Source organism: Salmonella sp. SSDFZ69 (assembly GCF_004010755.1).
GTDB classification, from domain to species: Bacteria; Pseudomonadota; Gammaproteobacteria; order Enterobacterales; family Enterobacteriaceae; genus Salmonella; species Salmonella enterica.
The window spans coordinates 2,066,551-2,181,893 of sequence record NZ_CP034831.1 but is presented as its reverse complement, the minus strand read 5'-3'; the positions used below and the strand labels follow the sequence as shown (position 1 = coordinate 2,181,893).

General features: G+C 51.6%; 107 protein-coding genes, 2 tRNA genes, 3 other RNA genes, 4 pseudogenes and 1 other annotated feature (2 of these 117 only partly in view). Of the genes and pseudogenes, 67 read left to right on the top strand and 49 right to left on the bottom strand.

What is annotated here, in order from left to right; all coding sequences use genetic code 11:
• Positions 1–24, top strand: a pseudogene (locus EOS98_RS24855) (IS4 family transposase); its annotated part reaches 114 nt to the left of the window's first position; the annotation flags it as partial.
• Here EOS98_RS24855 and EOS98_RS10820 read toward each other — a convergent pair.
• Positions 25–189, bottom strand: a pseudogene (locus EOS98_RS10820) (recombination protein NinG); the annotation flags it as partial.
• A gap of 306 nt (positions 190–495) precedes the next feature.
• Here EOS98_RS10820 and EOS98_RS10815 point away from each other — a divergent pair.
• Positions 496–1,383: a hypothetical protein gene (locus tag EOS98_RS10815; protein ID WP_126524039.1), complete on the top strand. Its 888-nt coding sequence runs from the start codon at positions 496–498 to the stop codon at positions 1,381–1,383.
• Between the two features lie 333 nt (positions 1,384–1,716).
• Here the strand turns inward: EOS98_RS10815 and EOS98_RS10810 are convergent.
• Positions 1,717–2,072: pseudogene (locus EOS98_RS10810) on the bottom strand (Arm DNA-binding domain-containing protein); the annotation flags it as partial.
• A gap of 135 nt (positions 2,073–2,207) precedes the next feature.
• Here EOS98_RS10810 and sapC point away from each other — a divergent pair.
• The 3 genes from sapC to sapF are packed head-to-tail and all read left to right on the top strand — an operon-like array spanning position 2,208 to position 4,898.
• Positions 2,208–3,098, top strand: a complete 891-nt coding sequence (gene sapC, locus EOS98_RS10805; protein ID WP_001146150.1) for a peptide ABC transporter permease SapC — start codon at positions 2,208–2,210, stop codon at positions 3,096–3,098.
• Positions 3,098–4,090: a peptide ABC transporter ATP-binding protein SapD gene (sapD, locus tag EOS98_RS10800; RefSeq protein WP_001128869.1), complete on the top strand. Its 993-nt coding sequence runs from the start codon at positions 3,098–3,100 to the stop codon at positions 4,088–4,090. The genes sapC and sapD overlap by 1 nt, the downstream gene beginning before the upstream one ends.
• A 1-nt stretch (position 4,091) precedes the next feature.
• Entirely contained in the window at positions 4,092–4,898 is an 807-nt protein-coding gene (sapF, locus tag EOS98_RS10795) for a peptide ABC transporter ATP-binding protein SapF (protein WP_000230462.1), read from the top strand.
• A 15-nt stretch (positions 4,899–4,913) separates the two neighbouring features.
• On the opposite strand, the gene EOS98_RS10790 is transcribed toward sapF, so the two are convergent.
• Both EOS98_RS10790 and steC read right to left on the bottom strand, forming a co-directional pair.
• Positions 4,914–5,621, bottom strand: a complete 708-nt coding sequence (locus EOS98_RS10790; protein WP_023252670.1) for an EAL domain-containing protein — start codon at positions 5,619–5,621, stop codon at positions 4,914–4,916.
• 465 nt (positions 5,622–6,086) lie between these two features.
• Positions 6,087–7,460, bottom strand: a complete 1,374-nt coding sequence (gene steC / locus EOS98_RS10785) for an SPI-2 type III secretion system effector kinase SteC (RefSeq protein ID WP_127821166.1) — start codon at positions 7,458–7,460, stop codon at positions 6,087–6,089.
• Between the two features lie 34 nt (positions 7,461–7,494).
• Between steC and EOS98_RS10780 the strand changes: the two genes are divergently transcribed.
• From EOS98_RS10780 to osmB, 9 genes and pseudogenes are all read left to right on the top strand, one after another.
• Positions 7,495–7,674, top strand: a complete 180-nt coding sequence (locus EOS98_RS10780) for a hypothetical protein (RefSeq protein ID WP_031617826.1) — start codon at positions 7,495–7,497, stop codon at positions 7,672–7,674.
• Positions 7,649–7,948, top strand: a complete 300-nt coding sequence (locus tag EOS98_RS10775; RefSeq protein ID WP_031607852.1) for a hypothetical protein — start codon at positions 7,649–7,651, stop codon at positions 7,946–7,948. The genes EOS98_RS10780 and EOS98_RS10775 overlap by 26 nt, the downstream gene beginning before the upstream one ends.
• 117 nt (positions 7,949–8,065) lie before the next feature.
• On the top strand, positions 8,066–8,854 hold the full coding sequence (fabI, locus tag EOS98_RS10770; protein ID WP_000506501.1) for an enoyl-ACP reductase FabI: 789 nt from the start codon (positions 8,066–8,068) through the stop codon (positions 8,852–8,854).
• 199 nt (positions 8,855–9,053) lie between these two features.
• Positions 9,054–10,031, top strand: a pseudogene (locus EOS98_RS10765) (CMD domain-containing protein); the annotation flags it as partial.
• 244 nt (positions 10,032–10,275) lie between these two features.
• The gene (locus EOS98_RS10760) at positions 10,276–12,210 is read left to right on the top strand and encodes an exoribonuclease II (protein WP_000485041.1); all 1,935 of its coding nucleotides are present in this window, start codon (positions 10,276–10,278) and stop codon (positions 12,208–12,210) included.
• Between the two features lie 261 nt (positions 12,211–12,471).
• Entirely contained in the window at positions 12,472–14,454 is a 1,983-nt protein-coding gene (gene pdeR / locus EOS98_RS10755; RefSeq protein ID WP_076606712.1) for a cyclic di-GMP phosphodiesterase, read from the top strand.
• A 121-nt stretch (positions 14,455–14,575) separates the two neighbouring features.
• A complete protein-coding gene (locus EOS98_RS10750) occupies positions 14,576–14,755 on the top strand; it encodes a hypothetical protein (protein ID WP_001279854.1) in 180 nt (59 codons plus the stop codon).
• A gap of 86 nt (positions 14,756–14,841) precedes the next feature.
• On the top strand, positions 14,842–15,594 hold the full coding sequence (locus tag EOS98_RS10745) for a DNA-binding transcriptional regulator YciT (protein WP_001088594.1): 753 nt from the start codon (positions 14,842–14,844) through the stop codon (positions 15,592–15,594).
• A 258-nt stretch (positions 15,595–15,852) separates the two neighbouring features.
• Entirely contained in the window at positions 15,853–16,071 is a 219-nt protein-coding gene (gene osmB / locus EOS98_RS10740) for an osmotically-inducible lipoprotein OsmB (RefSeq protein ID WP_000481166.1), read from the top strand.
• 119 nt (positions 16,072–16,190) lie between these two features.
• On the opposite strand, the gene yciH is transcribed toward osmB, so the two are convergent.
• The 5 genes from yciH to pgpB all read right to left on the bottom strand — a co-directional run bounded on the left by yciH (position 16,191) and on the right by pgpB (position 19,843).
• Positions 16,191–16,517: a stress response translation initiation inhibitor YciH gene (yciH, locus tag EOS98_RS10735; protein ID WP_001285199.1), complete on the bottom strand. Its 327-nt coding sequence runs from the start codon at positions 16,515–16,517 to the stop codon at positions 16,191–16,193.
• Positions 16,517–17,254, bottom strand: coding sequence for an orotidine-5'-phosphate decarboxylase (gene pyrF, locus EOS98_RS10730; protein ID WP_001537903.1), 738 nt, complete (start codon positions 17,252–17,254; stop codon positions 16,517–16,519). Before pyrF ends, yciH begins: the two co-directional genes overlap by 1 nt.
• A gap of 190 nt (positions 17,255–17,444) precedes the next feature.
• Complete coding sequence (gene lapB, locus EOS98_RS10725) at positions 17,445–18,614, bottom strand: lipopolysaccharide assembly protein LapB (RefSeq protein ID WP_000891378.1); 1,170 nt, start codon at positions 18,612–18,614, stop codon at positions 17,445–17,447.
• 6 nt (positions 18,615–18,620) lie between these two features.
• Positions 18,621–18,929 (bottom strand): LapA family protein, encoded by a 309-nt coding sequence (locus EOS98_RS10720; RefSeq protein ID WP_000876301.1) that lies wholly within the window; start codon positions 18,927–18,929, stop codon positions 18,621–18,623.
• Positions 18,930–19,078: 149 nt separating this feature from the next.
• Complete coding sequence (gene pgpB / locus EOS98_RS10715; protein ID WP_000948636.1) at positions 19,079–19,843, bottom strand: phosphatidylglycerophosphatase B; 765 nt, start codon at positions 19,841–19,843, stop codon at positions 19,079–19,081.
• A gap of 195 nt (positions 19,844–20,038) precedes the next feature.
• Here pgpB and ribA point away from each other — a divergent pair, with 195 nt between their 5' ends.
• Positions 20,039–20,629 (top strand): GTP cyclohydrolase II, encoded by a 591-nt coding sequence (gene ribA / locus EOS98_RS10710; protein WP_001176284.1) that lies wholly within the window; start codon positions 20,039–20,041, stop codon positions 20,627–20,629.
• 55 nt (positions 20,630–20,684) lie between these two features.
• Here the strand turns inward: ribA and acnA are convergent, their stop codons facing one another.
• The 5 genes from acnA to topA form a co-directional block, all read right to left on the bottom strand.
• The gene (acnA, locus tag EOS98_RS10705) at positions 20,685–23,360 is read right to left on the bottom strand and encodes an aconitate hydratase AcnA (RefSeq protein ID WP_126524037.1); all 2,676 of its coding nucleotides are present in this window, start codon (positions 23,358–23,360) and stop codon (positions 20,685–20,687) included.
• A 182-nt stretch (positions 23,361–23,542) separates the two neighbouring features.
• Complete coding sequence (gene ymiC, locus EOS98_RS24850) at positions 23,543–23,635, bottom strand: small membrane protein YmiC (protein ID WP_223148964.1); 93 nt, start codon at positions 23,633–23,635, stop codon at positions 23,543–23,545.
• Positions 23,636–23,915: 280 nt separating this feature from the next.
• Positions 23,916–24,056 carry a YmiA family putative membrane protein gene (locus EOS98_RS10690; protein WP_213083417.1) on the bottom strand — a complete coding sequence of 47 codons (141 nt, stop codon included), beginning with the start codon at positions 24,054–24,056 and terminating at the stop codon, positions 23,916–23,918.
• 280 nt (positions 24,057–24,336) lie between these two features.
• On the bottom strand, positions 24,337–25,311 hold the full coding sequence (cysB, locus tag EOS98_RS10685; protein ID WP_000776233.1) for an HTH-type transcriptional regulator CysB: 975 nt from the start codon (positions 25,309–25,311) through the stop codon (positions 24,337–24,339).
• A gap of 410 nt (positions 25,312–25,721) precedes the next feature.
• Positions 25,722–28,319: a type I DNA topoisomerase gene (topA, locus tag EOS98_RS10680; RefSeq protein ID WP_126524036.1), complete on the bottom strand. Its 2,598-nt coding sequence runs from the start codon at positions 28,317–28,319 to the stop codon at positions 25,722–25,724.
• A gap of 402 nt (positions 28,320–28,721) precedes the next feature.
• Between topA and EOS98_RS10675 the strand changes: the two genes are divergently transcribed.
• On the top strand, positions 28,722–28,973 hold the full coding sequence (locus tag EOS98_RS10675) for a YciN family protein (protein WP_000548616.1): 252 nt from the start codon (positions 28,722–28,724) through the stop codon (positions 28,971–28,973).
• 41 nt (positions 28,974–29,014) lie between these two features.
• On the opposite strand, the gene sohB is transcribed toward EOS98_RS10675, so the two are convergent.
• On the bottom strand, positions 29,015–30,061 hold the full coding sequence (gene sohB / locus EOS98_RS10670; RefSeq protein WP_000422082.1) for a protease SohB: 1,047 nt from the start codon (positions 30,059–30,061) through the stop codon (positions 29,015–29,017).
• 237 nt (positions 30,062–30,298) lie between these two features.
• Between sohB and EOS98_RS10665 the strand changes: the two genes are divergently transcribed.
• Positions 30,299–31,060: a YciK family oxidoreductase gene (locus tag EOS98_RS10665; protein ID WP_000559310.1), complete on the top strand. Its 762-nt coding sequence runs from the start codon at positions 30,299–30,301 to the stop codon at positions 31,058–31,060.
• Positions 31,057–31,647 (top strand): cob(I)yrinic acid a,c-diamide adenosyltransferase, encoded by a 591-nt coding sequence (cobO, locus tag EOS98_RS10660; RefSeq protein ID WP_079897934.1) that lies wholly within the window; start codon positions 31,057–31,059, stop codon positions 31,645–31,647. Before EOS98_RS10665 ends, cobO begins: the two co-directional genes overlap by 4 nt.
• Positions 31,648–31,733: 86 nt before the next feature.
• On the opposite strand, the gene rluB is transcribed toward cobO, so the two are convergent.
• From rluB to rnm, 3 genes are all read right to left on the bottom strand, one after another.
• Positions 31,734–32,609 (bottom strand): 23S rRNA pseudouridine(2605) synthase RluB, encoded by an 876-nt coding sequence (gene rluB, locus EOS98_RS10655; protein ID WP_001291233.1) that lies wholly within the window; start codon positions 32,607–32,609, stop codon positions 31,734–31,736.
• A gap of 100 nt (positions 32,610–32,709) precedes the next feature.
• A complete protein-coding gene (locus EOS98_RS10650; protein WP_000077250.1) occupies positions 32,710–33,330 on the bottom strand; it encodes an L-threonylcarbamoyladenylate synthase in 621 nt (206 codons plus the stop codon).
• A 7-nt stretch (positions 33,331–33,337) separates the two neighbouring features.
• Positions 33,338–34,219: an RNase RNM gene (gene rnm / locus EOS98_RS10645; protein ID WP_126524035.1), complete on the bottom strand. Its 882-nt coding sequence runs from the start codon at positions 34,217–34,219 to the stop codon at positions 33,338–33,340.
• 121 nt (positions 34,220–34,340) lie between these two features.
• Here rnm and trpL point away from each other — a divergent pair, with 121 nt between their 5' ends.
• The 10 genes from trpL to EOS98_RS10595 all read left to right on the top strand — a co-directional run bounded on the left by trpL (position 34,341) and on the right by EOS98_RS10595 (position 43,741).
• Complete coding sequence (gene trpL / locus EOS98_RS10640; protein ID WP_010989026.1) at positions 34,341–34,385, top strand: trp operon leader peptide; 45 nt, start codon at positions 34,341–34,343, stop codon at positions 34,383–34,385.
• Positions 34,362–34,457 (top strand) — a sequence feature (Trp leader region). Its footprint overlaps the gene before it by 24 nt.
• A gap of 22 nt (positions 34,458–34,479) precedes the next feature.
• Positions 34,480–36,042, top strand: a complete 1,563-nt coding sequence (gene trpE / locus EOS98_RS10635; protein WP_001194376.1) for an anthranilate synthase component I — start codon at positions 34,480–34,482, stop codon at positions 36,040–36,042.
• Entirely contained in the window at positions 36,042–37,637 is a 1,596-nt protein-coding gene (gene trpD, locus EOS98_RS10630) for a bifunctional anthranilate synthase glutamate amidotransferase component TrpG/anthranilate phosphoribosyltransferase TrpD (RefSeq protein WP_000763492.1), read from the top strand. Before trpE ends, trpD begins: the two co-directional genes overlap by 1 nt.
• A 3-nt stretch (positions 37,638–37,640) precedes the next feature.
• A complete protein-coding gene (gene trpCF / locus EOS98_RS10625; RefSeq protein ID WP_126524034.1) occupies positions 37,641–38,999 on the top strand; it encodes a bifunctional indole-3-glycerol-phosphate synthase TrpC/phosphoribosylanthranilate isomerase TrpF in 1,359 nt (452 codons plus the stop codon).
• Between the two features lie 9 nt (positions 39,000–39,008).
• A complete protein-coding gene (gene trpB / locus EOS98_RS10620) occupies positions 39,009–40,202 on the top strand; it encodes a tryptophan synthase subunit beta (RefSeq protein WP_000209485.1) in 1,194 nt (397 codons plus the stop codon).
• Positions 40,202–41,008, top strand: coding sequence for a tryptophan synthase subunit alpha (trpA, locus tag EOS98_RS10615; RefSeq protein ID WP_000443029.1), 807 nt, complete (start codon positions 40,202–40,204; stop codon positions 41,006–41,008). Before trpB ends, trpA begins: the two co-directional genes overlap by 1 nt.
• 479 nt (positions 41,009–41,487) lie before the next feature.
• Positions 41,488–41,670: a general stress protein gene (locus EOS98_RS10610; RefSeq protein WP_000807657.1), complete on the top strand. Its 183-nt coding sequence runs from the start codon at positions 41,488–41,490 to the stop codon at positions 41,668–41,670.
• An 89-nt stretch (positions 41,671–41,759) separates the two neighbouring features.
• Positions 41,760–42,263 carry a ferritin-like domain-containing protein gene (locus EOS98_RS10605; protein ID WP_001022822.1) on the top strand — a complete coding sequence of 168 codons (504 nt, stop codon included), beginning with the start codon at positions 41,760–41,762 and terminating at the stop codon, positions 42,261–42,263.
• A gap of 73 nt (positions 42,264–42,336) precedes the next feature.
• Positions 42,337–42,843, top strand: coding sequence for a ferritin-like domain-containing protein (locus EOS98_RS10600; protein WP_001109977.1), 507 nt, complete (start codon positions 42,337–42,339; stop codon positions 42,841–42,843).
• Positions 42,844–42,862: 19 nt separating this feature from the next.
• The gene (locus tag EOS98_RS10595) at positions 42,863–43,741 is read left to right on the top strand and encodes a manganese catalase family protein (RefSeq protein ID WP_000488353.1); all 879 of its coding nucleotides are present in this window, start codon (positions 42,863–42,865) and stop codon (positions 43,739–43,741) included.
• 81 nt (positions 43,742–43,822) lie between these two features.
• Here the strand turns inward: EOS98_RS10595 and ompW are convergent, their stop codons facing one another.
• On the bottom strand, positions 43,823–44,461 hold the full coding sequence (gene ompW / locus EOS98_RS10590; protein ID WP_000714798.1) for an outer membrane protein OmpW: 639 nt from the start codon (positions 44,459–44,461) through the stop codon (positions 43,823–43,825).
• A 337-nt stretch (positions 44,462–44,798) separates the two neighbouring features.
• Here ompW and EOS98_RS10585 point away from each other — a divergent pair, with 337 nt between their 5' ends.
• The 4 genes from EOS98_RS10585 (at position 44,799) to yciA (ending at position 47,130) form a co-directional block, all read left to right on the top strand.
• A complete protein-coding gene (locus EOS98_RS10585) occupies positions 44,799–45,203 on the top strand; it encodes a YkgJ family cysteine cluster protein (protein WP_000114955.1) in 405 nt (134 codons plus the stop codon).
• Positions 45,204–45,228: 25 nt separating this feature from the next.
• A complete protein-coding gene (locus EOS98_RS10580; protein WP_000028507.1) occupies positions 45,229–45,972 on the top strand; it encodes a YciC family protein in 744 nt (247 codons plus the stop codon).
• 56 nt (positions 45,973–46,028) lie between these two features.
• Complete coding sequence (locus EOS98_RS10575) at positions 46,029–46,568, top strand: septation protein A (protein WP_000808682.1); 540 nt, start codon at positions 46,029–46,031, stop codon at positions 46,566–46,568.
• A 160-nt stretch (positions 46,569–46,728) separates the two neighbouring features.
• Entirely contained in the window at positions 46,729–47,130 is a 402-nt protein-coding gene (gene yciA, locus EOS98_RS10570) for an acyl-CoA thioester hydrolase YciA (protein ID WP_000210317.1), read from the top strand.
• A 59-nt stretch (positions 47,131–47,189) separates the two neighbouring features.
• Here yciA and tonB read toward each other — a convergent pair whose 3' ends face one another.
• Entirely contained in the window at positions 47,190–47,918 is a 729-nt protein-coding gene (gene tonB, locus EOS98_RS10565) for a TonB system transport protein TonB (protein WP_077464267.1), read from the bottom strand.
• 223 nt (positions 47,919–48,141) lie between these two features.
• Here tonB and EOS98_RS10560 point away from each other — a divergent pair, with 223 nt between their 5' ends.
• Positions 48,142–48,438, top strand: coding sequence for a YciI family protein (locus EOS98_RS10560; protein WP_000967605.1), 297 nt, complete (start codon positions 48,142–48,144; stop codon positions 48,436–48,438).
• 43 nt (positions 48,439–48,481) lie between these two features.
• Here EOS98_RS10560 and EOS98_RS10555 read toward each other — a convergent pair whose 3' ends face one another.
• Positions 48,482–48,655, bottom strand: coding sequence for a YciY family protein (locus EOS98_RS10555; protein ID WP_001531561.1), 174 nt, complete (start codon positions 48,653–48,655; stop codon positions 48,482–48,484).
• A 142-nt stretch (positions 48,656–48,797) separates the two neighbouring features.
• On the opposite strand from EOS98_RS10555, the gene cls reads away from it, so the two are divergent.
• The gene (gene cls / locus EOS98_RS10550; protein WP_000206886.1) at positions 48,798–50,258 is read left to right on the top strand and encodes a cardiolipin synthase; all 1,461 of its coding nucleotides are present in this window, start codon (positions 48,798–48,800) and stop codon (positions 50,256–50,258) included.
• A gap of 33 nt (positions 50,259–50,291) precedes the next feature.
• Complete coding sequence (locus EOS98_RS10545; RefSeq protein WP_000425070.1) at positions 50,292–50,621, top strand: HI1450 family dsDNA-mimic protein; 330 nt, start codon at positions 50,292–50,294, stop codon at positions 50,619–50,621.
• A 47-nt stretch (positions 50,622–50,668) separates the two neighbouring features.
• On the opposite strand, the gene EOS98_RS10540 is transcribed toward EOS98_RS10545, so the two are convergent.
• The 7 genes from EOS98_RS10540 to EOS98_RS10505 all read right to left on the bottom strand — a co-directional run bounded on the left by EOS98_RS10540 (position 50,669) and on the right by EOS98_RS10505 (position 58,593).
• Positions 50,669–51,505 (bottom strand): ion transporter, encoded by an 837-nt coding sequence (locus EOS98_RS10540; protein ID WP_000059074.1) that lies wholly within the window; start codon positions 51,503–51,505, stop codon positions 50,669–50,671.
• 47 nt (positions 51,506–51,552) lie between these two features.
• Complete coding sequence (gene oppF, locus EOS98_RS10535; RefSeq protein ID WP_000994696.1) at positions 51,553–52,557, bottom strand: murein tripeptide/oligopeptide ABC transporter ATP-binding protein OppF; 1,005 nt, start codon at positions 52,555–52,557, stop codon at positions 51,553–51,555.
• Positions 52,554–53,561 (bottom strand): ABC transporter ATP-binding protein, encoded by a 1,008-nt coding sequence (locus EOS98_RS10530; RefSeq protein WP_000058857.1) that lies wholly within the window; start codon positions 53,559–53,561, stop codon positions 52,554–52,556. Before EOS98_RS10530 ends, oppF begins: the two co-directional genes overlap by 4 nt.
• Before the next feature lie 11 nt (positions 53,562–53,572).
• Positions 53,573–54,481: an oligopeptide ABC transporter permease OppC gene (gene oppC / locus EOS98_RS10525; RefSeq protein ID WP_000979653.1), complete on the bottom strand. Its 909-nt coding sequence runs from the start codon at positions 54,479–54,481 to the stop codon at positions 53,573–53,575.
• A 14-nt stretch (positions 54,482–54,495) separates the two neighbouring features.
• Positions 54,496–55,416 carry an oligopeptide ABC transporter permease OppB gene (gene oppB / locus EOS98_RS10520; RefSeq protein ID WP_000911097.1) on the bottom strand — a complete coding sequence of 307 codons (921 nt, stop codon included), beginning with the start codon at positions 55,414–55,416 and terminating at the stop codon, positions 54,496–54,498.
• 121 nt (positions 55,417–55,537) lie between these two features.
• Positions 55,538–57,169, bottom strand: a complete 1,632-nt coding sequence (oppA, locus tag EOS98_RS10515) for an oligopeptide ABC transporter substrate-binding protein OppA (RefSeq protein WP_001521098.1) — start codon at positions 57,167–57,169, stop codon at positions 55,538–55,540.
• A gap of 776 nt (positions 57,170–57,945) precedes the next feature.
• Complete coding sequence (locus EOS98_RS10505; RefSeq protein WP_000615840.1) at positions 57,946–58,593, bottom strand: YchE family NAAT transporter; 648 nt, start codon at positions 58,591–58,593, stop codon at positions 57,946–57,948.
• Positions 58,594–59,069: 476 nt separating this feature from the next.
• On the opposite strand from EOS98_RS10505, the gene adhE reads away from it, so the two are divergent.
• Positions 59,070–61,748, top strand: coding sequence for a bifunctional acetaldehyde-CoA/alcohol dehydrogenase (adhE, locus tag EOS98_RS10500; RefSeq protein WP_000301678.1), 2,679 nt, complete (start codon positions 59,070–59,072; stop codon positions 61,746–61,748).
• Positions 61,749–61,944: 196 nt separating this feature from the next.
• Here adhE and tdk read toward each other — a convergent pair whose 3' ends face one another.
• A complete protein-coding gene (gene tdk / locus EOS98_RS10495) occupies positions 61,945–62,562 on the bottom strand; it encodes a thymidine kinase (RefSeq protein ID WP_000068097.1) in 618 nt (205 codons plus the stop codon).
• A 662-nt stretch (positions 62,563–63,224) separates the two neighbouring features.
• Here tdk and hns point away from each other — a divergent pair.
• Entirely contained in the window at positions 63,225–63,638 is a 414-nt protein-coding gene (hns, locus tag EOS98_RS10490) for a histone-like nucleoid-structuring protein H-NS (RefSeq protein WP_001287383.1), read from the top strand.
• A gap of 131 nt (positions 63,639–63,769) precedes the next feature.
• Here the strand turns inward: hns and galU are convergent, their stop codons facing one another.
• From galU to rssA, 3 genes are all read right to left on the bottom strand, one after another.
• Positions 63,770–64,678: a UTP--glucose-1-phosphate uridylyltransferase GalU gene (galU, locus tag EOS98_RS10485; RefSeq protein WP_000729450.1), complete on the bottom strand. Its 909-nt coding sequence runs from the start codon at positions 64,676–64,678 to the stop codon at positions 63,770–63,772.
• A gap of 202 nt (positions 64,679–64,880) precedes the next feature.
• A complete protein-coding gene (gene rssB / locus EOS98_RS10480; RefSeq protein ID WP_000193432.1) occupies positions 64,881–65,894 on the bottom strand; it encodes a two-component system response regulator RssB in 1,014 nt (337 codons plus the stop codon).
• Between the two features lie 90 nt (positions 65,895–65,984).
• Complete coding sequence (gene rssA, locus EOS98_RS10475; protein ID WP_001230575.1) at positions 65,985–66,890, bottom strand: patatin-like phospholipase RssA; 906 nt, start codon at positions 66,888–66,890, stop codon at positions 65,985–65,987.
• 110 nt (positions 66,891–67,000) lie between these two features.
• Here rssA and EOS98_RS10470 point away from each other — a divergent pair, with 110 nt between their 5' ends.
• From EOS98_RS10470 to EOS98_RS10440, 7 genes are all read left to right on the top strand, one after another.
• A complete protein-coding gene (locus EOS98_RS10470) occupies positions 67,001–67,459 on the top strand; it encodes a YchJ family protein (RefSeq protein ID WP_001540172.1) in 459 nt (152 codons plus the stop codon).
• A gap of 50 nt (positions 67,460–67,509) precedes the next feature.
• Positions 67,510–68,352: a formyltetrahydrofolate deformylase gene (gene purU / locus EOS98_RS10465; protein ID WP_001191156.1), complete on the top strand. Its 843-nt coding sequence runs from the start codon at positions 67,510–67,512 to the stop codon at positions 68,350–68,352.
• Between the two features lie 158 nt (positions 68,353–68,510).
• Positions 68,511–68,595 (top strand) — tRNA-Tyr (locus tag EOS98_RS10460).
• Between the two features lie 44 nt (positions 68,596–68,639).
• A non-coding RNA gene (locus tag EOS98_RS10455) (RtT sRNA) lies at positions 68,640–68,771 on the top strand.
• A 34-nt stretch (positions 68,772–68,805) separates the two neighbouring features.
• Positions 68,806–68,890 (top strand) — tRNA-Tyr (locus EOS98_RS10450).
• A 43-nt stretch (positions 68,891–68,933) separates the two neighbouring features.
• A non-coding RNA gene (locus EOS98_RS10445) (RtT sRNA) lies at positions 68,934–69,064 on the top strand.
• A 44-nt stretch (positions 69,065–69,108) separates the two neighbouring features.
• Positions 69,109–69,240: non-coding RNA, RtT sRNA (locus EOS98_RS10440), on the top strand.
• Positions 69,241–69,342: 102 nt separating this feature from the next.
• On the opposite strand, the gene EOS98_RS10435 is transcribed toward EOS98_RS10440, so the two are convergent.
• The 6 genes from EOS98_RS10435 to narK form a co-directional block, all read right to left on the bottom strand.
• Positions 69,343–70,872, bottom strand: coding sequence for a tetratricopeptide repeat protein (locus EOS98_RS10435; protein ID WP_001212717.1), 1,530 nt, complete (start codon positions 70,870–70,872; stop codon positions 69,343–69,345).
• A 241-nt stretch (positions 70,873–71,113) separates the two neighbouring features.
• A complete protein-coding gene (narI, locus tag EOS98_RS10425; protein WP_126524032.1) occupies positions 71,114–71,791 on the bottom strand; it encodes a respiratory nitrate reductase subunit gamma in 678 nt (225 codons plus the stop codon).
• A complete protein-coding gene (gene narJ / locus EOS98_RS10420; protein WP_000571667.1) occupies positions 71,791–72,501 on the bottom strand; it encodes a nitrate reductase molybdenum cofactor assembly chaperone in 711 nt (236 codons plus the stop codon). Before narJ ends, narI begins: the two co-directional genes overlap by 1 nt.
• Positions 72,498–74,033, bottom strand: coding sequence for a nitrate reductase subunit beta (narH, locus tag EOS98_RS10415; RefSeq protein WP_000702629.1), 1,536 nt, complete (start codon positions 74,031–74,033; stop codon positions 72,498–72,500). Before narH ends, narJ begins: the two co-directional genes overlap by 4 nt.
• Complete coding sequence (locus tag EOS98_RS10410) at positions 74,030–77,773, bottom strand: nitrate reductase subunit alpha (RefSeq protein WP_000032883.1); 3,744 nt, start codon at positions 77,771–77,773, stop codon at positions 74,030–74,032. Before EOS98_RS10410 ends, narH begins: the two co-directional genes overlap by 4 nt.
• Before the next feature lie 387 nt (positions 77,774–78,160).
• Positions 78,161–79,558: a nitrate transporter NarK gene (gene narK / locus EOS98_RS10405; protein WP_000019848.1), complete on the bottom strand. Its 1,398-nt coding sequence runs from the start codon at positions 79,556–79,558 to the stop codon at positions 78,161–78,163.
• Between the two features lie 340 nt (positions 79,559–79,898).
• On the opposite strand from narK, the gene narX reads away from it, so the two are divergent.
• Positions 79,899–81,695 (top strand): nitrate/nitrite two-component system sensor histidine kinase NarX, encoded by a 1,797-nt coding sequence (gene narX / locus EOS98_RS10395; RefSeq protein ID WP_000476244.1) that lies wholly within the window; start codon positions 79,899–79,901, stop codon positions 81,693–81,695.
• Positions 81,688–82,338 (top strand): two-component system response regulator NarL, encoded by a 651-nt coding sequence (gene narL, locus EOS98_RS10390; protein ID WP_001064598.1) that lies wholly within the window; start codon positions 81,688–81,690, stop codon positions 82,336–82,338. Before narX ends, narL begins: the two co-directional genes overlap by 8 nt.
• Here narL and EOS98_RS10385 read toward each other — a convergent pair whose 3' ends face one another.
• Positions 82,339–83,763, bottom strand: coding sequence for a YchO/YchP family invasin (locus tag EOS98_RS10385; RefSeq protein ID WP_126524031.1), 1,425 nt, complete (start codon positions 83,761–83,763; stop codon positions 82,339–82,341).
• Positions 83,764–83,939: 176 nt separating this feature from the next.
• Here EOS98_RS10385 and EOS98_RS10380 point away from each other — a divergent pair, with 176 nt between their 5' ends.
• Positions 83,940–84,293: a DsrE/DsrF/TusD sulfur relay family protein gene (locus tag EOS98_RS10380; RefSeq protein ID WP_001179794.1), complete on the top strand. Its 354-nt coding sequence runs from the start codon at positions 83,940–83,942 to the stop codon at positions 84,291–84,293.
• Between the two features lie 79 nt (positions 84,294–84,372).
• Here EOS98_RS10380 and chaB read toward each other — a convergent pair whose 3' ends face one another.
• A complete protein-coding gene (chaB, locus tag EOS98_RS10375; protein WP_001146392.1) occupies positions 84,373–84,603 on the bottom strand; it encodes a putative cation transport regulator ChaB in 231 nt (76 codons plus the stop codon).
• A gap of 266 nt (positions 84,604–84,869) precedes the next feature.
• Here chaB and chaA point away from each other — a divergent pair, with 266 nt between their 5' ends.
• Entirely contained in the window at positions 84,870–85,970 is a 1,101-nt protein-coding gene (chaA, locus tag EOS98_RS10370; protein ID WP_000148418.1) for a sodium-potassium/proton antiporter ChaA, read from the top strand.
• A gap of 53 nt (positions 85,971–86,023) precedes the next feature.
• Here the strand turns inward: chaA and kdsA are convergent, their stop codons facing one another.
• The 6 genes from kdsA to hemA are packed head-to-tail and all read right to left on the bottom strand — an operon-like array spanning position 86,024 to position 91,327.
• Positions 86,024–86,878 (bottom strand): 3-deoxy-8-phosphooctulonate synthase, encoded by an 855-nt coding sequence (gene kdsA, locus EOS98_RS10365; RefSeq protein WP_000811046.1) that lies wholly within the window; start codon positions 86,876–86,878, stop codon positions 86,024–86,026.
• A 37-nt stretch (positions 86,879–86,915) separates the two neighbouring features.
• Entirely contained in the window at positions 86,916–87,725 is an 810-nt protein-coding gene (gene sirB1 / locus EOS98_RS10360; protein WP_001257065.1) for an invasion regulator SirB1, read from the bottom strand.
• A 3-nt stretch (positions 87,726–87,728) separates the two neighbouring features.
• Positions 87,729–88,118: an invasion regulator SirB2 gene (sirB2, locus tag EOS98_RS10355; protein WP_000150667.1), complete on the bottom strand. Its 390-nt coding sequence runs from the start codon at positions 88,116–88,118 to the stop codon at positions 87,729–87,731.
• Entirely contained in the window at positions 88,115–88,948 is an 834-nt protein-coding gene (gene prmC / locus EOS98_RS10350) for a peptide chain release factor N(5)-glutamine methyltransferase (RefSeq protein WP_126524030.1), read from the bottom strand. Before prmC ends, sirB2 begins: the two co-directional genes overlap by 4 nt.
• Positions 88,948–90,030, bottom strand: coding sequence for a peptide chain release factor 1 (gene prfA / locus EOS98_RS10345; RefSeq protein WP_000804708.1), 1,083 nt, complete (start codon positions 90,028–90,030; stop codon positions 88,948–88,950). The genes prmC and prfA overlap by 1 nt, the downstream gene beginning before the upstream one ends.
• A gap of 40 nt (positions 90,031–90,070) precedes the next feature.
• Positions 90,071–91,327, bottom strand: a complete 1,257-nt coding sequence (gene hemA / locus EOS98_RS10340) for a glutamyl-tRNA reductase (RefSeq protein ID WP_000173208.1) — start codon at positions 91,325–91,327, stop codon at positions 90,071–90,073.
• A 313-nt stretch (positions 91,328–91,640) separates the two neighbouring features.
• On the opposite strand from hemA, the gene lolB reads away from it, so the two are divergent.
• The 4 genes from lolB to dauA all read left to right on the top strand — a co-directional run bounded on the left by lolB (position 91,641) and on the right by dauA (position 96,135).
• The gene (gene lolB / locus EOS98_RS10335; protein WP_000174484.1) at positions 91,641–92,264 is read left to right on the top strand and encodes a lipoprotein insertase outer membrane protein LolB; all 624 of its coding nucleotides are present in this window, start codon (positions 91,641–91,643) and stop codon (positions 92,262–92,264) included.
• Positions 92,261–93,112 (top strand): 4-(cytidine 5'-diphospho)-2-C-methyl-D-erythritol kinase, encoded by an 852-nt coding sequence (gene ispE / locus EOS98_RS10330; RefSeq protein ID WP_126524029.1) that lies wholly within the window; start codon positions 92,261–92,263, stop codon positions 93,110–93,112. The genes lolB and ispE overlap by 4 nt, the downstream gene beginning before the upstream one ends.
• 265 nt (positions 93,113–93,377) lie before the next feature.
• The gene (prs, locus tag EOS98_RS10325) at positions 93,378–94,325 is read left to right on the top strand and encodes a ribose-phosphate diphosphokinase (protein WP_001518537.1); all 948 of its coding nucleotides are present in this window, start codon (positions 93,378–93,380) and stop codon (positions 94,323–94,325) included.
• Positions 94,326–94,449: 124 nt separating this feature from the next.
• Complete coding sequence (dauA, locus tag EOS98_RS10320; protein WP_001037181.1) at positions 94,450–96,135, top strand: C4-dicarboxylic acid transporter DauA; 1,686 nt, start codon at positions 94,450–94,452, stop codon at positions 96,133–96,135.
• 44 nt (positions 96,136–96,179) lie between these two features.
• Here dauA and ychH read toward each other — a convergent pair whose 3' ends face one another.
• On the bottom strand, positions 96,180–96,458 hold the full coding sequence (gene ychH / locus EOS98_RS10315; protein WP_000823878.1) for a stress-induced protein YchH: 279 nt from the start codon (positions 96,456–96,458) through the stop codon (positions 96,180–96,182).
• A gap of 275 nt (positions 96,459–96,733) precedes the next feature.
• Here ychH and pth point away from each other — a divergent pair, with 275 nt between their 5' ends.
• From pth to EOS98_RS10295, 3 genes are all read left to right on the top strand, one after another.
• Complete coding sequence (gene pth, locus EOS98_RS10310) at positions 96,734–97,318, top strand: aminoacyl-tRNA hydrolase (RefSeq protein WP_000985595.1); 585 nt, start codon at positions 96,734–96,736, stop codon at positions 97,316–97,318.
• A 116-nt stretch (positions 97,319–97,434) separates the two neighbouring features.
• The gene (gene ychF, locus EOS98_RS10305; RefSeq protein WP_126524028.1) at positions 97,435–98,526 is read left to right on the top strand and encodes a redox-regulated ATPase YchF; all 1,092 of its coding nucleotides are present in this window, start codon (positions 97,435–97,437) and stop codon (positions 98,524–98,526) included.
• 886 nt (positions 98,527–99,412) lie between these two features.
• On the top strand, positions 99,413–100,180 hold the full coding sequence (locus EOS98_RS10295) for a hypothetical protein (RefSeq protein ID WP_020898832.1): 768 nt from the start codon (positions 99,413–99,415) through the stop codon (positions 100,178–100,180).
• 489 nt (positions 100,181–100,669) lie between these two features.
• On the opposite strand, the gene EOS98_RS10290 is transcribed toward EOS98_RS10295, so the two are convergent.
• Positions 100,670–101,935 (bottom strand): DUF4427 domain-containing protein, encoded by a 1,266-nt coding sequence (locus EOS98_RS10290; RefSeq protein WP_126524027.1) that lies wholly within the window; start codon positions 101,933–101,935, stop codon positions 100,670–100,672.
• A gap of 494 nt (positions 101,936–102,429) precedes the next feature.
• Between EOS98_RS10290 and hyaA the strand changes: the two genes are divergently transcribed.
• The 11 genes from hyaA (at position 102,430) to EOS98_RS10235 (ending at position 114,384) form a co-directional block, all read left to right on the top strand.
• Entirely contained in the window at positions 102,430–103,548 is a 1,119-nt protein-coding gene (hyaA, locus tag EOS98_RS10285) for a hydrogenase 1 small subunit (protein WP_001058312.1), read from the top strand.
• Entirely contained in the window at positions 103,545–105,338 is a 1,794-nt protein-coding gene (hyaB, locus tag EOS98_RS10280; RefSeq protein ID WP_000070982.1) for a Ni/Fe-hydrogenase large subunit, read from the top strand. The genes hyaA and hyaB overlap by 4 nt, the downstream gene beginning before the upstream one ends.
• An 18-nt stretch (positions 105,339–105,356) precedes the next feature.
• The gene (gene hyaC, locus EOS98_RS10275) at positions 105,357–106,088 is read left to right on the top strand and encodes a Ni/Fe-hydrogenase b-type cytochrome subunit (RefSeq protein WP_126524026.1); all 732 of its coding nucleotides are present in this window, start codon (positions 105,357–105,359) and stop codon (positions 106,086–106,088) included.
• A complete protein-coding gene (gene hyaD, locus EOS98_RS10270; RefSeq protein ID WP_109187867.1) occupies positions 106,085–106,681 on the top strand; it encodes a hydrogenase 1 maturation protease in 597 nt (198 codons plus the stop codon). The genes hyaC and hyaD overlap by 4 nt, the downstream gene beginning before the upstream one ends.
• The gene (gene hyaE, locus EOS98_RS10265) at positions 106,671–107,075 is read left to right on the top strand and encodes a hydrogenase-1 operon protein HyaE (protein ID WP_001262580.1); all 405 of its coding nucleotides are present in this window, start codon (positions 106,671–106,673) and stop codon (positions 107,073–107,075) included. The genes hyaD and hyaE overlap by 11 nt, the downstream gene beginning before the upstream one ends.
• The gene (locus tag EOS98_RS10260) at positions 107,072–107,920 is read left to right on the top strand and encodes a hydrogenase expression/formation protein (protein WP_000063377.1); all 849 of its coding nucleotides are present in this window, start codon (positions 107,072–107,074) and stop codon (positions 107,918–107,920) included. Before hyaE ends, EOS98_RS10260 begins: the two co-directional genes overlap by 4 nt.
• Positions 107,921–107,994: 74 nt before the next feature.
• Positions 107,995–109,539 (top strand): cytochrome bd-II oxidase subunit 1, encoded by a 1,545-nt coding sequence (gene appC, locus EOS98_RS10255; protein WP_000263617.1) that lies wholly within the window; start codon positions 107,995–107,997, stop codon positions 109,537–109,539.
• A gap of 11 nt (positions 109,540–109,550) precedes the next feature.
• Entirely contained in the window at positions 109,551–110,687 is a 1,137-nt protein-coding gene (gene appB / locus EOS98_RS10250; protein WP_126524025.1) for a cytochrome d ubiquinol oxidase subunit II, read from the top strand.
• Between the two features lie 12 nt (positions 110,688–110,699).
• Positions 110,700–110,789 carry a cytochrome bd-II oxidase subunit CbdX gene (gene cbdX, locus EOS98_RS10245; protein WP_000270301.1) on the top strand — a complete coding sequence of 30 codons (90 nt, stop codon included), beginning with the start codon at positions 110,700–110,702 and terminating at the stop codon, positions 110,787–110,789.
• A 394-nt stretch (positions 110,790–111,183) separates the two neighbouring features.
• Entirely contained in the window at positions 111,184–112,458 is a 1,275-nt protein-coding gene (locus EOS98_RS10240) for a Glu/Leu/Phe/Val family dehydrogenase (protein ID WP_001519734.1), read from the top strand.
• 213 nt (positions 112,459–112,671) lie between these two features.
• Positions 112,672–114,384, top strand: a complete 1,713-nt coding sequence (locus EOS98_RS10235; RefSeq protein ID WP_023206954.1) for an alpha,alpha-trehalase — start codon at positions 112,672–112,674, stop codon at positions 114,382–114,384.
• Between the two features lie 62 nt (positions 114,385–114,446).
• Here the strand turns inward: EOS98_RS10235 and EOS98_RS10230 are convergent, their stop codons facing one another.
• On the bottom strand, positions 114,447–114,701 hold the full coding sequence (locus EOS98_RS10230; RefSeq protein ID WP_000511323.1) for a GlsB/YeaQ/YmgE family stress response membrane protein: 255 nt from the start codon (positions 114,699–114,701) through the stop codon (positions 114,447–114,449).
• Positions 114,702–114,869: 168 nt separating this feature from the next.
• On the opposite strand from EOS98_RS10230, the gene ycgR reads away from it, so the two are divergent.
• A protein-coding gene (ycgR, locus tag EOS98_RS10225; RefSeq protein WP_126524024.1) for a flagellar brake protein YcgR crosses the window boundary here: on the top strand, positions 114,870–115,343 show its 5' portion. It continues 261 nt past the right edge of the window; 474 of the gene's 735 nt are visible here — the first part of the coding sequence; its start codon is at positions 114,870–114,872; the stop codon falls past the right edge of the window.

Below are 115,343 nucleotides of genomic sequence, written 5' to 3'. Positions count from 1 at the left end.
CTCTCTAAGCATGCAACCGTTCGCCTGGCGTTCGGCTTTATCCGCCTGGTGTTTATCCCTGATACGCCTGGCACGCAGTTCCAGCGCGTAGATAGCGCCATGTTCAGGACAGCACCAGACAACGTTGCTGTAAGCAGGAGAAAACCATTCCCGCCAAACTTTGCATTTACGGCGCGGTAATTTAGCCATGCTCACCTCAGACCCGGTTACGGATATAGCATCTAATAACGTTAGATTATGCATGCGTAATAATTCATAGCATATCTATATTAATGTAAATAAAATACAGTCAACAGATTTCTCCAATTTTATTATATATAAACAGAGGCTTACGTTGAGTAATAACAAGATCATACAATCCCGCACCAGTAAAATTAATGTAAAAATAGGCGTAATAATGTATTAATATTGACTGGACAGCAGGTAAGTGATAACAAATAAATATTAAAAAGTAAATATCACATAATAACCATTATCACTACATGAGAGGTGAATATGATGAAACCTATTTCTGCCGCGATCCTCAATATTAGAGGGGCAGCCCCCGGCACTGCCACTATCGGAAATGGCGCAACTAACCTAGCCAAAGATATTATTAGGGTAGCTAATATTGCTTATAATATTTCACAGGTTGAGCAAAAAAGTGGTTTCTTGTTAGTTACGGGAGAGAAAGGCTTCAACAAATCGGCTTGCCTGCATATGCTGGGACAACAAATATCCAGAGTTTTTTCTGGGAAGCACTTATATCCTGGTGTTTTTATAAGTAAAGACGCAGCGTCCGAATTTGAAAAAACAATCAGCACTCATTATAAAACTCTTTCGGGTCACATTGATCTGCAACAATACACTAATGATGTAAATTGCGGAGCAGCTGTAGGTATTGTTGCACGGCAGCAAGAAAACCTCATACTAGATGAGGTCACATTAAGTGCGTTTAAAAAAGTCTATATTACCGGTCATGGTGCAGCAGGCACTAATGTTCTAGCCAGTGGCGACTCTGTTTTTTCTGCAAAACAACTGGTTGATATTCTGGTTGCTAATAAAGTTTTAGAGGTTATAAAGGATATAAGGATTAGTAGTTGTTATTCCGCAGATAAAAGAGAGCCTAATAGTTTTAAAAAGGAGGACATAGATAAAGCGAATAGAAATGCTGGTTTCTTTGAACGAATGGTGTTTGGAGAACGTGATACTTTTATAGAGAGGGTTGCTAATGAGATCTGGAGTCGAGGCTACACAGATGTCAAAGTTTCTGGTTATCATGGTGCTGGTGTATTTTATGCTGGTGAAATCCCATTTACACATCTTAGAAGCACGACGATCCCGCCAACTATCACTGTAAAAAGAAAGTCCGTAAGAGTAACGCTGGAAAGTCCTATAGATTAAATCATAAACTCAGCTCTATTACTTTTGGGTAGATAAAGGGGTTATCATCAAAATTATATTTTTGTTAAGGTTTTTACGATATTGTAAACTGACAGTTACTGTATAAATAATCGGTAACTGTCAGCTCACTTCTGAGCTAATAAATATAATTCCCCCTGCTGACCCGCTGCAGCGGTTTAAGACGCAACACCTCATGCCGGAGTATTCCGATCTGTCTTATTGTGAACCTCCCAGAGACTAATACCGCAACATCCTGATCGCGCCATACTCCAAACTGGCGCCAGCCGCCACTGTCGGTCTTAATGACCCTGGCCCAAATTCCGTACAGTGCTAAAACTTCTCCCAGTAGTCGTATGTTCTTTTACGGTTAACGCTTCTGTTTTTTTCTTCTTCTCCAGTACCATCTGGCGACGAGGATCGAGTCCCTCAGTTAACCATGATCTAAAGTACTGACGGCGTTCCCTGGCATGAGATAGTGATATGGTTGGATAATCGCCAATCGTCAGTTGAGCAGCGTTCCCGTTCCATCTGTATCGGTAAAAGAATGTTATACTGCCGGATGTAGAGAGCCTGACATTGAGACCATGAGCGTCTGAGATGACCTTGATTTGGTCTCTTTTTTTGCCAGGAGCCTTTCTTAATTTTGTATCGGCAAGCAATGTGTACACTCCATGAGAGGATATACACATCTGTGTACACATTTTGCATAAATTGATAACCTCAAAGTGCACAAAATTAAAACACCAACGCTCGATAACGAATTGATAATGTTTGAAAATTTCAAAAGACATAAAGCATGGTAAACAAAAATAAAACGAGTAAATATGCCTTACGATAGCGTCTACAGCGAAAAGCGCCCGCCAGGCACCCTGCGCACTGCCTGGCGTAAATTTTATAGCGACGCGCCTGCGATGGTGGGCCTGTATGGATGCGCCGGTCTGGCGTTGCTGTGTATTTTTGGCGGCTGGATCGCGCCCTATGGCATCGATCAGCAATTTCTGGGCTATCAGCTACTGCCGCCCTCCTGGTCACGCTATGGCGAAGTCTCCTTTTTTCTGGGGACTGACGATCTGGGGCGCGATGTGCTGAGCCGCCTGTTAAGCGGCGCGGCGCCCACGGTCGGCGGCGCGTTTATCGTAACGCTGGCGGCTACGCTATGTGGATTAGTCCTCGGCGTAGTGGCAGGCGCGACGCACGGTTTACGCTCTGCCGTGCTGAACCATATTCTGGACACGCTGCTTTCCATCCCTTCGCTCTTGCTGGCGATTATCGTCGTGGCATTTGCCGGCCCACATCTGTCACACGCGATGTTTGCCGTCTGGCTGGCCCTGTTGCCGCGAATGGTACGTTCCGTCTATAGCATGGTGCATGATGAACTGGAAAAAGAGTACGTCATTGCTGCCCGTCTGGATGGCGCGACAACGCTGAATATTCTGTGGTTCGCCATTTTACCGAATATTACCGCCGGTCTGGTCACCGAAATTACCCGGGCGCTGTCGATGGCGATTCTGGACATCGCCGCGCTGGGATTTTTAGATCTCGGCGCGCAGCTTCCCTCTCCCGAATGGGGGGCCATGCTGGGAGATGCGCTGGAGCTAATCTATGTCGCGCCGTGGACCGTTATGCTACCCGGCGCGGCGATAACGCTCAGTGTTTTACTGGTAAACCTGCTCGGAGATGGGATTCGTCGTGCGATTATTGCGGGGGTGGAATAATGCCGTTACTGGATATCCGCAATCTCACCATTGAATTTAAAACCAGCGAAGGTTGGGTAAAAGCGGTCGATCGCGTCAGTATGACATTAAGCGAAGGCGAAATTCGCGGCCTGGTAGGTGAATCCGGTTCCGGAAAAAGCTTGATTGCTAAAGCTATTTGCGGCGTCGCGAAAGACAACTGGCGAGTCACTGCCGACCGTATGCGTTTTGATGATATCGATCTGCTGCGCCTCTCCTCTCGTGAACGGCGTAAGCTGGTCGGGCATAATGTGTCGATGATCTTCCAGGAGCCGCAGTCGTGCCTTGATCCTTCCGAACGCGTCGGCCGCCAGCTAATGCAAAATATTCCCGCCTGGACCTATAAAGGTCGCTGGTGGCAGCGTTTAGGCTGGCGTAAACGACGTGCTATTGAATTACTGCACCGGGTGGGAATTAAAGATCATAAAGACGCGATGCGCAGTTTTCCCTATGAACTGACCGATGGCGAGTGTCAGAAAGTCATGATCGCTATCGCGCTGGCGAATCAACCGCGACTCCTGATCGCTGATGAACCCACCAACTCAATGGAACCGACGACGCAGGCGCAAATTTTTCGCCTGTTGACCCGACTGAATCAAAACAGTAATACCACCATTCTGTTGATTAGCCACGACCTGCAAATGCTGAGTCAGTGGGCTGACAAAATCAACGTTTTATACTGCGGCCAGACGGTAGAAACCGCGCCAAGTAAAGATCTGGTGACGACGCCACATCATCCTTATACGCAGGCGCTTATCCGCGCGATTCCGGATTTTGGCAGCGCGATGCCGCATAAAAGCCGTCTCAATACGCTGCCGGGCGCGATCCCGCTACTGGAGCAGTTACCGATAGGTTGTCGTCTGGGGCCGCGCTGCCCTTACGCGCAACGAGAATGCATTATCACGCCACGCTTAACCGGCGCGAAAAATCATCTCTATGCCTGTCATTTTCCGCTGAATATGGAGAGAGAGTGATATGGTGGAAACTCTGCTTGAAGTGCGCAACCTGAGTAAAACCTTTCGCTACCGGACAGGATGGTTTCGCCGCCAGACCGTCGACGCCGTGAAACCATTAAGCTTTACGCTTCGTGAGCGTCAGACTCTGGCCATTATCGGCGAAAACGGTTCCGGCAAATCCACGCTGGCAAAGATGCTGGCCGGCATGATTGAACCCACCAGCGGCGAGCTTCTTATTGACGATCATCCCCTGCATTACGGCGACTATTCGTTTCGAAGCCAACGTATTCGAATGATTTTTCAGGACCCCTCAACGTCACTGAATCCACGTCAACGTATTTCGCAGATCCTTGACTTCCCCCTGCGCCTTAATACCGATCTGGAGCCGGAACAGCGGCGCAAACAGATTGTCGAGACGATGCGTATGGTGGGGCTATTGCCCGATCACGTGAGCTACTACCCGCATATGCTGGCGCCGGGGCAGAAACAGCGTCTGGGCCTGGCCCGCGCGCTGATTTTACGCCCTAAAGTCATTATCGCGGACGAAGCGCTGGCTTCGCTTGATATGTCCATGCGCTCGCAGCTCATCAATCTGATGCTTGAATTGCAGGAAAAACAAGGCATCTCCTATATCTATGTCACGCAGCATATCGGCATGATGAAACATATTAGCGATCAGGTATTAGTGATGCATCAGGGGGAAGTGGTTGAACGCGGCAGCACCGCCGATGTGCTCGCCTCTCCGCTACATGAGCTTACCCGCCGTTTAATCGCAGGCCATTTTGGCGAGGCGCTGACCGCTGACGCATGGCGAAAGGATCGCTAAGCGAAACAAATACCCTCAGTTCGATTCTCTGAGGGTGTTCATGCGACTGCCCAACAGCAATGTTTCAACCTCTTCTAACGCAACGGAAGGAAATAACGTGCCCTGGGTTGCCCAAATGCCTGCCGTTTTTAACGCCGACAAATGGCGTGCGTTTTCCTGGCCACCCACCACAATCTTGTCACAATAATGCCGAATATGTTTGACGAGCAGCGGAAACGTCATTTTTTCAATTTGTGAGACAAAAAAGCTGCGGTCAAGTTTTACGCCGCTAAAACACCCGCAAACTAATGGCGCAGCGGTTGCGTTCCCTACGCCCAGGTCGCCCAGCCATAATGGATTAGGTTGCTTATGAAGCGCGTGTATTAAAGGATCGACTAAGGCGTTATCTTGACATGAAAAATGTTCAGCGACCTGCAGCTCCACAAATAGCATGGCGTGTAGTAATGCGCGAATATCTTTGTCCTGAAGGACAAACTGCGCCATACCCCGATCGATATTTATGATACAGAACAGGCCGTGGCGTAGAAACCAGCCATGTTTGGCCGCGATTGTCCGCAACAGATCAAGCAGAAAACGGCGCTTCTGCGAATTGTCCCATGACGAGATAACAAACTCAGGGTGTAGCGGACGAGCGGGCGACGATGCAAAATGAGTAGTGATTTCGACACCCAGTAAATCCCCCTCCATTGCCCTTATCGGCTCTGCCATAAAAAAATAGCGCATGTGACCACTCCACTTGATCTTAACTCCCTGATAATGCGCTTTTAACGCAAATCAATCAATAAAAACGATCAATATATAAAAAATGATCGAAAAAAACAATATATGTTAACTTCATGATAACTTGCTAATTTTATGTTTTGAGAATGTTCTTCTATTGCTATAAGGAAATTTACATACTACGCCGAACAACGCTAATACGACGGCATGAGACCATCCGTAAAGCCAAGTTTTTCTTGTCAGGCAGAGGGGAAAAATCAAGGCGAGTTAATGTTGTTGCACCATTGCGAGGCATTTCACCCACTATGGCAGCGCGGCATCGCCAACCCTAATGGCGAGTTGCATCTCCGCTGCAGGCTGTCCAGATCCCCCGAACGACCTTTAAACGAATAGCAACTCTCAATAATTGATCGGTAAATCTGTAGCGAATGAGCCCCGGCGATTCGCAGAAAAGAACGGAACTAAATGCTATTTTTTTAATTCATTCTTTAATACCTTAGCCACAAGAGTCCCTTCCTCAGGCGCGGCTAGTTTAAAACGTCTTCCTGGCGCAGGTGTCTGTTCTTCCTCTCCGATTAACGCATCAAGATCCGCAATAAGTGACTTATAATATTCAACATCTTCAGTATTTCCTTCGGTCTCGGCCCGCTTTAATTTTATCATGTGATGGGCCTTAATTTGCTCTTCCAGTTGCCTTGTTGCAAGAGAAACGCTTCGCTGTTGCCGGGATTCTTGTGACAGCACCATTTGATCGCCATCCACAAAGAAAAGAACCCCTCCTTTAACCAGAATATTACCTAAGATATTTATATCATGCATAAAAACCCCCCGGGATTTAAGAAGCTCCTCCGCCATTCGATAGTTATCTTCATCTTCAACATCTAACTCCTGACCTTGAATATATTTTGAAACTAAAACCGTAACGTCTTTACCATTAATATTCATGGAGGCCGAACGAGAAAAATTCTTGTCGTCATTGGCCATATTCAAATACTTACTGACACGATCAGGATGACAATTACGATGCTCCGGAGAGTTAACATCCACTTTTATTCCCCGCTCATTAATTGGAATCTTAACAACAAACTCATCATTTAACAGATAGACTGTCCCATAACTTCCGCTACCTATTTTATTTTTTTCAATATCACGCATGCGAATATTTTTCTGAAACTCCGGCGAGTTAATAAACGCCTCTATTGCCGCTGGTTGTGATGCATCCGTCTGATCAATAGCGCCGCTCTCATCACCAGACGCCGTGGCGGGCGTGGTCAGGAAGTCTATCAAACGTTGCTCAAAAGCCTCATAGATTCCATTACTACCTGCTTCGCTCGGCGTCAGGTGATCATTATCCAAAGCGGCAAGCGTAATTTCCCCGGAATTATAATTAAACATCGTTTCTTTTAAAAAATCGACGCAATGTTCAGAACACTCCGTCTCGGTCACTAATACTCCATCGTAAAACATCTGTAGTAGTAACATATTTTCTTGATGTGCTAATACCTCTACAGTGTATTTATCTATTGTTTCAGGTCTGGAGGCATCAATAAGTTTAATATATCCAAGAAGGGGGCGCCATCGTGTACAGTCTTCATCTCGCCTCGAAAATGGTCGTAGCGAGAAAGGCTTCGTAATATCGGGACGCTCGTTTTTTTGGCACAGTAGATTATATATCTCTTTATAATCAGAAATTAAACTTCGCCTGGTAAATATATTCCTGAAAAAATCTATGAATTTCTCATACGTTGAAAAAACATGCTCTTTTTTATTATCGATGATATCTCTTAAATACTTTTCTGATATCTGACAACTATGATTTCCGATCTGAAATGTAAACGGCATATGTCTCATCCTCTGAAAATTTATTATAATACACATGCAAACATATAAAAACCTGATTTGTAACTACTGTAATCACCTGATTTCCAAAATTTTTCATATTCAGTATTACTCTGCATCAATAAATAGAGAAAACCTTCAGCACCTAAAAAAGAAATTATTTTTGTTAAGCATTTGCTGGTTAAAATTACATATCCATAACATCGCTAATAGGTGAGGTAAACCATTCGGATGAATATTCAGGCTTCCTACAGAACCTTTATTTGTCTGGTGGAAGGCGCATCGCTATCGTACTTGCTATCCGTCCCGGTGTCTCTGGTTGGATGAGGCGAACCTTACACCAGCTGGTATACTGCACCGTAGGGCCTGTCCCATTAGACTCTTTGATTTGCCAGTTTGGCCCTGGGGAGTGCTCAAAATCCTCAGGGACTTCGTTACCGTGTGGTTTTAGAACGTCACCTGCCGGAGATAGCGGCGGAAAAATAGCGTGACACACGGGGCCAGGAGTGGGATATAATTTCAGACTAATTTCGAATAATGTTGAAAAGTTGCTGTTAACCATTGTTCGTAAAAGCAAAAAATAAGCAATGACTATAAGGATTAAAGCTATGGGTTTTCTTTCCGGTAAGCGCATTCTGGTCACTGGCGTGGCCAGTAAACTGTCCATCGCCTACGGTATCGCACAGGCGATGCACCGCGAAGGAGCTGAACTGGCGTTCACCTACCAGAACGACAAACTGAAAGGCCGCGTAGAAGAATTTGCTGCCCAGCTGGGTTCCAGCATCGTTTTACCGTGTGATGTCGCTGAAGATGCCAGCATTGACGCTATGTTTGCAGAGCTGGGTAACGTTTGGCCGAAATTTGACGGTTTCGTACACTCGATTGGTTTCGCGCCTGGCGATCAGCTGGACGGCGATTATGTTAATGCGGTTACCCGCGAAGGCTTTAAAATCGCTCACGATATTAGCTCTTACAGCTTTGTTGCCATGGCGAAAGCCTGCCGCACCATGCTGAATCCGGGTTCTGCGCTGTTGACCTTGTCTTATCTGGGAGCGGAGCGCGCCATCCCGAACTACAATGTCATGGGTCTGGCGAAAGCCTCTCTGGAAGCCAACGTGCGTTATATGGCAAATGCAATGGGGCCGGAAGGCGTTCGCGTCAACGCCATCTCTGCGGGTCCAATCCGCACGCTGGCGGCGTCCGGTATTAAAGATTTCCGTAAAATGCTGGCGCATTGTGAAGCCGTTACGCCAATTCGTCGCACCGTGACCATTGAAGATGTGGGTAACTCGGCGGCGTTTCTGTGTTCCGATCTCTCGGCAGGCATTTCTGGCGAAGTCGTCCATGTTGACGGCGGGTTCAGCATTGCGGCAATGAATGAACTGGAACTGAAGTAAGCGCATTAAGTTTATTAGCGGGCGGCACGGCTGTGCTGCCCCATTCCCCTCACTCACCACTCATCTCGTTATATAGCGTTCTGATATTTGTTATCACCTAACAATCTTTCATCCCTTTCCCGCATACGCCAGGATAATCCAGCATAAACGATCCGACGCCGAATCATTATCGATCGCCATTTCATCCTCGGGAAACCCTATGGAACAATGCCGAAAAGCGGGTAAAAGCCACTGGTATCATGAAACACAATCCACTATGTCGTCACAAACCCCGCTTTCGCTGATGCCGGAAGCCGCGTATGTTAACGATCGTTTTTTACTGGATTTAACGGTAGCAGAAACCGCGTTGACGCCTTTTGAGTCATGGTTAAAGCCCGCTCGCCAGTTGGCGGATGTCTTATTTCCCCGCACGGTTCTCAACGACCGGCTTCATACGTTTAGCGCCTATGAACGTATGAGCACCGCGCTGACCGCCGCTCAGGTATTTGGGGTTCAGCGTTTGTGCCGCTATTATGCCGCGCGTCTGGCGCCGCTACCTGGCCCTGACGCCTCAAGAGAGAGCAATCAACGGCTGGCGCAAATTACGCAATACGCTCGTCAGCTTGCCGGCTCCCCCTCCGTTATCAATACGCGGGCCCGCGAACAGCTTGCAGAGGTGGGATTAACCGCCCGGGATACCGTACTCATCAATCAGATCATTGGGTTTATCGGTTTTCAGGCGCGGGTAGCGGCGATATTTCAGGCGTTTTGCCGTCTGCCCGTGCGCGAACTGCCCGGCCAGGAGATGCAGCGCTTTGCCAGGGCCGCGCGGTTTCAAAACCCCCAGACGATATGGCGGCCCGCCGCCAGTCTGGTAGAATATCCTCCAGCCCATACCAAAGTTCGGCGGCAATATTCGTTTTCACAATGCCAAATGATGGCGCCGGTACTCATCCGCGATCCGTCTTCATTCGCGTTACTCGAACGCATACTGACCAGCACATTACACACCTCGTCGCCCCCTTCTTTACTTCCACTTATCACGCTCCTCACATCACGTATCAACGGCAGCGCCGCCTGCTTTAACGAACAGGCAACCCAACCTGGCGCGTGGCGCCGCGCTGTTATCACGTTACGCCAGGAAGACGACGATATCGCTCGTTGGGAGCTTGAGCCTGCGCTGACACAGGCGATACAATGGCTCACCAGAGCGCCCGATCGCTTTAGCGCCGCGCATTTTTTCCCGCTACTCACCAGGGGAGTTTCATCGGAGCAGGCCATTAATATGTTAGGCTGGTGCGGCGTGTGCGGATGGTTAAATCGTTTAAAAATCGCGTTGGGCGAAACCTATTAACTCATCCATTACTGAAAGAGCGCTTGCTGCGCCAGGCAGAATCGCGTAAAACTGTCAGCCGCTCTTTTGGCTACGAAAATAGACGAATATGTTTCAGGACAACCCGCTGCTAGCGCAGCTTAAACAGCAACTGCATTCCCAGACGCCGCGCGCTGAAGGGGTCGTAAAAGCCACGGAAAAAGGCTTTGGCTTCCTTGAGGTTGACGCGCAAAAAAGCTATTTCATTCCTCCGCCGCAGATGAAAAAAGTGATGCATGGCGATCGTATCGTCGCGGTCATCCACACGGAAAAAGAACGGGAGTCTGCCGAGCCGGAAGAACTGATCGAACCGTTCCTGACGCGCTTTGTGGGAAAAGTTCAGGGTAAAAATGACCGCCTGTCCATCGTGCCGGATCATCCGTTGCTGAAAGACGCGATTCCCTGCCGCGCCGCGCGCGGCGTTCAGCATGAGTTCAAAGAAGGTGACTGGGCGGTTGCCGAAATGCGCCGCCATCCGCTTAAAGGCGACCGTTCGTTTTACGCCGATTTAACGCAGTACATCACCTTTGCCGACGATCACTTTGTTCCCTGGTGGGTTACGCTTGCCCGCCACAACCTGGAAAAAGAAGCGCCGAACGGCGTAGCGACGGAGATGCTTGACGAAGGGCTGGAGCGTCAGGATCTGACCGCGCTGAATTTCGTCACTATCGATAGCGCCAGCACTGAAGATATGGATGACGCGCTATATGCTGAGGAATTAGCGGACGGCAGACTCCAGCTTACGGTGGCTATCGCCGATCCTACCGCCTGGATTGCCGAAGGCAGTAAGCTGGATAACGCCGCGAAAATTCGCGCCTTCACCAACTACCTGCCGGGCTTCAATATTCCTATGCTGCCACGTGAGCTGTCTGACGATCTGTGCTCACTGCGCGCCAACGAAGTGCGTCCGGCGCTCGCCTGTCGCATGATAATCGCCGCGGACGGCACCATTGACGATGATATCGCCTTTTTTGCGGCCACGATCGAATCGAAGGCCAAGCTGGCGTACGACAATGTCTCCGACTGGCTGGAAAATAACGGCACCTGGCAGCCGGATAACGAAGGCATTGCCCAGCAGATTCGTCTGTTGCACCGTATTTGTCTAAGCCGCAGTGAGTGGCGTCATCATCATGCGTTAGTCTTTAAAGACCGCCCGGATTACCGCTTTGTGCTTGGCGAAAAAGGCGAAGTACTGGATATTGTGGCGGAACCGCGCCGTATCGCTAACCGTATCGTAGAAGAGTCGATGATCGCCGCTAACCTTTGCGCCGCGCGCGTACTGCGCGATAAGCTCGGTTTCGGTATTTACAACGTACATACGGGCTTCGATCCCGCGAATGCCGACGCGCTGGCCGCGCTGCTGAAAACGCATGGTCTGCATGTCGATGCCGAAGAGGTGCTGACGCTGGAAGGCTTCTGTAAACTGCGTCGCGAACTGGATGCGCAGCCCTCCGGTTTCCTTGACAGCCGCATTCGTCGCTTCCAGTCTTTTGCGGAAATCAGCACCGAGCCGGGGCCGCATTTCGGTCTTGGCCTTGAGGCTTATGCCACCTGGACCTCTCCCATCCGTAAGTATGGCGATATGATTAACCATCGCCTGCTGAAAGCGGTCATCAAGGGGGAAGCTATTGCGCGTCCGCAGGAAGATATCACCCAGCAAATGGCGGAACGCCGTCGCCTGAACCGCATGGCGGAGCGCGATGTCGGCGACTGGTTATATGCACGCTTCCTTAACGATAAGGCGGGGACAAATACCCGTTTCGCGGCAGAAATTATTGACGTCAGCCGCGGTGGTATGCGTGTGCGACTGGTCGATAACGGCGCTATCGCCTTTATCCCAGCTCCGTTCCTGCACGCCGTTCGCGATGAACTGGTATGCAGCCAGGAAAACGGTACGGTACAGATTAAAGGTGAGACGGTTTATAAAGTGACGGATGTCATTGATGTCACTATTGCGGAAGTTCGCATGGAAACCCGCAGCATTATTGCCCGACCGGCAGCGTAACCACGCTTAGCTCGCTCAACGGCCTTTGCTGAGAAGGCAAAGGCCGTTTCTTTTCTTCTTCTCCCTTCCGTCATGCTCTAAGTTTAATCTTATTCAAGCGCCCCATTTCTTGTTATTTTTAGCTGGCGACTATGCTTTTTCCAGAATCTGGATTACATATGAATACATAGATAAAACAATACGTTCAGCCATAATTACCCTTATTTATAACATGGCTAACCTTTCTTTTCGGGCACCTGGCGCTTAAATGGGATGGTACGCATGATGAAACAGATTCAGGAACAAACGGCGCTAAATCCCCTTCACTCTCACTGGCGTCTGGCTGATGACCGCAACGTGCTGTATCTCTCCCCGACAGGTGAAACGGATGCAGAAAAAACGGTTGAGCTATCGCCGGAACAAGCCGGGCGTATCCGGGAAATAACGGCGATTACGTCCAGTCTGCTGATAACGTTGTTGATAGAAAAACAGGTTACCGCTGTGCACCTGGTAGGCCGTAAGATTAATAACCGTGAATGGGCTGGCAGCCTGGCAACCTGGCCTGATACGCCTGCCGTCGCGCCAACGCAGGCGCAGGAGCTCTCTTTTGCCGAGCAAATCGTATCAGAAGCCAACTCAGTCATTGCGATACTGGATAGTCGGGGAAAAATCTGTCGATTTAATCGGTTATGCGAAGAGTACACAGGCTTAAAAGAGCGAGATGTAATTGGTCAAAGCGTCTTTAAATTATTTATGAGCCGCCGGGAGGCGGTTGCCTCCCGACACTACATTGAGAATTTTTTTCGCAATGGCAATGCCTATGAAATCGAACGCTGGATAAAGACCCGTAAAGGCCAACGCCTGTTCTTATTTCGTAATAAATTCGTCCATAACGGTAGCGGAAAAAACGAAATTTTCCTGATCTGCGCAGGCACGGATATCACCGAAGAAAGGCGGGCTCAGGAGCGTTTACGCATACTGGCGAATACAGACACCGTCACCGGCCTGCCCAATCGCAATGCTATCCATGAATTTATTAATCATGCTATTGCCTCGGCTGGCGAGTCGCAGGTGGGTATCGTTTATCTCGATCTGGATAACTTCAAGAAAATTAATGACGCCTATGGGCATATGTTTGGCGATCAGCTCTTACAGGCCGTTTCGCTGGCGCTGTTGAGTTGTCTGGAGGAAGATCAATTGCTGGCCAGACTGGGGGGAGATGAATTCATTATCCTCGCTGCCCATACGTCTCAGGCCGCGCTGGAAGCAGTAGCATCACGAATCCTTACCCGTCTGCGGCAACCGTTTCGTATTGGACTTATTGAAGTTTACACGGGATGCGCCATTGGCATTTCGTTGGCCCCCCGGCACGGACAGGACAGCGAAAGTCTCATTCGCACTGCCGATACCGCAATGTATAACGCCAAAGAAGGCGGCCGCGGTCAGTTCTGCGTTTTTTCACCGGAAATGAATCAGCGCGTATTTGACTATCACTGGCTGGATACAAACCTGCGAAAAGCGCTGGAAAACGACCAGTTACTTATTCACTATCAGCCCAAAATTACCTGGCGCGGCGAAGTACGTAGCCTGGAAGCGCTGGTACGCTGGCAATCGCCGGAACGCGGATTAATTCCGCCGCTGGAGTTCATCTCATACGCCGAAGAGTCAGGACTCATCGTCCCGCTGGGCCGCTGGGTGATTCTGGATGTGGTTCGCCAGATTGCGAAATGGCGCGATAAGGGGATTAACTTGCGCGTAGCCGTTAACTTTTCGGCGCGACAACTGGCCGACCAGACGCTTTTTACTGCGCTTAAACAGGCTTTGTACGATCTGAATTTTGAGTATTGCCCGATCGATGTCGAGCTAACGGAAAGTTGCCTGATCGAAAACGACACGCTGGCGCTATCGGTTATCCAGCAATTTAGTCAGCTCGGCGCCCAGATTCATCTGGATGATTTTGGCACCGGGTATTCTTCGCTTTCTCAACTCGCCCGGTTCCCTATTGATGCCGTTAAACTGGATCAGGCTTTCGTCAGAGATATCCATAAGCAACCGCTGTCGCAATCTCTGGTTCGGGCGATTGTCGCGGTGGCTCAGGCGCTAAATTTACAAGTGATTGCCGAAGGCGTAGAAAATGCTAAAGAAGATGCCTTCCTGACAAAAAACGGCGTCAATGAACGACAGGGCTTTTTATTCGCCAAACCTATGCCCGCCGTTTCTTTTGAACGCTGGTACAAACGTTATCAGACGAAAAAAATGCGTTAATGGCGGCGATAATAGGGAGAACAGCCTGTGCAGACAGGCATAGCCCTATTTTTCCCTTCTCTTTTCAGATTAATTTCTGCATCATGAATTGAAACCTTTTCTGACATTAAGGATGACAAACATGTCTGATATCGAAGCACAACGAATTGCCGCACGCATTGATACCGTGCTGGATATCCTTGTTGCTGGCGATTACCACTCGGCCATCAATAACCTTGAAATATTGAGAGCAGAGCTGTTAGATCAGGTTAAAGACGGTATCTCGCCATCCCAGGCTCCCGGGTCGCCCTGGGAAATCTGATAGCGATTATTTGTCCGGGATGGCCGTTAGCCCTTCCCGGCTCTCTGACTGTCTGTTGACTCCTCTTAACGTATAAAATTAATACTATGAACTCCCGACAACAATCAATTTTGCAAATGGTGGTTGATAAAGGCCAGATGAGCGTTGCTGAACTGGCGAAAATTACCGGCGTATCTGAAGTCACGATTCGTCAGGATCTGAATACCCTGGAAAAGCAGAGCTATTTACGCCGTGCGCACGGTTTCGCCGTTTCGCTTGAGAGCGATGACGTAGAGACTCGCATGATGACGAACTACACGCTAAAACGCCGACTGGCGGAGTTCGCCGCCTCGCTGGTCAGTCCAGGAGAGTCCGTTTTTATTGAAAATGGCAGCAGCAATGCGCTATTGGCCCGGACGCTGGCGGAACAAAAAGATGTCACGATCATCACCGTGAGCAGTTATATCGCGCACCTGCTCAAAGAGACCCCTTGCGAAGTCATTCTCCTCGGTGGAATCTATCAGAAAAAAAGTGAAAGCATGGTAGGGCCGTTGACGCGACAGTTTATCCATCAAGTGCATTTCAGCAAAGCATTTATCGGTATTGATGGCTGGCAGGCTGATACCGGCTTTACCGGACGCGATATGATGCGCTCGGATGTGGTTAACGCTGTTCTGGAAAAAGGCTCAGAAGCGATTGTCCTCACCGACAGCTCCAAATTTGGCTGTGTGCATCCCTATCCCCTGGGCCCGCTCTCTCGCTTCCATCGTGTCATTACGGATTCCAGAATTTCCGCCAGCGATCAAATGCAGTTAGAACATGCGGGGCTGCTAGTCAATGTTATTGGCTCATCCGTTTAAAATATTTCCCGATGGTTTGCCCTATGGCAAATCATCCTCTCTCTAAGACTTTTCTGACATCCCAATTAAGACTATTTACCTGTTGTAACGAGCGTAACGTCGTAAAATTAATATTAGCGAAATAACAGGAAGTGACTATCACCTGCGTGATATACCCCTGCGCAATCAGGTTTTACGGAAAATCTCTTAACAGGTTTTATTTTAACTATAGTTATAGTGAGCTTAATTCCGTGAATCGTTAATTCAGGAGAGAGTATTATGTTTATGACGAGCAAAAAAATGGCCGCTGCTGTGCTGGCAATCACCGTAGCAATGTCTCTGAGCGCCTGCTCAAACTGGTCCAAGCGCGATCGCAACACGGCTATTGGCGCAGGTGCGGGGGCGTTAGGCGGCGCAGTGTTAACGGACGGCAGTACATTAGGCACCCTGGGCGGCGCGGCGGTCGGCGGCGTGATTGGTCACCAGGTTGGAAAATAATTCAGACGTTTAAATATTGAACGGCTCAAAATAATACGTTTATTCTTTTCAGGTCTGGATTACAAAAATAGACAAAGTTGACTTTTACGCCACGGTAATTTACAACCGTGGCGTTTTCATTAGCCGCCAGCTAATTTTACTTTCATTCCTTTAGCTTCCAGCAATGATTTTATCAAGTCGCGTTTATCACCCTGAATTTCAATAATCCCTTCTTTTACTGCCCCGCCACAGCCGCATTTTTTCTTCAGTTCAGCCGCCAGTTTGGTTAATTCAGCATCATTCATCTCAATACCGGTAATCAAACATACGCCTTTACCCTTACGGCCACTGGTTTGACGCTGAATGCGAACGATACCATCCCCTTTGGGACGAACCGGCGCCGTTTTAGGTTCTTCAATGCGCCCCGTCTGTGTTGAATAAACCAGACGACTATTGGAATCGCTCATCATGCCTCCCGTTTTAGTGACGCGTTAATATCCTTCAGCGTTTGCGCCGGATCTACCGATTGCGTAACCGGGCGGCCAATCACCATATAGTCGACGCCGGCGGATAATGCCTGTTCGGGCGTCATAATGCGTCGCTGGTCGCCTGCCTCGCTGCCTGCTGGCCGAATGCCCGGCGTCACCAGCTTAAATGCAGCGCCAAAGGCCTGTTTAAATCTGACCGCTTCCTGAGCGGAACAGACCACGCCATCCAGCCCGCATTGCTGCGTCAGGCGCGCCAGCCGCTCCGCATGTTCCGCCGGTGACAACGTCACGCCCAGATCGCGCAGATCGCTGGTTTCCATACTGGTCAACACGGTCACGGCAATGAGCAACGGCGCATCTTTACCGAATGGCGCCAGCGCGTCGCGCGCTGCGGCCATCATTCTCGCCCCGCCAGACGCGTGAACGTTTACCATCCAGACGCCCAGGTCTGCCGCTGCAGCGACTGCCCGAGCCGTGGTGTTGGGAATATCATGAAATTTTAGATCAAGAAAGACATCAAACCCACGTTGCTGGAGATCCCGAACGAGCTGTGGACCAAACAGCGTGAACATCTCTTTGCCCACTTTTAAGCGACAATCGCGAGGATCGATTTTATCGACAAACGCCAGGGCTTTATCGCGTTCATGGTAATCCAACGCCACAACGACAGGCGATTCAGTAATAGCGCAGGAAGAAGATGAAGCAGTAAACGTCATGACCAGACCTTCTTGATGATGGGCACCGGAAGTGGCGCAAATTGGATAAACGGCGTGCATTCTACCTGCGGCGCAGGGAAATTAACAGGTTCGATTGACAACCTGATAAGCCCTGGCCGTTGATGCCAGCGTCGTTTCTTGTCTTATATCATTAAGTATGTTGTAACTAAAGTGAGGCTTTTTTTATATACTACTGCCCATCAAGTCCGCGAATAGGTTTAATGGTCGACCATGCCCGGCAGGACGGACAGTGCCAGTACAAGGTATAGGCGGTAAAACCGCATTTCTGACAACGATACCGCGGTTTACTGCGCACCTGCTCGCCAACCATATCACGCAGTACCATCAGGCTTTCTTTCGCTCGCCCTTCTTCCGCCTCATTGAGATGGTAATCCATCAGCTTATGGAACACCCGCATGGTAGGATGTCGCTGTAGCTGACGCGTGATATAGACTTGAGCTGCGTCACTACCTTCACGCGCTTCCAGAATATCGGCAAGCATTAACTCAGCGCCAGCACCGGTATTCTCCTCAACGGCGCGACGTAAAAACTCCGCCCACTCGGCATTTTTACCGAGCTGTTGATAACAGGTTTGCAGCATCTCCAGCGTTTCGCTGACCAGCTCTTTATCCTGAACGATCACACGTTGCAGGCTTTCGACCGCTTTGGCGTAATCCCCTCTCGCCATATAAACGCGCCCCATCATGATAGACACCCGGGCGCTATTTTTATCTGCGGCGGCACCTTTTTTCAGCAACGCCATCGCGCGATCCATGTCGTCGTTGCCCATCTGCTGTAACGCTAACTCACAGTAAAAATGGGCGATTTCGATACGCTGTTTATCTTTGCCCAGTTTCACCAGCCGTTCTGCTACTTCGATCGCCTTTTGCCAGTCGCTGGTTAGCTGATAGATTTGCAAGAGCTGCTGTAACGCGCCTACGCGAAATTCCGTTTCGTCGGTAAGTTGGTTAAACATATCTTCCGCGCGGTCATATAAACCGGCGGCCATATAGTCGCGCCCCAGTTGCTGAACAGCCAGTAAACGCTGTTCATAGGTCAATGAAGCGCTTTCCATGAGCGTTTGATGAATACGGATGGCGCGATCGACTTCGCCGCGTGAGCGAAACAGATTACCGAGAGTGAGATGAGCCTCAACGGTGCCGGTATCCTCTTTAAGCATATCGAGGAACAGATCCACCGCTTTATCTTGTTGGTTACTCAGCAGGAAGTTAACCCCTGCGACATAATCGCGCGACAGGCGGTTAGCTTCATCCTGTTTTGTTTGTTGCGCACTTCTGCGACCCATATACCACCCATAGGCAGCGGCTACAGGCAACAGCAGAAATAACAACTCCAACATAAATGATTATTCCTTTACAACCGACGAATCGGCAGGGACCGCAACGTCGGTTGCTGGCGAAAGCTTGTTTTCCAGTCGTTTAATTTTACGTTCAGCACGGGCAAGGGAAACGCGGACCCGCAGCCAGAACAGGCCGCAAATCAGCCAGCCAATCGCAAAACCGACGGCGAACAGCACAGCAAGCAACGTGGAGATACGATACTCCCCTTGCGCCAGCAGGTAGTTAAACGTCACCTGTTGATCATTCTGCGCGCCCAGCGTCACCGAAATAACAAAAATCGCCAATACCAGTAAGAAAATGAGTAAATATTTCACATTACTTCCCGTTATGTGGTTTGCGCGAATAAATCGTGTCCAACTTACCGCATCCAGCCTTCTAAATTACCATTTTCCCGCCTCGCGCGAAATGGAAATGCGCCCGCCATCAGATGATTTAAGGGCAATAGTCAGAAAATCAACCGTTGTCAGCTTTCCTGCTCGCGTTCAGCAATTTCTTGCGCTTCTTCACGAGGCGGCATAAGCGGCCCGCAAATTCGCTGCGCCAGCCAGGTCGCCAGGGTAACTAATAGCCAGGAGATGAGCGTGGCGACCACTAAATCTCGCGGCCAGTGCATTCCCAGAAGCAAACGGCTGCCCATTACGCCGGTCGCCCAGACTAACAAAAACGCGATGGTGAAAGTCCGTCTGCGCGGCCATAACAGACCCACGGCCAAAAGCGCCCAGCTCGCTGCAAACATGGTGTGTCCGGAGGGAAACGCAAAGCCCGTCTCTTTTTGCCAGTGCTGACGCAGGAAAACGGGGATGTTCTGTTGCCCGGCCAACTGCTCTTTCACTAAATGTCCGCGTTCTGTACGCTTTAAAGTGTAGAACTCATCGACGGGAATATGGTGCGTTTTTTCAAGCCAGACCACAAATGGCCGCGGCTCCTGTACGCGCTCCTTTACCCATGACTTCACGCCCTGCCCGACGATAATCGCCCCGCCGAGAATCGCAAACAGCATAATGGCGGCGCGCAGGCGAAATCGCAGGCACCATAAGAACCATCCACAAAGAATCACATGCGTGATAACGCCCCAGGGTTTGGTCACGGTTTCCGTTATCCAGAATAGCGTTTTTAGCCACCAGACCTGATGTCCTGGCTGCCACTGCCAGCCTGATACCCATACGGCAAGCGGCATGATAAGCAACAGGGCGGCGCCTGCCGCGGTGCGCTTCGCAATTGAAAGCATGGATGCTCCTTTTATAAGTAAGTATCACAATCATAACTGAAAATTCTCGCCGGACTGGAAAATTGACAAATTTGTGCCATTCCTGAGCAATTACGTGGTAGTGATTAGGTGATGACCGCCGCCTTATGGCAAAATAGCGGGATACAATCCAACAGGCGACGACACCGCAGGCGTCAGCATAATCTGGAGAAATACATGCAGCTTAAACGTGTGGCAGAAGCCAAACTGCCAACCCCATTGGGTGACTTTCTGATGGTGGGATTTGAAGAACTGGCAACCGGACACGACCATGCCGCGCTGGTTTTTGGCGATATTTCAGGTAAAACGCCAGTACTGGCTCGCGTTCATTCCGAATGTCTTACCGGGGACGCGCTTTTTAGTCTGCGCTGTGATTGTGGTTTTCAACTGGAAGCCGCGCTGACGCATATTGCGGAAGAAGGACGCGGTATTCTGATTTACCACCGTCAGGAAGGCCGCAATATCGGCCTGCTTAATAAAATTCGCGCTTATGCGTTACAGGATCAAGGCTATGACACGGTGGAGGCCAATCATCAGCTCGGCTTTGCCGCCGATGAGCGTGATTTCACCCTGTGCGCGGATATGTTCAAATTACTGGGCGTGGATGAAGTTCGCCTGCTGACCAATAATCCGAAGAAAGTCGAAATACTGACCGAGGCGGGAATTAATATCGTGGAACGCGTTCCGCTCATTGTGGGTCGTAATCCAAATAATGAGCATTATCTCGATACTAAAGCGGCCAAAATGGGCCACCTGCTAAGCAAGTAAGCCACCGGTATTAAAGCGCGGGCCTGCCTGTTTACGGCAGGCCCGATAAACGGCTTTAGTTCAGCATATTTCTAATGACATAGTGCAATATGCCGTCATTCTGGTAGTAAGTCAGCTCGGTGGCGGTATCAATGCGACAGCGACAAGGCACCGTTTCTTTGCTGCCGTCCGATCTCGTTAACGTCACCGGAATGGTCGCGCCAGGGCGCAGATTTTGCAGATCCGCGATATCAATCACCTCTTCCCCGGTCAGTCCCAGCGTTTTACGCGTTACGCCCTGTGGAAACTCCAGCGGCAGGATCCCCATCCCAATCAGGTTTGAGCGGTGGATACGTTCGAACGACTCGGCGATCACCACGCGAATACCTAACAGCCGCGGACCTTTTGCCGCCCAGTCACGGCTCGATCCCGACCCATACTCTTTCCCGGCAATCACCGCCAGCGGCGTTTTTTCCTGCTGGTAAAGCATCGCGGCATCATAAATCGACATCGCTTCCGTACCCGGCAAATGCCGCGTCATCCCACCTTCGACGCCGGGCAGCATTTCGTTGCGAATACGAATATTGGCGAACGTACCGCGCATCATCACTTCATGGTTGCCGCGCCGTGATCCATAGGAGTTAAAATCCTTCCGCTCAACGCCGTGGTTTTGCAGATAACGTCCGGCGGGACTGTCCGGCTTGATACTGCCGGCCGGAGAAATATGGTCTGTCGTTACCGAATCCCCCAGCATCGCCAGGATACGCGCGCCGTGGATATCTTTGACTGGCGCAGGCTGGGCCTGCATTTCATCAAAGAAAGGTGACAGGCGAATATAGGTTGAATCCGACTGCCAGCCGTAGGTATCGGACGATTCAACCTGAATCGATTTCCATTCTTCCGTACCCTCAAACACTTCCGCATACTCTTTACGGAACATATCCGATGATACCAGTTCAACGGCGCGGGCAATTTCCTGCGCTGAAGGCCAGATATCCTTCAGGTATACCGGATCGCCTTTACGATCGTACCCCAGCGGCTCTGTCGCGAGGTTAATATTCATGTTTCCGGCCAGCGCATACGCGACCACCAGCGGCGGCGACGCCAGCCAGTTCGTTTTCACCAGCGGATGGATACGCCCTTCAAAATTTCGGTTACCGGAAAGCACGGCCCCTACCGTCAGATCGCCTTTTTTAATCGCGGTCTCAATAGGCTCCGGCAACGGACCGGAGTTCCCGATACAGGTCGTACAGCCATAACCGACCAGGTTAAAACCGAGTTCATCCAGATAAGGCGTAAGTTTGGCCTGCGCCAGATAGTCAGATACCACTTTTGACCCCGGCGCCAGAGAAGCCTTGACCCACGGTTGACGCTTCAACCCCAGCGTTACTGCTTTTTTCGCCAGTAATCCCGCCGCCATCAGCACGCTGGGATTCGAAGTATTCGTGCAGGAGGTGATGGCGGCAATGACGACAGCGCCATCCGGAAGCTGATATGGCTGTCCGTTCATCGTATAGTCAACCGGCTGGCGATCTCTTTGCGCGGTATTCAGCTCCAGCTCGGCGCTGGCGGCAAAGGCTTTCGGCACATCGCCTAACGCTACGCGATCCTGCGGGCGTTTCGGCCCGGCCAGGCTGGCTTCGACATGGCCCATATCCAGTTCCAGCGTACTGGTAAATACCGGTTCGTCTCCGGGATTACGCCACATTCCCTGCGCCTTCGCGTAGGTTTCAACCAGCTCGACCAGATCGTCGCTACGTCCGCTTAATCGCATATATTCCAGGGTGATGGCGTCAATGGGGAAGAAACCACAGGTGGCGCCATATTCCGGCGACATATTAGCGATGGTGGCGCGATCCGCCAACGGCAGCGAATCCAGACCATCACCATAAAATTCAACAAATTTACCCACGACGCCATGCTTACGCAGCATTTGCGTGACGGTGAGCACCAGGTCAGTGGCGGTGATCCCCTCCCGAAGTTTACCGGTTAACTTAAAGCCGACGACATCCGGGATAAGCATCGACACGGGCTGACCAAGCATCGCCGCTTCCGCTTCGATACCGCCCACGCCCCACCCCAATACGCCCAGACCATTAATCATGGTCGTATGGGAGTCAGTCCCCACCAGCGAGTCCGGGTAAGCAATCCACTCCCCGTCCTGTAATTCGCTCCAGACGGCTTTACCCAGGTATTCCAGGTTAACCTGATGGCAAATGCCGGTGCCGGGCGGCACCACGCTGAAACGGCTGAATGCCTGCTTTCCCCATTTCAGGAACATATAACGCTCATGGTTACGTTCCATTTCCAGCCGCACGTTTTCTTCAAATGCATCGTCATCGCCGAAATGATCGACCGTCACAGAGTGGTCAATAACCAGATCAACCGGCGATAACGGGTTCACTTTCGACGTATCGCCGCCGAGGCGTTTAACGGCTTCACGCATCGCCGCCAGGTCGACAACGGCAGGCACGCCGGTAAAGTCCTGCATCAGGACACGGGCGGGCCGCCAGGCAATTTCACGATCGGCATGGGCATTTTTAAGCCAACCGGCCAGCGCCTGAATATCTTCATCAGTCACAGATTCGCCGTCCTGCCAGCGCAACAGGTTTTCCAGTAACACTTTAAGTGATTTGGGCAAACGGGCGATATCGCCCAGGGATTTGGCAGCCAGCGGCAGACTGTAGTAATGATACGTTTTATCTTTGGCCTGCAATGTATCCTTACTGGCTTCTCGTAGGGTTGACGACATAGCTCCTCCTTAAATGACAGGGTTGCGTTACCCTGATTCTCCACAGGGTTGTATTAAAGATAACACAAACAAAATGTAACGTTTTGATAACAACCCAAATTGCTAAAAGAGGAGAAACCTAACAGGCGAGGAGCGAAGATGAAAAAGCCCGATAAATAACGCATTATCGGGCTTTGACGAGATTAGACGGCAATCCAGATTAACTCGGCCCAGAACAGTAGCGATAATATAAACGCGCCAGTCCATGACCAATACTTTATATTTGACGTTAACATAGGCGACACCAACTGTGTTTAATCAATACTGAGAGGCGCTCAGCACACGGTTGCTGCGGTGTAATAAGACAGCGTTAATAAAACAATAACGCCAATAAAAAGACGGATATTATTTTTGTGACACCTCATCAGCAAAAGCATCAATAAATGCCCGCTGCTGCGGTGTGAGCGTCCAGTGTTGCGGAACAGACCGAAAAACGGTCGTATCCGGGGTGTTATCATCGTCACAAGATTGAATCGGGGGCGCGATCACGCGCTCGCGTTCCGACGTAATGCTCACTTAGCCCCACCAATGCCAGATAACAAGCGCTACCACTACCCAGAACAGCGCAGAACCCACAAAAACCGCCAGCCATGCTTTACGTTTGAGCTCAGGGTCGCGGCGCGGTTCCTGGTTTTCAGAAGGCATTACTAACCTCATGCTATCGGTATCACTTATCATTTCAGCACCAAACAATCGGTACAATTAATCATCAGATGAGACAAATCCTAAATAAACTTTAGTCAAAAATCCAGTCAATTTACGAATCGTTGCCAGTGAATAAATCAATCTTTTGACTCAAGATAACTATTTGGAAAAAGAAACTGGCGGGACGGGTAATTCAACACTATTTTGCTGATCATTACCCGTAATACTTCGAGGGATATTGCAAAAGGCGGCTTTGTCTGCCATGCCACTACGACACAAACCGACGGTGATATTACTTTTCAGGCAGCTTTATATCCTGAAACATCGCTTCAATTTCTTCATTAGAACGCAACGCCACCGCCGTATCCACCACATCACGCGTCAGATGCGGCGCAAAACGCTGGATAAAATCATACATATAGCTGCGTAAAAAAGTACTACGGCGAAAACCAATTTTTGTGGTGCTGTGGCTAAAAATATCGTGCGCGTCAATCCGCACTAAATCAGGATCGGCAAGCGGATCGACCGCCATGCTGGCAATGACGCCAACGCCCAGTCCCAACCTGACATAGGTTTTAATCACATCCGCATCGGTTGCAGTAAAGACGATCCGCGGCGTTAATCCTGCGCGATTAAAAGCGGTATCCAGTTCGGAACGCCCGGTAAAGCCGAAGGTATACGTCACCAGCGGATACTGCGCCAGCGCTTCAATCGTTACGGAAGACGTTGCCGCCAATGGATGATCCGGCGTCACCACTATCGAACGGTTCCAGTGATAGCATGGCAACATCACCAGATCGTCATATAAATGCAGCGCTTCCGTGGCAATCGCGAAATCGGCGTTCCCTTTCGATACCGCTTCCGCAATCTGCGTTGGCGACCCCTGGTGCATATGCAGCGAAACGCGCGGGTAACGCTCGATGAAGCCTTTAATCACGCCTGGCAATGCGTAACGCGCCTGAGTATGGGTAGTGGCAATATAGAGCGAGCCTTTATCCGGCCAGGTATGCTCGCCGGCGACCGACTTAATGGCATCGACTTTGGAAAGCACCTCACGCGCAATACGAATAATCTCCTGGCCTGCGGGCGTCACCTGAGTCAGATGCTTACCGCTGCGGGCGAAAATCTGGATGCCAAGCTCATCTTCCAGCATCCTAACCTGCTTGCTGATCCCCGGCTGGGAAGTATACAACCCCTCAGCGGTAGAGGAGACGTTAAGGTTATGATTAACCACTTCAACAATGTAACGAAGCTGCTGCAATTTCATAATACATCATCCAGATTAGCGCCATCAGGCCATCGTTTATCTGCAGACTTAATCGGGCTGCTAATACGATTTAATAATAAAAAAGGTGTTAACTATAACCACTATATCATTTATATCTGAACTGTATAGCCAGCGCGATAAAATAATAAGCCCGCTATACCCAAAATAATTCGAGTGATTAAAGGCAACAAGCGAGTGAGTTCCCAGGAGCATAGATAACCAGGTGACTGGGGTGAGCGACAAATCTGCCGGGAGCAGATTTGAACATCGCGTGCGACGGCCCGTCAGGACGAGGCCCATGGATGGGCCGAGTAATCCGTAGCTAACACATAAGCCACTTGAAATATGAAGGGGATATAAAAAAGGGCCGCTTACGCGGCCCGCTTGACTACAGTGGCGACAGGCAGGGGTTATTTCTTGCCTTCAACCCACTTGCCGTCGACGAAGAACGCTGACCATCCCGTCGCCTTCCCGTCTTTTTCCGCCGCAACGTACTGCTGTTTTGTTTTGCGGCTAAAGCGAACAACGGTTTTATTACCTTCCGGGTCCTGCTGCGGCGCATCCGCCAGATAACGCAGTTTTTCCGGCAGGCGATCGCGGAACCGGTAAAGCTCCTCGACTAATGGCGCGCGCGTTTCGCGTGATTTCGGGAACGTATTGGCCGCCAGGAATATCCCTGCGGCGCCGTCGCGTAGCACAAAGTACGCGTCCGATTTTTCACACGGCAGTTCCGGTAATGGAACAGGATCTTCCTTCGGCGGCGCAACTTCGCCGTTACGCAAGATCTTACGGGTGTTTTTACATTCGTCGTTAGTACAGGCCATGTACTTACCAAAACGCCCCATTTTCAGGTGCATTTCGGAACCACATTTCTCACACTCAACGATCGGGCCGTCATACCCTTTGATGCGGAACTCGCCTTCTTCAATCTCGTAGCCATCACAGGTCGGGTTATTACCACACACATGCAATTTACGCTTCGGATCGATCAGATAGCTGTCCATCGCCGTACCGCACTTCTGGCAGCGACGCTTGGCGCGCAGGGCGTTGGTTTCGGCGTCGTCGCCTTCCAGCACGTTCAGAACTTCATTTTCCGGCACCAGGTTAATGGTCGTTTTACAACGCTCTTTCGGCGAAAGCGCATAACCTGAACATCCAAGGAAAACCCCCGTACTGGCAGTACGAATTCCCATTTTACGGCCACAGGTTGGACAGTCGATGCTGGTCAGCACCATCTGGTTAGGACGCATCCCCCCTTCTTCCGGATCTTTCTCGGCTTTATCGAGCTGCTGAGTAAAATCGCTGAAGAAGTTATCCAGTACCGCTTTCCACTCGGCCTGGTGATTTGCAACCTGATCCAGACTATCTTCCATCTGCGCGGTAAAATCGTAGTTCATCAATTCGCGGAAATTTTCTTCCAGCCGGTCGGTGACGATTTCACCCATTTTTTCCGCATAGAAGCGACGGTTTTCAACGCGAACATAGCCGCGATCCTGAATGGTCGAGATAATCGACGCATAGGTAGACGGACGACCAATACCGCGCTTCTCAAGCTCTTTAACCAGAGAAGCCTCGCTAAACCGGGCTGGCGGTTTAGTAAAGTGCTGAGCAGGCGTCAATTCAAGTAGCGTCAGCGCATCGCCCTTATTCACGGCAGGCAATGTGCGATCTTCATCGCCTTTACGCAGCGCCGGCATCACTTTTGTCCAGCCGTCAAAGCGCAAAATACGCCCACGCGCTTTCAGACGGAATTCGCCTGCGCCAATGGTAAGCGTAGTAGAGTCATATTGCGCTGGCGTCATCTGACAGGCGACAAACTGACGCCAAATTAGTTGATACAACTTCTGCGCGTCAGCCTCCATGTCTTTCAGCGACTCCGCCATGACAGCAACGTCGGAAGGACGGATCGCTTCGTGCGCTTCCTGAGAGTTTTCTTTGCTGGCGTACTGGTTCGGGTTATCCGGCAGGTATTTCTTGCCGAAATTATCGCCAATATAACCACGCACCATGTTGACCGCATCCTGACTCAGGTTGGTGGAGTCTGTACGCATATAGGTGATGTAGCCCGCCTCATACAGACGCTGCGCCATCATCATGGTTTTCTTCACGCCAAAGCCCAGCCGGGTGCTGGCCGCCTGTTGTAGCGTGGAGGTGATAAACGGCGCGCCAGGTTTGCTGCTGGTCGGTTTGTCTTCACGCTCCAGTACGCTATAGCGCGCTTTTTCCAGCAAGCTGACGGCGGCAAGCGTCTGCTCGCGATTTACCGGCCGGAATGGCTTGTCGTTCTGATGCGTCACCTGTAGCGGTAGCGCCTCGCCAGACGGCGTCGTCGTATTAGCGTCAATTTCCCAGAACTCTTCCGGAACAAACGCTTTAATCTCGCGCTCGCGTTCAACGACCAGACGGACCGCGACAGACTGAACGCGACCTGCCGACAAACCACGGGCGATCTTTTTCCACAGCAACGGCGAGACCATATAGCCTACCACGCGATCCATAAAGCGGCGCGCTTGCTGGGCGTTGACCCTGTTAATGTTCAGCTCGCCCGGCTGTTCAAACGCCTGGCGAATGGCATTTTTGGTTATTTCGTTAAAGACTACGCGACTGTAGCGCGCGTCATCGCCGCCGATCACTTCCCGCAGGTGCCATGCAATGGCTTCCCCTTCGCGGTCAAGGTCGGTTGCGAGATAGATGTGGTCGGCTTTTTCCGCCAACTGTTTCAGTTCAGAGACGACCTTCTCTTTACCGGGCAGCACTTCATAGTGCGCATCCCAGTTGTGCCACGGGTCAACCCCCATACGGTTGACGAGAGCGCCACGTTCATCCTTTTTGGGCTTTTTAGCCGTTTTGGTGGAGGTAGAGTCGGCGCTCTTTTTAGCTGCTGAGCCACTGGTCGGCAAATCACGGATATGACCCACGCTGGATTTCACCACGTAGTCATTACCCAGATACTTGTTGATCGTTTTGGCTTTTGCCGGGGACTCAACGATGACAAGAGCTTTACCCATATTCACCTTTACCTAAGTTGATTCTTCCAGGAATGCGTCGCACGTTGATTCACCTTCCACTGGCGACGAGACAACGATATATGGTCTCTGCGTCTGCGGATATCAACCCCTTGTACTGGCTTTGTGTACGAAATGTAACCCTCAGGTGACTGAGTTAACAGGCTTTTTTGCACACACGCGCTATAGCACGACGGAATTTTGGTCGAATGTCAAGCAATTCTGTTGCCAGATTGACGAAAGCGTCACACTGTACCTGATAAAATTCGATACGCAACTTTATTAGCATGCAAAAACAAATCTTGCCAGTGAACGCAACATGACAAATCCATCAATTTCCTGTGAGAATATTTGCCCATCAGAAGTGCTCAGCGTAGACTAATCTCCTTGTTTAAGGAGTAAAAAATGCATAAAGAGACGCAACCTATCGATCGCGAAACACTGTTGCTTGAAGCCAACAAAATTATTCGGGAACATGAAGACACGATGGCAGGTATTGTCGCCACCGGCGTAACGCAGAGAAATGGCGTGCTGGTTTTCAGCGGCGATTACTTTTTAGACGAGCAAGGGTTACCGACCCCTAAAAGCACCGCGGTGTTTAACATGTTTAAACACCTGGCGCATGTGCTGTCTGAGAAGTATCACCTGGTTGATTAATCCATGCCGGATGGCGCTGAATGCCATCCGGCAATAGCGGTTTACATCAACGGCTTTTGTCCACGCTGCCACCAGCGCAGCAGCAGCCGATCCGCGCTTTCCGCCGCGCTGCCGGTAACACGATCGATCAGTTTTTTACGCTGCATATAGCGCACATTCAGCACCTCACGCCCTTCCATCAGGCCGAGGATAACCTCATCGCTGGTGTTAATCTCATCAACCAGTCCTTTCTCCAGCGCCTGCTGACCGTACCAGTGTTCGCCCGTGGCGACCTGTTCAATGTCCAGAGCCGGACGCATCCGCTGCACAAACTCTTTGAACAGATGGTGCGTTTCGTTGAGATCTTCACGAAACTTCTGCCGCCCTTCTTCCGTATTCTCGCCTAACAATGTCAGGGTACGTTTGTACTGCCCTGCGGTATGCAGTTCAATATCAATGTCTTTACTTTTGAGAAAGCGGTTAAAGTTCGGGATTTGCGCGACAACACCAATTGACCCCACAATAGCGAACGGCGCCGCGATAATTTTTTCCGCCACGCAGGCCATCATGTAGCCTCCGCTTGCCGCGACTTTATCCACCGTCACGGTCAGCGGAATATTTTTATCGCGCAGGCGCTGCAATTGCGATGCCGCCAGGCCATAGCCATGCACAACGCCACCGGGGCTTTCCAGACGCACAACCGCCCGATCGCCGGGTTTCGCCACTGCCAGCACCGCCGTGACCTCTTCGCGTAACGCATTAACTTCGTGAGCATCCATACTGCCTTTGAAATCTATCACCCATACACGCGGTTTGTCCGATGTCGCAATGTCCCCCAGCTTCGCTTTTGCTTTGGCGGCTTTAGCCTCCTGCTTATGCTTTTTTTTCTGCGCTTTATGCCACAGTTTTTGCTGATGGCCATCCATCAACGCCGCAGCAAGGTCATCCTTCATCTCCTGATACTGCTCGCTCAAATTGGTCACGCGCAGCTCGCCGCGCTGACGTTTGCGTTGCGTAGCATTCACGATCAGCAGCACAATGACGGCAATGGCCACCACAACGGTGACGATTTTTGCCAAAAATAAGCCATATTCAGACAACAATTCCACGACTCCCACCTTGATTAAATAACGCGACTTGCGCTCAGTGTACAACAGGCATCGAAGTCAGTCTCTCTTCATCCGTATGCCTGTTGAGGAAGAAAAAGTATGACAAGACGTTCATTTTACGGCGTTATCGCCCCTGTCTGATTGAAAAAAAAGGCGCTTTCAGGCATAAACCCGAAAAGTTAACGCGAAGATAAGACAACCTGGCAGGACGGTGCACCACACCGTTGAGGAGTAGCCATGCATTACCAACCGAAACAAGATCTATTGCAAAACCGCATTATTCTGGTCACTGGCGCCAGCGATGGCATTGGGCGGGAAGCCGCGCTTACGTATGCGCGTTACGGCGCAACGGTGATTCTGCTGGGACGCAACGAAGAGAAACTGCGTCGGGTCGCGCAGCACATTGCTGACGAGCAACATGTTCAACCACAGTGGTTTACGCTCGATCTGCTGACCTGCACCGCTGAAGAGTGCCGGCAAGTGGCCGACCGCATCGCCGCGCACTATCCCCGCCTGGATGGCGTCCTGCACAATGCCGGGTTACTGGGGGAAATCGGCCCAATGAGCGAACAAGATCCGCAGATCTGGCAGGATGTCATGCAGGTAAACGTTAATGCCACCTTTATGCTCACCCAGGCGCTGTTACCGTTATTGCTGAAGTCCGATGCCGGCTCGCTGGTCTTTACGTCATCAAGCGTTGGCCGTCAGGGGCGCGCTAACTGGGGCGCCTATGCCACCTCGAAGTTTGCTACTGAAGGAATGATGCAGGTGCTGGCGGACGAATACCAGAACCGTTCTCTGCGTGTTAACTGCATTAACCCGGGCGGCACGCGCACCAGTATGCGCGCCAGCGCCTTTCCGACGGAAGATCCACAGAAATTAAAAACGCCTGCCGATATTATGCCGCTTTACCTGTGGCTTATGGGCGACGACAGTCGCCGTAAAACCGGTATGACCTTTGACGCCCAACCGGGCCGTAAACCAGGAATCGCCCAATGAGTGATGAACGTTATCAGCAGCGCCAGCAGAAGGTAAAAGATCGGGTTGACGCCCGTGTCGCCCAGGCACAGGAAGAGCGCGGTATTATTATCGTGTTTACTGGCAATGGTAAGGGCAAAACCACGGCGGCTTTCGGGACTGCCGCCCGCGCCGTAGGACACGGTAAAAACGTAGGCGTGGTGCAATTTATTAAAGGCACCTGGCCCAACGGCGAGCGTAATCTGCTGGAACCGCATGGCGTCGAATTTCAGGTAATGGCAACGGGATTTACCTGGGAGACGCAAAATCGCGAGGCAGACACCGCAGCATGTATGGCCGTTTGGCAGCATGGGAAACGGATGCTGGCCGATCCGCTGCTTGATATAGTGGTACTGGATGAGCTGACCTATATGGTGGCGTATGACTATTTGCCGCTGGAAGAGGTCATAAGCGCGCTAAACGCGCGCCCTGGTCACCAGACGGTGATTATTACAGGTCGCGGCTGTCACCGAGATATTCTTGATCTTGCGGATACCGTCAGCGAACTGCGTCCGGTTAAACATGCTTTCGACGCGGGCGTAAAAGCCCAGATGGGAATTGATTATTAACCGTAGGCCGGATTAAGGCGTTTGCGCCGCCATCCGGCACAAACCCTCTTGTCTGATGACTCTCGGCCTATAGACCGTGGTAGAGATTACCCGTTGTTATTACGCCCACCGGAGCGGCGTCCGCCAGCTATCTGGCTGTGGCGTTTTACCGCCCGACGGATCTGGTTCGCTTTCATACGACGACGGTCTTTTTCGACGGCAACCTTCGACGAGGTTTCCGGCGGGAGCTCTACCAGACCACGCAGATAGTTCGTTTGCGCGAGGTCGAGCTCAGTCCAGCCGCCGCGCGGCAGGCCTTTCGGCAGCGGGATATCGCCGTAACGAACGCGGATCAGACGGCTGACCTGAACGCCTACCGCTTCCCACAGTCGGCGAACTTCGCGGTTGCGCCCTTCCGTCAGCGTCACGTTATACCACTGGTTAATGCCTTCGCCGCCGCTGAATTTAATGGTCTTAAATGCCGCCGGACCATCTTCCAACTGTACGCCACGGCTTAAATCACGCAGTTTCGATTCATCCACCTGACCGAACACGCGCACGGCATATTCACGTTCAACTTCACGACTAGGGTGCATCAGGCGGTTCGCCAGTTCACCGTCGGTGGTAAATAACAATAGCCCGCAGGTGTTGACATCCAGACGTCCTACCGCAATCCACCGTGCGCCGCGCAGTTTCGGTAAGCGATCAAAAACGGTTGGCCGCCCTTCAGGGTCATTGCGGGTACACAGTTCACCTTCTGGTTTGTAATAGGCCAGAACGCGGCAAATTTGTTCCGCCGACTCTTTCACCGAAATCAGGTGACCGTCGATACGGATTTTCAAACCGGGAGTGACTTCAACACGATCGCCAAGCGTGGCGATTTTACCGTCAACGCTGACACGTCCCGCTTCAATAATGGATTCGATTTCACGGCGAGAGCCGTGGCCAGCGCGCGCCAGCACTTTTTGTAACTTTTCGCTCATAGAGCTTCCTTCAGGTGTCGCCTTCACAGGCGTCGAACAGGAGAATGAACGGCGCGTTGCCGCGCCATTTTAAGGCCGCGTAGTATACAGGCTTACGCCCTTATAAGAAAGGTGTAACGTCGCCGACGCCTTCGCGCAGCACCACCGGGGAGTCATTGGTCAAATCGATTACCGTGGTAGGCTGTTGACCGAGGTAACCGCCGTGGATGATCAGATCCACCTGCTTCTCCAGCCGATCTTTAATCTCCTCCGGGTCCGACTCGGTAAAGTCGCTGCCAGGCAGCATCAACGACGTCGAGAGCATCGGTTCGCCCAGCGTATCCAATAACGCCAGCGCAATCGGGTTTGACGGTACGCGCAGGCCGATAGTTTTACGCTTTTCCTGCAACAGACGGCGCGGCACCTCTTTTGTCCCCTTCAGGATAAAGGTGTAGTTACCCGGCGTATTGTTTTTCATCAGACGAAACGCCACGTTGTCGACGTAGGAGTAGGTCGACAACTCGGACAAATCGCGGCACATCAGCGTGAAGTTGTGGCCGTCCGGCAGATGACGGATGCGGCAAATGCGCTCCATTGCGCCTTTGTCTTCAATTTTACAACCAAGGGCATAGCCGGAATCGGTTGGATAAACAATAACACCGCCTTTACGCACAATGTCGACGGCCTGATTAATCAGCCGTTGCTGTGGGTTATCCGGATGGATATAAAAAAACTGGCTCATACTTCCCTCACTGTGATATTTGCGGCTGTTCCCATGTCTGCCATACGCCTTCAACGCCAGCGGGCAGCCAGAGTTTACGCCCCAACTCAATCCACGGGCAGGGCTGATGGAAATCAGATCCAAGCGATGCCCATAAATGATGCTGACGCGCAAGCGTCGCCAGTTGGGTGCGTTCATTGGGCGATTGTTGGCACTGCGCCACTTCCATCGCGTCGCCGTGATGGTCGGCAAAATATGCCACTAATCTTTTCAGCCACTTAGCGCTAAGGTCGTAGCGTCCCGGATGGGCCAACACCGCCTTACCGCCAGAATGATGAATGACATCAATAGCTTGTTCTATTGTACACCACTGCGGCGGAACGTAACCGGTTTTCCCACGCGCGAGATATTTTTTAAAAACATCCGCCATGGTTGCGGCTTTGCCGCACTCCACCAGAAAGCGGGCGAAGTGGCCGCGCGTCACCGCGCCGCCATTGGCCAGTCTCAATGCCCCTTCCCACGCGCCGGGAATATGGGCTTTTTCCAGACGCTCCGCAATGAGTCGACCACGCGCCTGACGCCGATGTGTCTGCTGCGCCAGAAAATCGCGCATTGCCGGGTGCGCAATATCAATATTCAGACCCACAATGTGAATCTCATGATTCTCCCAGACCGTTGAAATCTCCACGCCGGGAATAAGATTCAGGGCCAGCCCGCAACGTGAAATTTCTTCTCTTGCCGCAGGAATCGCGGCTGTGGTGTCATGATCGGTAATCGCCAGCGTGCCGACTCGCATCTCTACCGCACGGTGTACTAATGTTTCTGGCGTCAACAGTCCATCGGACGCCGTGGTATGACTGTGCAGATCGTAAATCACTGCGTAATTCGTGTCGCTCAAGGCGGCTCCCATAGAGATAAAGGTATGTCATGTACATCATAACGGTTCCGGCAAATATACTGAAATAGGTGTTGACATTATTCCATCGAACTAGTTAACTAGTACGAAAGTTCACATGAAGAGGGTATCTAAAATGGCAGCGACATTTGCATTACACGGTTGGTGGCGCACTTCCTGATAGCGGGCGGTGTATGAACAGCTGTAATCAGCCAAACGATACCCGGCCCGCCTGTTAAGCGGGCTTTTTTTTGAACAAAATAATGAGAATAACCATGCAAACACCAAAACCCACGCTCGAACTGTTGACCTGCGATGCCGCCTACCGGGAAAACCCAACGGCGCTTTTTCATCAGGTCTGCGGCGATCGCCCGGCAACGCTGCTGCTGGAATCCGCGGATATCGACAGTAAAGACGATTTAAAAAGCCTGCTGCTGGTAGATAGCGCGCTGCGCATTACCGCTTTAGGTGACACTGTCACTATTCAGGCGTTATCTGATAATGGCGCCTCGTTATTGCCGCTACTGGATACCGCCCTGCCCGCTGGCGTGGAGAACGAAGTCCTGCCTGCCGGTCGCATTCTACGCTTTCCGCCCGTCAGCCCATTATTAGATGAAGACGCCCGTTTATGCTCTCTGTCGGTATTTGATGCGTTCCGTCTGTTACAGGGAGTGGTGAACATACCGACGCAAGAGCGGGAGGCTATGTTTTTCGGCGGTCTGTTTGCCTACGACCTGGTCGCTGGCTTTGAAGCGCTGCCACACCTTGAGGCTGGCAATAACTGCCCGGACTACTGCTTTTATTTAGCGGAAACGCTGATGGTGATAGATCATCAGAAAAAAAGCACCCGTATTCAGGCCAGTCTGTTCACCGCAAGCGACCGGGAAAAACAGCGCCTGAACGCCCGCCTGGCGTACCTTAGCCAACAGTTAACCCAGCCTGCGCCGCCGTTGCCGGTCACGCCGGTGCCGGACATGCGCTGTGAATGCAATCAGAGCGATGACGCGTTCGGCGCGGTGGTACGCCAGTTGCAAAAAGCCATCCGCGCGGGGGAGATATTTCAGGTGGTGCCGTCGCGCCGCTTTTCACTGCCCTGCCCGTCGCCGTTGGCTGCCTACTACGTGCTGAAAAAGAGCAACCCCAGCCCGTATATGTTCTTTATGCAGGATAATGATTTCACGCTTTTCGGCGCGTCGCCGGAAAGCTCGCTGAAATATGACGCCGCCAGTCGTCAGATTGAGATTTACCCCATCGCGGGTACCCGTCCACGCGGTCGCCGCGCCGATGGTACGCTGGACAGAGATCTCGACAGCCGTATTGAGCTGGACATGCGTACCGACCATAAAGAGCTTTCCGAACATCTGATGCTGGTCGATCTGGCGCGCAATGACCTGGCGCGCATCTGTACGCCGGGCAGTCGCTACGTTGCCGACCTGACAAAAGTTGACCGCTATTCGTACGTGATGCATTTGGTTTCCCGGGTGGTGGGCGAACTGCGTCACGATCTCGACGCGCTGCACGCCTATCGCGCCTGCATGAACATGGGCACCCTGAGCGGCGCGCCGAAAGTACGCGCCATGCAGTTGATTGCCGATGCGGAAGGACAGCGCCGCGGCAGCTATGGCGGCGCGGTCGGTTACTTCACCGCCCACGGCGATCTGGACACCTGTATTGTTATCCGCTCCGCGCTGGTGGAGAACGGTATCGCCACCGTACAGGCGGGCGCCGGAATCGTGCTGGACTCTGTTCCGCAGTCTGAAGCCGATGAAACCCGTAATAAAGCGCGCGCCGTATTGCGTGCTATCGCCACCGCGCATCATGCACAGGAGACCTTCTGATGGCTGATATTCTGCTGCTCGATAACATCGACTCGTTTACCTGGAACCTGGCAGATCAGCTACGGACCAACGGTCATAATGTGGTGATTTACCGTAACCATATTCCGGCACAGACGCTTATCGATCGCCTGGCGACAATGAAAAATCCGGTGCTAATGCTCTCCCCCGGTCCGGGCGTTCCCAGCGAGGCAGGCTGTATGCCGGAGCTGCTGACCCGACTACGCGGCAAGTTACCGATCATCGGCATTTGTCTGGGGCATCAGGCGATTGTCGAAGCTTACGGCGGTTATGTCGGTCAGGCGGGAGAAATCCTGCATGGCAAAGCCTCCAGCATTGAGCATGACGGTCAGGCGATGTTCGCCGGGCTGGCGAATCCGCTACCGGTCGCGCGTTATCATTCGCTGGTCGGCAGTAATGTTCCTGCCGGGCTGACCATTAACGCCCATTTCAACGGCATGGTGATGGCGGTACGTCATGATGCGGATCGCGTTTGCGGTTTTCAATTTCATCCTGAGTCCATCCTGACGACACAGGGCGCTCGTCTACTGGAGCAAACATTAGCCTGGGCGCAGCAAAAGCTGGAACCGACCAACACCCTACAGCCGATTCTGGAGAAACTCTATCAGGCGCAAACACTGACGCAACAAGAGAGCCATCAGTTGTTTTCGGCGGTCGTCCGCGGCGAACTTAAGCCTGAACAGCTCGCCGCCGCGCTGGTGAGCATGAAAATTCGCGGCGAGCATCCCAATGAAATTGCCGGCGCCGCCACTGCGTTGCTGGAAAATGCCGCCCCGTTCCCGCGCCCGGAGTATCTGTTTGCGGATATCGTTGGTACCGGCGGCGATGGCAGTAACAGTATCAATATCTCTACCGCCAGCGCCTTTGTCGCAGCGGCCTGTGGACTGAAAGTGGCGAAACACGGCAACCGTAGCGTGTCCAGCAAATCGGGGTCATCTGATCTGCTGGCGGCGTTCGGTATTAATCTGGATATGAACGCCGATAAATCACGTCAGGCGTTAGATGAACTGGGCGTCTGTTTCCTGTTTGCGCCGAAATATCACACCGGATTCCGTCACGCGATGCCGGTTCGCCAACAGTTAAAAACGCGAACCCTGTTCAACGTACTCGGCCCGCTGATCAACCCGGCGCATCCGCCGCTGGCATTGATTGGCGTCTATAGCCCGGAACTGGTGCTGCCGATTGCGGAAACCTTACGGGTACTGGGCTATCAGCGCGCGGCGGTGGTACATAGCGGCGGCATGGATGAGGTTTCGCTCCATGCGCCGACGATTGTCGCGGAGCTGCATGACGGCGAAATTAAAAGCTATCAACTTACGGCGGAGGATTTTGGCCTGACGCCTTACCATCAGGATCAGTTGGCTGGCGGCACGCCGGAAGAAAACCGTGACATTCTGACGCGGTTATTACAAGGTAAAGGCGATGCCGCGCATGAGGCCGCCGTCGCCGCCAACGTGGCGATGCTGATGCGTCTGCATGGTCAGGAAGATCTCAAGGCCAACGCGCAAACCGTGCTTGATGTTCTGCGCAACGGCACCGCATATGACAGAGTCACCGCACTGGCGGCAAGAGGGTAAATAATGCAAACCGTTTTAGCGAAAATCGTCGTAGACAAGGCGATTTGGGTAGAAGCCCGCAAACAGCAACAGCCGCTGGCCAGCTTTCAAAATGAGATCCAGCCAAGTACACGCCATTTTTATGATGCGCTCCAGGGCGCGCGTACCGCCTTTATTCTGGAGTGTAAGAAAGCATCGCCATCAAAAGGCGTGATTCGCGACGATTTCGATCCGGCGCGTATTGCCAGTATTTATAAACATTACGCCTCGGCGATCTCGGTGCTCACCGACGAAAAATATTTTCAGGGGAGCTTCGATTTTCTGCCGGTCGTTAGCCAAAGCGCGCCGCAGCCGATTCTGTGTAAGGATTTTATTATCGATCCCTATCAGATCTACCTTGCCCGTTACTATCAGGCCGATGCCTGTTTACTGATGCTCTCGGTTCTGGATGACGAACAGTATCGCCAACTCTCCGCCGTCGCGCACAGTCTGAAAATGGGCGTGCTCACGGAGGTCAGTAATGACGAAGAACGGGAGCGCGCGATAGCGTTAGGCGCAAAAGTGGTAGGTATCAACAATCGCGATCTGCGCGATCTGTCGATTGATTTGAATCGCACCCGCCAGCTGGCGCCAAAACTGGGCCACGGCGTGACTGTCATCAGCGAGTCCGGGATTAACACCTATGGGCAGGTACGCGAACTGAGCCACTTCGCCAACGGTTTTTTAATTGGCTCGGCGTTAATGGCGCATGACGATCTTAACGCCGCCGTCCGTCGCGTGCTGCTTGGCGAAAATAAAGTCTGCGGCCTGACCCGCGCCCAGGACGCTAAAGCGGCCTGTGACGCAGGCGCAATATATGGCGGGTTGATTTTTGTGCCCTCATCTCCGCGCGCGGTTAGCGTTGAGCAGGCGCGAGAAGTGATAAGCGGCGCGCCATTGCAGTATGTCGGCGTTTTCAAGAACGCTGATATCGCCGATGTTTGCCAGAAAGCCGCCGTCCTGTCGCTTTCTGCCGTACAGCTACATGGCAGCGAAGACCAGGCGTATGTCAACGCGCTGCGCGAGGCGTTGCCGCGCAATGTGCAAATCTGGAAGGCGCTGAGCGTTAGCAATGCCCTTCCCGCACGCGATTACCACCATGTCGATAAATACATTTTCGACAATGGGCAAGGCGGCAGCGGGCAGCGCTTCGACTGGTCACTGCTACAGGGGCAACCGCTGGATAATGTATTACTGGCGGGCGGGCTGGCGGCCGATAACTGCGTCCAGGCGGCGCAAGTCGGCTGTGCCGGTCTCGATTTTAATTCAGGTGTGGAGTCACAGCCGGGCATCAAAGATGCTCGTCTTCTGGCCTCAGTTTTTCAGACACTGCGCGCATATTAAGGAAAAAACATGACAACACTTCTCAATCCCTACTTTGGTGAATTCGGCGGCATGTATGTGCCGCAGATCCTGATGCCTGCGCTGAACCAGCTTGAAGAGGCCTTCGTCAGCGCGCAAAAAGATCCTGAATTTCAGGCGCAATTCGCCGATCTGCTAAAAAACTACGCGGGACGCCCCACCGCGCTGACGAAATGCCAGAACATTACCGCCGGTACGCGTACCACGTTGTATTTAAAGCGCGAAGATTTACTGCACGGCGGCGCACACAAAACCAATCAGGTACTGGGTCAGGCGCTGCTGGCCAAACGGATGGGGAAAAGCGAGATTATCGCTGAAACCGGCGCCGGTCAGCACGGCGTCGCCTCTGCGCTCGCCAGCGCCCTGCTGGGTCTGAAATGCCGTATCTATATGGGCGCCAAAGACGTTGAGCGCCAGTCGCCGAACGTCTTCCGTATGCGTCTGATGGGCGCTGAGGTCATCCCGGTTCATAGCGGCTCCGCTACGCTAAAAGATGCCTGTAACGAGGCTCTGCGCGACTGGTCCGGTAGTTACGAAACCGCGCACTATATGCTCGGCACGGCGGCAGGACCGCATCCCTATCCCACCATCGTTCGCGAGTTCCAACGCATGATTGGCGAAGAGACGAAAGCGCAAATCCTCGACAAAGAGGGCCGTCTGCCAGATGCCGTTATCGCTTGCGTCGGTGGCGGCTCAAACGCTATCGGGATGTTTGCGGATTTTATTAATGATACCAGCGTCGGGCTAATAGGCGTTGAACCTGGCGGTCACGGTATTGAAACCGGCGAGCATGGCGCGCCGCTTAAACATGGTCGCGTTGGCATCTATTTCGGGATGAAAGCGCCGATGATGCAAACAGCGGACGGGCAAATTGAAGAGTCCTATTCCATTTCCGCCGGGCTCGATTTCCCATCCGTTGGGCCGCAACATGCGTACCTGAACAGCATCGGACGCGCGGATTATGTCTCCATTACCGATGATGAGGCGCTGGAAGCCTTCAAAACGTTGTGCCGCCATGAGGGAATTATCCCGGCGCTGGAATCCTCCCACGCGTTGGCGCACGCGCTGAAAATGATGCGCGAGCAGCCGGAAAAAGAGCAACTGCTGGTGGTCAATCTCTCTGGCCGCGGAGATAAAGACATCTTTACCGTACACGATATCCTGAAAGCGCGAGGGGAAATCTGATGGAACGCTACGAAAATTTATTTGCACAGCTCAACGATCGCCGGGAAGGCGCTTTTGTCCCCTTCGTGACCCTGGGCGACCCTGGCATTGAACAGTCACTGAAAATTATCGACACACTGATTGACGCTGGCGCCGACGCTCTGGAACTGGGTGTTCCCTTCTCCGATCCGCTGGCCGATGGCCCTACCATCCAGAATGCGAACTTACGCGCCTTCGCCGCTGGCGTCACGCCGGCTCAGTGTTTTGAAATGCTGGCGCTGATTCGTGAAAAACACCCGACCATTCCGATTGGCCTGCTAATGTACGCGAATCTGGTGTTCAATAACGGCATAGATGCGTTCTATGCCCGCTGTGAACAGGTTGGCGTAGATTCCGTGCTGGTCGCAGATGTCCCGGTTGAAGAATCGGCCCCCTTCCGCCAGGCGGCGTTACGGCATAATATCGCGCCGATCTTCATCTGCCCGCCAAATGCGGATGACGATCTTCTGCGCCAGGTCGCATCTTACGGCCGCGGTTACACCTACCTGCTTTCGCGTTCGGGCGTCACCGGCGCGGAAAACCGTGGCGCATTGCCGTTGCATCATCTCATTGAGAAGCTTAAAGAGTACCATGCCGCGCCTGCGTTACAGGGCTTCGGTATCTCCTCGCCGGAACAGGTGTCTGCGGCCGTGCGTGCCGGGGCGGCTGGCGCTATCTCCGGCTCAGCCATTGTCAAGATTATCGAGAAAAACCTCGCGTCTCCCGAACAGATGTTGGCGGAGCTCAGGTCCTTTGTCTCAGCCATGAAAGCCGCCAGCCGCGCATAACGGGTTAAGCCGTCAGCATAACGCTGGCGGCTTAATGAGTGGCTGGCGCCGAACCAGAATCACGATTCAGGCGTACATCATCAATCTTTTTGGTGTTATTCCCCGTCTAGCTTTCAAAAAGTCTGAAGTCAATTTTTGCTAAGAAAACTCCTAATCACGCCGAAAAATTTAGCGTTTTCACGTCAATTTCCCCCGCCTTTATGTAAAGAAATGTCAACAAACAATGCATTAACGTTTCCAGGGCCGCAGATAGTGACTCTTGTTATTAATAACAATGCAAAGCATTTTCTGTTAAATCGCTTATTCTAAAAGAAAATATAGAATATATTATCTCTAAACCATTTTTTGTGCGTTATTTACGCGGTAAATCACAACTATTTCCGTCAATTTGACTAATCGGTTTAACCAACTAATTTTAATAGGGTGTCGACACGGTTAAAACCGATTTTTTCAGCAAGCAACGAGACAGGAGAAATAATATGGCCGAACATCGTGGTGGTTCAGGAAATTTCGCCGAGAATCGTGAAAAAGCATCTGAAGCGGGCCGCAAAGGCGGTCAGCATAGCGGCGGGAATTTCAAAAACGATCCGCAACGAGCTTCTGAAGCCGGTAAAAAAGGTGGTCAGAATAGTCACGGCGGACGTAAATCCGATAATTCCTGATTTACTGTAATGTAAATATAACACATGCTTTTATCAAGCAATCTGCGAGTCTTCTGGCTCGCAGTATTTTGCCCAGGAGAATTAGATTTATGAATATCAAAACCGTTGAAGACCTTTTTATCCATCTACTTTCAGATACCTATAGTGCAGAAAAACAATTAACCAAGGCTCTTCCTAAACTTGCCAGAGCCACGTCCAATGAAAAATTAAGCCAGGCCTTTCAATCTCATCTTGAAGAAACCCAGGGTCAGATTGAACGTATTGATCAGATCGTCGAATCTGAATCTGGCATTAAACTGAAAAGAATGAAATGCGTCGCTATGGAAGGGCTGATTGAAGAAGCCAATGAAGTCATCGAAAGTACGGAGAAAAACGAAGTACGCGATGCAGCGCTTATCGCCGCGGCGCAAAAAGTCGAGCATTACGAAATCGCCAGCTACGGCACGCTAGCCACCCTGGCCGAGCAGCTCGGCTATAGCAAAGCATTAAAACTGCTCAAAGAAACCCTCGACGAGGAAAAACAAACTGATTTAAAACTTACCGATTTAGCAGTCAGCAATGTTAATAAAAGTGCTGAACGCAAATCGAAATAATATTTTTAATTATCAGCTTGCATGATTCCGATTTTATTATCGGAGCAGATTATCACGCATTGAGGAATGTAAAATGAATTATACTGAACATTATCATGACTGGCTTCGTGACGCCCATGCCATGGAAAAACAGGCAGAATCGATGCTTGAATCTATGGCCAGCCGTATTGAAAATTATCCTGATATAAAAGCCAGAATTGAACAACATATTAGTGAAACCAAACATCAAATTACCATGCTCGAAGAAGTGTTGGACCGTAATGGCATTTCCCGTTCGGTGTTGAAAGACTCCATGAGTAAAATGGCAGCAATGGGGCAATCTATCGGTGGCATGTTCCCTTCCGATGAAATTGTCAAAGGTTCAATTAGCGGTTATGTTTTCGAGCAGTTCGAAATTGCTTGTTATACCTCCCTGCTGGCGGCGGCAAAAAAAGCTGGTGACACTGCCTCAATTCCGACGATTGAAGCCATTCTGAAAGAAGAAATGCAAATGGCTGACTGGCTTATCAAACATATTCCGCAGACAACGGAACAATTTTTACTGCGATCTGAAGCAGATGGCGTTGAAGCCAAAAAATAAATAATAAGCAGGAGGCAATATGTTTCGACACGTAAAACAACTTCAATATACTGTGCGAGTGAGCGAACCTAATCCTGGATTAGCGAACCTGCTGCTGGAACAGTTTGGCGGCCCGCAGGGCGAACTGGCGGCCGCCTGCCGCTACTTCACGCAAGGTTTAAGCGATGATGATGCCGGTCGTAGAGAAATGTTAATGGACATCGCCACCGAGGAGCTGAGTCATCTGGAAATTATCGGCTCACTGGTAGGAATGCTTAATAAAGGCGCTAAAGGCGAGCTGGCGGAAGGCACCGAAAGCGAAGCGGAACTTTATCGCTCGCTGACGCAGAATGGTAATGACAGCCATATCACCTCTCTGCTGTATGGCGGCGGCCCGGCGTTGACAAACTCCGGCGGCGTACCGTGGACCGCGGCTTATATTGATACTATCGGCGAAGTCACAGCCGATCTACGCTCAAACATCGCGGCAGAGGCGCGAGCGAAGATCATTTATGAACGCCTGATTAATCTGACCGACGATCCTGGCGTAAAAGACACGCTCAGTTTCTTAATGACCCGTGAAGTCGCGCACCAGCTCTCTTTTGAAAAGGCGCTGTATTCGATTCGTAACAACTTCCCGCCGGGTAAATTACCGCCGGTAGAACAGTATACCGACGTGTACTACAACATGTCGCAAGGCGACGATCCGCGAGGTAGCTGGAATAGCGATGAGAACTTCAACTATGTCGCAGAACCGATGCCTGCTGTTGATGGCGGCGATGGCCTGGCGACAGTGAAATTGCCGCGCGAGCAGTTGGCGCTGCTCAAAGCGATGGCAGAAAGAACGAAATCGGACCCCACCGTTGATCCTCTCACTGGCGCAGAACTAGGCTGCGGCGAACCGAAAGAAGACAAGTGAGTTCCGACAAGTAAAATCCGTGTGTCATGTCCTTTTTTGACCCCGCCTGGCGGGGTCTTTTTTCGTCACAACATCACGCGATTAGAAACGATAGCCTGCCGAGAACATAAATACCCATGGGTCCAGACGCACGCTGTCATGCTGCTGCACGCCGCCCATTTTATAATTGGCGGTAGTATCAATATCCATGTACCAGACAGAGGCGCCAATTAACCAGTCGCGGTTAATCAGGTAATCTACCCCAACTTGCCCTGCCGCGCCCCAGGAATCCTTAAAGCTCAGATCGGACAGCCCGGTCTTTTTACCATTATCGTTAAAGTCGTTATCGAAGAAGGTGGTGTAGTTCACCCCCACGCCGACATAAGGACGCACTTTGCTGCTGGAATCGCCGAAATACCACTGCGCCATTAACGTTGGCGGTAACAGGTGGACCGTGGCGATATCACCCGTCGCGCCCGTACCCACCTTATGGCGGAACGGCGTGGCCGCCAGCAATTCAACCCCGATATTGTCCGTCGCCATGTAAGTGAATGTCAGGCCGAGTTGCGTGTTATTACTCACATCAAACCCGTTTAAATGCCCCAGCGTACCACCCGCCCCTTCTGTAGGTCTGACGGTTGCCGGACCTGCACGCATAAAGAATTCTCCGGCTTCGTGCGCGAACGCGCTGCCTGAGAGAAGAGTTGTTAACGCCAGTGCCGCCACTGTAAATTTTTTCATACCCGCTCCATCGTTATGGTTATAAAAGCGTGATGAATATACCCACAATGAAGTAATAAGTGATCTAACACAGATCACATTTGTTCTTATAATTTAACATTTATTGATCCAGATTAATTTAGAACTTGTATTGAAAATCCTGGTTATAGGAATTCAGATCAATTTTGACATATTCACGCTATGCAAATATTTGTCTGCTCCTGTTGCCCTGGCGATAAAGGCTGGCTAAGGTAATCAATGTCCCGCAATGGCGCGTGGCGTTAAGATTCGCGAACACTGCGGGACAGATTAATTTCCGTTGTAATCTATTGATACGTGAGTTTTTTGCAGGTGAATCATGAGCGTTCTTAACCCATGCATGACATGCGGTGCCTGTTGTGCCTATTTTCGTGTCTCCTTTTATTGGGCTGAAGGCGACGATGCCAGCGGACGCGTTCCGGCATCATTAACCGAGCCTGTTACCCCTTTTTTACGTTGTATGGCCGGTACAAACCAAAAACAGCCGCACTGTAAAGCGCTAATTGGCACGCCGGGTGAAAACGTCAGTTGCGCTATTTATGAAAACCGCCCTTCAACCTGTCGCGAATTTTCGATATCGGGCGAAGGAGGCGAAGTGAATGAGGCGTGCAATCGCGCCCGCGCGCGATACGGATTACCGCCGCTTTACAAAGATATGCTTTTCCATACAACTGCTGATGCTGCCACTGTAGAGTTATCCAGGGTACAATTGCCCGCAAATTAACACCTGCAAAACTCAAGGAGAGTGCATGTCTATCACGGCGAAGTCCGTTTACCGTGACGCCGGAAATTTTTTCCGAAATCAATTTATTACTATCTTGCTGGTTTCGTTGCTGTGCGCATTTATCACGGTGGTCTTAGGTCATGCCTTTTCACCCAGCGATGCGCAAATCGCGCAACTCAGTGAAGGAGAACATCTGGCAGGCAGCGCTGGCCTGTTTGAGCTGGTACAAAATATGACGCCGGAGCAGCAGCAGATCCTGTTGCGCGCCTCTGCCGCCTCGACGTTTTCCGGGCTTATCGGCAACGCTATTCTGGCCGGCGGTATCATCCTGATGATTCAGTTAGTTTCAGCGGGACATCGGGTTAGCGCGCTGCGCGCTATCGGCGCCAGCGCCCCTGCATTGCCTAAACTGTTTATTCTCATTTTTCTGACTACCCTGTTAGTGCAAATCGGTATAATGCTGATTGTCGTTCCGGGGATTATTATGGCCATTGTGCTGGCGCTTGCGCCAGTGATGTTGGTTGAAGAGAAAATGGGCGTGTTTGCCGCAATGCGCAGCAGTATGCGTTTAGCCTGGGCTAACATGAGACTGGTCGCGCCCGCGGTGATAGGCTGGTTACTGGCTAAAACATTGCTATTGCTGTTCGCGCCCAGCTTCGCTGTACTGACCCCAAATGTAGGCGCTGTACTGGCGAATACGTTGAGCAATCTGATTTCCGCAGTATTGCTTATCTACTTATTCCGCCTGTATATGTTGATTCGCCAATAATCCGCAATGCGCCGTTACGCGGCGCATTCGACGCTCGTTGATGATGGAATCGAAGAATGAAGCAGTTTCTGGATTTTTTACCGCTGGTTGTCTTTTTTGCGTTTTATAAACTTTATGACATCTATGCGGCGACCTCCGCACTGATTGTCGCGACGGCAATCGTGCTGATTTATAGCTGGGTGCGCTATCGGAAAATAGAGAAGATGGCGCTGATTACCTTTGTTCTGGTTGCCGTCTTCGGCGGTCTGACGCTCTTCTTCCATAACGATGAATTTATTAAATGGAAGGTGACGGTTATTTATGCGCTGTTCGCCGGCGCGCTGTTAATAAGCCAGTGGGTGATGAAAAAACCGTTAATCCAACGTATGTTAGGTAAAGAACTGGCGTTGCCGCAGCAGGTCTGGTCAAAGCTGAACCTGGCGTGGGCGCTGTTTTTTATTGCGTGCGGTCTGGCTAACATTTATATCGCCTTCTGGTTGCCGCAAAATATCTGGGTTAACTTTAAGGTCTTTGGACTCACGGCGCTGACGCTCATTTTTACCCTGCTGAGCGGCGTCTATATCTACCGGCATCTGCCACAGGAAGATAAATCATAACCCTCCCGTGACTTATCATCGCCAGACTGCGAACGCCTGGCGATATTTTCTCCGCCTTTACGCCCTGCGCTTTCCCGTCAGTACCTTTATTCCCACTATTCTCCACACAAAATTCATAGTAGCATCGCGGCTGTAATTTTTTCTGATAGTCGGTTTTACAATGACAACAATGGATAATACTCCTCAGGGCGAGCTGGTTTTACGTACATTGGCCATGCCTGCCGATACCAATGCGAACGGCGATATTTTTGGCGGCTGGCTGATGTCGCAAATGGATATTGGCGGCGCGATACTGGCCAAAGAGATCGCGCACGGTCGGGTTGTAACCGTACGCGTGGAAGGAATGACATTTCTGCGCCCCGTCGCGGTTGGCGATGTCGTATGCTGCTACGCGCGCTGCGTTAAACGCGGTACGACGTCTATTAGCATCAATATTGAAGTCTGGGTGAAAAAAGTCGCGTCAGAACCGATTGGACAGCGCTACAAGGCCACCGAGGCGCTGTTTATTTATGTTGCCGTCGATCCGGACGGTAAACCTCGCCCGCTCCCGGTTCAGGGTTAAGTATACCCGCTTACGCCGCCAGCAGGTGATGGTATATTCCTGGCTGGCGGCGCCAGAGATTACTCAATCTGCGCCGTACCGTTCAGACGGAAGATAATATTGACCACCAGCCCGGAACCCGGCTTGCCTGCTTCATAGCGCCATTTGCGCATCGCATTCTTAACTTCACGCTCAAACATATTGGCTGGCTGCGCGGATAGAATCTGTACATTTTCCACTCGCCCAGCAGAGGTCACGTCAAACTTCACCTTTACGCGGCCTTCAATACGTAACGCCTGTGCTCGCGCCGGATACTGCGGCTGGTTACGGCTCAGAGCGCGAGGTCCAGTGGGCACGCTCACCGCCGGCTTGCTGGTCGCCGAGGCGGTGCTGCTTGTTGGCCGCGCCGGGGCGCTATTTTCAAACGGTGAGGCAGGACGCGGCGCGGCTGGTTTGACTTCGCGCTTCGGCTGCTCTTCAACCTTTTTCACCGGTTCCGGTTTCGGTTTTGGCTTGGGTTTTGGTTTAGGTTTGGGTTTCTCAATCACCACGGGCGCTTCTTTAGGCGGTTCAGGGATCGGCTCTGGCTCCGGTTCGGGTTCAACCACCGGCTCCGGCGGCGGCTGAACCGCCTGGGGCGGCTCCAGGTCGGCGGGTGAAACCATTGTCACCGTGATAGGCTGCGCTGGCGCAGGCAATTCAATAACCTGATGTACCGAGGTATAGAGCAAACCTGCCACTACAGCACCATGAATGCCTACGGAAAGGAATGTCGGCCAGGGAAAGCGACGAGGTAAATCAAGGGTCATTGAAGTCATAATCGTTTCAGTTGAAAAACCAGAGCTGAATTTTAAATGCAAATAGCAATCATATTCAATAAGGCATTGCCGATAGCGGCATTTAAAAGATGATATCGCACAAAAACACCACACAAAATGTGCATGTTTAACAAAGTCGGTATCTTTACATTGCAGTTAAATGCCCTTTCCAATAACGTAATCAGCAACTTTTACCGATTAAGGAGCTCTACCCGTGCTGTATGTTATTTACGCTCAGGACAATGCCAACTCGCTTGAAAAACGCCTCTCGGTACGGCCCGCGCATCTGGCGCGCCTGCAACTTCTGCATGATGAAGGGCGATTATTAACTGCCGGGCCGATGCCCGCAGTGGACAGTAACGATCCTGGGGTAGCCGGATTTACCGGGTCAACGGTGATTGCTGAATTTGAATCTTTAGAAGCGGCGCAATCCTGGGCTGATGCGGACCCCTACGTCGCAGCGGGCGTCTATGCGCAGGTTTCGGTCAAACCGTATAAGAAGATCTTTTGAAAAGTATGGCCTGTTGGGCACCGCATACGGTGCCCTTTCTGGCTCACACACCGTGAATCGCAAAGAGTAATGAATTACGCTGACGATTAAAGATGCATTTCCTGATAGTATGGATACGCATATTACGGCGTGATTGCCCTTCAAGCCAACGCGCTTTACGGCGGCTCGCCTGACGTAGCATTCGCCAGCGCCCCACTTCCGTTCTACTACGCTTCATGTTTACGACTCTCACTGTAACAGAAGCGCCATTATACCCCCTCGCCGGATGCAGACCAGCGCTTTTCCCGTGTTTTTATTTGCCATGTGAATCCTGACGCGTAAACTCTTAACAACACGCTTTCTAAAGGATTTTTAAAGTTATGACAACCTTCTACACCGTGGTGAGTTGGCTGGTCATTTTGGGATACTGGGTTCTCATTGCCGGCGTCACATTACGTATTCTAATGAAACGGCGCGCAGTTCCCTCCGCAATGGCCTGGTTGTTAATCATCTATATCCTTCCGCTGGTCGGGATCATCGCCTATTTGTCCGTGGGCGAATTGCATTTAGGCAAACGTCGCGCCGAGCGTGCCCGCGCCATGTGGCCGTCTACCGCCAAATGGTTGAATGACCTCAAAGCCTGCAAACACATTTTCGCGCAAGAAAACAGTAGCGTCGCATCGTCCTTGTTTAAGCTGTGCGAACGACGTCAGGGGATTGCGGGCGTCAAAGGCAACCAGTTGCAATTGCTTACCGACTCCGATGATGTCATGCAGGCGCTTATTCGCGATATCCAACTGGCGCGGCATAATATCGAAATGGTGTTTTACATCTGGCAGCCAGGCGGCATGGCGGATCAGGTCGCTGAATCGTTAATGGCCGCCGCCCGCCGCGGCATCCACTGCCGGCTTATGCTGGATTCCGCGGGTAGCGTCGCTTTCTTCCGCAGCCCCTGGGCGGCCATGATGCGTAACGCTGGCATTGAAGTCGTAGAGGCGTTGAAGGTGAATCTGATGCGCGTCTTTTTACGCCGTATGGATCTTCGCCAGCACCGTAAAATGGTGATGATTGACAATTACATCGCCTATACCGGCAGTATGAATATGGTGGATCCGCGTTTTTTCAAACAGGATGCCGGCGTTGGGCAATGGGTCGATTTGATGGCGCGGATGGAGGGCCCCGTGGCGACAGCAATGGGGATTGTTTACTCCTGCGATTGGGAAATCGAGACGGGTAAACGCATTCTGCCTCCCCCGCCGGACGTGAATATTATGCCGTTTGAGCAGGCCAGCGGGCATACCATTCATACCATTGCTTCCGGTCCTGGTTTTCCGGAAGATCTCATTCACCAGGCACTATTAACCGCCACCTATGCTGCGCGCGAATATTTAATTATGACCACGCCATATTTCGTCCCCAGCGACGATCTGCTGCACGCCATTTGTACCGCTGCGCAGCGCGGCGTGGATGTCAGTATTATCCTGCCCCGTAAAAACGATTCACTGCTCGTCGGCTGGGCCAGTCGCGCCTTTTTTAGTGAGTTACTGGCGGCGGGCGTGAAAATCTATCAGTTCGAAGGCGGGCTGTTACATACTAAAAGCGTGCTGGTCGATGGCGAACTGAGCCTGGTCGGTACCGTGAATCTCGACATGCGTAGCCTGTGGCTTAATTTCGAGATTACGCTGGTCATTGATGATACGGGTTTCGGCGCCGATCTGGCTGCGGTACAGGACGATTATATTTCGCGCTCCCGCCTGTTAGATGCGCGTTTGTGGGTAAAACGTCCGTTATGGCAGCGTATTACCGAGCGATTGTTTTACTTCTTTAGTCCATTGCTGTAAAACGTGACCAACATGAGTAAACAGGTAGTCACTATGGAAATGGATCTGAACAATCGCCTGACTGAAGACGAAACACTTGAGCAGGCTTACGATATTTTTCTTGAGCTGGCGGCGGATAATCTTGATCCGGCTGATATCATTCTGTTCAATTTGCAATTCGAGGAGCGCGGCGGCGCGGAGTTGTTTGATCCCGCTGAAGACTGGCAAGAGCACGTCGATTTTGACCTGAATCCAGACTTTTTTGCCGAGGTGGTAATTGGCCTGGCGGATACCGAAGACGGCGAAATTAACGACATTTTCGCCCGCGTTCTGCTGTGCCGGGAAAAGGACCACAAGCTGTGCCATATTCTCTGGCGCGAATAAGCGGTTCAGGCCGGATGGCGTCTGATTGCGCCCTCCGGCAAGCCTGTTTAATCCGGTAGCTTACTGCCGCATCGGTTACAATATTGCGCGCTATGTTCATGCTGGCTTTGCTGGCACTGCGGACATTTTCGCTGCCAGTGACGTTTTTGAAACGCGCTGCTCATGTGCGTGGTAATCAGTCCTGTAGGAATCGCAATCACCGAATAGCCAATCAAAATAAGCACCGACGCGACAATACGTCCCAGCGGCGTATGCGGCGTAATATCACCGTACCCCACGGTTGTGACTGTCACTATCGCCCAATACACCGAGGCATTAAGCGTCGTAAAGCCATATTTCGGTCCTTCAATAAGATACATCAGGGCACCGAAAATAATCATCACGATCGCAATAAATGAATAGAACAGAATAAGCTGATGACGCGCGCTAATAATGGCGCTCCAGAATACCCGCAGAGATGGCATAAAGCGTAGCAGTTTAAGAATACGCAGCACGCGAATCGCTCGCATTGCGCGCCAGGCAAACATATAGTTCAGGCTAATTTCCGGCCACAGCCACATGACGTACAGCGGCAAAATCGTCACCAGATCAATAAATCCCCAGAAACTAAAAACGTATTTTGCCGGTTCGGGCCAGCTAAACAGTCTGAGCAAGTATTCACCGGTAAATATCAGGGTAACGCAGAGCTCCAGCCAGACAAAAATATGCCATTCATCAAATGTCAGGTGATATTCCGTTCCTACGCCTGATTCAACAAAAATAACCAGTACGCTAAGCAGCGCAAACAGCGCGCATAACCCTTCAAAACGGCGACCTGAGCGCGTAGTCAAATCGAACAGATTATGATAAAGACGACGGCGAACCGACGACAAAGAAAGTGACACGGTAACCTCACCTAAAAGAAGGGCTGACGAATTGTCAGCCCTTGCGATTATAACGGGTCTACTTTAAGGCAGGAAACGGCATGGCGAAAACTCCCTTCCAGCACCGGTCGCGTTTGCGCGCATTCTGGCCCGGCTATCGGACAGCGTGTACGGAACACGCAGCCGGAAGGCGGGTTAATGGGCGAAGGTAATTCGCCCTCCAGCAATTGTATCTTCTTATTTCGCTCCAGATCGGGATCGGGAATCGGTACCGCCGACATCAGCGCTTTGGTATAAGGATGCAGTGGATTATGGTACACCTCATCATAGGTGCCCAATTCTACTGCATGACCGAGATACATCACCAGGACACGATCGGATATGTGCTTTACGACCGCCAGGTCGTGCGCAATAAAAATCAACGACAGCCCCATCTCTCGCTGTAACTGCTGGAGCAAATTCACCACCTGCGCCTGAATAGAAACGTCCAGCGCCGACACCGGCTCATCGCAAATAATGAGCTTAGGTTCCAGGATCAATGCCCGGGCGATACCGATGCGCTGGCACTGCCCCCCGGAAAATTCATGGGGATAACGGTTGATGAGATTCGGCAACAGCCCCACTTTCAGCATCATGGCTTTCACGCGGTCACGCACGTCCTGGCGCGAAAGTTTAGGATGATAAGTGCGCAGCGGTTCAGCGATAATTTCGCCAATCGTCATTCGCGGGTTGAGTGACGCCAGCGGGTCCTGGAAAATCATCTGGATATCGCTGCGCACCTCGCGCCACTCATCCGCTTTCATGCCCAGCAGATCTTTTCCCAGCCAGGCGACTTTACCGTCTGTCGCCTTCACCAGACCAATAATGGCGCGCGCAAACGTCGACTTGCCGCAGCCGGATTCGCCCACCACGCCCAGCGTTTCGCCTTCATACAGGCGTAGCGTAACGCCGTCCACCGCTTTCAGGGTTTTCGGCGGTTGCCAGAACCACTGCTTTCCTTCTTTGATATCAAAATGTACTTTCAGATCGGCGATTTCGAGGAGAACTTTACGTTGTTCAATCACAGCATTCATAGCAGTTCCTCCACCGGTTTAAAACAGGCGCGCAAGCGACCAGGACTGAACGCTTCAAGTGGCGGCGCATTATTGCAGATCTCCATCGCATGAGGACAACGCGGCTGGAATGGACACCCTTTAGGCAAACGCAATAAATTGGGAGGATTGCCCGGAATCGTCAACATTTCCGCCCCCTCGCTATCCAGACGCGGCACCGCATTAAGCAGGCCTATCGAATACGGATGAACGGGCTGATAAAAGACATCGCGCGCCTTACCGTATTCCATGGTACGCCCGGCATACATTACCAGGACCTTATCGCAAATACCCGCGACCACGCCCAGATCGTGGGTAATCATGATAATGGCGGTATTAAATTCGCGCTTTAGCTCATTAAGCAAGGTCATAATCTGCGCCTGCACGGTAACATCAAGCGCGGTGGTAGGCTCATCGGCAATAAGCAGTTTCGGCCTGCACAACAGCGCCATCGCAATCATCACACGTTGACGCATTCCGCCGGAAAATTCGTGCGGGTACATTTTCATCCGTTTGCGCGCTTCCGGCATTTTTACGGCATCCAGCATTCTGACGGACTCTTCAAAAGCTTCCGCTTTGCTCATCCCTTTATGCAGCATCAGGACTTCCATTAACTGCTCCCCAACGCGCATATAAGGATTTAGCGAGGTCATCGGGTCCTGAAAAATCATCGAAATCTGTTCTGCGCGCAGCGTATTCAGTTCGCGCTCAGGTAGATTAAGAATTTCACGTCCGTTAAAGGTCGCGGAACCGCCGATTCGACCATTCGTCGCCAGCAGTCCCATTAATGCGAACGCCGTTTGCGATTTCCCCGATCCAGACTCGCCAACAATACCTAACGTTTCTCCAGCGCGAAGCGTAAAGTTCAGATCGTTGACCGCCGTCACATCGCCATCAGGCGTAGCGAACGTAACACGAAGATCGTTTACCTCCAGCAGTACATTCGCCGGTTGCGGCGCCTGAGTTGCGGTTTCTGATAAGCTCATGGCTGTACTCCTTAACGATCTTTCGGGTCGAGGGCATCACGCAGGCCATCGCCAATAAAGTTAAAACAGAATAACGTCACCACGAGAAAGCCAGCCGGAAACAGCAGCAGCCACGGTGAGACTTCCATTGAATTTGCGCCATCGCTCAACAACGCTCCCCAACTGCTTAACGGTTCCTGCGTCCCAAGCCCCAGGAAACTGAGGAAAGACTCAAACAGAATCATGCTGGGCACCAGCAACGATGCATACACTACCACTACGCCCAGGACGTTAGGCACAATATGGCGGATCACAATGCTGGCGGTCGACACACCTCCCACCTGCGCGGCTTCGATGAACTCTTTACGTTTAAGACTTAGGGTTTGGCCACGCACGATACGCGCCATATCAAGCCAGGAGACCATGCCGATGGCGACGAAAATCAACAGAATGTTCTGCCCAAAAAACGTCACCAGCAAAATCACAAAGAACATAAACGGGAACGAGTTGAGGATCTCCAACAACCGCATCATCACAGAATCAATTTTGCCGCCCAGATAGCCGGACAGCGAGCCATACAGCGTTCCGACAATGACCGCCACCAGCGCGGCGGCAATCCCGACCATTAATGAGATACGCCCGCCGATGGCAACGCGCACCAACAGATCGCGCCCGGAAGAGTCAGTGCCGAAATAGTGACCGGACGCCATATCCGGCGCACTGGACATCATGCCCCAGTCGGTATCGAAATAGGTAAATTGCGACAGCATAGGCGCCACTGTCACGAACAGGGCTATCAGAAACAGGACAATAAGACTGGCCACCGCCGCACGGTTATGCATAAAGCGCCGACGGGCATCTTGCCAAAGGCTGCGACCTTCCACCTCTAGCTTTTCACTGAAATTTTCCAGCGTCTCGCTGTTTTTCTTACTTAACATCATCGCGAGCTCCAGTATCAATAGCGAATTTTCGGGTCGATAACGGCATAGAGCACATCGACAATGGCGTTAAACAATATGGTCAGCGCCCCGACTAAAATGGTCAAACTTAACACCAGCGAGTAATCGCGGTTGAGCGCGCCATTAACGAAAAGCTGCCCAATGCCCGGTAAGCCATAAATCGTTTCAATCACCATTGAGCCGGTAATAATGCCGACAAAGGCTGGCCCCATATAGGATAAAACCGGCAGCAGCGCAGGTTTTAACGCATGGCGGAAGATGATTCTGCGCATCGGTAATCCTTTTGCCCGCGCGGTACGAATAAAGTTCGAATGCAGAACTTCAATCATTGAGCCGCGCGTAATACGAGCGATGCTAGCAATATAGGCCAGTGAAAGCGCGACCATCGGCAGGATCATAAATTTTAACGCCCCGCCGTTCCAGCCGCCGCCAGGCAGCCATTGCAAGGTTATCGCAAAGACCATCACCAGCAGCGGCGCCACCACAAAACTGGGGATAACGACGCCGGTCATGGCAAATCCCATCACCGTATAATCCCATCGCGTATTTTGCTTTAGCGCGGCAATTACGCCAGCGCTGACACCAATAATGACCGCCAGCAAAAAAGCGGCGGCGCCAAGTTTCGCCGAAACGGGGAAGCTGGCGGCAACCAGATCGTTGACCGTGTAATCTTTGTATTTAAACGATGGTCCAAAATCGCCATGCGCCAGCTGCTTCAGGTAGCTGAAGTACTGCGTCATGATGGGATCGTTCAGATGATATTTTGCTTCAATATTGGCCAGCACTTCCGGCGGCAATGCGCGCTCGCCGGTAAAAGGACTCCCCGGCGCGAGGCGCATCATAAAGAAAGAGATGGTAATAAGAATAAACAGCGTCGGAATCGCTTCCAGACAGCGGCGTAAAATAAATTTCAACATTGCCCGTACCTTCTGGCCTGTGCCTTTACTTCCCGGACGTGACAAAAGATCCGCCAGGGAAAGTTATAGTGCGATGAAAAAAGACACCATGGGACAACCGCAGTTGTCCCATGTCTTGCCATTAATGTTTGATAATATATAAGTTTTTCACATAAATATTATCCAGCGGGTCTTTACCGGTATACCCGCCCACCCAGGGTTTCACCAGGCGCGCGTTAACGTAGTAATACACCGGCACAATAGCCGAGTCTTTATCTAACTGCTGCTCCGCTTTAGCGTAGAGTTCGCTGCGCTGTGTATCGTCCGCCACTTTCAGCGTGTCGGCAATCAGCTTATCAAACGCCGGGCTCTTATAATGCGCGGTGTTATTTGAACTGTCGGACAACATGGTATTCAGGAACGAGGTCGGTTCATTATAATCTGCGCACCACCCGGCTCTGGCAACATCAAAGGTGCCCTGATGACGGGTATCCAGGAAGGTTTTCCATTCCTGATTCTCCAGATTCACATTGACGCCCAGATTTTTCTTCCAGATAGACGCCACGGCAATGGCCAGTTTTTTATGCAGATCGGAGGTGTTATACAGCAGGTCGAATGTTAAGGGCTTATCCGCCGTAAAGCCGGCTTCAGCCAACAATTTCTTCGCTTCTTCATTACGCTTTTGCTGGGACCATTTGAACCACTCAGGCTCTACCAGTTTTGCGCCATCGGTATACGGCGGCGTGTAGCTATAAGCGGGTAAATCGCCCTGATTTTTAACCTTATTAACAATAATGTCGCGATCTAACGCCAGTTTCAGCGCGGTACGCACGCGGACATCGTTAAACGGCGCTTTTTGATTATTAATTTCGTAATAATAGGTACACAAATAAGGGTCTACGCGGACTTCATTCGGGATCTCTTTCTTCAGTTTCTGGAATAATTCGATCGGCATATTGTTATAAGTCATATCGATCTCGCCGCTGCGGTAGCGGTTGACATCCGTCACCTCCGAAGAGATAGGCAAATAAGTTACCTGATTGATGACGGTTTTGGCGTTATCCCAGTATTGCGGGTTACGCTCCAGCACGATACGTTCGTTCACCACCCAGTTTTTTAACTTATAAGCGCCGTTAGTGACAATATTGGCCGGTTGCGTCCATTTATCGCCAAATTTTTCGACCGCTGATTTCGGTACAGGAGACACTGAAGGGTGGACCAACAATTTGTAGAAATAAGGCACCGGCTCACTTAAGGTCACTTCAAAGGTGTGATCATCAAGCGCTTTTACCCCCAGATCGGTGGCGGGTTTTTTACCGGCGATAATGTCATCGATATTAGCGATATGACCGTATTGCAGATAACTGGCGTACGGCGATGCCGTATTAGGATCGGCCAGGCGTTGCCAGCTATAAACGAAATCATGGGCGGTGACGGGCGTACCATCTGACCATTTCGCATTTTCACGTAGATGGAATGTCCAGACTTTAAAATCTTTATTTTCCCATTTTTCCGCGACGCCCGGTGAAGGATGCCCCTCGACATCACTAATTAATAAGCCTTCGAAGAGGTCACGGCTGACGTTCGATTCCGGCACGCCTTCAATTTTATGCGGGTCGAGAGACTGCACTTCTGATCCATTATTACGTACCAACGTTTGCTTGTCGGCTAACTGAACGCCAGCGGGCACGTCTGCCGCAGTCGCGGCGCTGGCGGCGATGAGCGCAGTGAGTATTCCCGCTGCAATCAAACTTTTTTTCGTGATGTTAGACATTGTGTTTGTACTCCACTCATTATAATTACTGGTTTTTACCAGCCTGTTTAATCCCGTCAGGGTTCCTGTGCAGCACTGGTGGTGTACTGCCAGGTCTGTCACTGCTTTTGCTATCACCGACTTTATTTATTCTGACGATTCGTTCGATCGCCTTTCGTCGATTCGGTATACGACGTACCTGCCCACGTCGCATGTTATTTCTGACAACCATCTAAATGAAAATAGTTATCAACAATGTGAAATCTTCTGCAAAATGTTTGGCCGAAAAGTATCAAATGCGTTTCTGAACCGCCAATTCATTTTACAATTTTGTTAACCAATTCTCTTTTATGGAAAATTTCCTGCCCAGAAAAACAGTTAAAGAATGTTAAAAATATTTGATTCATTCTTTATAATCAATAAGTTGAAAGAAAATCCCCTCGCTGTCACAGCGTAGGATATACCTGCGCCAGAAAACACACACAAATTTAACAAATGCTCATTATTTAGCACATTCATCTACGATAGAGCTGAAACAACTAATAACATTTCAATAATCCTTCATCAAGCCCCAGAGTATGGTGTGAATAAAATAACAGACCTACCGCTTCTCACGGACTCAGTAATGTTCATAATAGTTTGATTAATAAAAATAAATAGCGTTAGATTATATTAGTATTTTTTATCATTTAAACGCTGAATGCTTATCAAAGTAAGAAGCGTTACGTGGGAATGTCACTGGGAATGTCACAAGGCGGCCCCCTTAGGGCGCCGCCTGTAAATCAACAGGTGGGAGTTTAGTTGAGCAAGCCGGGGAAAATGCCTTTTATTCCTGTGACAATAAATTCGATGCCGAGCGCCATTAACAACAACCCCATGATTCGGGTAATAACGTTGATACCGGTTTGCCCCAGCAAACGAACCAGCCACGGCGCCATACGGAACACGCCCCAGCAACAAAGCGCAAAAAGCGCAATGGCAACTGAAAAACCAAGCAAATGCGCGATGCTGTGATAACGCGTCCCCCAGACGATAGTGGAGCTAATCGCCCCTGGCCCCGCCATTAACGGTAGCGCTAACGGCACAACGCCAATGCTCTCGCGTATGGCCGTCTCTGACTTTTCTTGCTTGTTTTGTTTATCTTCCCCCAGCTTCCCGCTGATCATCGACATTGCAATGGTGACAACCAGGATACCGCCCGCAATTCTGAACGAGTCAATAGAAATACCAAACAGCTGCAGGATGCCATCGCCGAGGAATAAGGAACTCCACAAGATAATCGCAACCGACAGATTCGCGGTGAGGTTAGTTTTATTACGCGCCGTGGCCGTCTGGTAGCTGGTCATGCTGATGAAAACGGGGATAATCCCCACCGGGTTAACCAGCGCAAAGAGCCCGATAAAGAACTTAAAGTAAACAGGAAAATCAAAAAGCGGTTGAATCACGGTTAGCTCCGAAGCGTTAGCCGGATGAAGTCAATGTTCGTTAATGATCAAAACGCGCAGAAGATACGCCTTTTATTCGCATAGTTCACCTCTTATCTACACCTAATTTCATCCATTCATCGCTGTTATTTATATGTACTCGTTATGCTAATCCACTCACTCTTCATGACAACGATTTATTAACAATTTACATAAAAGGCTAAAATGGCCTGCTGAAAGGTGTCAGCTTTGCGTAATCTTGATTTAGATCACACAATCGCTACTCAGAAGTGAGTAATCTTGCTTACGCCACCTGGACGTAACGCGTTAGAGTTAAATGATACTAACGCAGAAGCTCTTTTAGTAAATCAGAGCGAAACGGACGTTAAGTAACCACCTGAATTTCAGGCATTTATACAAAGTATCGTCGATCTGTCTATACTCACGTATCGCGCAGATGATTTACTAAAAAAGTTTAACATTATCAGGAGAGCATTATGGCTGTTACTAATGTCGCTGAACTTAACGCACTCGTAGAGCGTGTAAAAAAAGCCCAGCGTGAATATGCCAGTTTCACTCAAGAACAGGTCGACAAAATCTTCCGCGCCGCCGCTCTGGCAGCCGCTGATGCCCGTATTCCGCTGGCCAAAATGGCCGTCGCCGAATCCGGTATGGGTATCGTGGAAGACAAAGTGATTAAAAACCACTTCGCTTCTGAATATATTTACAATGCTTATAAAGATGAAAAAACCTGCGGCGTGCTGTCTGAAGACGACACCTTCGGGACCATCACCATTGCTGAACCTATCGGCATTATTTGCGGTATCGTTCCAACCACTAACCCAACCTCTACCGCGATCTTCAAATCGCTGATTAGCCTGAAGACCCGTAACGCCATCATCTTTTCTCCGCATCCGCGCGCTAAAGAAGCAACCAACAAAGCGGCAGACATCGTTCTGCAAGCGGCTATCGCTGCCGGCGCGCCGAAAGATCTGATTGGCTGGATCGATCAACCTTCCGTAGAACTGTCTAACGCGTTGATGCACCACCCGGATATTAACCTGATCCTCGCCACTGGCGGTCCAGGCATGGTTAAAGCTGCATACAGCTCCGGTAAACCGGCTATCGGCGTAGGCGCAGGCAACACTCCGGTTGTCATTGATGAAACTGCGGATATCAAACGCGCTGTGGCGTCTGTTCTGATGTCTAAAACCTTTGATAACGGCGTAATCTGTGCTTCTGAACAGTCTGTTGTCGTTGTTGATTCCGTCTATGATGCCGTTCGCGAACGTTTCGCCAGCCACGGCGGCTACATGCTGCAGGGCCAGGAGCTGAAAGCGGTTCAAAACGTTATCCTGAAAAATGGCGCTCTGAACGCTGCTATCGTCGGTCAGCCAGCCTACAAAATTGCTGAACTGGCAGGCTTCTCCGTACCAGAAACCACCAAGATTCTGATCGGTGAAGTTACGGTCGTTGACGAAAGCGAACCGTTCGCACACGAAAAACTGTCTCCGACTCTGGCGATGTACCGTGCGAAAGATTTCGAAGAAGCGGTAGAAAAAGCAGAAAAACTGGTCGCTATGGGTGGTATCGGTCACACCTCCTGCCTGTACACTGACCAGGATAACCAGCCAGAACGCGTTGCTTACTTCGGTCAGATGATGAAAACCGCGCGTATCCTGATCAACACCCCGGCCTCTCAGGGTGGTATCGGTGACCTGTACAACTTCAAACTCGCACCTTCCCTGACGTTGGGTTGTGGTTCCTGGGGTGGTAACTCCATCTCTGAAAACGTTGGTCCGAAACACCTGATCAACAAGAAAACCGTTGCTAAGCGAGCTGAAAACATGTTGTGGCACAAACTTCCGAAATCTATCTACTTCCGCCGTGGCTCTTTGCCCATCGCGCTGGATGAAGTGATTACTGATGGCCACAAACGTGCGCTCATCGTGACTGACCGCTTCCTGTTCAACAACGGCTATGCAGACCAGATCACCTCTGTGCTGAAAGCGGCTGGCGTTGAAACCGAAGTCTTCTTCGAAGTTGAAGCAGACCCGACGCTTTCCGTTGTTCGCAAAGGCGCTGAGCTGGCTAACTCCTTCAAACCGGACGTGATCATCGCGCTGGGCGGCGGTTCCCCGATGGACGCCGCGAAAATCATGTGGGTCATGTACGAACATCCGGAAACTCACTTCGAAGAACTGGCGCTGCGCTTTATGGACATCCGTAAACGTATCTACAAGTTCCCGAAAATGGGCGTGAAAGCGAAAATGATCGCCGTCACCACCACTTCCGGTACCGGTTCTGAAGTCACACCGTTTGCGGTTGTGACCGACGATGCAACCGGTCAGAAATATCCGCTGGCTGACTATGCCCTGACCCCGGATATGGCGATTGTCGATGCCAACCTGGTGATGGATATGCCGAAGTCCCTGTGTGCGTTCGGTGGTCTGGATGCGGTAACTCACGCCCTGGAAGCTTACGTTTCCGTACTGGCTTCTGAGTTCTCTGACGGTCAGGCTCTGCAGGCTCTGAAACTGCTGAAAGAAAACCTGCCGGCGTCTTACCACGAAGGGTCTAAAAACCCGGTTGCGCGTGAACGTGTTCACAGTGCAGCGACTATCGCCGGTATCGCGTTTGCCAACGCCTTCCTCGGTGTATGTCACTCCATGGCGCACAAACTGGGCTCTCAGTTCCACATTCCGCACGGTCTGGCGAACGCCCTGCTGATTTGTAACGTTATCCGCTACAACGCGAATGACAACCCGACCAAGCAGACCGCTTTCAGCCAGTACGATCGTCCGCAGGCACGCCGTCGTTACGCTGAAATTGCTGACCACCTGGGCCTGAGCGCGCCGGGCGACCGTACCGCCGCTAAGATTGAAAAACTGCTGGCATGGCTGGAAAGCATTAAAGCTGAGCTGGGTATTCCTAAGTCTATCCGTGAAGCAGGAGTACAGGAAGCTGACTTCCTGGCACACGTTGACAAACTGTCTGAAGATGCCTTCGATGACCAGTGCACCGGCGCTAACCCGCGTTATCCGCTGATCTCCGAACTGAAACAGATTCTGCTGGATACCTACTACGGTCGTGATTTCACCGAAGGTGAAGTTGCAGCGAAGAAAGACGTCGTTGCCGCACCGAAAGCAGAGAAAAAAGCGAAAAAATCCGCTTAATTCGTTATCTGTTTTAGCATGACAATAACGGCCTCAATTGAGGCCGTTTTTTTGTTTTACCTGTTTATCTGATGCCTGAAGGCGCTATGCTTACCATCTGGCCTACGCGCTCACGGCACGCCCTTCGTCAGGAGGCCTGAATAATGACCTCCAAAGCGCTACAGGGCGTTTTATAAGCCGATCTTTACCTCAGGTATCATATGTGCCGATGGCGCTCCTGAATCGCCGTCAGTGAGCCCTCCTCCAGCGCGTCCTTATAATGCTTACGGCAAACTGAAACGTAGCGTTCATTCCCGCCAATAACCACCTGTTCGCCTTCGTTATAAGGCCTGCCGTCCTGATCAAGGCGCAGCACCATACTGGCTTTACGACCGCAGAAACAGATAGTTTTTAATTCCACCAGCTTATCTGACCATGCCAGCAAGTATTGGCTGCCGACAAAGAGCTCCCCACGAAAGTCTGTTCGTAGCCCATAGCAAAGTACTGGAATATCTAATTTGTCGACAACCTCGGATAATTGATAAACCTGCTGGCGAGTCAAAAACTGGCTTTCGTCGACTAACACGCAATGTATTGTCTGCCGCGCGCTCTCGGCACGAATCTCTTCGAACAAGGATGTATTTTGGTTAAACAATTTTGCCGGCGACGACAAACCGATACGAGAGCTGACTTTGCCTGCGCCGAAACGATCGTCGATTTCCGCCGTATATACGACGGTACGCATCCCGCGTTCCTGATAATTGTATGAAGATTGCAGCAGTGCAGTCGACTTACCCGCATTCATTGCCGAATAGTAGAAATATAGCTGTGCCATTGGTCGCAGGACCTCACCTGAGTGAAATAAAGATTGGCGGGATTGTACCATAATTTACCGACGCGACGGCGCGGCTCGCGCTCCGGTGAGTATTAAGAATTGTACAAACATCGCTCACTATACCCAAAATAATTCGCGTTGCTTAAAGGCGGCAAGGGAGTGAGTCCCCAGGAGCATAGATAACTATGTGGCTGGGGTGAGCGAGCGTAGCCAACACATAAGCAACTTGAAGTATGAAGGGTATATACACATTCCTTCACAAATTATGCCGTTAAAATTCATCAACAATGCTTATCATCACCCGCCAATATGAAAACCTTGTACTTATTGTTACCGTTACTCATACCCGGTGCAAAGTAATAGGGTTTTCTTGTAAGGAAAGCTAATACAAGAGATTGATATCTCTGCAATGAGATCGTATTTCATCATGATAAAATGTGACCTGACTCCTAAATTTTTAGCGACAGACGGTGAGTATCCCCCCTGCCAATAAGCTCTTTTTTGTGCGGCGCCTCAAGGAAAATTTAAGTTGAGATAATTAAAACGTGTGCTTAATAAAGCGTAATTTTGAATTCCTTACATTCCTGGCTATTGCACAACTGAATTTATCGCTCTATTATTAGCTCAACAAACCACCCCAATATAAGTTTGAGATTACTACAATGAGCGAAGCACTTAAAATTCTGAACAACATCCGTACTCTTCGTGCGCAGGCAAGAGAATGTACTCTGGAAACGCTTGAAGAAATGCTGGAAAAATTAGAAGTTGTCGTTAATGAGCGTCGTGAAGAAGAAAGCGCTGCTGCTGCTGAAGTGGAAGAACGCACTCGTAAACTGCAACAGTATCGTGAAATGTTAATTGCCGACGGCATTGACCCGAATGAACTGCTGAATAGCATGGCTGCCGCTAAATCCGGTACCAAAGCTAAACGTGCAGCTCGTCCGGCTAAATATAGCTATGTTGACGAAAACGGTGAAACTAAAACCTGGACTGGCCAGGGTCGTACACCGGCTGTAATCAAAAAAGCAATGGAAGAACAAGGTAAGCAACTGGAAGATTTCCTGATCAAGGAATAATTTACTTCCTGGATGCTTAAAATCCCGCCGCTGGCGGGATTTTTTTTGCCTGAGTTCTCCGCTGACGACCCCAGGCATAAAAAAAGCGCCGGATTTACCAGCGCTTCTGTTAAAAAATTTATAACGTATCGTTACTTCTTAATACCCATTTCTTCTTCAAGCCAGGCTTTAAATTCAGCACCCAGCGAATTATGACGGATGCCATATTCAACGAATGCCTGCATATATCCTAACTTATTACCACAGTCATGGCTTTTACCCTTCATGTGGTAGGCTTCAACCGTTTCTTTTTCGATCAGCATATCGATAGCATCGGTCAACTGAATTTCATCCCCGGCGCCCGGAGGGGTTTTCGCCAGCAACGCCCAGATATCCGCGCTCAACACATAACGCCCGACAATCGCAAGGTTAGACGGCGCGACATCCGCTTTTGGTTTTTCAACCACGCCAACCATCGGCACACTTTCGCCCGGCGCCAGCTCAACGCCTTTACAATCGACCACGCCGTATGCAGTCACATCTTCTACTGGCTCAACCATAATCTGGCTATTGCCGGTTTCATCGAAACGGCGGATCATTTCAGCCAGGTTATCCTGAGACAGGTCGGACTCATATTCGTCAAGAATAACGTCTGGCAGAATAACAGCGACAGGTTCGTTTCCGACAACGGGATGCGCGCACAATACGGCATGGCCCAGGCCTTTTGCCAGCCCTTGACGTACCTGCATAATAGTGACATGCGGAGGGCAAATAGACTGAACCTCCTCCAGAAGCTGACGCTTAACGCGTTTTTCCAGCATCGCTTCCAGCTCAAAACTGGTATCAAAGTGGTTTTCAATAGAGTTTTTAGACGAGTGCGTAACAAGCACGATTTCAGTAATGCCAGCAGCGATACATTCGTTCACGACGTACTGAATTAATGGCTTATCAACCAGCGGCAGCATCTCTTTCGGGATAGCTTTGGTCGCTGGCAGCATCCTGGTTCCCAATCCCGCGACCGGGATAACGGCTTTTTTGACTTTCGAATTAAGGGCAGCCATTTAAAATTCTCCTGGACTGTTCATGTATTGAACGTGTTCATTAATCTGTATCGTGTTCCAGTATATCAGTACCAGAACAAGCCTCAGGTCCAAAAAGGACTTATATTGGTATAATTAAGACAAATACTTATAAATCTGCCGCAGATAGTAACACTCGTCGGGAAAGGCCGGTAAAGCAATTTCCGCTCACTCTTCCGTTTGGTCATTCCGCAGACAACATCAATCGCAGACGCCCTCCTGCGCCCCATATTTGACACTGCCACGAGTCGCAACGCTGGCTTAATTGGTTAAGGTAGGCGTTACCCAATGTTCCTAGCGGCACGCCGCTGCTAATTTGAACCTGATGAGCGCCCGTATTTAAGGTGGCGTTCAATCCGGCGGAGACGAGAATCAAATTTTTGAGCTCACTGTGATAGTAGCCGACAAATAGCGGGAATTGCCCAGGTAAATTGGCTTGTCTGAGCAGATGATTTACCTGTTTTAATAGCGCGCCTAACTCCGGTAAACGGTGCTTTTGTTGGCCGAGCTGATCCTGCAATAAGCCGTTAAATAGCGCCCGCAGCAACAATGCGGCTAACACGCCGTTATCGCCCGCCCGGGTGACATCCAGGCAATAAAATGCCAGTTCGTTATCAGATAGCGGCGCAATATCCAGCACCAGTCCAGGCTGATCGGCGGAGACGAGCTGCCGGTAATTAATGCGGCAATGAGAAATCACCTGCTGTACCGGGGGCTGCAATTCCTGCAACAATTGCGCTGCGGCGGTCGGATTACTCACCATTGCATCCCAGTCACGAAACAGGCGTTCTTCTTCTTCAACCCGCGAGTTAAACATATTAGGGTATAAGCAAGCGAATACGGTTTCCCGCAAGCGGTTGAGATCTTTTACCGGCTTCAGCAAGACATCTTCAACCCCAAGGCGTAACGCTTTGGCGATATCCGCCATATTTTCTGTTGCGGAAATAACCAGAATAGGCGTCTGGTCTCCGCGATTACGTAAGTTTTCTACCAGTTTGAGACCGTTCATTCTCGGCATCGCGATATCACATATCATGAGATCAGGGGTAAAACGCCCCATCAACTCCAGGGCATCCACCCCGTCGCCTGCCAATGCCGTTGTCGCTCCCAAAGAGGAAAACCACGAATCCAGAAGCGAGCGAAATACAGGCTCGTCTTCAACAATAAGAATCTGTTTTCCGACCAATGGCTGCGTCATGTTCTCTCCCCTGACTGGCTTTAATCAATAGTGGCATGGTATTGCCGCTTGCGCCTGTCAGAATTTGCTTAAGTGATCGTAAAAGGTACATTAAACGTCGGTACGCACCAAGGGTATAAGTTCGTCCATCTTTTTCTCTACGGCTAACTGACCCGCCGCAATAGCGGCATGGGCGCGATGAAAATCCAGCGTAGAGATTTGCGGACAGAATGGTTGAATGAGAATATCAGGCGGATCGCCAGCCATACGGTTACGTTTAAGACGATTTTCCAACACCTGAATGGAGGTTGTCATGATTTCCATTGCCCCAGGCGAACTCACGCCACGGCGTGAAGTCAGGCTACTGAAACGTTCTTTTAAACGCTTATGCCAGGGCAGCGCATCATCGCTCTCTTCATTGATATTCCCGACATTTACAGAGAGCAAATCTTGCTGCATGAGGTGGGCATCATGTTGCAGGTCTACCGCAATAACGATATCAGCCCCCAGCGCCCTGGTTAACGAAACAGGTACCGGATTAACGACTGCGCCATCTACCAGCCAGTAACCGTTATGCTCAACCGGAGACATCAGCCCTGGCATACTGCACGACGCGCGTACAGCAAGGTGTAGATCGCCTTCAGTAAACCATAGCTCTCGTCCCGTGCTAAGATTCGTCGCGACCGCGCCAAAACGTCTTGAACAGTGGTCAAAATCCGTGACGGGCATAATATCCCGATAGTGATTAAATACGCGTTCGCCGCGAAGCAACCCTCCTCTGCCCCAGGATACATCCATCAGGCGTAAAACATCCCAGTAGCGGAATGAACATACCCACTGTTCAAGCGCCGATAATTTATTACAGGCATACGCGGCGCCGACCAGTGAACCTATTGAGCATCCTGCAACGATATCAATATCAATGCCTGTTTGCTTGAGGGCTTTGATGACCCCAATATGAGACCATCCTCTCGCTGCGCCAGATCCCAGCGCCAGCCCTATTTTCATTTTTCTCATCGTACTTAACGACTTCCCCTGGCTTCAAGACGTAGCAACATCGCCACTGCTCAGTTAACATAATGCCACCCTGGCGTTCAACGCCGTTTTTTATATTCAGGGAGATTATTGTGTCTCAGCCTTGTCCCTGTGGTAGCGCTGACGAGTATAGCCTATGTTGTGGTCGTATTGTGTCCGGAGAACGAGTAGCACCCGATCCGTCACATCTCATGCGCTCTCGTTACTGCGCTTTTGTGATGAAAGACGCAGATTACTTAATTAAGAGCTGGCATCCAACCTGCAATGCGGCCGCGTTTCGTGATGATATCATCGCCGGATTTGCCAATACCAGGTGGCTCGGCCTGACTATTTTTGAACATACCTGGTCAGAAGCAGAAAATACAGGGTATGTTAGTTTTATCGCGCGTTTTTCCGAACAAGGGAAAACCGGGGCGATTATCGAACGTTCTCGTTTTATCAAAGAAAACGGTCAGTGGTATTATATTGACGGTACCCGCCCGCAGTTGGGTCGAAATGATCCCTGCCCGTGCGGTTCAGGCAAAAAATTTAAAAAGTGCTGCGGCCAGTGACGCCTGACAGTATCGATACAGCAAACACTCTCAACAGGATTTTTCCGGCAATGCAATCACTACAACGTAAAGTTCTGCGTACTATTTGTCCCGATCAAAAAGGCCTTATCGCGCGGATTACCAACATTTGCTATAAGCACGAGCTTAATATTGTGCAAAACAATGAATTTGTGGACCATCGCACCGGTCGCTTTTTTATGCGGACCGAGCTGGAAGGCATCTTCAATGATTCCACTCTTCTGGCCGATCTGGACAGCGCCTTACCGGAAGGCTCTGTTCGTGAACTCAATCCCGCCGGACGCCGTCGGGTAGTGATTCTGGTTACCAAAGAGGCGCATTGTCTGGGCGACCTGCTGATGAAAGCCAACTATGGCGGGCTGGATGTTGAAATCGCCGCGGTCATTGGCAACCATGAAACGTTACGCTCGCTGGTTGAACGTTTTGAGATCCCTTTCGAACTGGTCAGCCATGAGGGATTAACGCGTGAAGAGCATGACACGAAGATGGCGGACGCCATTGATGCCCATCAACCGGACTATGTGGTGCTGGCCAAGTATATGCGTGTTTTGACGCCAGGTTTTGTGGCGCGCTTCCCGAACAAAATTATCAATATCCACCACTCATTCCTGCCGGCGTTTATCGGCGCGCGTCCTTATCATCAGGCCTATGAGCGCGGCGTGAAAATCATCGGCGCTACCGCGCACTATGTGAATGATAATCTGGATGAAGGCCCAATCATTATGCAGGACGTGATTCACGTCGATCACACCTACACCGCAGAAGATATGATGCGTGCCGGGCGCGACGTTGAGAAAAACGTATTAAGCCGCGCGCTGTATCAGGTTCTGGCGCAGCGGGTCTTTGTTTACGGCAATCGGACGATTATTCTTTAATCGTCCGTAATATGAATTGATTAGCTTTAATCCGTTACGGATGAAAAGTACGCAAACAGTTCATTTCAGGCAAAGGAATGCTTTACAGCGGCGTGTCATTTGATATGATGCGCCCCGCTTCCCAAAAGGAAGCGGGCCAGTATTAAGCATTACCCCGTGGTGGGGTTCCCGAGCGGCCAAAGGGAGCAGACTGTAAATCTGCCGTCATCGACTTCGAAGGTTCGAATCCTTCCCCCACCACCATTATTCACTACATCGATGTAGTTAACTCGATGAGCAATGCAGATGTTTGCACTTGTCGGGGAAGGGTGAGAACCTTCGATTAAGGTTCGACTCGAGCGAAAGCGAGAGAACGTTGCCAACGGCAACGGCCCGTAGGGTGAGGAGCGAAGCGACGAATAATCCTTCCCCCACCACCATCTTCAAGCTTTACCTACAATTTGAATTACCCCTGGTGGGGTTCCCGAGCGGCCAAAGGGAGCAGACTGTAAATCTGCCGTCATCGACTTCGAAGGTTCGAATCCTTCCCCCACCACCATCACTCCCGTCGCGTATCTTATCCCCGCTAAGCACAGTGCCTTATATCTCTCTGTACGGGAAGGATGAGAAGCTTCGACTAAGGTTCGATTCGAGCGCAGCGAGAAAGCGTTGCCACAGGCAACGACCCGAAGGGCGAAGCGCGCAGCGCTGAGTCATCCTTCCCCCACCACCATCACTTCCGTCGCGTATCTTATCCCCGTTAAGCACACTGTCTCATATCTCTCCGTACGGGGAAGGATGAGAAGCTTCGACTAAGGTTCGATTCGAGCGAAAGCGAGAAAGCGTTGCCGCAGGCAACGACCCGAAGGGCGAAGCGCGCAGCGCTGAGTCATCCTTCCCCCACCACCATGACTTCATAAAGCACCAATTTCAAATCAATCAGCACTGCCCCATATCCTTACCCCACAGGCAGACTTCACTCCATGGCGCCATGGCTTATTGGCTATCTTATCAATACTTCTTCCTGGCAATCTTTTTCGCCTCCTTTGATTGGTTGATTTTTCGCCTGATGAGATCAAAGGCGGCATATGTCTCGCTAAGTTGATCTGGGGTGAGCGTTCCCTTGAGTCGGTTTCTTTCGGCAATGAGCGCTGAACAATCATCCTTAGATTTTTCCGTATATATACTTGCCATGTAATACCAAATATAGGCCTGCTTATTATCTTTAGGCACACCCTGGCGCCCATGAGCATAAATTTCCCCAAGCGCTGATTGTGCCGGAGTAAACCCCTGCTCTGCCGCTTTGAGGTACCACTTCAGCGCATTCCGGCTATTTTCAGGCACGCCTCTTCCCGTGCTATATGCTACGCCAAGCTGATATTGCGCTTTCGCAAAATCCTGTTTTGCTGCTTTTCGATACCATGCGATAGCCTGTCTGTCGCTTTGCGCGACGCCGCGACCAAAAGCAGACATGATGCCCAGATGCGTTTGCGCAGCAGGCAGTCCCTGGCGTGCGGCTTTGCGATACCACGCCAGCGCCTGTTGGTAGTCCTGAGAAACGCCCTCACCCTGCATAAACATCACGCCGATCGCATCCTGCGCCTCGGCCAATCCTTGCGCTGCGGCTCTGCGATACCACTCCAGCGCCAGGTTGTGATCTTTCAATAAGTGATAACCGTTGTAATACCATACGCCAAAATTGTACTGTACCTTTGCCATCACGCGTTGCGCTGTTTTTCGATACCACGTCTGAGAGTGAACCCGGTCAGCGGGATGCGCTTTATCATAGAGCGCATTCAGCGGAATGTGGCCTGGCGTATAGCTGCTTGGTATACCTTCATTAAGCCAGTAAACTGCCTGACGATAATCCTGAGGCACGCCTTCACCATAAAAATAGGCAACGCCGAGATAAAGTTGCGCGGGGTAGTACATATTTTCCGCCGCTTTACGCATCAAGATCGCCGTTTGCTGATAATCCTGAGGGACGCCCTGACCGTGGGCGTACATTACCCCAAGCTTAAATTGTGCTGACGAAGCTGAACCCTGGCCGCGGACAACGCCCGCATCATTGGTTGGAGAGGCGGCTTTTCGATACCACTCCAGCGCTAGCTGGGTATTTTGGGGAAACCCATCGCCATACATATAGGCGTCACCGAGGATTTCTTGCGTACTACTATCCCCTAGCTCTGCCGCCTTGCGATACCACTCCAGCGCTTTTTGTCGACTAAGTGGAAAATTTTCACCATAGTTGTAATGATAGCCAAGGATGAAATAGGAAAAATCAGAACCTTGTTTACCCGCTTTCTCCAGCCATTTTATGGCTAGTTTATAATCAGGCTTAACATATCGCCCCTCCGCATACCAGCTTCCAAGCGAGAACTGCGCGCTTTCATCTCCTTGTTCCGCTTTTTGCTCTAATTCCTGAACGTACTGGCATTCTTCCGAGTCGGGGGGATAGCGCTCCTCGCAGACAGCAGCGTGAGCCATTTTTGAAATAAATATATTTAATATTATTATTTTGAAAATTGATGAAAAACGCATACAACTATCCTTATTGTCGTTTATGGCGTGATTATATGCTGCATCATCCTTTTTCTGCTTACAAAAAACTCGCACAGATGCTGAATAAACTCAGAAACAAAGAGTCCGGATTCAGATGCCAGACATGGCAAATCCGCTGTAAACGAAACAAGGCGGCGGTCGATAAGGCATTTATGCCGCACTCCGGCAAATAGCCATAAAAAAACTCCGCCGAAGCGGAGTTTAGGGCATCGAGAGCAAATCAGTGACGCGCACGTACAATCTGGTATTTGCGGGTCAGATACTCGACCGGCACGCTCCAGATATGCACCAGGCGCGAGAATGGGAATAGCAGGAACAGCGTCATCCCCAGTACCAGGTGCATACGGAAGATAAAGGCCACACCGTCCAGATGTGCGGATGCGCCACCGTGGAAGGTCACAACTGACTGCGCCCACCCGACCAGCTTCATCATTTCACTCCCGTCCATATGCTGGGCGGAGAACGGAATGGTCAGCAGGCCCAGCGCGCACTGAATCACCAGCAGCGAGAGAATCAAAATATCTGCGCCGGTAGTGGTGGCGCGGACACGTGGGCTAAACAGACGACGCTTGAGCAGTAAAATACCGCCAACCAGCGTCAGCACGCCGCAGGCGCCGCCGGCAATCATCGCCATCTTCTGCTTCACGTCGACCGGCAGAAAAGCTTCATACATCCAGTGCGGCGTTAACATGCCCAGGAAGTGACCGGCGAAAATACCCAGAATCCCAATGTGGAACAGGTTTGACGCCAGGTTCATTCCTGTGCGATCCAGCATCTGACTGGAAGCCGCCCGCCAGGTGTACTGACCGTAGTCGTAACGTAACCAGCTACCGATCAGAAATACCGATCCGGCAATGTACGGGTAGATATCAAAGAAGAACATATTCAGGAAGTGCATTAGTGCTGTCCTCCGGTGGTGATATTCAGATATTGCGGTGCCACGGCCCCGGCAAAACGACGCTGGTGAGCGGAGATTTCCGACTCGCCACACCCTTGATCGGCGAAGAATTTCACCTGCTCTTCTTCCCAGACCGCATCCAACGCCTGCGGGGTATCATCACGTGCTTCATTCGCAATTTTTTCAGCCACTTTGTCGCTGTCGATAACGGTATTCGCCAGTTTTAACAGCAGATCGAACAGCACCGCATAACGGCTGTCACGCTGTTGCAAACGTGCGCTGAGCAGCGCCAGAATCGGCGCGATATCCTGTAACCCCCCTAACGCTTCGCTTTTCGGCAATTGCGCAAGGTATTCCAGATACAGCGGCAGATGATCGGGAAGTTCGCGACTGTCGAGCTGCAAACCGTGCTGCTCATACTGTGCCATCAGGTCAACCATCGCCTGACCGCGATCGCGGGATTCCCCGTGTACATGTTCAAACAGCAGCAGCGATGTGGCGCGACCACGGTCAAACAGTTCGCTATAAGCGGCCTGTACATCCAGCAGGTCCTGCGCGGTTAAATCGCGCAGGAAAACGCCCAGAGTCTGGGCATCCTCTTTATCCAGGTTCTCAGATGACGCGAGCGCATCGAACAACTCCTGCTGATGCTGCCACAGGGCAGCATCCGGGTACTCGAGCAGACGCGAAACAATGACGAGTTCAATCATGCGTGCGGCTCCGTTTTGCTGGTCACATCAACAGCGTCGATGCGGCGGCTGTTGAACAGATTGAATTTGGTATCAGACCCGTGGCAACCATCGCCGAAGGTAAAGCCACAACCGCTTTTCTCCGGGAATGCGTCACGCGCCAGTTCACGATGGCTGCTCGGCACCACAAAGCGATCTTCATAATTAGCAATTGCCAGGTAACGATACATTTCCTGCGCCTGGGCTTCGCTTAAACCCACCTCTTCCAGCGCGCGGGTATCCACTTTACCGTCTACGGTTTCCGCACGTTTGTAGTGACGCATCGCCAGCATCCGTTTCAGCGCCAACAGTACCGGCTGAGTGTCGCCAGCGGTCAACAGGTTCGCCAGGTACTGCACCGGGATACGCAGACTGTCTACATCCGGCAGAATACCGTTGCTGCCCAGTTCACCCGCGTCGGCGGCAGACTGAATCGGTGACAAAGGCGGCACGTACCAGACCATCGGCAGCGTGCGGTATTCCGGATGCAGCGGCAGCGCCAGCTTCCAGTCCATCGCCATTTTGTACACTGGCGATTGTTGCGCCGCATCGATCACGCTCTGCGGCACGCCGTCCTTCAGCGCCTGCTCAATGACAGCCGGATCGTTCGGATCGAGGAACACGTCCAGTTGACGCTGGTACAGATCTTTTTCGTTTTCCGTACTGGCGGCGCTTTCAATGGCATCTGCGTCATACAGCAGTACGCCGAGATAACGGATACGGCCCACGCAGGTTTCGGAGCAAACGGTCGGCTGACCAGCTTCGATACGCGGGTAGCAGAAGATGCACTTCTCGGACTTGCCGCTCTTCCAGTTGAAGTAAATTTTCTTGTACGGGCAACCGGTGATGCACATCCGCCAGCCGCGGCACTTGTCCTGGTCGATCAGCACGATGCCATCTTCTTCACGCTTATAAATCGCGCCGCTCGGGCAGGTCGCCACGCACGCCGGGTTGAGACAGTGCTCGCACAGGCGCGGCAGGTACATCATGAAGGTGTTTTCGAACTGGCCGTACATCGCCTTCTGCATGTTTTCGAAATTCTGATCTTTGGCGCGTTTTTCGAACTCGCCGCCCAGAATCTCTTCCCAGTTTGGCCCGCTGGTAATTTTGTCCATCCGCTGCCCGGTAATCAGCGAGCGTGGACGCGCGATCGGCTGATGTTTGCTTTCCGGCGCGGTATGCAGGTTCTGGTAGTCGTAATCAAACGGCTCGTAGTAGTCGTCGATGCCCGGCAGATGCGGGTTAGCGAAGATTTTACCCAGCAGCAGCGCCCGGTTGCCCATGCGCGGCTGTAGTTTGCCGTTGATTTTGCGGATCCAGCCGCCTTTCCATTTTTCCTGATTTTCCCAGTCATTCGGAAAACCAACGCCAGGCTTACTTTCTACGTTGTTGAACCACGCGTATTCCATACCTTCGCGACTGGTCCAGACGTTTTTACAGGTGACTGAACAGGTATGACAGCCGATGCACTTATCGAGATTCAGCACCATGCCGACTTGTGAACGAATTTTCATTTTACGCTCTCCTGTACCTGGTCATTGCCTTCGCCATCCAACCAGTTAATGTTCTTCATCTTACGTACCACCACAAACTCATCGCGGTTGGAGCCGACGGTACCGTAGTAGTTAAAGCCGTAGGCTAACTGCGCATAGCCGCCGATCATATGGGTCGGTTTCGGCGTAATGCGCGTCACCGAGTTATGAATACCGCCGCGCTGCTGGGTAATTTCCGACCCCGGCAGGTTTACGATACGTTCCTGCGCGTGGTACATCATGGTCATACCCGCCGGTACACGCTGGCTGACCACTGCGCGTGCGGTCAATGCGCCGTTGCTGTTGAAGACTTCGATCCAATCGTTATCTTCAATGCCCAGCTCTTTGGCGTCGGTTTCGCTCATCCATACAATCGGGCCGCCACGCGACAAGGTCAGCATCAACAGGTTATCGCTGTAGGTCGAGTGGATACCCCATTTCTGGTGCGGCGTCAGGAAGTTGAGCGCCTTCTCCGGATTACCGTTGGATTTACGCCCCATCACCGCTTTCACCGAGCGGGTGTCGATCGGTGGGCGATACACCAGCAGACTTTCGCCGAAGTCGCGCATCCACTGGTGATCCTGATACAACTGTTGGCGACCAGACAGCGTACGCCACGGGATCAGCTCGTGAACGTTGGTATAACCGGCGTTATAAGAAACATGCTCATCTTCCAGACCAGACCAGGTCGGGCTGGAGATAATTTTGCGCGGCTGGGCCTGAATATCGCGGAAGCGGATTTTCTCTTCTTCTTTATTGGTTGCCAGATGCGTATGGTCGCGACCGGTAAACTCGCTCAGCGCCGCCCAGGCTTTCACCGCCACCTGACCGTTGGTTTCCGGCGCTAACGTCAGGATCATCTCTGCCGCGTCAATCGCCGTGTTGAGCATCGGCTGGCCTTTCGCCGGACCGTCCGCTTTGGTGTAATTAAGCTTACGCAGCAAGTCCATTTCGCTTTGCGTGTTCCAGGCAATCCCTTTCCCGCCGTTGCCGATTTTCTCCATCAGCGGGCCGATAGAGGTAAAGCGTTCGTAAGTCGCCGGGTAATCGCGCTCGACGGTCATGATGTGCGGCGCGGTTTTCCCTGGAATCAGATCGCATTCGCCTTTTTTCCAGTCTTTCACGTCCAGCGGCTGCGCCAGTTCAGCGGCAGAATCGTGCTGGATCGGCAGCGTCACGACGTCAGTCTCTTTACCCAGGTGGCCTACACAGACTTCGGAGAATTTCTTCGCAATGCCTTTGTAGATTTCCCAGTCGCTTTTCGATTCCCAGGCCGGATCTACGGCGGCAGACAGCGGATGAATAAACGGATGCATATCCGAGGTATTCATATCGTCTTTTTCATACCAGGTGGCGGTCGGCAGTACGATATCGGAGTACAGGCAGGTGCTCGACAGGCGGAAGTCCAGCGTCACCACCAGATCCAGTTTGCCGTCCAGACCATTGTCACGCCACTCCACTTCTTCCGGCTTCACACCGCCCTGTTTACCCAGATCCAGCCCCTGAATACCATGCTCAGTACCCAGCAGATATTTCAGCATGTACTCATGGCCCTTACCGGAAGACCCAAGCAGGTTTGAACGCCAGATGAACAGGTTACGCGGGTGGTTTTTACCGTTTTCCGGCTGCTCGGCGGCAAAGCGAATCGAACCCTCTTTCAGGGATTTGACGGTATAGTCTACCGGCGTCATACCGGCTTTTTCCGCTTCACGCGCAATGTACAGCGGGTTAGTGCCTAACTGCGGTGCCGACGGCAACCAGCCCATACGCTCGGCGCGCACATTGAAGTCAATCAGATGACCGCTATAGCGGGATTTGTCCGCCATCGGCGACAATAATTCCTCGGCGGTCACCGTCTCGTAGCGCCACTGGCTGGAGTGGTTATAGAAGTAAGAGGTGCTATTCATGTGACGCGCCGGACGCTGCCAGTCAAGGGCAAACGCCAGCGGCTGCCAGCCGGTCTGCGGACGCAGTTTTTCCTGGCCGACGTAGTGCGCCCAACCGCCGCCGCTCTGACCAACGCAACCACAGAACACTAACATATTGATCAGCCCGCGATAGTTCATATCGAGGTGATACCAGTGGTTCAGACCGGCGCCAACGATAATCATTGAACGCCCGTGCGTTTTGTCCGCGTTATCGGCGAACTCCCGTGCGATACGGATGATCTGCGCCCGCGGCACGCCGGTGATCTGCTCGGCCCATGCTGGCGTATACGCTTTGGTATCATCATAACTGGCGGCACAATTTTCATCGTTCAGTCCGCGTTCCAGACCATAGTTCGCCATGGTCAGGTCATACACGGTGGTGACTAACGCTGAAGAACCATCGGCCAGTTGCAGACGTTTTGCCGGCAGTTTATGCAGCAGGACGTTATCCAGCGCCACATGATTAAAGTACTCTGAACCCTCGCCGCCGAAATACGGGAAGCCCACGTCAGCAATCTCATCCTGGCTGCCCAGCAAGCTGAGCTGCAATTCAGTTTCTGCACCGGTAGTCCCGTCGCGCTGTTCGAGGTTCCATTTGCCTTTTTCGCCCCAGCGGAAACCAATTGAACCGTTTGGCGCCACCATTTCACCGTTGCTGTTAATGGCGACGGTTTTCCATTCCGGGTTATTTTCCTGCCCCAGCGAATCAACGAGATCGGCAGCGCGCAGCATACGACCTGCGGCATAATAACCATCACGCTCTTCAAGCATCACCAGCATTGGCATGTCGGTATAGCGACGGACATAATCGGTGAAGTACTGGCGCGGGTTGTCGAGGTGGAATTCGCGCAGCATGACGTGGCCCATCGCCAGCGCCATCGCCGCATCGGTCCCCTGCTTCGGTGCCAGCCACAGATCGCACAGTTTGGCGATTTCGGCATAGTCCGGCGTCACCGCGACGGTTTTAGTGCCTTTGTAACGTACTTCGGTAAAGAAGTGGGCATCCGGCGTACGGGTTTGCGGCACGTTAGAGCCCCAGGCGATAATATAGCTGGAATTGTACCAGTCAGCGGATTCCGGCACGTCGGTCTGCTCGCCCCAGGTTTGCGGGGAGGCTGGCGGCAGGTCGCAGTACCAGTCGTAGAAGCTCAGGCAGGTACCGCCAATCAGCGAAAGATAACGTGCGCCGGAAGCGTAGGAGACCATCGACATCGCCGGAATGGGTGAGAAGCCCGCGACGCGGTCAGGGCCATAGGTTTTCACGGTGTACACGTTGGAAGCGGCGATCAGCTCGTTCACTTCCTGCCATGAGGAGCGAACAAAGCCGCCACGACCACGCGCCTGTTTGAAGCTTTTGGCTTTATCGGCATCTTCAATGATGGAGGCCCATGCCTCTACCGGATCGCGATGCAGTTTTTTCGCCTCGCGCCACATCTTCATCAGACGTTTGCGCATCAGCGGATATTTCAGTCGGTTAGCGCTGTAGAGATACCAGGAGTAACTTGCCCCGCGCGGGCAGCCGCGAGGTTCATGGTTTGGCATATCAGGACGGGTGCGCGGGTAATCGGTTTGCTGTGTTTCCCAGGTCACCAGACCATTTTTGACATAAATTTTCCAGCTACAAGAACCGGTGCAGTTCACCCCATGGGTTGAGCGCACAATTTTGTCATGCTGCCAACGTTGGCGGTATCCGTCCTCCCAGTCCCGGTTTGTTTCGAGAAGCTGGCCGTGCCCATCGGCAAAGGTTTCGCCCTTCTGCTTGAAGTAGCGAAACCGGTCCAGGAATTTACTCATCGGGTTTCTCCTGTGTGGAACCTTACGGCTCTCTGATAAATCGACATTGCTTAACTAAGGGCGAAGGTAACGCGCTGAATGGGCGTGAGAATTGATAACGATCAAGGCGGGCAGGGATGCAAATGGCGCGCAAACCTCCTGCATACTCCTTTTGGAGGAGGAGTTTTATTTATATATATTACTGATTTAATTGCATAAAATTAAATTTACGCACGACATGAATGTTAAATTTTCAACAAGTGGGTATTAAGGGGTATCCCCCTGGATGACCGATAAAGATGTGCGTGGTCAGCCCTGTCGCGCCTCTTTTTTTGACTATAAGTATGTTGTAACTAAATGCGGGTAAAAAAAAGCGCGGTCTAACGCCGCGCAAAGGATAATCAAAAGTTACTTTTTATTTTTAGAATGACGTCCATATACCGCCCAGGTAATAACGACGCAGGCGATATAGAAAATAAGAAAGACCTTCATCGCGCCGACTGGCGAACCGGTTAATGCTAAAGATGAACCAAACGCTTTCGGAATAAAAAAGCCGCCAATCGCGCCAATCGCGGAAATAAAGCCCAGCGCCGCCGCCGTATCGGTCGCCGCTTCACGCATGGCTCTTTCGTCCGACCCGCCTTCCGCTTTAACCCGGTCCATCGTCAGTTTACGGAAGATAACGGAGATCATCTGGAAGGTAGAACCACTCCCCAGCCCCGCCGTCAGGAACAGCGCCAGAAATACCCCGTAGAACGCGATAAAGCTACCGCCAACGCCGCCAGTAGGTAATGTCAGGAACAGCAGACCGCTGAAAATCGCCATCAGGACAAAGTTGATAAGCGTGACGCGGGTCCCCCCCAGACGGTCAGAAATTGCGCCGCCTGCCGAACGCGCCAGCGCGCCGATAAACGGACCGAAAAACGCATAATGCAGGATCTGCACATCCGGGAATTGCGTTTTAGACAGCATCGCGAACCCCGCGGAGAAACCGATAAACGATCCGAAGGTCGCCAGATACAGCAGACTCATGATCCACAGATGACCACGTTTGAGCACCGGCAGTTGCTCTTTTAGCGAGGCCTTAGACGTCGCCAGTTCGTTCATGCCGAACCACGCCGCCAGCGTAAAAATGGCCAGGAAAGGCACCCAAATCCAGGCTGCGTTCGCCAGATAGAGCTGAGAACCGTCCGGCTGCTCTACACCGTGGCTGCCAAAGGCGGCAAAGATAGAGAGCGAAACCACCAGCGGCGCAACCAGCTGCATCACGCTCACGCCCATATTGCCCAGACCACCGTTCAGACCCAGCGCGCCGCCCTGCTTTTGTTTAGGAAAGAAAAAGCTGATGTTCGCCATACTGGAGGCAAAGTTCGCGCCGGCAAAACCACACAGCAAGGAAATAATAATGAAAGTGCTAAATGGCGTACTGGTATCCTGAACGGCAAAGCCTAACCATACGCAAGGCACGATGAGGATACCGGTACTGAACGCTGTCCAGCGACGTCCGCCAAATAGCGGCACCATAAAGGAGTAAGGCACCCGTAGCAGCGCGCCGGAAACAGATGGCAGCGCAGTCAACATAAAGAGCTGATCGGTCGTAAAATTAAATCCCACTTTCGGCAGGTTCACCGCCACTGCGCTGAATAGCATCCAGACGCAAAACGCCAGCAGTAAACACGGGACAGAAATCCACAAATTACGGCTGGCGACACGATGGCCGCGCTGCTGCCAGAACGCCGGATCTTCCGGACGCCATTCCGTGATAACAGCGCCAGTTGCCCTTTCCGGGGCGGATGAGTGACTCATAGACACCTCTGATTCTTGATTTGATGTCTGCCACATTAGGGTTTACTGCCGAAGGTAAGTTGATATAAATCAAAGGAAAAGTCGTCATCACCGGCGACTAAAAATAGTTATTACCCTTAATGAGTAGGCTATTTTGGTAAAAAAGCTGTGGTTTTTCACCATGCTGTGTCTGTCTACTCCTTCCCGTCGCAGATACCTCTCTACGGCGGCAATTAAGGAGTAACTCGTTATAGGTATGGGTATACTCCGCTGTATCGTTGAGAATAGCGGCACAGCCGATTGACGCCCCTCTTTTTTGCTACGTTTTTTCGGCGACATTACCCCGAAAAAAGAAGGTAACATGTTTAAACGGTGTTTCTCTCCTCTTACGCTGGTTAACCAACTGGCGCTGATTGTCATGCTCTCTACCGCTATCGGCGTGGCGGGGATGGCGGTTTCCGGCTGGCTGGTTCAGGGCGTGCAGGGTAGCGCTCATGCGATTAATAAAGCGGGCTCATTGCGTATGCAAAGCTATCGACTACTGGCCGCTGTCCCGCTGGATGCTAAAGATCAAAAGCTGCTGGATGAGATGGAGCAAACGGCATTCAGCCCGGAACTGACCCGCGCCGCTGAGCGAGACGGGCAGCAAAAGCAGCTTAAAGCGTTGCAGGATTACTGGCATAACGAACTCTCGCCAGGACTACAGCACGCGCAAAACGCGCACGCGGTCGCAGAAGATGTCACGCGCTTTGTGGCGGGCCTGGATCGCCTGGTGACGTCGTTCGACCATACTACTGAATTGCGTATCGAACGCGTGGTATTAGTTCACCGGGTAATGGCGATCTTTATGGCGCTATTGCTGGTATTTACGATTATCTGGCTACGTGTTCGCCTTTTGCAGCCCTGGAAACAGTTATTATCAATGGCGCGCGCCGTCAGTCAGCGCGACTTTACCCAACGTGCCAATATCAGTGGACGCAATGAGATGGCCGCGTTGGGTTCTGCGCTCAATAATATGTCTGAAGAACTGGCCGAAAGTTATGCGGTACTGGAACAGCGCGTACAGGAAAAAACAGCCGGTCTGGAACATAAAAACCAGATTCTCTCGTTTTTGTGGCAAGCCAACCGCCGACTGCATTCACAGGCTCCGCTATGTGAGCGTCTTTCACCGGTACTGAATGGCCTGCAAAATTTAACCCAGTTGCATGATATTGAGCTGCGAGTCTATGACCTGGAAGATGAAGATAATCACCAGGAATTTACCTGTCAGTCGGACATCAGTTGCGATGATAAAGGCTGCCACCTTTGCCCACGTAGCGCCCTGCCGATGATTAACGGCGGTACCACCTTAAAATGGCGGCTCACCGACTCTCACACCCAATACGGTATTTTGCTGGCGACGCTGCCCTATGGACGCCATCTCAGCCACGATCAGCAACAGTTGGTGGACACGCTGGTTGAACAGCTTACCGCGACTCTGGCGCTCGACAGGCATCAGGAGCGCCAGCAGCAGTTGATTGTCATGGAAGAGCGTGCCACCATTGCCCGCGAACTGCATGATTCTATTGCCCAGTCGCTCTCTTGTATGAAGATGCAGGTGAGCTGCCTGCAAATGCAGGGCGACGTGTTACCGGAAAGCAGCCGTGAGTTACTCAGCCAAATTCGCAATGAGCTAAACTGCTCCTGGGCGCAACTACGCGAACTGTTAACCACTTTCCGGTTACAGTTGACGGAACCCGGGCTACGTCCGGCGCTGGAAGCAAGCTGCCAGGAGTTCAGCGCCCGGTTTGGCTTTACGGTAAAACTGGATTATCAGCTTCCCCCCCGCCTGGTGCCTTCACACCAGGCGATACACCTGTTGCAAATTGCCAGGGAAGCCCTCAGCAACGCCCTTAAACACTCTCATGCCGACGATGTGGTGGTGACAGTGACGCAATGTGGCAAACAGGTCAAACTAAAAGTGCAGGACAATGGCTGCGGCGTCCCGGAAAACGCCGAACGCAGTAATCACTACGGCATGATCATCATGCGCGATCGGGCGCAAAGTTTGCGCGGCGATTGCCAGGTACGCCGACGCGAGACTGGCGGAACAGAGGTCACTGTTACTTTTATTCCAGAAACAAACTTCACAGAAACCCAGGGAGATACCCATGAATAATCAGGAACCGGCAACCATCCTGTTAATTGACGACCATCCGATGCTACGCACGGGTGTAAAGCAGCTTGTGAGTATGGCGCCCGATATCAGCGTGGTCGGAGAAGCCAGCAACGGTGAGCAGGGTATTGACCTGGCGGAATCGCTCGATCCCGATCTGATCCTCCTTGATTTGAATATGCCGGGAATGAATGGTCTCGAAACGCTGGATAAATTACGCGAAAAAGCGCTGTCAGGACGTATTGTCGTTTTCAGCGTATCCAACCATGAAGAAGATGTCGTCACGGCGCTAAAGCGCGGCGCGGATGGTTATCTGTTGAAAGACATGGAGCCGGAGGACTTGCTCAAAGCGTTACAACAGGCCGCCGCCGGCGAAATGGTATTAAGTGAAGCGTTAACGCCGGTACTGGCGGCCAGCCTGCGGGCCAACCGCGCCACCACCGATCGCGATGTAACGCAACTCACCCCGCGTGAGCGCGATATTCTGAAGCTCATCGCGCAGGGATTGCCGAATAAGATGATTGCCCGGCGTCTGGATATCACCGAAAGTACGGTCAAAGTGCACGTGAAACATATGCTCAAGAAAATGAAGCTGAAATCGCGCGTGGAGGCCGCCGTCTGGGTGCATCAGGAACGCATCTTTTAATTATTGCTCCTGGAACGGTTGCCAATGCGGATTATCGTCCGGCATCGTGATAAACGGTTCAGTCAGCGCGAGCGTGATCTCATTGGAAGAGACACGCTGACCTTTTTCATCCTCAACTACCACCGATAAACGCCAGCGATTTGCCGCGCCTTCGCGGTGATCCCAGGCCGGCATAATGATTGTCCAGCCCTCGGTACTGCGGGTGTCCGTTCCTGCCGTCAAACTTAAGGCCTGTGTATCGCCCTGCCAGCTCAAATGACGAATACCGTGCACGCTGCGCACCTGCAATTTTAACGCAACCGTCTCACCAGGCGTAAGATCCCAGGGCGGCGTCGCCAGAAAAACCGTTAACGTTTTACGCTGCCGATACTCCATTGTCGGCAGCGAGTTACGTTGCGGCGTATCATAGCGGCTACCGCGTAATGACTGGCTTTGCGCCACTTCACTGGCGGCAAGCTGCTTTTTGAGCGGCACGCCGAAGCGGTAGTTAAGCGTCAGCCCCAGGTTATTCTGACTGACCCCGCTCTCACCCTGTTTGTGCTGGGCGGTCATGGTAAGCAAAGGTACTGGCGTATAGTTGAGACCCAGTTTTAACGCGACAGGATTGTGATACCCCGTTCCGGAGTCAAACAGATCCACGCTATCGCCAAAGTACTGCTCCAGACTAACGCTGGTATTGATATGCTGGTAAAACGGCAGCCGCATTTGCGCGTTGATATCATATCCGCGCGCCATTCGCTGTTCTAAGGTCGCCGTATGCGTCTGCCAGTCGGCAAAAGGCTGATAATAGTTGGCGGATAAACGCAAATATTCGCCCCACGCCTCCGCGCCAAAGCCGGCGCGCTGTAGATTTTCATCCAGCAGATTATCGTAAAAGGTATTATAGCCAAGAAGCCAGCCATCCTGCGCCCAGCGCTGTCCTACGCCAATGTTGCTTACCAGTCCGTCAGTCTGTTGCGTAAGACCAAGCTGGCTCCAGGTCAGATAGCGCTGTTTATCCTGTAAAGGGATAAACCACCTTCCGCGACTGCCGTTAAAATGACCTTCGTTATCGACGTTAATATCCACGCTGGCGCTGCCCCAGGCTGATAGCCAGCTTTCAAGCTGCTGGTTAACCTGCTCGCTGACCACATCGCGTACCTGTCCGAAAGCGAATTGCCGCGCCTGTTCACCGGTATCCAGATCGTTATTTTTCATGCTGGCTTCGCCAAACGCTTTGGCCATCTCGGCAAAATGCTTTTCCCCTTCGTGGGATTCCGGCATCATGCCTAAATCCGGCAGACGGTTTTGCGTGAAAGGATCTTGCGCCTGCGCACGGATCGTACCGCTGGCAGCCAGCAAGAGAAGCGAGAGTGAGAATGAACGAAAAACAATACGGCTCAACGTGTCGGCAACTTCTACAACAAAAGATAAGAGGAATGGCATCAGAGTAAACCATAACGTGTCCGGACAGGTTTTGCAGCCTTTTCTCGTGCTTCCAGGAATATCCTTATTTTTTCCGCAGAGCGTCCCGGGATTTTCTCCACGCATTTGGCGGTACCCGGTTCCCGAGGTAACATAACGCCATTGCCGACAAAATTTCTCAAGGAGAAGGGTTATCCATGCAAAATATCGTCATTATCGCTAACGGCGCCGCCTACGGCAGCGAATCATTATTTAATAGCCTGCGTCTGGCCATTGCGCTGCGCGAGCAGGAAAGCCATCTCGATTTACGCCTGTTTTTGATGTCAGATGCCGTAACCGCAGGGTTACGCGGTCAAAAACCAGCCGAAGGCTACAATATTCAGCAAATGCTGGAAATTCTGACCGCGCAAAACGTACCGGTAAAATTATGCAAAACCTGTGCGGACGGGCGTGGTATCACTCCCCTGCCGCTGATTGACGGTGTGGAAATCGGAACGCTGGTCGAGCTGGCGCAATGGACGCTGGCGGCGGACAAAGTGCTGACATTTTGAATCTGTACGCGGGAAAAGCTCCCGCGTCAGGATAGACTTCCGGCAAGAAAATCAGGCTAACGCGTGAGTAATACCGCGTTTATTTTTTCTTATGCCATTTATCATCCTCGCCTTTTTCATAATCGTTTTTAACCGCCGCCCAGGCGACTTTGTGTGCGGTTTCCTCGCGACTGGCGTCATCACGACGATCGGCTTTATCTTTATATTGCTCCCAGGCGCTATTAAACGCTTCTTTGTAAATGTCCTGGGCATGGGCTGGAAGAACATTCCGCACATTATCGGGTAAATCACTTTTGGCTTTATACGGCATCAGCGCCTCCGTCTTTAGGGAAAACATTAAGTGTGGTAAACAATGCGTTATTACGCCAGTCGAGGAGGATTTTTGCTTTTTACGGAAATTAACTTTTTGTTATTTAAACACTGTTAAAACAAGATGCTTGTTTTACTGACCTTGAAAGAAAAAAATCGTCTACGCCGTAAAACTACGTAAAAAACCACTAAAAAAATACAAATTTCTGCTATTTTTACCTTCTTTACTCTTTCCAAAATATTAACACCTGCACAAGGGAGACCCTCATGACACATGCCTGTGAGGCGGTGAAAACCCGCCATAAGGAGACTTCGCTTATTTTCCCGGTTCTTGCGCTGGTAGTGCTGTTCCTTTGGGGAAGCAGCCAGTCACTACCAGTGGTTATTGGCATCAATATCCTTGCACTTATTGGTATTTTAAGCAGCGCGTTTAGCGTGGTCCGTCATGCCGATGTATTAGCGCATCGACTCGGCGAACCCTATGGATCGCTTATTTTAAGCCTGTCCGTCGTTATTCTTGAGGTGAGTTTAATTTCAGCGCTGATGGCTACCGGCGATGCTGCGCCAACGCTTATGCGCGATACGCTCTACTCTATTATTATGATTGTCACCGGGGGACTGGTCGGTTTCTCGTTGTTGTTGGGCGGGCGTAAATTCGCAACGCAATATATGAATTTATTCGGGATTAAGCAGTATCTTATCGCGCTGTTTCCGCTGGCGATTATTGTGCTGGTTTTTCCAATGGCATTGCCGCAAGCCAATTTCTCTACCGGTCAGGCATTATTGGTCGCGTTAATTTCCGCCGCGATGTACGGCGTATTTTTGTTGATTCAAACCAAAACGCACCAGAGCTTATTTATCTATGAACATGAAGATGAAGGCGATGATGACAATCCACACCACGGTAAACCCTCCGCGCACAGTAGCGGCTGGCATACGGTCTGGTTACTCATTCATTTAATTGCGGTCATTGCCGTTACCAAAATGAATGCCAGCCCGCTGGAGGCGTTGCTGACCAGCATGAACGCCCCGGTCGCCTTTACCGGTTTCCTGGTCGCGTTGTTAATTCTCTCGCCGGAAGGACTGGGCGCGCTGAAGGCGGTACTGAATAATCAGGTTCAGCGGGCAATGAATCTGTTCTTCGGATCGGTGTTGGCGACGATTTCATTAACCGTGCCGGTCGTCACGCTCATCGCCTGGGCGACAGGTAATGATCTGGTGTTTGGTTTAGGCGCGCCGGAAATGGTAGTGATGGTGGCCTCGTTAGTGCTGTGCCATATTTCGTTCTCTACCGGACGCACCAACGTGCTAAACGGCGCGGCGCATCTGGCTTTATTTGCCGCCTATCTGATGACGATTTTTGCCTGATATAAAAAAGCCGGATAGTATTTTATCCGGCCTACACAAGCTAAAAACCGCAATCAGTTCTCGGTATCCAGCTCGTCGAAGCTTTTCACCAAATCATCAATCGCTTTTATCTGGGTCAGGAACTGCTCCAGTTTCGCCAGCGGCAGCGCGGAAGGACCGTCGCACTTCGCGTTAGCCGGGTCCGGATGCGACTCCAGGAACAGGCCCGCCAGACCGACAGCCATACCGGCGCGCGCCAGCTCGGTCACCTGGCCTCGACGACCGCCAGAGGCGGCGCCAAATGGGTCGCGGCATTGCAGCGCATGGGTAACATCGAAAATCACCGGCGAGTTGCCGGAGACCTTTTTCATCACGCTAAAGCCCAGCATATCCACCACCAGGTTGTCATAACCGAAGTTCGCGCCGCGGTCGCACAGAATCACCTTATCGTTACCGCCCTCATGGAACTTATCCACGATATTGCCCATCTGACCCGGGCTTACGAACTGCGGCTTTTTCACGTTAATCACAGCGCCGGTTTTCGCCATCGCTTCCACCAGGTCGGTCTGGCGCGCCAGAAACGCCGGGAGCTGAATCACGTCAACCACATCAGCCACAGGCTGCGCCTGGCTGGCTTCATGGACGTCAGTGATCACTTTTACGCCAAATGTCTGTTTGAGTTCCTGGAAGATTTTCATCCCTTCTTCCAGACCCGGCCCACGGTAAGAGTGAATAGAGGAACGGTTGGCTTTATCAAAAGAGGCCTTGAACACGTAAGGAATACCCAGCTTCTGGGTAACGGTTACGTAGTGCTCACAAATGCGCATTGCCAGATCGCGTGACTCCAGCACGTTCATACCGCCAAACAGCACAAACGGCAGGTCATTTGCCACCTTAATGTCGCCAATGTTAACCACTTTTTGTTTCATAGGATCGCCTTACACTTATAGGTAAAATGTCGGTTAATTAATGTAGAACAATTTGCTTGTGCGCAATGGTGTTGATCTGCGCACGAATCATTTCGCTGATCGGGTCTTCCGGACACTGTTCAACGAAGTAGCTTAAATCAGTCAGCGCAACGTGTTCACACTCAAGCTGCGCGTAGATCAACCCGCGGTCACGGATTTCGTAAGGATCTTCCGGGTTAAATTGCAACAATGCTTCGCTAACGCGCAGCGCCAGCTCCATTTGCCGTTCCTCCATCAGCGAGGATTTCAGCGTATCCAGTAGCTTACGAATCACTTCGGCGTTATCCGCCTCGTCCAAATCTTCGTTAAACAACTCGGCGACCGGACTAATATTGCCTTTTAACCAGACTTCCAGAGTATGTTCATCAAGCGTTTCACCGTTGAATGGGTTAATCAGCCACATTTCCCCTTCCAGCGATTCAATACGCAAAATCAACTGCGTTGGGAAGATAACGGGCACCAACGGCAAATCAAGACGGTTTGCTATCCATAATAAAATAGCGCCCAACGATACCGCGCTCCCCTGGCGTTTTTTCAGGACTTTATCGAGCCATAAAGCATCAGAAAGACGGTAGACGCCGCGGGAATCCGTGAACCCCCACTCGCCGTAAAAAAGTGCCAGCAATTTTTCCAGTTGCTCATCCTGAGACAGGAGCTGGCTAATTTCTTCCTGCGCCAGACTGACCAGACGTTCCAGTTCGTCGTAGACAAACTGCGTGGGAAAATCCAGGCGAATCATCTCTGATGCCAGGATCATGCCATCACACAGCGGCGCATTGTTAAATTCGAAATCAGCTAACGACCTCATGACTTACCCCAGTAACGGTATTTTTGTGGTGGCGAGTTTAATGATGATGTACAGCACCACCAGCGCCAGCGGGAAAGCGATAAAACGCGCCTGCTGGCTGCGCGCCTGACGATAATCAAGCGCAATAAAACCCAAAACGATGTAGATGATAACGCCAAACAGTTTTTCAGTCAGCCATGAGCCCGACTCCGTGAATGGCAGGATGTGCGTTTTAACGATTAACCCAATACCGCTAAGCAGTAACAGGGTATCTATGACGGGAGGCACGATTCGTGTCCAGCGCGCGGCGGCCAACGCATGGCCGCAATAGCGCCACCAGTAACGAGCGACAAACAAACTGACGGAGAGCGCAACACAGATAAGATGAAGCGTGAGCAACATTGCAATTGTCATGGCGTAAAACGTCCGCAGGTCACGCGTTCATTACCGCCATAATCACGACACGTTTCTACATCCGTGTAACCAGACCGCCTGAAAACCGCTCTTACCGCTTCGCCCTGCTGCCAACCGTGTTCCAGCAGCAGGAAGCCGCCGGGCGTTAACATCTGGCGGGCGTTATCGATAATATGCGTAAGATCCGCCATACCGTTTTCGTCCGCCACCAACGCCGAGCTCGGTTCAAAGCGTACATCGCCTTCGCTAAGGTGCGGGTCCTGCGCGTCAATGTAGGGCGGATTGCTGACAATCATGTCGAACTGCTGCCCCGATAGCGCGCTGAACCAACAACTTTGCAGTATACGCACATTCCGGATAGCCAAATGTTCCGCGTTGCGTATCGCCAGCGCAACCGCATCAGGCATACGATCGACCGCAGTCACCTCGCAATCCGGTCGCTCGCAGGCCAGCGCCAGCGCAATCGCGCCGGTTCCGGTGCCTAAATCCAGAATACGACAGGTTTTTACCGGCAATCGCGCCAACGCCTGTTCAACCAGACATTCGGTATCCGGGCGCGGGATTAGCGTGGCGGGAGAAACGAAGAGCGGCAGCGACCAGAATTCGCGTAAGCCCGTCAGGTACGCAATAGGTTCGCCCTGTTTACGCCGCTGCAGCAGGTCCGCGAGCTGTTGTTGCTGGACGTCGGTAAGCGGCGTTTCGCCAAAGGCCATGATATACGTCCGCCCCTTGCCCGTAACGTACTCTAGCAGGATCTCGGCGTCGCGCCGGGGGCTGTCGCTGTCCCGGAGCTGGTTTACCGCCTCATGCAGCCAGTGCTGAAAATCCATTATTCCTGCTCGGATAAGGCGGCTAACAGGTCAGCCTGGTGTTCCTGAACAATCGGCTCAATCAGCATATCCAGCTTACCTTCCATCGTTTCATCAAGGCGATATAACGTCAGATTAATACGATGATCGGTCACGCGCCCCTGCGGGAAATTATAGGTCCGGTTACGATCGCTGCGATCGCCGCTGCCAAGCAGGTTGCGGCGCGTTGACGCCTCGGCCTGCTGGCGTTTTGCCGTTTCGGCGGCGTGAATGCGCGCCCCGAGCACCGAGAGCGCTTTCGCTTTGTTTTTATGCTGCGAACGCTCGTCCTGGCATTCCACCACGATGCCGGTCGGCAAGTGGGTAATTCGGATAGCGGAGTCGGTGGTGTTAACGTGCTGACCGCCCGCGCCGGAAGAACGAAACGTATCAATGCGCAGATCCGCCGGGTTAATATCCGGCAGCTCGGCTTCCGGCAGCTCCGGCATCACGGCGACGGTACAGGCGGAGGTATGGATACGCCCCTGCGACTCGGTCGCCGGAACACGCTGTACGCGGTGTCCGCCGGACTCAAATTTCAGTCGGCCATACACGCCGTCGCCGCTGATTTTGGCGATGATCTCTTTATAACCGCCATGCTCGCCTTCACTCATGCTCATGATCTCCACGCGCCAGCGGCGCGATTCGGCATAACGGCTGTACATGCGGAACAGATCGCCGGCAAACAGCGCGGCTTCGTCGCCGCCGGTGCCGGCGCGAACCTCAAGGAACGCGTTTCGTTCATCGTCCGGATCTTTCGGCAGCAGCAGTACCTGTAACTGTTGCTCCAGTTGTTCGCTTTTTTCTTTCGCTTCGCGCAGTTCTTCCTGCGCCATTTCCCGCATTTCAGGATCGTCGAGCATCATCTGAGCCGTCTCGATATCGTCCTGAACCTGTTGCCAGTCCGTAAAACAGCGAGAAACGTCGCTTAATTGCGCATATTCGCGCGACAATGCGCGAAAGCGGTCCTGGTCGGCGATAATTCCCGCATCGCCCAGCAACGCCTGAACTTCCTCATGGCGTTCGTGCAGGGCTTCCAGTTTGGCAACGATAGAAGGCTTCATAGGCGTAAATTCACCCTGTAAAAAAGTGTGGTGTGTGCTGCTACTCCAGCCCGAGGCTGTCGCGCAGAATATTCAGGCGTTCGTCATCCCCGTCACGGGCAGCCTGTTGAAGTGATTTCGTTGGCGCATGAATCAGGCGGTTGGTCAGTTTCCATGCCAGATCCTGCAAGATGGCTTGCGCATCGCCGCCCTGTTGAAGGGCCGACAGCGCTTTGGTAGTCAGTTCGTCACGAATCTGCTCCGACTGACTACGGTATTCCCGAATGGTCTCGCTGGCCCCCTGGGCGCGTAGCCAGGCCATAAACTCGCTGGCTTCCTGCTCAACAATCGTTTCCGCTTCCACCGCCGCAGCCTGACGCTGCGCCAGATTATGCGAAATGATGCTCTGTAAATCATCGACGCTATAAAGATAAGCGTTCGCCAGTTTGCCGACTTCCGGCTCAACGTCGCGCGGTACGGCGATATCCACCAGCAGCATCGGCTGGTTGCGACGGCTTTTTAATGCGCGCTCCACCATACCTTTACCGATAATCGGCAGCGGGCTGGCGGTCGAACTGATGATAATATCGGCATCCTGCAAACGGGCGTCGATATCGCTGAGCGAGATAACCTCAGCGCCTACTTCATCCGCCAGGGCTTGCGCGCGCTCGCGGGTTCGGTTGGCGATAATCATCTTTTGTACTTTATGCTCGCGCAGGTGACGCGCCACCAGTTCAATGGTTTCGCCCGCGCCAACTAACAGTACAGTAACCGTGGACAGCGATTCAAAGATTTGGCGGGCGAGCGTACAGGCGGCAAACGCGACGGAGACGGCGCTGGCGCCGATATCGGTTTCAGTCCGCACTCGCTTGGCGACGGAAAACGACTTCTGAAACATTCGCTCCAGCGCGCTGGCGTTAAGGTGGCCTTTTTGCGAATCCGCAAACGCTTTTTTCACCTGACCGAGGATTTGCGGTTCGCCCAGCACCAGTGAATCCAGACCGCTGGCGACGCGCATCAGGTGGCTGACGGCGTCATTGTCCTGATGCCAGTACAGACTGTTACGCAGATCGTCCTCGTTCAGGTTATGGTAATCGCATAACCAGCGGATCAGCGCTTCCTGCAGGTTATCCTGCTCTTCCACGCTCAAATACAGCTCTGTACGGTTACAGGTTGACAGCACGACCCCACCCTGCACCATTGGCTGCGCAAGCAGACTGTCCAGCGCCTGATCAAGCGTGTCCGGCGAAAACGTTACGCGTTCTCGCAGCGATACAGGTGCCGTTTTATGGTTAATACCGAGCGCTAAAAGGGTCATGTCTGCGGGAGTAGTACCAGCGTTGATATGGTTAGTCTGCTTGCATCATACAGGATGCGCGTGGTCAATAAAAGAGAGAGCCCCCTTTTGGAGTAATTGGCAGCGCTCGCTAATTTGATGATTTAAGACAACTTGAAAGTAGACGATGTCACCAGGCGGCGCTAGCATTAAAGGCTATAACTGTAACCGATAGCAAAAATTTGCCGAATCGCGGCGCGAACGTTTTTACAGCCTGCAGGTTCAGTTTTCAGGCCTGATAAGCGTAACGCCATCAGGCAATTATTGCACCGTATCACAAGGATTCGTCATCACTATGACCCTGCCCGATTTTCGCCTGATTCGTCTACTGCCGTTAGCAAGCCTGGTTCTCACCGCCTGTACGCTTCCTGGGCATAAAGGCCCGGGCAAGAGCCCGGATTCCCCTCAGTGGCGCCAGCATCAGCAAGAGGTGCGTCATCTGAATCAATACCAGACGCGCGGCGCCTTTGCTTACATCTCAGATGATCAGAAAGTCTATGCGCGTTTCTTCTGGCAACAGACCGGACAGGATCGCTATCGCCTGCTGCTCACCAATCCGCTGGGCAGCACCGAGCTGGAGCTTAACGCCCAGCCGGGCAACGTTCAGTTGGTGGATAACAAAGGCCAGCGTTATACCGCCGATGACGCCGAAGAGATGATCGGCAAACTCACCGGGATGCCGATTCCGTTAAACAGCCTGCGGCAGTGGATCCTCGGTCTGCCTGGCGATGCCACCGACTACAAACTGGACGACCAGTATCGCCTGAGCGAAGTGAACTATCGCCAGGATGGTAAAAACTGGAAAGTGGTTTACGGTGGCTATGACAGCAAAACGCAGCCTGCCATGCCTGCCAATATGGAGCTTTCAGACGGCAGTCAGCGCATTAAGCTGAAAATGGATAACTGGATTGTGAAATGATGACCCATTGGCCTTCTCCGGCAAAATTAAACCTGTTTTTATATATCACCGGACAGCGTGCAGACGGCTACCACACGCTGCAGACGCTGTTTCAGTTTCTGGATTATGGCGACACACTCCACATCGAACCGCGTCGCGATGGCGAAATCCATTTATTAACGCCGGTTAACGGCGTTGAAAATGAAGACAACCTGATCGTCCGCGCCGCGCGGCTGTTGATGAAAGTCGCCTCGAAGAGTGGGCGCCTGCCCGCCGGAAGCGGCGCGGATATCAGCATTGAGAAGCGCCTTCCCATGGGCGGCGGTCTGGGCGGCGGCTCATCTAACGCCGCGACCGTTCTGGTGGCGCTCAATCATCTTTGGCAATGCGGGCTTTCCATTGATGAACTGGCGACGCTCGGCCTGACGCTCGGCGCCGACGTCCCGGTCTTTGTTCGTGGCCACGCCGCGTTTGCCGAAGGCGTAGGCGAAATATTAACGCCGGTGAATCCGCCGGAAAAATGGTATCTGGTCGCGCACCCTGGCGTAAGCATTCCGACGCCGGTTATCTTTAAAGATCCTCAATTGCCGCGTAATACGCCAAAAAGGTCAATAGATACGTTACTAAAATGTGAATTCAGCAATGATTGCGAGGTTATCGCAAGAAAACGTTTTCGCGAGGTTGATGCGGCGCTTTCCTGGCTGTTAGAATACGCGCCGTCGCGCCTGACTGGGACAGGGGCCTGTGTCTTTGCTGAATTCGATACAGAGTCTTGTGCTCGCCAGGTGCTTGAGCAAGCCCCGGAATGGCTCAATGCTTTTGTGGCGAAGGGTGTCAACCTCTCCCCATTGCATCGAGAGTTACTCTAACGCATTCGGGTTTCAGGAAGATGGCGAAATGACGAGTCGCCGGTCATATATGCCGTATTTGACCGGTGTGAGGCATCGATACCAGCGCACATGAAACGTGAATGAAGACGAGTAAGCCGGGCAAGCTGAGCTTCGGTGACAACGTCACCTTGTTCCAGACGTTGCATCGCGCTCTTTAATACACCGCCTGGATAGGATTTTGCCTGGCCCGCACAGTTTTCGGCAGATTCTTTCCACCAATGGACGCATGCCTGAGGTTCTTCTCGTGCCTGATATGAAGCTTTTTGCTGGTAACGCCACCCCGGAACTAGCACAACGTATTGCCAACCGCCTGTACACTTCTCTCGGCGACGCCGCCGTAGGTCGCTTTAGCGACGGCGAAGTCAGCGTACAAATCAACGAAAATGTACGCGGTGGTGATATTTTCATCATCCAGTCCACTTGTGCCCCAACCAACGACAACCTGATGGAATTGGTCGTTATGGTTGATGCCCTGCGTCGTGCTTCCGCAGGTCGTATCACCGCCGTTATCCCCTACTTTGGCTATGCACGTCAGGACCGTCGCGTACGTTCCGCCCGTGTGCCGATTACCGCAAAAGTTGTCGCTGACTTCCTGTCCAGCGTCGGCGTTGACCGCGTTCTCACCGTAGATCTGCATGCTGAACAGATCCAGGGCTTCTTTGACGTTCCGGTTGATAACGTGTTCGGTAGCCCAATCCTGCTCGAAGATATGCTGCAACTGAATCTGGATAACCCGATCGTGGTTTCTCCGGATATTGGCGGCGTGGTTCGTGCCCGCGCTATCGCTAAGCTGCTGAACGATACCGATATGGCTATCATTGATAAACGTCGTCCGCGCGCGAACGTTTCTCAGGTGATGCACATCATCGGCGACGTCGCTGGCCGTGACTGCGTGCTGGTTGATGATATGATCGATACCGGCGGTACTCTGTGCAAAGCAGCAGAAGCATTGAAAGAACGTGGCGCTAAACGCGTGTTTGCCTACGCGACGCACCCGATCTTCTCAGGCAATGCGGCAAACAACCTGCGCAACTCCGTCATTGATGAAGTCGTTGTCTGCGACACCATTCCGCTGACCGACGAAATCAAAGCGCTGCCGAACGTGCGTACTTTGACCCTGTCAGGTATGCTGGCCGAAGCGATTCGCCGTATCAGCAACGAAGAATCGATTTCCGCCATGTTCGAGCATTGATCGAACCCGGATCTGAAACCCGCTGCGGCGGGTTTTTTTGTCTGTAACACCCTTTTGTATGACTTATGCCTCCTTCACCTGCCATTTAGTTGACAGATGATGCGCTCATGGATGAAACATTATTGTGAACAAATTATTTTCCTCACATGTGATGCCTTTCCGCGCTCTCATCGATGCTTGCTGGAAAGAAAAATATACCGCCTCCCGGTTCACCCGTGATGTGATAGCCGGGATCACCGTCGGGATTATTGCTATCCCGCTGGCGATGGCGCTGGCAATTGGCAGTGGCGTTGCGCCGCAGTATGGCCTCTATACCTCCGCTGTCGCCGGGATCGTGATCGCGCTAACCGGCGGCTCGCGCTTTAGCGTTTCCGGCCCTACCGCCGCGTTTGTGGTGATTTTGTATCCGGTATCGCAACAGTTTGGTCTGGCGGGCCTACTGGTCGCCACGCTGATGTCGGGCTTCTTCCTGATCCTTTTCGGCCTGGCGAGACTGGGGCGATTGATTGAATATATCCCGGTGTCGGTCACGTTGGGTTTTACCTCAGGGATTGGTATTACCATCGGTACCATGCAGATTAAAGATTTTCTTGGTCTGCAGATGGCCCATGTGCCAGAGCACTATTTGCAGAAAGTCGGCGCGCTGTTTATGGCGTTGCCCACCGTCAATATTGGCGATGCCGCCATTGGCGTGGTAACGCTGGGAACGTTGATTTTCTGGCCGCGTCTCGGTATTCGTCTGCCAGGACATCTTCCCGCGCTGCTGGCTGGTTGCGCCGTGATGGGGATCGTTAATCTGCTGGGCGGCAATGTGGCGACTATCGGCTCACAGTTCCATTATGTTCTGGCTGACGGCACTCAGGGCAACGGCATCCCGCAGCTCCTGCCGCAACTGATGCTGCCGTGGAGTCTTCCTGGCTCCGATTTCACGCTAAGCTGGGATTCACTGCGCGCGCTGCTGCCAGCGGCCTTCTCGATGGCAATGCTGGGGGCAATCGAATCATTGCTCTGCGCCGTCGTGCTGGACGGCATGACCGGCACCAAACATAAAGCTAACAGCGAACTTATCGGCCAGGGGCTGGGGAATATGGTCGCGCCGTTCTTTGGCGGCATCACCGCCACCGCCGCGATTGCCCGCTCTGCCGCCAACGTCCGCGCTGGCGCGACCTCTCCCATCTCGGCGGTAATTCACGCTATCCTGGTCATTCTGGCGCTACTGGTCTTGGCCCCGCTACTCTCCTGGCTGCCGCTTTCCGCGATGGCGGCGCTACTGCTGATGGTGGCATGGAATATGAGTGAAGCCCATAAAGTGGTGGATCTGTTACGCCATGCGCCGAAAGACGACATCATCGTTATGCTGCTGTGCATGTCATTAACGGTTCTGTTTGATATGGTCATCGCCATCAGCGTGGGGATTGTCCTTGCTTCCCTGCTGTTTATGCGCCGTATTGCGCGAATGACTCGACTTGCGCCGGTCAATGTCGATGTGCCTGATGATGTGCTGGTGCTGCGTGTTATCGGTCCACTCTTTTTCGCCGCGGCGGAAGGACTGTTTACTGACCTTGAGTCACGTATTAAGGGCAAACGTATCGTCGTTCTGAAATGGGACGCAGTACCAGTGCTGGATGCAGGCGGGCTTGATGCTTTTCAGCGTTTTGTGAAGCGTCTGCCGGAGGGTTGCGAATTGCGTATCAGTAATCTGGAGTTCCAACCGCTGCGCACAATGGCGCGTGCCGGTATCAAACCTATTCCTGGGCGTCTGACCTTCTTCCCGAACAGGACGGAGGCGTTAGCGGATTTACTCAGTTAATGGACAATGCCCGGTGGCGATAACGCTTACCGGGCCTGAACCGGTTAGCTATGACGACGATTATCGTTACGGCGGCAACGTTTGTCATAGTGACGTACCCACCAATATTTGTCGCTCACCTGCTCATGCCCCCCTACACGAGCCCCTGCCAGCCAAAGAACTGCACCGACAAAAATACTCAGTATTGCGCCATGCGCAAAAAATTGCGGCAAATTAAACTGCGGCAGTTGGTTTAAAATAGAGTAACCCACGCCGACAACCATCACGACCAGCCCCAACCCCATCAGCACGTTACCGAATAACGAAGCGTTTTTGCGTTTCATATGTCACCTCCGGAACTTTTGGGTTGTTTTTAGGAAATCCCCCTAAACTTTATGTGTAAAGTATAGACAACACTTCCATTTGTAAGTGCGGGTGCGATCACAAATGTAAAGTTTCATTTAACAAAACTTTACAAATAACACTCTGAACAGTTTACATTTTTAATAATCAATGCTGGCAATTATTTAATTTACTTCAGAGTGCCGCTGTGTTTTGTCAAGCGGGCAGACAGACAGTAAACTACGCGCCAGTTATGGATCTACTCAGGACAAAAAACGTGGCAATTAAATTGATTGTTGGTCTGGCGAATCCCGGTGCGGAATATGCCGCGACGCGACACAATGCAGGCGCATGGTACGTCGATTTACTGGCGGAGCGCCTGCGCGCGCCGTTGCGTGAAGAGCCTAAATTCTTTGGCTATACCTCACGCATCACGCTGGAAGGGGAAGATGTTCGCCTGCTGGTACCCACCACGTTCATGAACCTCAGTGGTAAAGCAGTTGGTGCAATGGCCAGTTTTTACCGTATTCAGCCGGACGAAATTCTGGTCGCTCACGACGAGCTGGATCTCCCTCCGGGCGTCGCGAAATTTAAACTTGGCGGCGGCCACGGCGGCCACAATGGTCTGAAAGACATCATCAGCAAGCTGGGCAATAATCCCAACTTTCACCGCTTACGCGTTGGAATTGGCCATCCAGGCGATAAAAATAAAGTTGTTGGTTTCGTGCTGGGTAAACCCCCTGTTTCTGAACAAAAATTAATTGATGAGGCCATTGACGAAGCGGCACGCTGTACGGAATTGTGGTTCAAAGAGGGTCTGGCCAAAGCAACAAGCCGTTTGCATACCTTTAAGGCGCAATAACCAGTGATGTGCGGCATTTTTGTCGCACGCCGTGTATAATAGGCGAAGTTATTTCCATTTCTGCAATCTGTTTTCTATAACAGGTTGATTATTAAGATATTAAGGTGAGTTAAATCATGGGATTCAAATGCGGTATCGTCGGTCTGCCCAACGTCGGGAAATCCACCCTGTTCAACGCGCTGACAAAAGCCGGTATTGAAGCGGCAAACTTTCCGTTCTGCACTATCGAACCGAATACCGGTGTCGTGCCGATGCCCGATCCGCGTCTGGACCAGTTGGCTGAGATTGTTAAACCGCAACGCATTCTACCAACCACGATGGAGTTCGTGGATATCGCCGGTCTGGTAAAAGGCGCATCCAAAGGCGAAGGGTTGGGTAACCAGTTCCTGACCAATATCCGTGAAACCGAAGCTATCGGTCACGTGGTTCGCTGCTTTGAGAACGACAATATCATCCACGTGGCGGGTAAAGTAAATCCGGCAGAAGATATTGATGTTATCAATACCGAACTGGCGCTGTCTGACCTCGATACCTGCGAGCGCGCTATCCATCGCGTACAGAAGAAAGCCAAAGGCGGCGATAAAGACGCCAAAGCGGAACTGGCCGCACTGGAAAAATGCCTGCCGCACCTGGCCGAAGCGGGGATGCTGCGTTCGCTGGACCTGACGGACGAAGATAAAGCGTCTATCCGTTATTTAAGCTTCCTGACGCTGAAGCCGACAATGTATATCGCTAACGTCAATGAAGACGGTTTTGAAAATAACCCGTATCTGGACCAGGTTCGCGAAATCGCCGCGAAAGAAGGTTCGGTCGTGGTTCCGGTGTGTGCCGCCGTCGAAGCTGATATTGCTGAGCTGGATGATGACGAGCGCGACGAATTTATGGCTGAACTGGGTCTGGAAGAGCCGGGGCTGAACCGCGTTATTCGCGCGGGTTATCGCCTGCTGAACCTCCAGACCTACTTTACCGCCGGGGTGAAAGAAGTTCGCGCATGGACCATTCCGGTTGGCGCAACCGCGCCGCAGGCAGCAGGTAAAATCCATACCGACTTCGAAAAAGGCTTTATCCGCGCCCAAACTATCGCCTTTGACGACTTTATTACCTATAAAGGTGAACAAGGCGCGAAAGAAGCCGGTAAGATGCGAGCGGAAGGCAAAGATTACATCGTTAAAGATGGCGATATAATGAACTTCCTGTTCAACGTCTAAATAACATTTGTTGTCTCATGAGGTTTTGCTGAATCTCATGACAGCGGTAAAACCCTATAAAATCCACGCCATTGCGTGGATTTTATCTTTTATAGTATCTCAGATGAGAGCGTAGAAACGCGACTAAAACTGAGCATTCCAGTGAGTACAATAAGCAGCTATTTTCACACATGATAAGTCCGCCCACTCAAATTAGCTGAGCATCCAGAAGCTCACTACAGTTAACGTTTTCAAAATGGCAGTGAATTGTCTGAATGACTGGTTCCAGAACAGATAGACTCGCCACCAACGACTACATAATTTAGGGAATAATGTTCACGAATTGTATATTTACACCAAAATGATACGATATTTTCTATCAATGGAATATCTATGAGGTGAATTTTTACCACCATTATCACCCATATTATAAATATTAGGAACTTCAGTATCGGTAGATTTCTAAAAGCGCCTTCTAACAGGCTTCAAAACGGTGTCCGCCCCTGCATTCTTTAGGTCCCCGAAGAATTTACTGTCCGTTGAAAGGGAAACTTCATTCGATTTTCGCATATCAGCATTGGTAAATATTAAAATTTGGTCACGAATTTAACAACCAACCATAATAGCTATCACAGCGTTGCGAAACCATAAAGTACTTTAAAGATATCATTTATAACTATCCAGATTGATATTATTCATCAATTTTATGCAAGCTGAGAATAGATTAATTCAAGCAATCTAATCACCACTGAGTGCGGATTAACGATAATTATATTGATTATTATCAAGCTACAGTAATATCCTGTGGTAAACTTCATATGTTCATTATAATATATCATAAAAGAACATTTAATTTTTCAGATAAATTTTATTACAAGGTTTAAACATCTAAGCTTAAGGAGCACATATGCCAAGAGGACTAATCTCAGGCCGAGACTATTCGGAATGCGATATCTTTGACCATACTTTATATCCAAGAATGAAGGAGGAACCTCTTCTTAATGAAGATGACTGTATTGTTGTCCCTGTAAGAAATGAGATTACTCCCCATTTCAGAAGAGTAGGAAATCCATCTTTCGGCAAAAGGTTAGGTAGAGCCGAAGATAATCCAACTCACGATAATTGCGTAAATTATTTATATGATGAGTTAAATAATAAAAATATTGAAGCTGTTAAGTTCTCTACATATGTTTTTGCAGAGGATCGAACATATGAAGAGCAAGTAATTTTTAGTCCGCTGAAAGATAGTGATTTTGGGTGGTATAAAGAAAAGGACGCACGTATTGCATTTCATGAGGATTCTTATATTCAACCCGATATTGGAGGAAGGGATAGAAACAAATTTTTCCCCCGCTCAGCCTATCCAAACATTATCATTGAAGTAATTCGTACTCACTACCCAGAAAGGGATACCTTTCAGAAACTCCTTGAGCTTTCAAAAACAAATCACCACGTTTATTTTTATTTTATAGATGAAGGAAACAAAAAATCAAAACTAAATAGTCTTTCTATTAAAAATGGTATATTGACATTAAGAGTATCTCACTATCTAATTGGTGGTCAACTCTATAAGAATGGTAATTGCTATGCACCAAAAGGTGAAGATGAATCTTTCGAGCACTGGTATCAATATCTTGAAAATAGTTATTTTACAAATGCTATGGAAAGAGCTTAACAAGTTCAGACAGCATTTTATGATGCATAAAAGAGTATGAAAAGTGCCTGTTATCAGAGGTTACTAGTAATTCTCTGTAACTGCCTGCTTTCTTGAAGGTGATCGTCAGACGGTCACCAAACTCCGATAATAAAACGGTTCTTCGCCAGCACTCCAGAGCAACACACTCCATTTTTCGACGCATCCTTGATCGCCGGATAAATAATCTTGCCTCCGTCAGAAATACTTTGCGTTTCTCAAAGGCTGTCCATAGCGATTCGACAGCGCCTATAGTTTTTAAGGGCTGTAGCAACTTTCGTAGCGAGCCGCAGAATTTTAATTCGTCCACAAGCTGCCTGACTCTGTTGTTGGAATACACATATCAAAAACAGACAGATGTGCAATTTTAATTACAGTCTATTTTATAATAGACTCTAATGTCTTTCATTCATCTATAAAAATCAATGCGTTAAATTAACGCAGATCTAACAGGGTAAGTTCTTTTCTTAATTACCAGTCGACATTCACTGTATGATTATAAAAAGGATGCTGGTCCTTTAGCGGCGTCTCATAACTTGGGATCGCATCATAATCATCTTTTCCCCAAACGGAATACCTTCCCGCTTCGATATCAAAACGATGTTTGAGCCATCCCGCAACATGACTTGCGAAAGCTTCTTTTCTTCTTAATGGCCAATCAACAGAAGCCAAATTAACATCTAATAAGTACCGCCCTTCTTTATTAACCTTGATCATTCCAGCCTGCAGTAACGCCCGTACCACCTGGGATTGGTTATCATGAATCCAGACCCAGGCATTTCCAAATTCCATTGCATAGCTATCATTTAAAAAATCTTTTTTTGAAAATAATTCACTTACATAATCATTGATAGAGTCAGCATAATTTTTTACTTTAGATGCAGATAAATCAAAAAAAGATTCAAATTCGAAAGTATTGTCATTAATACAGGACAGTAACGCACCCGGTTCCGAGAGCTGGGTCCATGATTGTAAACTCTCTACAGCTATAATGAATTTGAAAGTATTTCTTCCAATGATACCCCGGTCAATTAAAGTTAAAATATCGTGAGCTACCGTAGGGATATCTTGTGCAAACGGGACGATTATTCCCGCACCACTTATTTCGCTTGATCTAAAATCAAACCCTGGGGTACTTTCAATGTTTTCCGGAATACCATACTCTTTAATATGATTAAGGAAACTTTTAATATCGCCACGATATGGCCATCGCCATTCGCGTTCATGTGTCCAGTCAATCTTACCTGGAACATAAGTAACATATCTATATTGTTCAATTAAAGGAAGAGCCGTTTCATCAAGAATACGTTCCCCGTTTCTGCCTTGCGAGCATCGAGCATTGTTATGCTCATCCAATCCATATATGACTGGCCTTGCCCCATAATTAAACATTTGCTCTTTAGGTAAAACGATTGCATATAAACCGATTTTTTCATTTCGTTCTAATCGGCGAACACCAGTTTCTAAATAAGCTGCAATCGGCATATCTGTAAAGCATACCACCGGGGAGTCGCCATATACGGTTCGTTGCCCATTTCGGTATGACCAGGACGAGAAAATTTTATGACTGCGTAAAGATAATCGAAGTAAATATTTAGCATCAATGAAACATGCGTGGTGCTGATTATTAAAACCACAGTGCTCAGGCAAATAAATATGGCTACCGGTCTCTAGATTAACGTCCCGAAAAAAATGAATCAAATAATCGGATAAGTCAAATCTGATGTTATTTTTCATGGGACGCCCTCTTTCAAACAGTCTCTTTTTTGCATTCCTTTAAAACCAGCACCACTATTTTATATAAAAATCATCACGAAGTATGCTTCTTTTAACGATGACATCAAACCCTCCCTCCCTTTGCATCAACTTACGTATCCCTGAAATAGCGAGACCCGGCTAAATCTACCCGAGATGGCTCGCTAAAAACCTCATCCTGGAACAAGCTCAACCGTCCTTCCCCGCCACGGCTCTTTCGCCGAAAAACCGATAATGGGTATAAATATACCGCTATAAGCTATACCCACACACTTCACATTGTTTCTTATCGTTAATCCGATACGCTTTTTTCACATTATTTCTGGCGGTATACGCCGGTGCAAAGTGAATCGGGCTCGTTTCCGCGCTCGCGCGTAACACAATGATTTACCTTGCTGGCGGAACGTCAACGGACCCGCAAAAGCGCCTTATGCCCCTGGCGGAGCGTGGTGCAAAAAGGAGAAAAAATACGCGTTATGAATAACGAGGAGACCTTTTATCAAGCCATGCGTCGTAAGGGAGTGACCCGACGCAGCTTTCTCAAATTCTGTAGCCTTGCCGCCACATCGCTGGGACTGGGCGCCGGAATGACGCCAAAGATCGCCTGGGCGCTGGAGAATAAACCGCGGATTCCGGTGGTCTGGATTCATGGACTGGAATGCACCTGCTGTACCGAATCCTTTATCCGTTCCTCGCACCCGCTAGCCAAAGATGTGATCCTCTCGCTGATTTCCCTCGATTATGACGACACCCTGATGGCCGCCGCCGGCGCACAGGCCGAAGAAGTCTTTGACGATATTACCACTCGCTACGCCGGGAAATACATTCTGGCGGTGGAAGGCAATCCGCCGTTAGGAGAGCAAGGAATGTTCTGTATCAGCGGCGGCCGCCCGTTTATTGAAAAACTGAAGAAAGCCGCCGCGGGCGCCAGCGCTATTATCGCCTGGGGAAACTGCGCCTCCTGGGGTTGCGTCCAGGCCGCCCGCCCCAATCCAACCCAGGCAACGCCTATCGATAAAGTGATCACCGACAAGCCGATCGTGAAAGTCCCTGGATGTCCGCCAATCCCGGATGTCATGAGCGCCATTATCACCTATATGGTGACGTTTGATCGTCTGCCGGAACTCGATCGCATGGGCCGTCCACTGATGTTCTATGGTCAGCGTATCCACGATAAATGCTACCGCCGCGCCCATTTTGACGCCGGTGAATTTGTCGAGAGCTGGGATGATGACGCCGCCCGCAAGGGATACTGCCTGTACAAGATGGGCTGTAAAGGGCCAACCACCTATAACGCCTGCTCCTCCACACGCTGGAATGACGGCGTCTCCTTTCCTATCCAGTCCGGTCACGGATGTCTGGGATGTTCAGAAAATGGTTTCTGGGATCGCGGCTCGTTTTATAGCCGCGTGGTGGATATTCCCCAGATGGGTACCCATTCAACCGCCGATACGGTGGGGCTGACCGCGCTGGGCGTGGTCGCGGCGGGCGTTGGCGGTCACGCTGTCGCCAGCGCGCTCAACCAACGTAAACGCCACAAACAACAGTTAGCGCAAGCCGAACAACAGCCGGACAATGAGGATAAACAGGCATGAGTAACCAGTATCAAACCCAGGGTTATACCGTTAACGACGCCGGCCGTCGTCTGATCGTGGACCCGATTACACGCATCGAAGGGCATATGCGCTGCGAAGTGAACATTGATGAGCAAAACGTCATTACCAATGCCGTTTCCTGCGGCACGATGTTCCGCGGGCTGGAGATCATTCTGCAAGGCCGTGACCCGCGTGACGCCTGGGCGTTTGTTGAACGTATTTGTGGTGTATGTACCGGGGTACATGCTCTGGCATCGGTGTACGCTATCGAAGATGCGATTGGTATCCAGGTGCCGGATAACGCCAATATTATACGTAACATCATGCTGGCTACGTTGTGGTGTCACGATCATCTGGTCCATTTTTATCAGTTAGCCGGTATGGACTGGATTGATGTTCTGAATGCGCTGAAAGCCGATCCACGCGCCACCTCGCAGTTGGCGCAAAGCCTTTCCGCCTGGCCGATGTCATCGCCGGGCTACTTCTTTGACGTACAAAATCGATTAAAGAAATTTGTCGATGGTGGCCAGCTTGGGATATTCCGTAACGGCTATTGGGGACATCCACAGTACAAACTGTCGCCAGAGGCTAATCTGATGGGCTTTGCCCACTATCTTGAAGCCCTCGACTTCCAGCGCGAGATCGTCAAAATCCATACCATATTTGGCGGTAAGAATCCCCATCCTAACTGGATCGTCGGCGGAATGCCGTGCGCGATCAATCTCGATCAAAGCGGCGCGGTCGGGGCTATCAATATGGAGCGCCTCAACCTGGTGCAGTCGATCATCACCCGCACCGCCGACTTCATTAACAACGTGATGGTTCCGGACGCGCTGGCTATCGGCCAGTTCAATAAAGCATGGAGTCAAATTGGCACCGGTCTGTCGGATAAATGCGTGCTGAGCTACGGCGCATTTCCGGACATTGCCAACGACTTCAGCCAGCAAAGCCTGTTAATGCCGGGCGGCGCGGTGGTCAATGGCGATTTTAAAAATGTCATGCCGGTAGATTTGGCCGATCCGCAGCAGATACAGGAGTTTGTGGATCACGCCTGGTACCGCTATCCGGACGATCGGCTGGGGCGTCATCCTTTTGACGGCATTACCGATCCCTGGTACAACCCGGGTGATGTCAAAGGCAGCGATACGCATATCCAGCAGCTCAACGAGCAGGAACGCTACTCCTGGATTAAAGCGCCGCGCTGGCGGGGTCATGCCATGGAAGTCGGCCCGCTTGCCCGAACGCTTATCGCGTACCACAAAGGGGACGCCGCCACCATAGAGTCAGTAGATCGCATGATGTCCGCCCTTAAACTGCCGCTCTCCGGTATCCAGTCTACGCTTGGCCGTATTTTATGCCGCGCGCACGAAGCGCAATGGGCCGTCGGTAAGCTGCAGTATTTTTTCGACAGGCTTATGACCAACCTGAAAAACGGCGACCTGGCCACCGCCAATACCGAGAAATGGGAACCGGCCAGTTGGCCGCAGCACTGCCGCGGCATCGGTTTTACCGAAGCGCCTCGCGGAGCGTTGGGACACTGGGCGTCAATACGCGATCAGAAGATTGAACTCTATCAGTGCGTGGTTCCCACCACCTGGAACGCCAGCCCGCGCGATCCTAAAAAACAGATCGGCGCCTATGAAGCGGCATTGATGGGAACGCAAATGGCGATTCCCGACCAACCGTTAGAAATCCTGAGGACGCTGCACAGCTTCGACCCCTGCCTCGCCTGTTCAACCCACGTGCTCGGCGACGACGGCAGCGAACTGATTGCCGTCCAGGTACGCTAAGCGTTAAGGAAAAGAACGATGACTGGAAAGCTATCTCCACGCGTCGGGGAGGCGCGTGATACTGCCGTCAGCCACTATGTGTTTGAAGCGCCGGTACGCCTGTGGCACTGGCTAACGGTGGCCTGCATGTTGGTACTGATGGTAACAGGCTACTTCATTGGCCGACCGCTGCCGTCGGTGAGTGGCGAGGCGACCTATCTGTTTTATATGGGCTATATCCGGCTGATCCACTTTGTCGCCGCGATGATCTTTACCGTGTTACTGCTGGGGCGAATTTATTGGGCCTGTGTCGGCAACCGCTATTCGCGAGAGCTGTTTATCGTCCCGGTCTGGCGTCGCAGTTGGTGGCAAGGCGCTTTCTCCGTGGTCCGCTGGTATCTGTTTCTGGAGAAAAAACCGGGGAGCGACATCGGACATAACCCTGTCGCGCAGGCCGCGATGTTCGGCTATTTCCTGTTATCGGTATTTATGATCCTCACCGGTTTCGCTCTGTTTGGCGAGCATAGCCAGTACGCGATCTTTGCGCCGTTCCGCTATGTGGTTGAATTTTTCTACTGGACCGGCGGCAACTCCATCGATATTCACAGCTGGCACCGACTGGGCATGTGGCTGATCGCCGCCTTCATCGTCGGGCACGTTTACCTCGCTATCCGGGAAGACATTATGTCCGACGATACGGTGATCTCCACCATGATCAATGGCTATCGCAGCCATAAATTCCCCAAACCGCACGACAAGGAGCCTTCATGAATGCGCAACGCATAGTGGTGATGGGGTTAGGAAACCTGCTGTGGGCCGATGAAGGATTCGGTATCCGGGTCGCGGAGCGTTTGTATGCCCGATATCACTGGCCTGAAGAGGTGGAAATTGTGGACGGCGGTACGCAAGGGCTAAACCTGTTAGGTTATGTTGAGCAAGCCAGCCATCTCCTGCTCCTTGACGCGATCGATTACGGCCTGGCGCCGGGCAGCCTGCGAACCTATGCCGGCGAGAAAATCCCCGCGTATCTCAGCGCCAAAAAAATGAGTCTGCATCAAAACAGTTTTTCCGAAGTTCTGGCGCTGGCCGACATCCGCGGGCATCTGCCCTGTCACATAGCGCTGGTCGGTCTGCAACCGGCGCAACTGGACGACTATGGCGGTAGCCTGAGCGAAATAGCTCGCGACCAGCTACCGGCGGCGGAACAGGCCGCCCTGGCGCAACTGGCCGCCTGGGGGATCGTACCGCAGGCAAACGAGGTCGCACGCTGCCTGAACTATAAATGCCTGTCGATGGAAAATTATGAGGGAGTGCGCATACGTCAGTATCAGACACGTCTGGAGGGCAAAAGAAGTGGCGAATGACACCCCGTTCTCTGCGCTATGGCAACGCCTGTTAACCCGTGGATGGCAACCGGTAGAGGCTTCCACGGTAGACGACTGGATCAAACGGGTTGGAGATGGCGTCATCCTGTTAAGTAGCGATCCGCGGCGTACGCCGGAAGTCAGCGATAACCCGGTGATGATTGCCGAACTCCTGCGTGAGTTCCCGCAGTTTGACTGGCAGGTGGCGGTGGCCGACCTTGAACAAAGCGAAGCTATCGGCGATCGCTTTAATGTTCGTCGGTTTCCGGCGACGTTAGTTTTTACAGACGGCGAGCTACGCGGCGCGCTCAGCGGCATTCATCCCTGGGCTGAACTGCTCACGCTGATGCGTTCGATGGTTGACACTCCCGCAGCGCAGGAGACAGTACAATGAGCAACGCCTTTTTTCATCTGCTGGGGCCAGGTACGCAGCCTGATGACGCCAGTTTCTCGATGAATCCCTTACCGCTCACCTGTCAGGTCAATGGCGACCCAAGTATGGCGGCGCTGGAGCGCTGCGCTCACAGCCCGGCGGTGATGGCATTGTTGACCGATCTGCGAGGTCAGCTTGCCCGGCGCATCCCGGAAGTCGGCGACGTGCTGGGATGGGAGTTATCTCCCCTGAATGCCGATGATCTCTCATTCCTCAATACGCTATTGGGCGAAGGCGAAGTCTCGGTACGCATTCAGCATCCGGACGGGAGTGAAAGCGAGATCCAGGAGACCATCTTCTGCGGCCTGTGGCGGGTACGCCATCTGCATAACCGACGTCTGCTGACGGATCGTCTGGAAGCGGGTAGCGCGCCCCTGACATTATGGCAAGCGGCTACCGCCGATACGCTGCCTGACGACTCTCTGCTGCCTCCGCCTGTCGCTGGCCTAATGAATGGACTGCCGCTGGCCCATGAGTTATTGGCGCATGTACGCGATCCGGCGTTGCAACCTCACAGCATCAATTTGACCCAACTGCCGCTCAGCGAGGCCGATCGTCTTTTTCTGGCGCGTTTATGCGGACACGGGAATATTCAGATTCGCATCTCCGGGTATGGCGAAAGCCAAATCAACGCCACAGCATTGCGCCATCTCTGGCATGTGCGCTGTCTGGACGCCCTTAAAGGGCCGTTGCTCGATAGCTATGAGATTTGTCCTTTGCCGGAGCTGGTACTGGCGGCCCCGGAAGATCTGGCCGATTCGCGCCAGCGCCTGGATGAAGTCTGCCGATGGCTGGAGACGCGCTAGCGCTCTCAACAGGAACGTCACCGGAGTCCGGTACTGATTAGCTTTTTACTCTCTTTCTGCCTACAGGAGTTAGCATGTGGGATGTCATTGACTTGTCGCGCTGGCAGTTTGCGCTGACCGCGCTGTATCACTTTTTATTTGTTCCTCTTACGCTTGGGCTGATTTTTTTGCTGGCCGTCATGGAGACGATCTATGTGGTGACGGGGAAAACCGTCTACCGCGATATGACGCGTTTCTGGGGCAAGCTCTTCGGGATCAATTTTGCTCTCGGTGTGGCTACCGGCCTGACCATGGAGTTTCAGTTCGGGACTAACTGGTCGCTCTATTCCAACTATGTGGGCGATATCTTCGGCGCGCCGCTGGCGATGGAAGCGTTACTGGCCTTCTTTCTCGAATCCACTTTTGTCGGTCTGTTCTTTTTCGGCTGGCAGCGGCTGAATAAATACCAACACCTGCTGGTCACCTGGCTGGTGGCCTTCGGCTCCAATATTTCAGCATTATGGATTCTGAATGCCAATGGCTGGATGCAGTATCCTACCGGCGCTCATTTCAACATCGATACGTTACGGATGGAAATGAGCAGCTTCAGCGATCTGGTCTTTAACCCGGTGAGCCAGGTGAAATTCGTCCATACCGTCATGTCCGGTTATGTCACCGGCGCCATGTTTATTATGTCCATCAGCGCCTGGTATCTGTTACGTGGCCGCGAGCGTGAGGTGGCCTTGCGCTCGTTTGCTATCGGCTCAGTATTCGGCACCCTGGCCATTCTGGGAACCCTGCAACTGGGGGACAGTTCGGCCTACGAGGTCGCCCGAATTCAGCCGGTGAAACTGGCGGCGATGGAAGGCGAATGGCAAACCGAACCCGCGCCCGCGCCGTTTCATCTGATTGCCTGGCCGCAGCAGGAACAGGAGCGTAATGCATTTGCCGTGAAGATCCCTGCTCTGCTGGGTATTCTGGCCACCCATTCGCTGGATACGCCAGTTCCGGGGTTAAAAAACCTGATGGACGACGCTCTGCCGCGCCTGAAGCGTGGCCGGGAGGCCTGGCTGCTCATGCAGGAGATAGCGCAAGGCAATCGCTCGCCGCAGGTACTGAATGCGTTTCACGCCGTTGAGGGCGATCTGGGGTACGGCATTCTGCTGGCGAAATATGCCCCGGATATGAACCATGTGACGCCGGAGCAGTATCGTGCGGCCCAGCGTGGCGCTATTCCTCAGGTGGCGCCGGTGTTCTGGAGTTTCCGTATTATGGTCGGCTGCGGTTCGCTGCTGTTAGTGGTGATGTTGATTGCGTTGATACAGACGCTGCGAATGCGTATCGACCAGCATCGCTGGGTATTGCGTATGACGCTCTGGAGCCTGCCGTTACCGTGGATTGCCATTGAAGCCGGTTGGTTTATGACGGAGTTTGGCCGTCAGCCCTGGGCGATTCAGGACATTCTGCCGACCTGGTACGCTCACTCCGCGCTGACGCCGGGCCAGTTGGCCTTCTCAATGGGACTTATCCTCGGACTTTACACCCTGTTTTTAATCGCGGAAGTCTATCTGATGCAGAAGTACGCGCGTCTTGGGCCGAGCGCCATGCAACATCAACAACAAGCGCAACAACAGGGATAAAGGAGACAATCATGTTGGATTATGAAACGTTGCGGTTCATTTGGTGGCTGCTGATCGGCGTCATCCTGGTAGCATTTATGGTAACTGACGGGTTCGATATGGGTGTCGGTTGCCTGCTCCCGCTGATAGCGCGCAACGATGACGAACGCCGGGTATTGATCAATAGCGTGGGCGCCCACTGGGAAGGAAACCAGGTATGGTTGATTCTCGCGGGCGGGGCATTATTCGCCGCCTGGCCACGGGTCTATGCCGCCGCGTTTTCCGGTTTTTATGTGGCGATGATCCTGGTGCTGTGTGCCCTCTTCTTTCGCCCGCTGGCCTTTGATTATCGGGGTAAAATCACCAATGCCCGCTGGCGCGCGCTGTGGGATACCGGTCTGGTTATCGGCAGCCTGGTGCCCCCCGTCGTATTCGGTATCGCGTTCGGCAACCTGTTTTTAGGCGTGCCGTTTGCCTTCACGCCGCAGCTTCATGTTGACTATTTTGGTACCTTCTGGCAGTTACTCTCGCCCTTTGCCCTACTGTGTGGATTATTGAGCCTGTCGTTGGTGATTATGCAAGGAGGCGTCTGGTTACAGTTGAAAACGGAGGGCGTTATTCGTCAACGGGCTCTGTCGGCCACCCGCCACAGCGCGCTGCTGATCGTGATCTGCTTCCTGCTGGCCGGTTACTGGCTGTGGGCCGGCGTTGATGGCTTTGTCTTACTCACGCAGGATGCCAACGGCCCTTCCAATCCGCTCTTAAAAGGCGTGGCGATATTCCCTGGCGCATGGATGAACCACTTTATACGCTCGCCGCTACTGCTCATCATCCCGTTGCTCGGTATGATCCTGCCGATTCTGGCTTTCTATGCCTGCCTTCGCGGTCAGACTATTCGTGGATTTCTGTTCGCTTCCCTGACCCAGGCCTGCGTCATCTTTACCGCCGGCATAACGCTATTTCCTTTTGTGATGCCGTCGAGTGTTAGTCCTCTCTCCAGCCTGACGATGTGGGACAGCACCTCCAGCCAGATGACGCTCGAAATCATGCTGGTGATTGTGCTGATTTTTCTGCCGATCGTACTGCTCTATACGCTATGGAGCTATTACAAAATGTTGGGGCGTATCAACCTGGAGACCCTCCGCCGCAACGATCATGAACTTTATTAGGGAGCGGGAGCGATGTGGTATTTACTGTGGTTTGTCGGCATTCTGCTGATGTGCTCACTGTCGACGCTGGCGCTGGTATGGCTTGAGTCGCGTCAACAATAAAGAGGTAAACCGGGGCCAGCGCCGTCTGACTCCGGTTATTTTTATCTTTTTACGCGCCTGGCGAAGACGTTTCCCCGCCGACAGAACGACATAACATTGATACATTTCGTTATCATAATGTTTACTTTTAGAGGTGCGTCATAATTATGACAAATAGCCGCCTTGCACATATTGCGCATATTTAAGCAATTAATTGCATAATTAGCGATATATCACCTCTTATAGCGGATAGTTAACCACTTCTCATCCAAAATCATAACGAAAATCCAACTGCCTGCCATTTTTGATCTGAGTTAATTGTTTAAAAAAGTGTTAAATTTATCGCTACATGGTGTGATCTACTATGTACCACGGTCAATTAAAGAACATATTACTTTTATCACTAAGGTTTATCATGGATAAGTTATCTTACGCTTCAGATAGCAGCACATCTGCCTGGAATACCTACCTGCAACAAATCGAGCGTGTGGCCCCTTATCTGGGCGAGTTATCCCCCTGGGTGGATACTCTGCGCCACCCAAAACGCGCTCTGATCGTCGATATTCCGGTACAAATGGATGATGGCACTATTCGTCATTTCGAAGGATATCGCGTGCAGCACAACCTCTCCCGAGGTCCGGGTAAAGGCGGTGTTCGCTACCATCCTGACGTTGATCTCAATGAAGTGATGGCCCTGTCAGCATGGATGACCATCAAATGTGCCGCGCTGAATCTGCCGTACGGCGGCGCCAAAGGCGGCATCCGCGTCGATCCGTTCTCGCTGTCGGAAGGTGAACTGGAGCGTTTGACCCGCCGCTATACCAGCGAGATCGGCATTATCATCGGGCCGCAGAAAGATATTCCTGCGCCGGATGTCGGCACCAACGGTAAAGTGATGGCCTGGATGATGGATACGTATTCCATGAATCATGGCACGACGGTCACTGGCGTCGTCACCGGTAAGCCTATCCATCTTGGCGGTTCGCTGGGCCGTGAAAAAGCGACGGGGCGCGGCGTTTTCGTCAGCGGGCTGGAAGCCGCGCGTCGGGCGAATATCGCCGTTGAAGGCGCTCGCGTTGCGGTTCAGGGTTTTGGTAACGTCGGCAGCGAAGCCGCGCGTCTGTTTGCAGGCGCTGGCGCCCGTGTCGTGGCGATTCAGGATCATACCGCGACGCTGTTTAACGCCACCGGTATTGACATGAAAGCGCTCACGGCATGGCAGACAGAACACAAACAGATTGCCGGTTTCCCGGGCGCGGAAACTATCGCCAGCGATGCGTTCTGGCGTCTGGAGATGGATATTCTGATCCCGGCGGCGCTTGAAGGCCAGATAACTCGTCAGCGCGCGGAAGCCCTGACGTGTAAGCTGGTGTTGGAAGGGGCTAACGGCCCGACCTATCCGGATGCTGATGATGTTCTGGCCAGCCGTGGTATCCTTGTGGTGCCTGACGTGGTCTGTAACGCAGGCGGCGTAACCGTCAGCTACTTCGAATGGGTACAAGATATGGCCAGCTTCTTCTGGAGCGAAGAAGAGATCAACGCGCGCATGGACAAAATCATGACCGACGCGATCGTCCATGTCTGGGAGAAAGCGACTGAGAAATCCTGTTCTCTGCGCACCGCAGCCTATATTGTCGCCTGTGAGCGCATTCTGTTGGCCCGTAAAGATCGCGGTATCTATCCGGGTTAAGGCTACAAGTTATTGCGCTAAAATCCACGTCCCGGCGTGGATTTTTTATCTGTATACCCCGTTTTCCACGCGCGCGCCGATAAATTCTGTCTCAATAAAATGTCTGTTTGTTCGCAAAATAGCGGTTCAATCACGCGTATCTGGTCATCGTAGACTAAGGTTTTGTCATGGTAAATGCCGTTGGCTTTGGCTCACCGCTAAGGAGATAACTTGATGATACCCCCAGAGATTCGCCGTTCTGTTCTACTGCAGAAAGCCATAAAACTGGCGCTGGCAGGGACGCTGCTGACGTTTGCATCGTTTTCGGCGACTGCCGCAGACCCGTCTTCCGACACTGAAACTCCGCAGCCGCCGGATATTTTGCTTGGCCCGCTCTTTAATGATGTCCAGAATGCAAAACTCTTCCCCGATCAGAAAACCTTTGCTGACGCCATACCTAATAGCGATCCGCTCATGATTCTTGCCGATTATCGTATGCAGCGGAACCAGTCCGGCTTCGATTTGCGTCATTTTGTTGATGTTAACTTCACCCTGCCGAAAGCAGGTGAAAAATATGTCCCGCCTGCCGGGCAGTCATTGCGTGAACATATTGATGGCCTGTGGCCGGTGCTGACCCGTTCAACTAAAAACGTCGAAAAGTGGGACTCGCTCTTGCCGTTGCCTGAATCCTATGTCGTGCCGGGTGGGCGATTCAGAGAGATTTACTACTGGGACAGCTATTTTACGATGCTGGGGCTGGCGGAAAGCGGGCACTGGGATAAGGTGGCGGATATGGTGGCGAACTTTGGTTACGAAATTGACGCCTGGGGGCATATTCCCAACGGCAACCGTACCTACTACCTGAGTCGTTCGCAGCCGCCTTTCTTTGCGTTTATGGTTGAGTTACTGGCGGAACATGAAGGTGACGATGCGCTGAAAGAATACCTGCCGCAACTGCAAAAAGAGTACGCCTATTGGATGGAGGGCGTTGAGACATTGCAGCCAGGGCAACAAAACCAACGCGTCGTCAAACTGGAAGACGGCAGCGTTCTCAACCGCTACTGGGACGATCGGGATACGCCCCGCCCTGAATCCTGGGTTGAAGATATCGCTACCGCCAAAAGCAACCCCAACCGCCCGGCAACGGAGATCTATCGGGACCTCCGATCTGCCGCCGCCTCCGGCTGGGATTTCAGCTCCCGCTGGATGGATAATCCGCAGCAGCTCAGTACCATTCGTACCACCACTATTGTCCCTGTCGATCTTAACGCTCTGCTGTATCAGCTGGAGAAAACCCTCGCCCGCGCCAGCGCTGCGGCGGGCGATCGGGCCAAAGCCTCGCAATATGACGCGCTGGCCAACGCGCGGCAAAAAGCCATTGAAATGCATCTGTGGAATAACAAAGAGGGTTGGTATGCCGACTACGATCTGCAGAACAATAAAATCCGTGACCAACTCACCGCTGCCGCGCTGTTCCCGCTCTATGTAAACGCCGCCGCGAAAGATCGCGCCGCGAAAGTGGCAGCGGCGGCCCAGGCGCATCTGCTACAGCCTGGCGGGCTGGCTACCACCTCGGTTAAAAGCGGACAGCAATGGGATGCGCCAAACGGCTGGGCGCCGTTACAATGGGTCGCTGCCGAAGGATTGCAAAATTATGGGCAGGATGACGTGGCAATGGAAGTCACCTGGCGCTTTTTAACCAATGTGCAGCACACCTACGATCGCGAGAAAAAACTGGTCGAAAAATATGATGTCAGCAGTACCGGAACCGGCGGTGGCGGCGGCGAATATCCCCTTCAGGACGGCTTTGGCTGGACCAACGGCGTGACGCTGAAAATGCTCGATCTGATTTGTCCGCAGGAAAAACCGTGCGATAGCGTACCGTCTACTCGTCCGGCATCGTTAAGCGCAACGCCGACAAAAACGCCGTCTGCAGCGACGCAGTAACGCGTGTTTATAGTAGGTTGACCCGGCGCTGACCGGGTCAACGCTTAAACGTTTTGCAGCGGTTAGCCGCGTCGCAGAAGGCGGAAAATCACCAGCACCACAATCGCGCCCACCACGGCGACCAGGAAACTGTGCAGATTAAAGCCGCTGATACTGCCGCCAATACCAAACATCGTCGCCAGCCATCCGCCAACGACCGCCCCGACGATACCGAGAATACAGGTCAGGATAAATCCCCCGCCATCGCGCCCCGGCATAAGCAATTTGGCGATAACGCCGGCAATCAAACCAAAAACAATCCAGGCGATAATTCCCATTTGCAAACCCTCTTTCCAGTAAAAACGTTTTAAGTATAGGCAAAGTCGAGCGTCGCATTTCTGAACACTGATTTATCTCGCGGACATAAAAATTTATTTATCGCTATTAAGTTCTTTCTACCGATGCCGATAACCCAACGATAGTCTGCGTATCAGGGGTTATTTCGTGTGAGTGGTTACAATGAGCAGTTCCTGAAAAAAAATCCATTAGCGATATTAGGCGTGCTACGGGATTTAAATAAAAATCAGGTTCCACTGCGTATTTCATGGGCGCATGGTCAATTCATCAGTAAAATTTTGGCGGTAGACCCGGAAAAACTCATCGTGGATTACGGCAGCCAGGAATATGAAAATAGCGCCGTATTACGTGCCGGACAGGTAGCCATTATCGCAGAAACGCAGGGCGCAAAAGTCGAGTTCACGTTGCCGCAACTCGTTACAGGCGAATATCAGCGGCTGCCAGCCTTTATCACGCCCCTGCCGTCGTCACTGTGGTTTGTCCAGCGCCGGGAGTATTTTCGCATTGGCGCGCCGCTGTATCCGTCTTATTACGGCGTCACCACGCTACCGGACACCCGTACGTTACGTTTTCGCCTGTTTGATCTTTCCCTGGGCGGCATGGGCGCGCTACTGGAATCCGCC

Excerpts from the sequence above, each read along its gene's own strand:
- EOS98_RS10410 (WP_000032883.1), bottom strand. The coding sequence starts at position 77,773 with ATGAGTAAATTCCTGGACCGGTTTCGCTACTTCAAGCAGAAGGGCGAA.
- purU (WP_001191156.1), top strand. The coding sequence starts at position 67,510 with ATGCAATCACTACAACGTAAAGTTCTGCGTACTATTTGTCCCGATCAA.
- narK (WP_000019848.1), bottom strand. The coding sequence starts at position 79,558 with ATGAGTCACTCATCCGCCCCGGAAAGGGCAACTGGCGCTGTTATCACG.
- trpE (WP_001194376.1), top strand. The coding sequence starts at position 34,480 with ATGCAAACACCAAAACCCACGCTCGAACTGTTGACCTGCGATGCCGCC.
- hemA (WP_000173208.1), bottom strand. The coding sequence starts at position 91,327 with ATGACCCTTTTAGCGCTCGGTATTAACCATAAAACGGCACCTGTATCG.
- hyaC (WP_126524026.1), top strand. The coding sequence starts at position 105,357 with ATGACTGGAAAGCTATCTCCACGCGTCGGGGAGGCGCGTGATACTGCC.
- adhE (WP_000301678.1), top strand. The coding sequence starts at position 59,070 with ATGGCTGTTACTAATGTCGCTGAACTTAACGCACTCGTAGAGCGTGTA.
- pgpB (WP_000948636.1), bottom strand. The coding sequence starts at position 19,843 with ATGCTTTCAATTGCGAAGCGCACCGCGGCAGGCGCCGCCCTGTTGCTT.
- hns (WP_001287383.1), top strand. The coding sequence starts at position 63,225 with ATGAGCGAAGCACTTAAAATTCTGAACAACATCCGTACTCTTCGTGCG.
- narX (WP_000476244.1), top strand. The coding sequence starts at position 79,899 with ATGTTTAAACGGTGTTTCTCTCCTCTTACGCTGGTTAACCAACTGGCG.
- ymiC (WP_223148964.1), bottom strand. The coding sequence starts at position 23,635 with ATGTTAACGTCAAATATAAAGTATTGGTCATGGACTGGCGCGTTTATA.
- pdeR (WP_076606712.1), top strand. The coding sequence starts at position 12,472 with ATGATGAAACAGATTCAGGAACAAACGGCGCTAAATCCCCTTCACTCT.
- yciH (WP_001285199.1), bottom strand. The coding sequence starts at position 16,517 with ATGAGCGATTCCAATAGTCGTCTGGTTTATTCAACACAGACGGGGCGC.
- EOS98_RS10385 (WP_126524031.1), bottom strand. The coding sequence starts at position 83,763 with ATGCCATTCCTCTTATCTTTTGTTGTAGAAGTTGCCGACACGTTGAGC.
- trpD (WP_000763492.1), top strand. The coding sequence starts at position 36,042 with ATGGCTGATATTCTGCTGCTCGATAACATCGACTCGTTTACCTGGAAC.
- ispE (WP_126524029.1), top strand. The coding sequence starts at position 92,261 with ATGATGACCCATTGGCCTTCTCCGGCAAAATTAAACCTGTTTTTATAT.
- EOS98_RS10690 (WP_213083417.1), bottom strand. The coding sequence starts at position 24,056 with ATGAGGTTAGTAATGCCTTCTGAAAACCAGGAACCGCGCCGCGACCCT.
- EOS98_RS10435 (WP_001212717.1), bottom strand. The coding sequence starts at position 70,872 with ATGCGTTTTTCATCAATTTTCAAAATAATAATATTAAATATATTTATT.
- appB (WP_126524025.1), top strand. The coding sequence starts at position 109,551 with ATGTTGGATTATGAAACGTTGCGGTTCATTTGGTGGCTGCTGATCGGC.
- EOS98_RS10600 (WP_001109977.1), top strand. The coding sequence starts at position 42,337 with ATGAATTATACTGAACATTATCATGACTGGCTTCGTGACGCCCATGCC.
- ompW (WP_000714798.1), bottom strand. The coding sequence starts at position 44,461 with ATGAAAAAATTTACAGTGGCGGCACTGGCGTTAACAACTCTTCTCTCA.
- cls (WP_000206886.1), top strand. The coding sequence starts at position 48,798 with ATGACAACCTTCTACACCGTGGTGAGTTGGCTGGTCATTTTGGGATAC.
- chaB (WP_001146392.1), bottom strand. The coding sequence starts at position 84,603 with ATGCCGTATAAAGCCAAAAGTGATTTACCCGATAATGTGCGGAATGTT.
- EOS98_RS10750 (WP_001279854.1), top strand. The coding sequence starts at position 14,576 with ATGTCTGATATCGAAGCACAACGAATTGCCGCACGCATTGATACCGTG.
- EOS98_RS10605 (WP_001022822.1), top strand. The coding sequence starts at position 41,760 with ATGAATATCAAAACCGTTGAAGACCTTTTTATCCATCTACTTTCAGAT.
- cysB (WP_000776233.1), bottom strand. The coding sequence starts at position 25,311 with ATGAAATTGCAGCAGCTTCGTTACATTGTTGAAGTGGTTAATCATAAC.
- EOS98_RS10295 (WP_020898832.1), top strand. The coding sequence starts at position 99,413 with ATGCCAAGAGGACTAATCTCAGGCCGAGACTATTCGGAATGCGATATC.
- yciA (WP_000210317.1), top strand. The coding sequence starts at position 46,729 with ATGACAACAATGGATAATACTCCTCAGGGCGAGCTGGTTTTACGTACA.
- prfA (WP_000804708.1), bottom strand. The coding sequence starts at position 90,030 with ATGAAGCCTTCTATCGTTGCCAAACTGGAAGCCCTGCACGAACGCCAT.
- rssA (WP_001230575.1), bottom strand. The coding sequence starts at position 66,890 with ATGAGAAAAATGAAAATAGGGCTGGCGCTGGGATCTGGCGCAGCGAGA.
- trpB (WP_000209485.1), top strand. The coding sequence starts at position 39,009 with ATGACAACACTTCTCAATCCCTACTTTGGTGAATTCGGCGGCATGTAT.
- EOS98_RS10260 (WP_000063377.1), top strand. The coding sequence starts at position 107,072 with ATGAGCAACGCCTTTTTTCATCTGCTGGGGCCAGGTACGCAGCCTGAT.
- EOS98_RS10580 (WP_000028507.1), top strand. The coding sequence starts at position 45,229 with ATGTCTATCACGGCGAAGTCCGTTTACCGTGACGCCGGAAATTTTTTC.
- rnm (WP_126524035.1), bottom strand. The coding sequence starts at position 34,219 with ATGGGAGCCGCCTTGAGCGACACGAATTACGCAGTGATTTACGATCTG.
- EOS98_RS10230 (WP_000511323.1), bottom strand. The coding sequence starts at position 114,701 with ATGGGAATTATCGCCTGGATTGTTTTTGGTTTGATTGCCGGCGTTATC.
- galU (WP_000729450.1), bottom strand. The coding sequence starts at position 64,678 with ATGGCTGCCCTTAATTCGAAAGTCAAAAAAGCCGTTATCCCGGTCGCG.
- oppA (WP_001521098.1), bottom strand. The coding sequence starts at position 57,169 with ATGTCTAACATCACGAAAAAAAGTTTGATTGCAGCGGGAATACTCACT.
- trpCF (WP_126524034.1), top strand. The coding sequence starts at position 37,641 with ATGCAAACCGTTTTAGCGAAAATCGTCGTAGACAAGGCGATTTGGGTA.
- hyaD (WP_109187867.1), top strand. The coding sequence starts at position 106,085 with ATGAATGCGCAACGCATAGTGGTGATGGGGTTAGGAAACCTGCTGTGG.
- sirB1 (WP_001257065.1), bottom strand. The coding sequence starts at position 87,725 with ATGAGGTCGTTAGCTGATTTCGAATTTAACAATGCGCCGCTGTGTGAT.
- ychF (WP_126524028.1), top strand. The coding sequence starts at position 97,435 with ATGGGATTCAAATGCGGTATCGTCGGTCTGCCCAACGTCGGGAAATCC.
- tonB (WP_077464267.1), bottom strand. The coding sequence starts at position 47,918 with ATGACCCTTGATTTACCTCGTCGCTTTCCCTGGCCGACATTCCTTTCC.
- EOS98_RS10575 (WP_000808682.1), top strand. The coding sequence starts at position 46,029 with ATGAAGCAGTTTCTGGATTTTTTACCGCTGGTTGTCTTTTTTGCGTTT.
- topA (WP_126524036.1), bottom strand. The coding sequence starts at position 28,319 with ATGGGTAAAGCTCTTGTCATCGTTGAGTCCCCGGCAAAAGCCAAAACG.
- fabI (WP_000506501.1), top strand. The coding sequence starts at position 8,066 with ATGGGTTTTCTTTCCGGTAAGCGCATTCTGGTCACTGGCGTGGCCAGT.
- oppF (WP_000994696.1), bottom strand. The coding sequence starts at position 52,557 with ATGAATGCTGTGATTGAACAACGTAAAGTTCTCCTCGAAATCGCCGAT.
- ychH (WP_000823878.1), bottom strand. The coding sequence starts at position 96,458 with ATGAAACGCAAAAACGCTTCGTTATTCGGTAACGTGCTGATGGGGTTG.
- EOS98_RS10760 (WP_000485041.1), top strand. The coding sequence starts at position 10,276 with ATGTTTCAGGACAACCCGCTGCTAGCGCAGCTTAAACAGCAACTGCAT.
- EOS98_RS10235 (WP_023206954.1), top strand. The coding sequence starts at position 112,672 with ATGATACCCCCAGAGATTCGCCGTTCTGTTCTACTGCAGAAAGCCATA.
- EOS98_RS10610 (WP_000807657.1), top strand. The coding sequence starts at position 41,488 with ATGGCCGAACATCGTGGTGGTTCAGGAAATTTCGCCGAGAATCGTGAA.
- appC (WP_000263617.1), top strand. The coding sequence starts at position 107,995 with ATGTGGGATGTCATTGACTTGTCGCGCTGGCAGTTTGCGCTGACCGCG.
- rssB (WP_000193432.1), bottom strand. The coding sequence starts at position 65,894 with ATGACGCAGCCATTGGTCGGAAAACAGATTCTTATTGTTGAAGACGAG.
- oppC (WP_000979653.1), bottom strand. The coding sequence starts at position 54,481 with ATGATGTTAAGTAAGAAAAACAGCGAGACGCTGGAAAATTTCAGTGAA.
- EOS98_RS10240 (WP_001519734.1), top strand. The coding sequence starts at position 111,184 with ATGGATAAGTTATCTTACGCTTCAGATAGCAGCACATCTGCCTGGAAT.
- acnA (WP_126524037.1), bottom strand. The coding sequence starts at position 23,360 with ATGTCGTCAACCCTACGAGAAGCCAGTAAGGATACATTGCAGGCCAAA.
- kdsA (WP_000811046.1), bottom strand. The coding sequence starts at position 86,878 with ATGAAACAAAAAGTGGTTAACATTGGCGACATTAAGGTGGCAAATGAC.
- EOS98_RS10780 (WP_031617826.1), top strand. The coding sequence starts at position 7,495 with ATGCAAACATATAAAAACCTGATTTGTAACTACTGTAATCACCTGATT.
- EOS98_RS10585 (WP_000114955.1), top strand. The coding sequence starts at position 44,799 with ATGAGCGTTCTTAACCCATGCATGACATGCGGTGCCTGTTGTGCCTAT.
- cobO (WP_079897934.1), top strand. The coding sequence starts at position 31,057 with ATGAGTGATGAACGTTATCAGCAGCGCCAGCAGAAGGTAAAAGATCGG.
- EOS98_RS10790 (WP_023252670.1), bottom strand. The coding sequence starts at position 5,621 with ATGCGCTATTTTTTTATGGCAGAGCCGATAAGGGCAATGGAGGGGGAT.
- sapD (WP_001128869.1), top strand. The coding sequence starts at position 3,098 with ATGCCGTTACTGGATATCCGCAATCTCACCATTGAATTTAAAACCAGC.
- tdk (WP_000068097.1), bottom strand. The coding sequence starts at position 62,562 with ATGGCACAGCTATATTTCTACTATTCGGCAATGAATGCGGGTAAGTCG.
- EOS98_RS10530 (WP_000058857.1), bottom strand. The coding sequence starts at position 53,561 with ATGAGCTTATCAGAAACCGCAACTCAGGCGCCGCAACCGGCGAATGTA.
- sapF (WP_000230462.1), top strand. The coding sequence starts at position 4,092 with ATGGTGGAAACTCTGCTTGAAGTGCGCAACCTGAGTAAAACCTTTCGC.
- sirB2 (WP_000150667.1), bottom strand. The coding sequence starts at position 88,118 with ATGACAATTGCAATGTTGCTCACGCTTCATCTTATCTGTGTTGCGCTC.
- cbdX (WP_000270301.1), top strand. The coding sequence starts at position 110,700 with ATGTGGTATTTACTGTGGTTTGTCGGCATTCTGCTGATGTGCTCACTG.
- EOS98_RS10595 (WP_000488353.1), top strand. The coding sequence starts at position 42,863 with ATGTTTCGACACGTAAAACAACTTCAATATACTGTGCGAGTGAGCGAA.
- hyaA (WP_001058312.1), top strand. The coding sequence starts at position 102,430 with ATGAATAACGAGGAGACCTTTTATCAAGCCATGCGTCGTAAGGGAGTG.
- EOS98_RS10290 (WP_126524027.1), bottom strand. The coding sequence starts at position 101,935 with ATGAAAAATAACATCAGATTTGACTTATCCGATTATTTGATTCATTTT.
- narH (WP_000702629.1), bottom strand. The coding sequence starts at position 74,033 with ATGAAAATTCGTTCACAAGTCGGCATGGTGCTGAATCTCGATAAGTGC.
- narI (WP_126524032.1), bottom strand. The coding sequence starts at position 71,791 with ATGCACTTCCTGAATATGTTCTTCTTTGATATCTACCCGTACATTGCC.
- oppB (WP_000911097.1), bottom strand. The coding sequence starts at position 55,416 with ATGTTGAAATTTATTTTACGCCGCTGTCTGGAAGCGATTCCGACGCTG.
- lolB (WP_000174484.1), top strand. The coding sequence starts at position 91,641 with ATGACCCTGCCCGATTTTCGCCTGATTCGTCTACTGCCGTTAGCAAGC.
- EOS98_RS10555 (WP_001531561.1), bottom strand. The coding sequence starts at position 48,655 with ATGAAGCGTAGTAGAACGGAAGTGGGGCGCTGGCGAATGCTACGTCAG.
- prmC (WP_126524030.1), bottom strand. The coding sequence starts at position 88,948 with ATGGATTTTCAGCACTGGCTGCATGAGGCGGTAAACCAGCTCCGGGAC.
- steC (WP_127821166.1), bottom strand. The coding sequence starts at position 7,460 with ATGCCGTTTACATTTCAGATCGGAAATCATAGTTGTCAGATATCAGAA.
- EOS98_RS10545 (WP_000425070.1), top strand. The coding sequence starts at position 50,292 with ATGGAAATGGATCTGAACAATCGCCTGACTGAAGACGAAACACTTGAG.
- ribA (WP_001176284.1), top strand. The coding sequence starts at position 20,039 with ATGCAGCTTAAACGTGTGGCAGAAGCCAAACTGCCAACCCCATTGGGT.
- trpA (WP_000443029.1), top strand. The coding sequence starts at position 40,202 with ATGGAACGCTACGAAAATTTATTTGCACAGCTCAACGATCGCCGGGAA.
- osmB (WP_000481166.1), top strand. The coding sequence starts at position 15,853 with ATGTTTATGACGAGCAAAAAAATGGCCGCTGCTGTGCTGGCAATCACC.
- sapC (WP_001146150.1), top strand. The coding sequence starts at position 2,208 with ATGCCTTACGATAGCGTCTACAGCGAAAAGCGCCCGCCAGGCACCCTG.
- rluB (WP_001291233.1), bottom strand. The coding sequence starts at position 32,609 with ATGAGCGAAAAGTTACAAAAAGTGCTGGCGCGCGCTGGCCACGGCTCT.
- EOS98_RS10665 (WP_000559310.1), top strand. The coding sequence starts at position 30,299 with ATGCATTACCAACCGAAACAAGATCTATTGCAAAACCGCATTATTCTG.
- hyaB (WP_000070982.1), top strand. The coding sequence starts at position 103,545 with ATGAGTAACCAGTATCAAACCCAGGGTTATACCGTTAACGACGCCGGC.
- EOS98_RS10745 (WP_001088594.1), top strand. The coding sequence starts at position 14,842 with ATGAACTCCCGACAACAATCAATTTTGCAAATGGTGGTTGATAAAGGC.
- EOS98_RS10815 (WP_126524039.1), top strand. The coding sequence starts at position 496 with ATGATGAAACCTATTTCTGCCGCGATCCTCAATATTAGAGGGGCAGCC.
- EOS98_RS10650 (WP_000077250.1), bottom strand. The coding sequence starts at position 33,330 with ATGAGCCAGTTTTTTTATATCCATCCGGATAACCCACAGCAACGGCTG.
- chaA (WP_000148418.1), top strand. The coding sequence starts at position 84,870 with ATGACACATGCCTGTGAGGCGGTGAAAACCCGCCATAAGGAGACTTCG.
- pyrF (WP_001537903.1), bottom strand. The coding sequence starts at position 17,254 with ATGACGTTTACTGCTTCATCTTCTTCCTGCGCTATTACTGAATCGCCT.
- EOS98_RS10675 (WP_000548616.1), top strand. The coding sequence starts at position 28,722 with ATGCATAAAGAGACGCAACCTATCGATCGCGAAACACTGTTGCTTGAA.
- narL (WP_001064598.1), top strand. The coding sequence starts at position 81,688 with ATGAATAATCAGGAACCGGCAACCATCCTGTTAATTGACGACCATCCG.
- EOS98_RS10380 (WP_001179794.1), top strand. The coding sequence starts at position 83,940 with ATGCAAAATATCGTCATTATCGCTAACGGCGCCGCCTACGGCAGCGAA.
- narJ (WP_000571667.1), bottom strand. The coding sequence starts at position 72,501 with ATGATTGAACTCGTCATTGTTTCGCGTCTGCTCGAGTACCCGGATGCT.
- lapB (WP_000891378.1), bottom strand. The coding sequence starts at position 18,614 with ATGTTGGAGTTGTTATTTCTGCTGTTGCCTGTAGCCGCTGCCTATGGG.